This is a genomic window from Hymenobacter mellowenesis, from assembly GCF_030581005.1.
GTDB lineage: Bacteria > Bacteroidota > Bacteroidia > Cytophagales > Hymenobacteraceae > Hymenobacter > Hymenobacter mellowenesis.
Genome location: NZ_JAUQSX010000012.1, coordinates 1 through 115,343 on the forward strand (window position 1 = coordinate 1; position 115,343 = coordinate 115,343).

94 protein-coding genes, 2 tRNA genes and 2 pseudogenes (1 of these 98 running past the window's edge) are annotated in these 115,343 nt (G+C 61.5%); 54 read left to right on the forward strand and 44 right to left on the reverse strand.

Annotated elements, in window-relative coordinates; translation table 11 throughout:
• The 5 genes and pseudogenes from Q5H92_RS19955 to Q5H92_RS19970 form a co-directional block, all read right to left on the reverse strand.
• Positions 1-536 (reverse strand): FG-GAP repeat domain-containing protein (locus tag Q5H92_RS19955; protein WP_305013320.1); only part of this gene is annotated, 536 nt, incomplete at its 3' end.
• 222 nt (positions 537-758) lie between these two features.
• Positions 759-1,088: a T9SS type A sorting domain-containing protein gene (locus Q5H92_RS19960; protein ID WP_305013321.1), complete on the reverse strand. Its 330-nt coding sequence runs from the start codon at positions 1,086-1,088 to the stop codon at positions 759-761.
• Positions 1,089-2,159: pseudogene (locus Q5H92_RS26710) on the reverse strand (FG-GAP repeat domain-containing protein); the annotation flags it as partial. It abuts the gene before it with no gap.
• 25 nt (positions 2,160-2,184) lie between these two features.
• Complete coding sequence (locus tag Q5H92_RS19965; protein ID WP_305013322.1) at positions 2,185-3,624, reverse strand: T9SS type A sorting domain-containing protein; 1,440 nt, start codon at positions 3,622-3,624, stop codon at positions 2,185-2,187.
• A 203-nt stretch (positions 3,625-3,827) separates the two neighbouring features.
• Positions 3,828-5,033, reverse strand: a complete 1,206-nt coding sequence (locus Q5H92_RS19970; RefSeq protein ID WP_305013323.1) for a thiolase family protein — start codon at positions 5,031-5,033, stop codon at positions 3,828-3,830.
• Between the two features lie 89 nt (positions 5,034-5,122).
• Between Q5H92_RS19970 and Q5H92_RS19975 the strand changes: the two genes are divergently transcribed.
• The gene (locus tag Q5H92_RS19975) at positions 5,123-5,596 is read left to right on the forward strand and encodes a DUF4293 domain-containing protein (protein ID WP_305013324.1); all 474 of its coding nucleotides are present in this window, start codon (positions 5,123-5,125) and stop codon (positions 5,594-5,596) included.
• An 88-nt stretch (positions 5,597-5,684) separates the two neighbouring features.
• Here Q5H92_RS19975 and Q5H92_RS19980 read toward each other — a convergent pair whose 3' ends face one another.
• From Q5H92_RS19980 to Q5H92_RS20000, 5 genes are all read right to left on the reverse strand, one after another.
• Positions 5,685-6,686 (reverse strand): proline and serine-rich protein 1 family protein, encoded by a 1,002-nt coding sequence (locus tag Q5H92_RS19980; protein ID WP_305013325.1) that lies wholly within the window; start codon positions 6,684-6,686, stop codon positions 5,685-5,687.
• Between the two features lie 250 nt (positions 6,687-6,936).
• Positions 6,937-8,817, reverse strand: a complete 1,881-nt coding sequence (locus Q5H92_RS19985) for a CHU_0125 family OmpA-like outer membrane integrity protein (protein WP_305013326.1) — start codon at positions 8,815-8,817, stop codon at positions 6,937-6,939.
• Between the two features lie 141 nt (positions 8,818-8,958).
• Positions 8,959-9,471 carry a hypothetical protein gene (locus tag Q5H92_RS19990; protein WP_305013327.1) on the reverse strand — a complete coding sequence of 171 codons (513 nt, stop codon included), beginning with the start codon at positions 9,469-9,471 and terminating at the stop codon, positions 8,959-8,961.
• A 131-nt stretch (positions 9,472-9,602) separates the two neighbouring features.
• Entirely contained in the window at positions 9,603-10,454 is an 852-nt protein-coding gene (locus Q5H92_RS19995; protein WP_305013484.1) for a (Fe-S)-binding protein, read from the reverse strand.
• A 178-nt stretch (positions 10,455-10,632) separates the two neighbouring features.
• Complete coding sequence (locus Q5H92_RS20000; protein WP_305013328.1) at positions 10,633-12,036, reverse strand: 4Fe-4S dicluster domain-containing protein; 1,404 nt, start codon at positions 12,034-12,036, stop codon at positions 10,633-10,635.
• 171 nt (positions 12,037-12,207) lie between these two features.
• Here Q5H92_RS20000 and Q5H92_RS20005 point away from each other — a divergent pair.
• Positions 12,208-12,280: transfer RNA gene (locus tag Q5H92_RS20005), tRNA-Phe, on the forward strand.
• A 56-nt stretch (positions 12,281-12,336) separates the two neighbouring features.
• Here Q5H92_RS20005 and Q5H92_RS20010 read toward each other — a convergent pair.
• Positions 12,337-14,373, reverse strand: coding sequence for an SBBP repeat-containing protein (locus tag Q5H92_RS20010; protein WP_305013329.1), 2,037 nt, complete (start codon positions 14,371-14,373; stop codon positions 12,337-12,339).
• 237 nt (positions 14,374-14,610) lie between these two features.
• Entirely contained in the window at positions 14,611-17,052 is a 2,442-nt protein-coding gene (locus tag Q5H92_RS20015; protein ID WP_305013330.1) for a TonB-dependent receptor, read from the reverse strand.
• Between the two features lie 184 nt (positions 17,053-17,236).
• Here Q5H92_RS20015 and Q5H92_RS20020 point away from each other — a divergent pair, with 184 nt between their 5' ends.
• Positions 17,237-17,800 (forward strand): fasciclin domain-containing protein, encoded by a 564-nt coding sequence (locus tag Q5H92_RS20020; RefSeq protein WP_305013331.1) that lies wholly within the window; start codon positions 17,237-17,239, stop codon positions 17,798-17,800.
• 200 nt (positions 17,801-18,000) lie between these two features.
• Here the strand turns inward: Q5H92_RS20020 and Q5H92_RS20025 are convergent, their stop codons facing one another.
• Entirely contained in the window at positions 18,001-19,140 is a 1,140-nt protein-coding gene (locus Q5H92_RS20025; RefSeq protein ID WP_305013332.1) for a DnaJ domain-containing protein, read from the reverse strand.
• 145 nt (positions 19,141-19,285) lie between these two features.
• Here Q5H92_RS20025 and Q5H92_RS20030 point away from each other — a divergent pair, with 145 nt between their 5' ends.
• The 5 genes from Q5H92_RS20030 to Q5H92_RS20050 all read left to right on the forward strand — a co-directional run bounded on the left by Q5H92_RS20030 (position 19,286) and on the right by Q5H92_RS20050 (position 23,825).
• Positions 19,286-19,663: a phage holin family protein gene (locus tag Q5H92_RS20030; protein ID WP_305013333.1), complete on the forward strand. Its 378-nt coding sequence runs from the start codon at positions 19,286-19,288 to the stop codon at positions 19,661-19,663.
• 11 nt (positions 19,664-19,674) lie between these two features.
• Positions 19,675-20,625, forward strand: a complete 951-nt coding sequence (locus Q5H92_RS20035) for a hypothetical protein (RefSeq protein WP_305013334.1) — start codon at positions 19,675-19,677, stop codon at positions 20,623-20,625.
• Positions 20,597-21,391, forward strand: coding sequence for a geranylgeranylglyceryl/heptaprenylglyceryl phosphate synthase (locus tag Q5H92_RS20040; protein ID WP_305013335.1), 795 nt, complete (start codon positions 20,597-20,599; stop codon positions 21,389-21,391). The genes Q5H92_RS20035 and Q5H92_RS20040 overlap by 29 nt, the downstream gene beginning before the upstream one ends.
• Positions 21,392-21,544: 153 nt before the next feature.
• Positions 21,545-22,954, forward strand: coding sequence for a phytoene desaturase family protein (locus tag Q5H92_RS20045; protein WP_305013336.1), 1,410 nt, complete (start codon positions 21,545-21,547; stop codon positions 22,952-22,954).
• A complete protein-coding gene (locus Q5H92_RS20050) occupies positions 22,947-23,825 on the forward strand; it encodes an alpha/beta fold hydrolase (RefSeq protein ID WP_305013337.1) in 879 nt (292 codons plus the stop codon). Before Q5H92_RS20045 ends, Q5H92_RS20050 begins: the two co-directional genes overlap by 8 nt.
• Here the strand turns inward: Q5H92_RS20050 and Q5H92_RS20055 are convergent.
• From Q5H92_RS20055 to Q5H92_RS20075, 5 genes are all read right to left on the reverse strand, one after another.
• Entirely contained in the window at positions 23,758-24,897 is a 1,140-nt protein-coding gene (locus tag Q5H92_RS20055; RefSeq protein ID WP_305013338.1) for an FAD-dependent monooxygenase, read from the reverse strand. The genes Q5H92_RS20050 and Q5H92_RS20055 overlap by 68 nt on opposite strands.
• A gap of 61 nt (positions 24,898-24,958) precedes the next feature.
• Positions 24,959-28,021: a sensor histidine kinase gene (locus Q5H92_RS20060; RefSeq protein ID WP_305013339.1), complete on the reverse strand. Its 3,063-nt coding sequence runs from the start codon at positions 28,019-28,021 to the stop codon at positions 24,959-24,961.
• A gap of 321 nt (positions 28,022-28,342) precedes the next feature.
• Positions 28,343-30,784: a T9SS type A sorting domain-containing protein gene (locus Q5H92_RS20065; RefSeq protein ID WP_305013340.1), complete on the reverse strand. Its 2,442-nt coding sequence runs from the start codon at positions 30,782-30,784 to the stop codon at positions 28,343-28,345.
• 125 nt (positions 30,785-30,909) lie between these two features.
• The gene (locus tag Q5H92_RS20070; protein WP_305013341.1) at positions 30,910-31,563 is read right to left on the reverse strand and encodes a LuxR C-terminal-related transcriptional regulator; all 654 of its coding nucleotides are present in this window, start codon (positions 31,561-31,563) and stop codon (positions 30,910-30,912) included.
• Positions 31,564-31,825: 262 nt separating this feature from the next.
• Complete coding sequence (locus Q5H92_RS20075) at positions 31,826-32,704, reverse strand: S24 family peptidase (protein WP_305013342.1); 879 nt, start codon at positions 32,702-32,704, stop codon at positions 31,826-31,828.
• Between the two features lie 99 nt (positions 32,705-32,803).
• On the opposite strand from Q5H92_RS20075, the gene Q5H92_RS20080 reads away from it, so the two are divergent.
• From Q5H92_RS20080 to Q5H92_RS20115, 8 genes and pseudogenes are all read left to right on the forward strand, one after another.
• The gene (locus Q5H92_RS20080) at positions 32,804-33,085 is read left to right on the forward strand and encodes a hypothetical protein (protein WP_305013343.1); all 282 of its coding nucleotides are present in this window, start codon (positions 32,804-32,806) and stop codon (positions 33,083-33,085) included.
• Positions 33,086-33,088: 3 nt separating this feature from the next.
• Positions 33,089-33,376 (forward strand): DNA-binding protein, encoded by a 288-nt coding sequence (locus Q5H92_RS20085; protein WP_305013344.1) that lies wholly within the window; start codon positions 33,089-33,091, stop codon positions 33,374-33,376.
• Positions 33,373-33,792 (forward strand): annotated as a pseudogene (locus Q5H92_RS26715) (DNA cytosine methyltransferase); the annotation flags it as partial. The gene Q5H92_RS20085 and the pseudogene Q5H92_RS26715, both read left to right, overlap by 4 nt.
• Before the next feature lie 49 nt (positions 33,793-33,841).
• Complete coding sequence (locus Q5H92_RS20095) at positions 33,842-34,243, forward strand: hypothetical protein (protein ID WP_305013346.1); 402 nt, start codon at positions 33,842-33,844, stop codon at positions 34,241-34,243.
• A gap of 85 nt (positions 34,244-34,328) precedes the next feature.
• A complete protein-coding gene (locus Q5H92_RS20100; protein ID WP_305013347.1) occupies positions 34,329-35,327 on the forward strand; it encodes a hypothetical protein in 999 nt (332 codons plus the stop codon).
• Positions 35,320-36,060 (forward strand): hypothetical protein, encoded by a 741-nt coding sequence (locus Q5H92_RS20105; protein WP_305013348.1) that lies wholly within the window; start codon positions 35,320-35,322, stop codon positions 36,058-36,060. The genes Q5H92_RS20100 and Q5H92_RS20105 overlap by 8 nt, the downstream gene beginning before the upstream one ends.
• A 7-nt stretch (positions 36,061-36,067) precedes the next feature.
• On the forward strand, positions 36,068-36,460 hold the full coding sequence (locus Q5H92_RS20110; RefSeq protein WP_305013349.1) for a VRR-NUC domain-containing protein: 393 nt from the start codon (positions 36,068-36,070) through the stop codon (positions 36,458-36,460).
• The gene (locus tag Q5H92_RS20115) at positions 36,453-37,214 is read left to right on the forward strand and encodes a DNA adenine methylase (RefSeq protein WP_305013350.1); all 762 of its coding nucleotides are present in this window, start codon (positions 36,453-36,455) and stop codon (positions 37,212-37,214) included. Before Q5H92_RS20110 ends, Q5H92_RS20115 begins: the two co-directional genes overlap by 8 nt.
• Here Q5H92_RS20115 and Q5H92_RS20120 read toward each other — a convergent pair.
• A complete protein-coding gene (locus tag Q5H92_RS20120) occupies positions 37,211-37,519 on the reverse strand; it encodes a hypothetical protein (protein WP_305013351.1) in 309 nt (102 codons plus the stop codon). The genes Q5H92_RS20115 and Q5H92_RS20120 overlap by 4 nt on opposite strands.
• Before the next feature lie 95 nt (positions 37,520-37,614).
• Between Q5H92_RS20120 and Q5H92_RS20125 the strand changes: the two genes are divergently transcribed.
• From Q5H92_RS20125 to Q5H92_RS20145, 5 genes are all read left to right on the forward strand, one after another.
• Positions 37,615-38,067, forward strand: a complete 453-nt coding sequence (locus Q5H92_RS20125) for a very short patch repair endonuclease (protein ID WP_305013485.1) — start codon at positions 37,615-37,617, stop codon at positions 38,065-38,067.
• 66 nt (positions 38,068-38,133) lie between these two features.
• Complete coding sequence (locus Q5H92_RS20130) at positions 38,134-41,229, forward strand: hypothetical protein (RefSeq protein ID WP_305013352.1); 3,096 nt, start codon at positions 38,134-38,136, stop codon at positions 41,227-41,229.
• A 10-nt stretch (positions 41,230-41,239) separates the two neighbouring features.
• Positions 41,240-47,515 (forward strand): DEAD/DEAH box helicase, encoded by a 6,276-nt coding sequence (locus Q5H92_RS20135; protein ID WP_305013353.1) that lies wholly within the window; start codon positions 41,240-41,242, stop codon positions 47,513-47,515.
• Between the two features lie 4 nt (positions 47,516-47,519).
• Complete coding sequence (locus tag Q5H92_RS20140) at positions 47,520-48,356, forward strand: RecB family exonuclease (protein ID WP_305013354.1); 837 nt, start codon at positions 47,520-47,522, stop codon at positions 48,354-48,356.
• A gap of 142 nt (positions 48,357-48,498) precedes the next feature.
• Entirely contained in the window at positions 48,499-49,698 is a 1,200-nt protein-coding gene (locus tag Q5H92_RS20145) for a DNA cytosine methyltransferase (RefSeq protein ID WP_305013355.1), read from the forward strand.
• Between the two features lie 232 nt (positions 49,699-49,930).
• Here Q5H92_RS20145 and Q5H92_RS20150 read toward each other — a convergent pair whose 3' ends face one another.
• The 7 genes from Q5H92_RS20150 to Q5H92_RS20180 form a co-directional block, all read right to left on the reverse strand.
• A complete protein-coding gene (locus Q5H92_RS20150) occupies positions 49,931-51,559 on the reverse strand; it encodes a DUF4407 domain-containing protein (protein ID WP_305013356.1) in 1,629 nt (542 codons plus the stop codon).
• Positions 51,560-51,569: 10 nt separating this feature from the next.
• Entirely contained in the window at positions 51,570-53,030 is a 1,461-nt protein-coding gene (locus Q5H92_RS20155; RefSeq protein ID WP_305013357.1) for a protein kinase domain-containing protein, read from the reverse strand.
• A 46-nt stretch (positions 53,031-53,076) separates the two neighbouring features.
• Positions 53,077-53,994: a PP2C family serine/threonine-protein phosphatase gene (locus tag Q5H92_RS20160; protein WP_305013358.1), complete on the reverse strand. Its 918-nt coding sequence runs from the start codon at positions 53,992-53,994 to the stop codon at positions 53,077-53,079.
• A gap of 3 nt (positions 53,995-53,997) precedes the next feature.
• Positions 53,998-54,660, reverse strand: coding sequence for a vWA domain-containing protein (locus Q5H92_RS20165; protein WP_305013359.1), 663 nt, complete (start codon positions 54,658-54,660; stop codon positions 53,998-54,000).
• 332 nt (positions 54,661-54,992) lie between these two features.
• Entirely contained in the window at positions 54,993-55,505 is a 513-nt protein-coding gene (locus Q5H92_RS20170) for a M15 family metallopeptidase (protein WP_305013360.1), read from the reverse strand.
• On the reverse strand, positions 55,465-55,767 hold the full coding sequence (locus tag Q5H92_RS20175) for a hypothetical protein (RefSeq protein WP_305013361.1): 303 nt from the start codon (positions 55,765-55,767) through the stop codon (positions 55,465-55,467). The genes Q5H92_RS20170 and Q5H92_RS20175 overlap by 41 nt, the downstream gene beginning before the upstream one ends.
• A 1,251-nt stretch (positions 55,768-57,018) precedes the next feature.
• The gene (locus Q5H92_RS20180; protein WP_305013362.1) at positions 57,019-57,426 is read right to left on the reverse strand and encodes an SLOG family protein; all 408 of its coding nucleotides are present in this window, start codon (positions 57,424-57,426) and stop codon (positions 57,019-57,021) included.
• Between the two features lie 196 nt (positions 57,427-57,622).
• Here Q5H92_RS20180 and Q5H92_RS20185 point away from each other — a divergent pair, with 196 nt between their 5' ends.
• The 10 genes from Q5H92_RS20185 to Q5H92_RS20230 all read left to right on the forward strand — a co-directional run bounded on the left by Q5H92_RS20185 (position 57,623) and on the right by Q5H92_RS20230 (position 61,721).
• Positions 57,623-58,081 carry a hypothetical protein gene (locus Q5H92_RS20185; protein WP_305013363.1) on the forward strand — a complete coding sequence of 153 codons (459 nt, stop codon included), beginning with the start codon at positions 57,623-57,625 and terminating at the stop codon, positions 58,079-58,081.
• Positions 58,071-58,391: a hypothetical protein gene (locus Q5H92_RS20190; RefSeq protein WP_305013364.1), complete on the forward strand. Its 321-nt coding sequence runs from the start codon at positions 58,071-58,073 to the stop codon at positions 58,389-58,391. The genes Q5H92_RS20185 and Q5H92_RS20190 overlap by 11 nt, the downstream gene beginning before the upstream one ends.
• A 47-nt stretch (positions 58,392-58,438) precedes the next feature.
• Entirely contained in the window at positions 58,439-58,693 is a 255-nt protein-coding gene (locus Q5H92_RS20195; RefSeq protein WP_305013365.1) for a hypothetical protein, read from the forward strand.
• A gap of 35 nt (positions 58,694-58,728) precedes the next feature.
• The gene (locus Q5H92_RS20200; RefSeq protein ID WP_305013366.1) at positions 58,729-59,043 is read left to right on the forward strand and encodes a DUF3846 domain-containing protein; all 315 of its coding nucleotides are present in this window, start codon (positions 58,729-58,731) and stop codon (positions 59,041-59,043) included.
• Between the two features lie 46 nt (positions 59,044-59,089).
• The gene (locus Q5H92_RS20205) at positions 59,090-59,245 is read left to right on the forward strand and encodes a hypothetical protein (protein WP_305013367.1); all 156 of its coding nucleotides are present in this window, start codon (positions 59,090-59,092) and stop codon (positions 59,243-59,245) included.
• Between the two features lie 65 nt (positions 59,246-59,310).
• Entirely contained in the window at positions 59,311-60,003 is a 693-nt protein-coding gene (locus Q5H92_RS20210) for a hypothetical protein (RefSeq protein WP_305013368.1), read from the forward strand.
• Positions 60,004-60,127: 124 nt separating this feature from the next.
• Positions 60,128-60,376, forward strand: coding sequence for a hypothetical protein (locus Q5H92_RS20215; RefSeq protein ID WP_305013369.1), 249 nt, complete (start codon positions 60,128-60,130; stop codon positions 60,374-60,376).
• Positions 60,377-60,415: 39 nt separating this feature from the next.
• A complete protein-coding gene (locus Q5H92_RS20220) occupies positions 60,416-61,102 on the forward strand; it encodes a PD-(D/E)XK nuclease-like domain-containing protein (protein WP_305013370.1) in 687 nt (228 codons plus the stop codon).
• 3 nt (positions 61,103-61,105) lie between these two features.
• A complete protein-coding gene (locus tag Q5H92_RS20225; protein ID WP_305013371.1) occupies positions 61,106-61,420 on the forward strand; it encodes a hypothetical protein in 315 nt (104 codons plus the stop codon).
• 61 nt (positions 61,421-61,481) lie between these two features.
• A complete protein-coding gene (locus Q5H92_RS20230) occupies positions 61,482-61,721 on the forward strand; it encodes a hypothetical protein (RefSeq protein ID WP_305013372.1) in 240 nt (79 codons plus the stop codon).
• A gap of 70 nt (positions 61,722-61,791) precedes the next feature.
• Here the strand turns inward: Q5H92_RS20230 and Q5H92_RS20235 are convergent, their stop codons facing one another.
• Entirely contained in the window at positions 61,792-62,958 is a 1,167-nt protein-coding gene (locus Q5H92_RS20235) for a PDDEXK-like family protein (protein ID WP_305013373.1), read from the reverse strand.
• A 141-nt stretch (positions 62,959-63,099) separates the two neighbouring features.
• Between Q5H92_RS20235 and Q5H92_RS20240 the strand changes: the two genes are divergently transcribed.
• Complete coding sequence (locus tag Q5H92_RS20240; protein WP_305013374.1) at positions 63,100-63,465, forward strand: hypothetical protein; 366 nt, start codon at positions 63,100-63,102, stop codon at positions 63,463-63,465.
• Positions 63,466-63,641: 176 nt separating this feature from the next.
• On the opposite strand, the gene Q5H92_RS20245 is transcribed toward Q5H92_RS20240, so the two are convergent.
• The 4 genes from Q5H92_RS20245 to Q5H92_RS20260 all read right to left on the reverse strand — a co-directional run bounded on the left by Q5H92_RS20245 (position 63,642) and on the right by Q5H92_RS20260 (position 66,931).
• Entirely contained in the window at positions 63,642-64,796 is a 1,155-nt protein-coding gene (locus tag Q5H92_RS20245; RefSeq protein WP_305013375.1) for a PDDEXK-like family protein, read from the reverse strand.
• A gap of 218 nt (positions 64,797-65,014) precedes the next feature.
• Positions 65,015-65,365, reverse strand: coding sequence for a hypothetical protein (locus tag Q5H92_RS20250; protein ID WP_305013376.1), 351 nt, complete (start codon positions 65,363-65,365; stop codon positions 65,015-65,017).
• 153 nt (positions 65,366-65,518) lie between these two features.
• Positions 65,519-66,265, reverse strand: coding sequence for a hypothetical protein (locus Q5H92_RS20255; protein WP_305013377.1), 747 nt, complete (start codon positions 66,263-66,265; stop codon positions 65,519-65,521).
• A 60-nt stretch (positions 66,266-66,325) separates the two neighbouring features.
• Positions 66,326-66,931: a thermonuclease family protein gene (locus tag Q5H92_RS20260; protein WP_305013378.1), complete on the reverse strand. Its 606-nt coding sequence runs from the start codon at positions 66,929-66,931 to the stop codon at positions 66,326-66,328.
• Between the two features lie 70 nt (positions 66,932-67,001).
• On the opposite strand from Q5H92_RS20260, the gene Q5H92_RS20265 reads away from it, so the two are divergent.
• Positions 67,002-67,196 carry a hypothetical protein gene (locus Q5H92_RS20265; RefSeq protein WP_305013379.1) on the forward strand — a complete coding sequence of 65 codons (195 nt, stop codon included), beginning with the start codon at positions 67,002-67,004 and terminating at the stop codon, positions 67,194-67,196.
• Between the two features lie 96 nt (positions 67,197-67,292).
• Here Q5H92_RS20265 and Q5H92_RS20270 read toward each other — a convergent pair whose 3' ends face one another.
• The 3 genes from Q5H92_RS20270 to Q5H92_RS20280 form a co-directional block, all read right to left on the reverse strand.
• Positions 67,293-68,579 carry an agmatine deiminase family protein gene (locus Q5H92_RS20270; protein WP_305013380.1) on the reverse strand — a complete coding sequence of 429 codons (1,287 nt, stop codon included), beginning with the start codon at positions 68,577-68,579 and terminating at the stop codon, positions 67,293-67,295.
• A 98-nt stretch (positions 68,580-68,677) separates the two neighbouring features.
• A complete protein-coding gene (locus Q5H92_RS20275) occupies positions 68,678-69,988 on the reverse strand; it encodes a site-specific integrase (protein ID WP_305013381.1) in 1,311 nt (436 codons plus the stop codon).
• 151 nt (positions 69,989-70,139) lie between these two features.
• Positions 70,140-70,212, reverse strand: a tRNA-Thr gene (locus Q5H92_RS20280).
• A gap of 136 nt (positions 70,213-70,348) precedes the next feature.
• Between Q5H92_RS20280 and Q5H92_RS20285 the strand changes: the two genes are divergently transcribed.
• The 4 genes from Q5H92_RS20285 (at position 70,349) to Q5H92_RS20300 (ending at position 74,957) form a co-directional block, all read left to right on the forward strand.
• Entirely contained in the window at positions 70,349-70,786 is a 438-nt protein-coding gene (locus Q5H92_RS20285) for a hypothetical protein (RefSeq protein ID WP_305013382.1), read from the forward strand.
• Between the two features lie 95 nt (positions 70,787-70,881).
• Positions 70,882-71,142, forward strand: coding sequence for a DUF4834 domain-containing protein (locus Q5H92_RS20290; RefSeq protein WP_305013383.1), 261 nt, complete (start codon positions 70,882-70,884; stop codon positions 71,140-71,142).
• Positions 71,143-71,370: 228 nt separating this feature from the next.
• Positions 71,371-73,956, forward strand: a complete 2,586-nt coding sequence (locus Q5H92_RS20295; RefSeq protein ID WP_305013384.1) for a YfhO family protein — start codon at positions 71,371-71,373, stop codon at positions 73,954-73,956.
• Between the two features lie 83 nt (positions 73,957-74,039).
• The gene (locus Q5H92_RS20300; RefSeq protein WP_305013385.1) at positions 74,040-74,957 is read left to right on the forward strand and encodes a 1-aminocyclopropane-1-carboxylate deaminase/D-cysteine desulfhydrase; all 918 of its coding nucleotides are present in this window, start codon (positions 74,040-74,042) and stop codon (positions 74,955-74,957) included.
• 131 nt (positions 74,958-75,088) lie between these two features.
• Here Q5H92_RS20300 and Q5H92_RS20305 read toward each other — a convergent pair whose 3' ends face one another.
• On the reverse strand, positions 75,089-76,252 hold the full coding sequence (locus tag Q5H92_RS20305) for a hypothetical protein (protein ID WP_305013386.1): 1,164 nt from the start codon (positions 76,250-76,252) through the stop codon (positions 75,089-75,091).
• A 63-nt stretch (positions 76,253-76,315) separates the two neighbouring features.
• Between Q5H92_RS20305 and Q5H92_RS20310 the strand changes: the two genes are divergently transcribed.
• Both Q5H92_RS20310 and Q5H92_RS20315 read left to right on the forward strand, forming a co-directional pair.
• Entirely contained in the window at positions 76,316-76,951 is a 636-nt protein-coding gene (locus Q5H92_RS20310) for a DUF4230 domain-containing protein (RefSeq protein ID WP_305013387.1), read from the forward strand.
• 16 nt (positions 76,952-76,967) lie between these two features.
• The gene (locus tag Q5H92_RS20315) at positions 76,968-77,378 is read left to right on the forward strand and encodes a hypothetical protein (RefSeq protein WP_305013388.1); all 411 of its coding nucleotides are present in this window, start codon (positions 76,968-76,970) and stop codon (positions 77,376-77,378) included.
• Between the two features lie 6 nt (positions 77,379-77,384).
• On the opposite strand, the gene Q5H92_RS20320 is transcribed toward Q5H92_RS20315, so the two are convergent.
• Complete coding sequence (locus Q5H92_RS20320) at positions 77,385-77,891, reverse strand: regulatory protein RecX (protein WP_305013389.1); 507 nt, start codon at positions 77,889-77,891, stop codon at positions 77,385-77,387.
• A 277-nt stretch (positions 77,892-78,168) separates the two neighbouring features.
• Here Q5H92_RS20320 and Q5H92_RS20325 point away from each other — a divergent pair, with 277 nt between their 5' ends.
• The 3 genes from Q5H92_RS20325 (at position 78,169) to Q5H92_RS20335 (ending at position 82,680) form a co-directional block, all read left to right on the forward strand.
• The gene (locus Q5H92_RS20325) at positions 78,169-78,897 is read left to right on the forward strand and encodes a ferritin-like domain-containing protein (RefSeq protein ID WP_305013390.1); all 729 of its coding nucleotides are present in this window, start codon (positions 78,169-78,171) and stop codon (positions 78,895-78,897) included.
• A 46-nt stretch (positions 78,898-78,943) separates the two neighbouring features.
• The gene (locus Q5H92_RS20330) at positions 78,944-79,915 is read left to right on the forward strand and encodes a ferritin-like domain-containing protein (protein WP_305013391.1); all 972 of its coding nucleotides are present in this window, start codon (positions 78,944-78,946) and stop codon (positions 79,913-79,915) included.
• Positions 79,916-80,079: 164 nt separating this feature from the next.
• Positions 80,080-82,680: a DUF5686 and carboxypeptidase regulatory-like domain-containing protein gene (locus Q5H92_RS20335; RefSeq protein WP_305013392.1), complete on the forward strand. Its 2,601-nt coding sequence runs from the start codon at positions 80,080-80,082 to the stop codon at positions 82,678-82,680.
• Positions 82,681-82,938: 258 nt separating this feature from the next.
• Here the strand turns inward: Q5H92_RS20335 and Q5H92_RS20340 are convergent, their stop codons facing one another.
• The 6 genes from Q5H92_RS20340 to Q5H92_RS20365 form a co-directional block, all read right to left on the reverse strand.
• Entirely contained in the window at positions 82,939-83,181 is a 243-nt protein-coding gene (locus Q5H92_RS20340; protein WP_305013393.1) for a PID-CTERM protein-sorting domain-containing protein, read from the reverse strand.
• A gap of 88 nt (positions 83,182-83,269) precedes the next feature.
• Positions 83,270-87,775: a DUF4394 domain-containing protein gene (locus Q5H92_RS20345; protein WP_305013394.1), complete on the reverse strand. Its 4,506-nt coding sequence runs from the start codon at positions 87,773-87,775 to the stop codon at positions 83,270-83,272.
• A 163-nt stretch (positions 87,776-87,938) separates the two neighbouring features.
• Positions 87,939-89,360 (reverse strand): amidohydrolase family protein, encoded by a 1,422-nt coding sequence (locus Q5H92_RS20350; protein WP_305013395.1) that lies wholly within the window; start codon positions 89,358-89,360, stop codon positions 87,939-87,941.
• A gap of 47 nt (positions 89,361-89,407) precedes the next feature.
• Positions 89,408-91,402, reverse strand: coding sequence for an ATP-binding protein (locus Q5H92_RS20355; RefSeq protein ID WP_305013396.1), 1,995 nt, complete (start codon positions 91,400-91,402; stop codon positions 89,408-89,410).
• A 202-nt stretch (positions 91,403-91,604) separates the two neighbouring features.
• Entirely contained in the window at positions 91,605-93,092 is a 1,488-nt protein-coding gene (locus Q5H92_RS20360) for a M16 family metallopeptidase (protein ID WP_305013397.1), read from the reverse strand.
• A gap of 20 nt (positions 93,093-93,112) precedes the next feature.
• A complete protein-coding gene (locus Q5H92_RS20365; RefSeq protein WP_305013398.1) occupies positions 93,113-94,582 on the reverse strand; it encodes a M16 family metallopeptidase in 1,470 nt (489 codons plus the stop codon).
• Between the two features lie 170 nt (positions 94,583-94,752).
• On the opposite strand from Q5H92_RS20365, the gene Q5H92_RS20370 reads away from it, so the two are divergent.
• Both Q5H92_RS20370 and Q5H92_RS20375 read left to right on the forward strand, forming a co-directional pair.
• Positions 94,753-97,332, forward strand: coding sequence for a bifunctional UDP-N-acetylmuramoyl-tripeptide:D-alanyl-D-alanine ligase/alanine racemase (locus tag Q5H92_RS20370; RefSeq protein WP_305013399.1), 2,580 nt, complete (start codon positions 94,753-94,755; stop codon positions 97,330-97,332).
• Between the two features lie 349 nt (positions 97,333-97,681).
• The gene (locus Q5H92_RS20375) at positions 97,682-99,034 is read left to right on the forward strand and encodes an alpha/beta hydrolase family protein (protein ID WP_305013400.1); all 1,353 of its coding nucleotides are present in this window, start codon (positions 97,682-97,684) and stop codon (positions 99,032-99,034) included.
• Between the two features lie 214 nt (positions 99,035-99,248).
• Here the strand turns inward: Q5H92_RS20375 and Q5H92_RS20380 are convergent, their stop codons facing one another.
• The gene (locus Q5H92_RS20380) at positions 99,249-100,109 is read right to left on the reverse strand and encodes a carboxypeptidase-like regulatory domain-containing protein (RefSeq protein ID WP_305013401.1); all 861 of its coding nucleotides are present in this window, start codon (positions 100,107-100,109) and stop codon (positions 99,249-99,251) included.
• A gap of 325 nt (positions 100,110-100,434) precedes the next feature.
• Here Q5H92_RS20380 and Q5H92_RS20385 point away from each other — a divergent pair, with 325 nt between their 5' ends.
• Together Q5H92_RS20385 and Q5H92_RS20390 are read left to right on the forward strand one after the other, a co-directional pair.
• A complete protein-coding gene (locus Q5H92_RS20385; protein WP_305013402.1) occupies positions 100,435-101,052 on the forward strand; it encodes an OmpA family protein in 618 nt (205 codons plus the stop codon).
• A gap of 263 nt (positions 101,053-101,315) precedes the next feature.
• The gene (locus Q5H92_RS20390) at positions 101,316-102,713 is read left to right on the forward strand and encodes an alpha/beta hydrolase family protein (RefSeq protein ID WP_305013403.1); all 1,398 of its coding nucleotides are present in this window, start codon (positions 101,316-101,318) and stop codon (positions 102,711-102,713) included.
• 247 nt (positions 102,714-102,960) lie between these two features.
• Here the strand turns inward: Q5H92_RS20390 and Q5H92_RS20395 are convergent, their stop codons facing one another.
• Entirely contained in the window at positions 102,961-103,860 is a 900-nt protein-coding gene (locus Q5H92_RS20395; protein ID WP_305013404.1) for a carboxypeptidase-like regulatory domain-containing protein, read from the reverse strand.
• Between the two features lie 217 nt (positions 103,861-104,077).
• Between Q5H92_RS20395 and Q5H92_RS20400 the strand changes: the two genes are divergently transcribed.
• From Q5H92_RS20400 to Q5H92_RS20435, 8 genes are all read left to right on the forward strand, one after another.
• On the forward strand, positions 104,078-104,356 hold the full coding sequence (locus Q5H92_RS20400; protein WP_305013405.1) for a FeoA family protein: 279 nt from the start codon (positions 104,078-104,080) through the stop codon (positions 104,354-104,356).
• A 9-nt stretch (positions 104,357-104,365) separates the two neighbouring features.
• A complete protein-coding gene (gene feoB / locus Q5H92_RS20405; protein ID WP_305013406.1) occupies positions 104,366-106,564 on the forward strand; it encodes a ferrous iron transport protein B in 2,199 nt (732 codons plus the stop codon).
• A gap of 176 nt (positions 106,565-106,740) precedes the next feature.
• On the forward strand, positions 106,741-109,167 hold the full coding sequence (locus tag Q5H92_RS20410) for a TonB-dependent receptor (protein WP_305013407.1): 2,427 nt from the start codon (positions 106,741-106,743) through the stop codon (positions 109,165-109,167).
• Positions 109,168-109,323: 156 nt separating this feature from the next.
• Complete coding sequence (locus Q5H92_RS20415; protein WP_305013408.1) at positions 109,324-110,466, forward strand: PepSY-associated TM helix domain-containing protein; 1,143 nt, start codon at positions 109,324-109,326, stop codon at positions 110,464-110,466.
• A 282-nt stretch (positions 110,467-110,748) separates the two neighbouring features.
• Entirely contained in the window at positions 110,749-111,996 is a 1,248-nt protein-coding gene (locus tag Q5H92_RS20420; protein WP_305013409.1) for an efflux RND transporter periplasmic adaptor subunit, read from the forward strand.
• 4 nt (positions 111,997-112,000) lie between these two features.
• A complete protein-coding gene (locus Q5H92_RS20425) occupies positions 112,001-113,449 on the forward strand; it encodes a TolC family protein (protein ID WP_305013410.1) in 1,449 nt (482 codons plus the stop codon).
• 137 nt (positions 113,450-113,586) lie between these two features.
• Positions 113,587-114,255 carry an ABC transporter ATP-binding protein gene (locus Q5H92_RS20430; RefSeq protein WP_305013486.1) on the forward strand — a complete coding sequence of 223 codons (669 nt, stop codon included), beginning with the start codon at positions 113,587-113,589 and terminating at the stop codon, positions 114,253-114,255.
• Between the two features lie 96 nt (positions 114,256-114,351).
• Positions 114,352-115,343, forward strand: the 5' portion of a protein-coding gene (locus tag Q5H92_RS20435; protein WP_305013411.1) for an ABC transporter permease. The gene runs 268 nt beyond the window's last position; only the first 992 of its 1,260 coding nucleotides appear in the window; the start codon lies at positions 114,352-114,354; the stop codon falls past the right edge of the window.

The window sequence follows — 115,343 nt, forward strand, 5'->3', positions numbered from 1 at the left end:
GGCGTGAGCAGGTCGGGCTTGCCGTCGCCGTTCACGTCGGCCGTGGCGATACTAAAACTGCTGTTGCTGATAGTGAAGTTGGCCGGGGCGGCAAAGCTAGGCGTGGCTGCGCCCGTCGCCGTGGTGTTGAGCAGCACGCTCGCGTTGCCGGGGAAGTAATTTACCGTGAGTACGTCGGGCTTGCCGTCGCCATTCACGTCGGCCACCGCGATGGCAGAGGGCATGGGGCCAACTAAACTGAACGCGACCTGGGCGGCAAAGCTGGGCGTGGCCGCGCCCGTCGCCGTGGTATTGAGCAGCACGCTCACGCTGCCAGTGCCGCCGTTATTGGCCGTGAGCAGGTCGAGCTTACCGTCGCCGTTCACATCGGCCGCTGCCACGCCCAAGGGGCCTATGCCGACAGCAAAGGATGTCTGGGGGGCAAAGCTGGGGGTTTGGGCCCGCACCGGGCCGGCAGCCAGCAGCCCCAGCCCCAGTGCCACCAGGGGGCGGGCCAGCCGCGCGGGCAGTCCCTGAAAAGAGGAGAAACGTGTCATAGAAAAGGAAGGAAAAGTGGCGCGCGGGAACACCCCCGTGCAATGCCGTAAAGCACGGCGCCCCACCCACACGGCGATATGACACGAAAGTGTCATACGCCGCCCCCCGGTGGCGGCATATGACAGCGACAGCCAGTGCCCAGCCGCCGTGCTCATTAAACAACGAAAAAGCCCCTGCCGGCATTCGACAGGGGCTTTCTACAACACCGAATGATGGTGGGTCTATTGCACCGCCACCCGCTTGGTTAAGGTGCCCGCGCCCGTGCTCAAACGCAGCGAGTACACACCCGGTGCCAGTCCGACCGTTTCCACGGTGAAGCGCGGGCCGGCCACGGCCGGGCGGCGCACCACTTGGCCCAGCGTATTCAGCAGTTCGGCCTGCGTGGCGGCGGTGCCGGCCGGCAGCGTCACGGTGAAGGCGTCGTGGGCAGGGTTGGGCGCGAGGGCGATGGCAGGGGCCATGGGGCGGGCGGTGGCCAGCGGGGTGTAGGTGCCGGTGTTGAGGATGACGGAGACGGAAGCGGCGTTGTAATTGACGGTAATCAAGTCCAATCGTCCATCTCCGTTAACATCGTTTAATGCCACTTCAATAGGGCGAGAACCGGTGCTGAAGTCGGTTCTCGCACCAAAGTTTCCGGTACCCGAATTCAAGAATACGGAGACAGTGCCAGTGATATTGATATTGGATATGATAATGTCTGGATAACCGTCACCGTTGGTGTCACCTAGTGCCACTCCGCGTGGTTGCGTATTCGCGGGGTAGTCTATCTTGGGTGCAAATCCGCCGCTGAACAAGCCAAGCAGTACCGAAATAGAGCTGCTCGACACATTAGCGACAATAATATCCAGCAAGCCATCGCCATTGATATCACCTATTTCTTTTGAGAATGTTTCTGTGCCAACTGTGTAATCGGTCCGAGGCGCAAAGCTACCGCCTGGCAAACCCAGTAGTACCGAAATAGAGTTGCTATCTCGATTGGCCGTAATCAAATCGGCGAGCCCGTCACGGTTTATGTCGCGTAGCGTCACGTCGAACGGGCCAGCTCCTGTATTATAGCTGCTACCGGGTCCAAAGCCGCTGGCACTACCCAGTAATACCAAAACGGTTTGCGAGCTTGTCCCACTGATAAACAAGTCAGGGACATTGTCGCCATTGGCGTCGCCTATCGTTACACCGCTAGGACGAATGGTGACAGGATAGATTACTCTGGGTGCAAAACTACCCCCTGGCTGGCCCAGCAATACCGAGATGTTATTGTCGACGGCACTAGTCGCAACAATGTCTACCCGTCCATCCCCACTCACATCCCCCAATGCGACACCATTGGCTATTGACCCAACAGTATAATCGGTTTTGGGTAAGAAAGTGCCTCCGGCTTGGCCGAGTAACACAGAAACTGTCCCACTGGTCGCGCTGTTAGCTACTACGATATCTGACCGGCCATCACCATTTACGTCTCCCACTGCCATGCCGTAAGGGCTTCTTCCTGTGGCGTAGTCTATCGGCGGACCAAAACTCTGCCCCCACGCCGCCGGCCCAGCCGCGCCCAGCGCCAGCAGCAGCGCCCCGCGCCGGGCGCAGCAGAAGAAACGATTGGTGGTAGAAGTAGAAAGGGGTTTCATGCTGAGAAGGGACTAAAGCAATAAATTAATCAATTACCACCCGCTTGGTGACGACGGCCGCGCCCGTGCGCAGGCGCAGCGAGTACACGCCCGGTGCCAGCCCAGCCGTTTCCACGGTGAAGCGCGGGCCGGCCACGGTCGGGCGGCGCACCACCTGGCCCAGCGTATTCAGCAGTTCGGCCTGCGTGGCGGCAGTGCCGGCCGGCAGCGTCACCGCGAAAGCGTCGTGGGCCGGGTTGGGAAACACGGAAACCTCCGCGGCCGTGGGACGGGCGGTGGCCAGCGGAGTGAAGGTGCCGGTATTGAGGAGCACACCCATTTCGTCGCTGTTGGGCAACGACACCACAATGTCGGGCCGGCCATCGCCGTTCATATCTCCCAGGGCCATGTTGGTTGCCGAGGCGCCCGGAGGCATCGCAAAGGAGCGGACGGCCGCAAAGCCTCCCCCAGCCTGCCCGCAAAGCACGCTCACGGTGCTGGTATAGTAGTTGCCCGTCACAATGTCGAGCCGCCCATCGCCGTTCACGTCGCCCAGAGCCACGCCGCCGGGGCCCGTGCCGGGGCCGGTGGAGAAGCTGCTCATAGCGCCAAAGCCGGTGCCCTGGCCCAACAGCACGCCCACGGTATGAGCCGCGTAATTCGCCGTCACAATGTCGGGCCGGCCATCGCCATCCACGTCGCCTAGGGCCACCCCAATGGGGCTAATAGGGTTACTGCGGATGCCCAGCACGTAGTTCAGGCTGGCAAAGCCGCCACTGGGCTGCGAGAGCAACACCTCCACCATGCCGCCGTTCTGGCTGTTGGCTTGCGCGGTGGCCACGATGTCCAGGCGCCCGTCGTTGTTCAGGTCGCCCAGGACCACCCCAAAGTGGGGCGTGCCGGACATGGGGTACTGCTGCACCGCCGCAAAGCCGCCCCCAGGCAGGGCAAGAAATATCCCAACATTGCTCGTGTTCTGCGACACCGTTACGAAGTCCGTCAGGCCGTCGCCATTGATGTCGCCCAGCGCCACGGCCCGCGCAAAAAAATTGGTGGTATTAATCAGGTAAGTGCGCGGGCCGGCAAAACCACTGGCCTGTCCGGCGAAGACGTAGGCCAGGGAAGTGCTGCCGCCCCCCACGGTCACGATGTCCGGGTAGGCATCGCCCGTCACATCGCCCACGGCCAGCCCATCGGGGTAGCCGCCTGAGCCGGCCGCGTACGCGCGAACGGGCGCGAGCCCGCCGGCCAGGCCCAGCAGCACCCCCACCGAATTGTTGCTCAGCGCCACCACCACGTCGGGCCGGCCGTCCAGGTTCACGTCGTTCAGCGCCATTGCGCCCGGGCGGGAGCTCGCGCCCGTCGGGTAGGTGCTCACCGGCCCAAAGCTTTGGGCCGCGGCCGGGCCGGCCAGCAGCAGCAGCAGGCCAGCCCGGCGGCCACAGCTCAGCAGCCGCCCGGCCATAAAAGCGGAAAGTTGTTTCATAAAGCAGCAATGAGTCGTTTACCCCGGCCCCAGGCGGCCGTGTTGCGCCTCAGCGCGCCAATACCGTGCCAGTGCGTCCGGTCACCGTCGGGCCGCAGCTTTCGCGCCGAAACCACAAAAAATAAGTGGAGCCAAACGCACAACGCCCGCCGTGCACAGCACGGCGGGCGTTGCGGGGCCACGGATTGCCGAGGCCTACATTCCTACAGCTTCTCGTAAATCACGGCTGCGCCCTGGCCCACGCCCACGCACATCACCGCCAAGCCGTAGCGCATGCCCTCGCCGCGGCGGTGCATCTCGTGCAGCAGCGTAGCCGTGATGCGCGCGCCCGAACTGCCCAGCGGGTGGCCCATGGCAATGCTGCCGCCGTTCACGTTCACCTTGGCCATATCCAGGCCCAGCTCGCGTACGCAGGCAATGCTCTGGGCCGCGAAGGCTTCGTTGAGCTCAATGAGGTCGATGTCGGCTATGGTCAGGCCGGCGCGCTCCAGCACCTTGCGCGTGGCCGGAATGGGCCCCAGGCCCATCACCGCCGGGTCGACGCCCGCCACGGCCGAGGCCACCACCCGCGCCATGGGCTTCAGGTTGTAGCGTTTCAGGGCCTCCTCGCTCACCACCAGCACGGCGGCCGCGCCGTCGTTAATACCGGCCGAGTTGCCGGCCGTCACCGTTCCGCCCTCGGGCTGGAAGGCGGGCTTGAGCGTGGCCAGCTTCTCCATAGAGGAAAAGCGGGGCTGCTCATCGGCATCAAACAAAGCCGTGTCGCCCTTGGGCTGCGGAATAAACACGGGCACGATTTCCTTGCGAAAACGGCCTTTTTCCAGCGCCCGGGCATATTTGCGCTGGCTTTCGAAGGCAAAGGCGTCCTGCTCTTCGCGGGTGATGCCGTACTGCTTGGCCACGTTTTCGGCCGTCTGGCCCATGGCGTAGGGGTAGTGCAGCTTGCTCAGCTTGGGGTTCACGAAGCGCCAGCCCAGCGTGGTGTCGTGGGCCGTGAGCTCGCGCCCGAAGGCCGATTCCGACTTGGCCATCACAAACGGCGCGCGCGTCATGCTCTCGGCGCCGCCGGCCAGGTACACGTCGCCCTCGCCGCACTTGATGGCGCGGGCCGCGTCCATGATGCTCTGCAGGCCCGAGGCGCAGAGGCGGTTCACAGTGTTGCCGGGCACGGTGATGGGCAGGCCGGCCAGCAGCGCCGCCATGCGGGCCACGTTGCGGTTGTCCTCGCCGGCTTGGTTGGCGGCGCCAATGATGACGTCCTCCACGGCACTTTTATCAACGGATGGATTGCGGCGCATGAGCTCACGGAGCACGTGGGCGGCCAAATCATCGGGGCGGACGCTGCTCAGAGCGCCGGCAAATTTTCCAATCGGGGTACGCACCGCGTCCACGATATAAGCATTCGGCATTACAGATAACAATAGCGGCGCAAGCGCCGGATGGGACTAAATTTGCGGCCCCGGCACTCGCCCGGACCTGTTTATTTACTACAACAAAGATGATACAAAGAATTCAAAGCGTGTTTTTGCTCTTGCTGGCTTTGGCCATGCTCAGCGTGTTGGCCCTGCCGCTGTGGCACAAAATCGACGGCCTCACCCACCAGGAATTGACCCTGACCGCCTTCGGTTTCCAGGCCGAAGGCTGGCAATTGCCAACCCCCGCCGGTCCCGTGTGGCTCATCGGCGCGCTGGCTGCCGCCTCGGCAGCCGTGGCCGCATTCGAAATTTTCCAGTTCAAAAACCGCGCGAAGCAACTCATGCTGGGTGCCGTCAACCTGCTACTCATCGTGGCCACGCTGGGCGCCATGTTCTACTTCTCCAGCAAAGGCGAGCAACTGCTCAACGTCAAACTCGAAGGCCAGTACCTGCCCGGTTTCTACCTGCCCACCCTGGCTCTTTTGCTCAACCTGCTGGCCAACCGCTTCATCCGTCGCGACGACCAACTGGTGCGCAGCATGGACCGCCTGCGGTAAGCAACTGGTTTTTGTCACCAAAAAGGCCGCTGTCATTCCGACAGCGGCCTTTTTTATTTGTGAATTTTGAATCGGAGTGCCGAAGTCCTCAGCGCTGCTGCTCCTCGCGCACGGCCTGCTCCACGGCCTGGGCTCCCGCTTCGGTTTCGAAGACGTCGTACACGCGGTCGAAATTTTCGGGGTCACTCACGTGCGAGTAAGCGAATTTGGCAAGGTCAATCCGGCAAGCCTCCGAAGTGAGGCCGCGTAGCAGGCGGCTGAGGTCGTCGGCCCGCAGGGCGCGTTGGTTCAGGCCATCTTTGGCCGCGTTCATTTTGCTGACCTCCGTGATACGCTGCTGCATGGTCTGAACCAGCGCATTCACATCGGTGGGAGCCAGGGCGCGGTAGCTGCTGGTAACCGTGCCGGGGTAGGCGCCTCCGTTGTTATTCGGCTGATTGCCGTAGCCGCCGTTGCCGTAGCCGCCATTATTGGGTTGGTTGCCATACCCACCGTTGGCCGGGCCGTTGGGATTGTTGCCGTAGCCGCCGTTGCCACCGCCGTAGGGCGCATTGCCGCCGGGCGTGTTGTAGCCGCCGTTCGGATTAGCATTGGGGTAGCCGTTGTTCGGATAGTTGTCGTTGGGGCTGTTCGGGTACGCTGGCGCAGCGTTGCCGTAGCCGCCTTGGCCGTAAGGCTGTGGGCTATTGTAAGCCCCGCCGTAGCCAGGTCCGTACCCGTTGCCACCCCGGCCCGGGCCGTACATGGCCACTGCGCCCACTTGCTGCAAGCCCAACGGCCGGCCGGGCCGGGCAATCAGCACGTACGACGTTTCGAGGCCCGGCTGCAGAAACAGTTGGCTCCGAAACCGCACCACCCGGCCGTAGCCGGCGGGCACCGTGAAATCGGCCCAGTGCTGGCCCGGCATCAGCTGGTCGACGTGCACCTGCCGGGCGCCGCCACGCGTCACCAGCCGGCCATCGAGTACGAGGTCGAACGGCACGCCCCGCTCCGAAACAAAATTCACGTTAGCCGCTGGCGGCGGATAAGCCAGGGCAGGGGCCACCGCCGAAAACAAGCTGGCAATGGCGAAGAGTAGGGCCTTTTTCATGGCGTTTGCAGAAAAGAGTCCGCCGTAAAGTCGGCAGGTATTTCCTCATTTTCAAAAGGTGTGCCACGAATTAGTAGTGAGAAGCGAGTATTGAGTAGTGAGTAAAAAGAACGGATATGCAGAGCAAAAAAAGGGCGTTGCGCTCGGCAAGACGCCCTTTTTTGCCCCGACGCTTACTCTTCCAAACCCACAAAAAAAGCCCCCGCAACCAAGGCTGCGGGGGCTTCTTAAGCAAAGCAAAATGCTCGGGTTACTTCGCTATTCGCGTCACCTTGAACTCGGTGCGACGGTTGCGCTGGTACTCGGCTTCGGTCTTGGCATTTTTCACCACCGGGCGGGTTTCGCCATAGCCTTTGGCCGTGATGCGGCTCTTGTCGATGCCTTTGCTCACGATGTAGGCCACCGCGGCTTCAGCACGCTGCTGCGAAAGCTTCATGTTGTAAGCGTCCTTGCCGCGCGAGTCGGTGTGCGAGCTCAGCTCGATGCTGATTTTGGGGTTGTCCACCAGCGTCTGCACCAGCGTGTCGAGGCGAATGGCCGCATCCGGACGGATGTTATACTTGTTGTAATCGTAGAAAATGTCCTTAACCTCAATGGGTTTGGCCAGAACGATTTTGTTCAGCGTCAGGGTCACCGGCAGCTGAATGTCATTCGTCAGGTTGGGCAGGGCATCCTGGCTGGGCTTGCGGCCCACGGTGCTCAGCGTGGTGCGGGAGCTGAAGTCACCGGCACGCTCAGCAAAGAAAGCGTAGTTGCTTACCGAGTCCAGCTTCACGCTAAACTTACCGGCGGCGTCGCTGGTCACTTTCTGGGGCTGGCCGTTAGGGCCGGTCACGGTCACGATAGCGCCGGCCACGGGCAGGGTGGTGTTGGCTTTGTCGTCGCGCTCCAGCACGGTACCGTCAGCATAGAAGGTCACCAGCTTGAGCGGCTTCTTCTTGAACATGTACTCGTCGTCGGAGCCTTTGCCACCGGCGCGGTTCGAGCTGAACAGGCCCATGTCACCGGCCATCGGCACGGGGGCGAAATCGTCGCTCACGCTGTTCACGTCGGCGCCGAGGTTCACGGCCTGGCCGCCTTTCACCATGAACAAGTCGAGCTTGCCCAGGCCGGGGCGTCCGTCCGAAGCAAAGTAAAGCGTGCCATCGGGGGCCACGCCGGGGAAGTTCTCGTTGCCGGCGGTGTTGATGCTTTCGCCCAGGTTTTCAGCGGGCGAGAAGCGGCCGTTCGGGCCGAGGGTGGCTTTGTAGAGGTCGTTGCCGCCCTGGCCGCCTTTGCGGGCCGAGGCGAAGTACAGCGTGGTGCCATCCGGCGCGAAGGCGGGCGAGAAGTCGTCGGCCGTGCGGTCGTTGATGTTGGCGAGCACGGGCTCGCTCCACACGCCGCCTTTGTTATACGAAATCCACAAGTCGACGCTCAGGTAGCCTTTTTTGCTGCCGTCGTTCGAGCGCGCGAACACCATCGTCTTGCCGTCGGGGGTATAGGTGGCGCTGGCTTCGTGCTTGTTTTCGGTGTTGAAGGGGCCTTCGAGCTTGCGCACGGCGCCGCCGGTCATGGCCGCGGCGTTGTCAAACTTGATGGCGTAGAGGTCGTTGAAGTTCTCGCCGTTGCCGAGGTACTTCTTGCCCTCGCGGTTCGAGGTGAACACGAAGTCGGAGCCGGCGCCAGCCATCATCGTGCCGCCAAAGTCGGAACCCGCTGAGTTCAGCGCGTCCACCGGCATCACGTCATATTTGTTTTTCATGCCGGCCACCATCTTGCTGGCGGCCACGTTTTTGGCTTCAGTTTCGGCACGGGCGGCCAGGGTGCGGTTGCCGCCGCTGCTGGCGTAGGTCGAGAACTGCGCGGCGGCTTCGTCGTACTTGCCGTTGGCCTTCAGGGCTTCGGCGTAGCGGAAGCCGGCGTCGGCGTTTTTCACCCCGCCATCGAGCGCGGCTTTGTAGAACGGCTCGGCCATCTCCACGCGGTTCGACAGGCGGTAAGCCTCCCCGATGCGGAAGTTGTTGATGGCCGCGTTTTTGCCCTTGGCCACATCGGCCTGATAGAGCGGGATGGCCGTTTCGTACTGGCCCCGAGCAAACTGCTTGTCGGCCTTGCTCATCGCGCCGCTGCTGGCACAACTGTTCAGCATAGCCGTTGAACCAGCCGCAGCGCAGATTAATAATAGTTTCCTCATAGGTGGTGTGGTGGAGGGGTGGTGAGGGAGAAGGAGCCGGAAATATTGCCGACTAGGCATTTTTGGGTTAGCAATAATACTACGTTTAGGTAGGATTCACGCAAGGGACCCTTTTTTTTCTTCCTGACCAAAGTATCGGGCCAGCCAGGTTTGGGCGGCCGGGCGGGGCCAATGAGCGTCCAGTTCGCCCTTGGTAGCCAAGGTGTTATCGAAATAAAAAGTGTCGGGAGCAATGGTGCCAGCAGCCACGGCAGCCTTTATCTCATTGTGTTTCAAGAGTTGCACCTCGCCATCGTGGAGAAAGGCCAGACGCGACTTATCGAGCAGCGCCACCCCAAACCGCTGCTCCAGTTGGCCCACGAAGCGCACCGACGCATCGATGGAGCAACCGCTGGCGCCGGCCACGCCTTCGTCGAGCCCAATCACCAAAAATTGCTGGTGCAATACTTCGGCCGAGGCTAAGAGGCTGCGCCCGTGGCTCGTCCATTCTTCCGAGAAACGCGCCAGGTCGGGCAGGGCCGCCACCACCTCCGGCCCGGTGAGCGGGCGGGCGGCCTGGTAAATCCACACCCGCGCCGTGGGCGGGAGCTGGTCAAAAGCTACGTACATACAGTCAGCAGAACAGGCGGGCCGCTATGTGGCAGCCCGCGCGCTCAAAGGTATCAGGTAAACGGATAAACAGACCTTTCTAGTGTTGGGGTCTGCTCCGCTCGCTGCTAACGCTGCCTGCCGAGAATAAATCAGGCGTTGATGCCCTCGGCGCTGGCCACCAGCTCGGCCAGGTCGAACACCTGCACGTTGGCTTCCTGCTCCTTGTTTTTCACGCCGTCGCTCATCATGGTCATGCAGAAGGGACAGCCCACGGCGATGATGCTGCCCTGCAAATCGTGCGTGCCGGGAGCGGCGGTTTCAGTTTCCACGCCGCCCAGGTTGGCCAAGGCGTCGGCCTTGCCAGCGAGGGTAGCCAGGGCTTCCTCGGTGCGCTCGATGTTGATGTCCTTTTTGCCGGGCTCGGGCTCTTTCCACATCTGGGCGCCGCCCGCGCCGCAACACAGGCCGTTAGCGCGGCTGCGCTTCATCTCCACCAGGTCGGCGTCGAGGGCGGCCAGCACCTCGCGCGGGGCTTCGTAGATGTTGTTGGCGCGGCCCAGGTAGCAGCTGTCGTGGAAGGTAATGCGGCGGCCTTTGAAGCTTTCGCCGCCCGTCACGCCCACCTTGCCCTCGTTGATGAGCTGCTGCAGGTAGGTGCTGTGGTGAATGACTTCGTAATCACCGCCCAGCGCCGGGTACTCGTTTTTGATGGTATTGAAGCAGTGGGGGCAGGCCGTCACGATTTTTTTGATGCCATAGCCATTCAGCGTCGTGATGTTCTGCATGGCCTGCATCTGAAACAGGAACTCGTTGCCAGCGCGCTTGGCGGGGTCGCCGGTGCAGCTTTCTTCCAGGCCCAGCACCGCGTAGTTGGTGCCCACGTGGTCGAGAATGCGCACGAAGGCGCGGGTCACGCGCTTGTACCGGTCATCGAAGGCGCCGGCGCAGCCCACCCAGAACAGAATTTCGGGTGACTCGTTGCGGGCCGCCAAATCGGCCATGACGGGAACGGTAATTTGCTTTTTAGCGGGGGCTTCAGGAGTCATAAGAGAATGGGACGACACGGTTGTCATCCTGAGCGCAGCGAAGGACCTTATCACGTCCGTGCTACAATTGATTTACTAATCCAGACAAAAGCAGCGGTGATAAGATGCTTCCTTCGTCAGCATGACAGACGATTTAGGCGACTGCGGCCTTCGCCGGCTTCTCCGCCGCAAACAAGTCATCGGCCCAGTTGAACCGGTCCGACGGCGAGAAAGCCCACGGTGCGCCGTTATTTTCGATGTTGGAGAACATTACGTTCAGCGAGTTGGGCGCGGCCGACTCTTCCAGCACCAGGAAGCGGCGCATCTCGATGATGCTTTCCAACGGGTTGATGTTCACGGGGCAGCTTTCGACGCAGGCGTTGCAGGTGGTGCAGGCCCAGAGCTCCTCGGGCGTCACCTTGCCGCGCAGCAGCGTGGCGTTGGCCAGGTCGGTGATGGGCTCGTGCTTGGCTTCGGCGCCGTACACGTTGGGGCGGAAGATGAGGGGCGAGTTATACTTTTCCTCCATCCGGTCGCGCGTATCCATGATGATTTTGCGCGGCGAGAGCAGCTTGCCCGTCAGGTTGGCCGGGCACACCGAGGTGCAGCGGCCGCACTCGGTGCAGGAGTAGGCATTCAGCAGGTTGGTCCAGGGCAGGTCGTCCACGTCCTTGGCGCCAAAGGGCGTGGGCGCCAGGGCCGAGCCGTCGGGGGCGGTAGGCGCGGGCGGCACCACGAAACTGGGGTCCATCATGGCCTTCACCTCGTTGGTGATGCTTTCCACGTTCGAGAACTGGCCCTGCGGCACGAGGCGCGAGTACCACACGTTCGGAAACGCCATGATGATGTGGAAGTGCTTCGAGCTGGGCAGGTAGTTGAGAAACAGCAGGATGCCGGTGATGTGAATCCACCAGCCCAGACGCTCCAGCACGTGCAGCGTGCCTTCGCTGCTGGGCAGCAGGCCCACCAGCAGGTTGCTCACGGGGAAAGTGCCGGGCAGGTCCTCGCCGCGCATCTGGTGCAGCTTCAGGTCGGCCGTGTTCATGAAGAACAGTGCCAGCATCAGGGCCACTTCGATGTAGAGAATGATATTAGCGTCGAGCTTGGGCCACATCCGCAGCTCGGGGCCGGTGAAGCGCTTAAGGGGCGGGTTGCTGTTGCGGCGCCACCAGAAGGCGGCCACGGCTACAATCACCAGCGCGGCCAGGATTTCGTTGGTCGCCATCAGCACGTCGTACACCGGCCCGAGGAACTTGAGCGAGCGGTGAAAGCCGAAAATATTGCCGAACAAGCCGTCAATCACAATCTCAATCACCTCGATGTTGATGACCAGAAAGCCCACGTACACCACCAAGTGAAGCAGGGCCGGCGTCATCCGCTTGAACATTTTCTGCTGCCCGAAGGCTACCAGCAGGGTTTTGCGGAAGCGTTCGGCGGAGTGGCCGCTCATGTCACGGTCGCGCCCGACGAGGATGTTGGCGCGGATTTTCCGGACCTGCCACGCGAACAAGCCGAAAGCCGCGACCAGGAGCAGCAGGAAGAGGATAGATTGCAACATGCGGTAAAGGTAAGGCGGGAACGTTTGGGGACGCAAGATAGTCGGCATGCCGAATACTTTTTAGAAAAAGACGCGGCATCCCACACTTTTTTTACTCGGTTTCTTGCGTCATTGTTTTGGATTCGTACCTTTGCGGTCCCCTAAGCAACCTAAAAGGCGCTGCGGGGAAACGGCAACATAGCTCAGTTGGTAGAGCACAGCACTGAAAATGCTGGTGTCGTTGGTTCGATTCCAACTGTTGCCACGAAAAAGCCCGCTCCTGATTTCAGGAGCGGGCTTTTTGCTTTCAGGCGGCAGTCATTATTCCGCTAGCAATACCCGGCCCCGCAGCATGGGGTGCCCTGTCGGAGACAGCATCAGAGAGTATACGCCCGGTGCCAGTCCGCGCACCGACACCCGCACCGTGCTGCCGCTGAACTGTTCCGCACGCACCGTCTGGCCCAGCGCATTGCGCAACTCTAAGCGGGTAATGGCGGTAGGGGCCACGCTCTTAGGCAGGCGCAACTGGAGGCTTTCGTCGGGGTGCACCGGATTGGGCCAGGTTTCGAACGTGGTTGCGGCCGGGGCAGCGGTGGCCAGCACCGTGGGCTGAAAGGCCGTGCCCGAAAGTCCGGTGCCCGCTGCCGTGCGCACACTCACGGGCCCGGCTGTGACGCCCGCAGGCACGACAGCCGTGAGCCGGGTGCTGGACTGCACGGCAAACGATGCGGCTGGCGTGCCATTGAATAGTACCGCCGCCACGCTCACGAAGCCGCTACCGGTGAGCGTTACCGTTTGGCCCGGGGCGCCGCTGCTGGGCGCGAGGCTGCTCACCCGTAGCAGCGGCGCTGTATTGGGCACCAGCGTAGCGTAGCCAGTGGGCAGAACGGTGTTGCCGGCCAGGGCAGTGCTGCCAAATGTGGCGATGGCCGATTTGAAGTTGCCGACGATGCTGGCATTGCCGGTAGCATCCGCCGCAATTGCCGCGGCGTACTCATCGCCCAGCCCTTGGCTGCCCACGGCGCCCAGCCACGCACCGCCGGTGCTGAGGTAGGCCAGAAAGGCATCGGTTGGGTACAGCATCTGGTTGCTGTAGAGAGTGCCGGTGCTGGTATTGGGCAAGCTGAAGGGGCCCAGCCGGGCCACGGCGCTGGAGAAGCTGCCCACTACCTGCAGGCGCCCGGTGCCGTCTAGGGCAATGCCGCGGCCGGCTTCGTTGGAATCGCCGCCGCCGCGCACCGCCCATTGCCACACGCCGGCCGGGCTGAGTTTGGCCACAAATAGCTCGTCGGTGCCGCCGTAGCCGTACATCGGGCCGCCATTGGTGAGGGTGATGGCGCCGAAGGTGGCCGTGGCCCCGCTGAAACGGCCCGTGACGTAGGCATTGCCCACCGCATCGACGGCAATGCCGTAGGCTTCGTCGATGCTGAGGCTGCCGGCGCGTACGGCCCACAGCCAAGTGCCCCCGGCATCGAGCTTAGCTACCAATACATCATCGGCTGAGTAGGTGTTGGCGGGGAGGGCAAAGGGGCCGAACTGGCCCAAAGTGCTTTGCACCAAGCCGGTGATATACACGTTGTTGGCGCCGTCAACGGCAATGTCAAAGCCGACATCCTGGCCGCCCCCGCCACCGCTGCGGGCCCATTGCCAGGTGCCCTGGGCATCGATTTTGGCCACAAACAGTTCGTAAACGCCGGCATTGTTGGGTGAGTTGTTGAGCGTAGTGGTGCCGAAGGTGGTTGTAGCGCCCCCGAAGCCGCCGGTGATGTACACATCGCCCGCCTGGTCGATGGCCAGCTGGTTGGCACCTTCGCTGCCGGTGCCGCCGGCGCGACTGGCCCACAGCCATTGGCCACTGGCATCGAGGCGGGCCACGAATATATCGGCGTTCACCACGGCCGGGTAGCCGCTGTAGGTGGCGTTTAGCGTGAAGGCGCCAAAGGTGGCCGCAGAACTGTAAAAGGCGCCCGTGACGTACACGGCTCCGTTGGCATCGACGGCCACCCCGCCGCCCATGTCCTGCTGGCCGCCGCCTGCCTGCGCCACCCAGAGGTAGTTGCCAGCCCCGTCGAGCTTGGCCACAAACACGTCTTGGTCAGTGGTCTGGGTGCTGGTGAGGGTGAAGGTGCCGAAGCTGACCGTGCCGGCAAAGGTGCCCGTCACGTACGCATAGCCAAAGGAATCGAGGGCGGTGCTGGTGACTTCGCTGCGGCTACCGCTCTGGCAGGTGCCCACCACCATGGCCTGCCCGAAGGCCGGTGCCTGGGCGGCGGCCGGTTGCAATGTCAAAATCAGCAGCCAGACCAGCAGCCCCAGGTAGTGGGATTCCGGCCGGAAAAAGCGTAACAGTAGCAGCATAGAAAGGACCCGTATGTAGCCGGTGGTACTCAAGCGGAGTGCTCAAGCGACTAGCAATATAGAGCAACTGCTGAACTGGGTTTTTATGGTTCTGTATATTATGAGCGTAGAGAAGTGCCTTTTTAAGTTTAAGAAATGGGAGTTTCAGACCTAAGAAGGTATTCGCTCGGCTTAGCATGACAGCTTTCGGGGTTATTAAGCAGTTTAAAAAAACCGCCACCGACAGAATTTATTTCCCTAAAATTCCACAATGAACCCCACCGTGGGCACCACCAGCGCGTCGCTGTCGGGCAGCAGGATGGGGACGGCGTTGCTGCCGTCGGGGCGCAGGGGCTGGCCGTCGGTGGTGGTGTAGGCGGAGTTGTCAGGCAGGCGCTCGAAGGTGTAGGTGGGTACTGAGACGGGCTTGGCCAGCAGCGCATTCTGCACGTCGATGTAGAAGTCGAAGCTCAGGCGGCGCAGGCTGATTTTCTTGTCGAGGCGCAGGTCGAGCTGCTGAAAGGAGCTGAGGCGCCGGGTGTTGAGTTGGGAGTAGTCGAGGATGCCTTGGCCCACGGCCTGGTAGCTGGCGCGACTGGCCACGGCGTCGTAGGGCGTGTAGGGCGCGCCGCCGCCCACGCGGAATTTGGCGCCCAGCTCCCAGCCGCGGCCCAGCTTGTAGCCCAGCAGCGCCGAGCCCAGGAAGCGCGTGTCCCAGGCCGTGGGCCGGTACACGCCATCGGCCCCGTTGAACTCGGAGCGGAAGGCCGTGAGCGACACAATGGCGAAGAGCTTGCCGCTGAGCTTCTGCTGGAAAAACGCCTCGGCGCCGTAGGCGCGGCCCTTGCCGGTGCTCGTGATGGCCTCGTTGCCGATGGCGTTGAAGTCACCGCCCAGGTTGGCCAAGCTGATGCCGTCGCGCACGCTCACGGGGTAGTAGGCGTACTTTTTATAGAAGCCTTCCAGCGTGAGGCGGGTGGCGGCGCCGGGCAGCCATTCCAGCCCCGCCACCGCATGGTCGGAGCGGATGTAGCGGCTGCTCTCGTTCAGGAGCCGGCCGCTGGCGTCGCGGTAGCCCAGGATGGTGCTGGGCGGAATCTTGTAGTATCGGCCCAGGCTGGCGTTTAGGTTCAGCGTCGGCAGCAGGGCGTAGCTCAGCGACACGCGCGGCGAGAGGGTGCGGTCGAGCCGGTAGCCCTCGGTGAGGGCGCTGGTGCCATCGGCCCGCAGGCCGGCCGACACGGTGAGGCGGCTGTCGGCGCCGTAGGTGCGGGTGGCCTGGGCAAAGAGGCCGTAGCGCACGAAATCGAGGGCCGTGACGAAGTTGACCGTCACGGCCGGGCTCACGAGCGCGCCGCTGCCGTCGCGCACTTCGGCCCGGATGCGGTTGCGCAGGTTGTTGTCGTAGTGCACCAACTGGCCCACCACGCCGTAGCTGTACTGCCAGCGGCCCACGCGCTTGTTCACGTCGGCGCGCAGCTTGTTTTCGGTTTCGTGGCTGCGGGCGAAGAGCTTGCGGTAGGCTTCCTGGCCCGCGTAGCCGTACTGGAACTGGTCGGCGGCAGCGTATTGCTGGGTGCGGCTCAGGGCCAGGTTCAGGTAGCCGTTTTGCACGAGGTGGCGCAGGTTCAGGCCCACGGTGTAGTTCCACTGGTTGATGGTGGGGTTGTTGCGCAGGATGAATTCCTTGCTCGGCGAGCTGTTCTTCGGCGGCACAATCTCGAAGTGGTCGATGGCGCCCAGGCCCAGCGTGGTAAGTGTGGTTTTCTCCGACAGCTTCGTGGTGGTTTTGAACTGAAAGTCGTAGAAATCGGGCCGGATGGGCAGGTCAATCAGCTTAAACAGCAGCTGCAAATAGGAGCGCCGGGCCGAGGCCAGAAACGTCGTGTTCTTCGTGAGCGGCCCTTCCAGCGTAGCCGCCACCTCCGTGCCCGAGGTGCGCAGATTGCCCTGAATCCACTCGGCGTTGCCGTCGCGCTGCCGGAACTGCAGCACCGCACTCAGCGCGTTATCGTAGCGCGCCTGGAAGGCCGACGAGCTCAGCGTTACGTCCTCAATAAAGCTGACATTCAGAATGCCGGCCGGGCCGCCCGCGCTGCCCTGGGTGGGAAAGTGGTTGATGACCGGTACCTCAATGCCATCCAGATAATACACGTTTTCGTTCGGCGCGCCGCCCCGGATGATGATGTCGTTGCGGAACCCGGCCGTGCCGCCCGAGCCGCCGCCACCCACGCCGGGCAGGCTCTGCACCACCCGCGAAATGTCGAAGTTGCCGCCCGGGTTGCTCTTGATTTCCTCGGTGGTGAGGCGCTGCACGCTCAGCGGCGTTTCGGCCGTGGCCACGCGGATGGCGCGGTTGGCCGTCACGGTTACTTCGCTCAGCGCCTGCGGGCTTTTGTTGATTTCGAGGTTGAGCGTGTTCACGTTGCCGCTGCTGATGGCCACATCGGCGCGCAGCAGCGGGTCGTAGCCCACGAAGCTGGCGCGCAGGTTGTAGGCCCCGGCTGGCACGCCGCTGAGGCGGTAGCGCCCTTCCGCATCGGTGGCGGTGCCGAAGGTGCTGCCTTCCAGTGTAATGCTCACGCCGGGCAGGGCTTCCTGGGTGGCGCGGTCGCGCACGGTGCCGGCGAGGGTGCCAGGATTTTGGGCGCGGCCGATGAGGGAAAAAAGCAGGAAAAGCAGGAGGGTAGTAATGCGCATGCAACAGCAAGAATCGGAAAAGAAAAATGTTTGACAGTCTGCGTCATCCGGGCATGTTGCGGGTAAAGCGGAACGACGACTAGTAGGAGGCGGTAGAAAATATTTACTGCTGAGGCAATCCGGCGGCGCAAGCAGTGGCGTAGGTGAGGCATCTTTCACAACATTCAGTCATCTTAGTATACCGATGAAAAAGTCCCTGTTTTCCCTCGCCCTTGTTGCCCTTTTCAGCTTTGGTGCTACCCACACGGTTTCGGCCCAGAAAGTGAAAACCGTAATGGTGGGCGGCGCCCCCATGTACCCCACGAAAAACATCGTGGAAAATGCCGTTAATTCGAAAGACCATACCACCCTGGTGGCCGCCGTGAAAGCCGCCGGCCTGGTGGAAACCCTAAGCAGCGCCGGTCCCTTCACCGTATTCGCCCCCACCAACGAAGCCTTCAACAAGCTGCCCGCTGGCACCGTTGAAACCCTGGTGAAGCCCGAGAACAAGGCCACCCTCACCAAAATCCTGACCTACCACGTGGTGGCCGGCCGCATGACCGCCGCCGACCTCATGAAAGCCATCAAAGCCGGTGGCGGCAAGGCCACCCTCAAAACCGTGCAAGGCGGTACCCTCACGGCCATGATGAAAGGCAAAGGCATTGAGCTGAAGGACGAAAAAGGCGGCATGTCGATGGTCACCATCGCCGACGTGATGCAGAGCAACGGCGTGATTCACGTAGTGAACACCGTGCTGATGCCCAACTAATTCGCGGCTTTCTGCAGATTATAAAAAACGCCGCTGGCTTCGTGCCAGCGGCGTTTTTTGCATTTGACTTAAGCTAAAAAGAACGTCATGCTGAGCGCAGCCGAAGCATCTCTACCGCAATAGTAAATAAATTACGTTGCGCAGTAGAGATGCTCCGGCTGCGCTCAGCATGACGTTCACTTTATTATTCTGATTCGCCATCACCTACACCCCTCCGCTGCCGGGCGGGCGTACTCGTAGCCCAGGCCCACGGCGCGCCGGTAAAACTCGCAGGCGGCGGTGGAGTCGCCGGTGCGGGCGGCCAGGCGGCCCAGCAGGAAGTGCGTCTGGCCGTCTTTGGGATTGGCCTGCAGGGTGTTAAAATAATCGGTGCGAGCCTCGGCGTAGCGGCCCAGGGCGGTGAGGGCCAGGCCGCGCACCTGCACGTAGCGCCAGGGCGTGGGGGCGGCGGCCCGGCGGCGCTGGGCCAGGCCGGTGGTGAGGTCGGCCAGGGCCAGGGCGGGGTTGTTCAGGTCGAGCAGGCGGCCTTTGCCGCGGGCCAGGTAGGCCGCGCTCAAGGCGGTGTCGAGGCGCAGGGCGTGGGAGTAGTGCTGGTCGGCCACGTCGGGGCGGCCGAGGTCGGTTTCGCAGCGGCCGAGGTGGTAGAGCACGTTGGCCGTAATGCGGCGCGGCTGCGGCTGGCGCAGCGCGGCCCGAAAATCGGCCCTGGCGGCTTGCGCATCGCGCTGCAGCAGGCGTTCCAGCTCGCCGTGGCGGCGCAGGGCGGGCGCGTCGGTGGGGCGGAAGTGCAAGGTTTCTTCTAGAAAAGCATAGGCGGCCGGGAAGTTGCCGCTGGCGTAGGCGCGCAGGCCGTCGTCGTAGTTGCGGTTGGCCGAGACGCGGTCCATCGTCGCTTTCACGGCCAGCCCAAACAGCACAATGCCCAAAATAAACAGCAGCGTCAGGCCCCAGTCGCGGGCGTTGAAGCGGGCGCGCTGCTGCGGAATGCGCTGGTAGTGCCGCTCGCGGCTGCCGGCCGGTGGGCGCGTGCGCAGGGGCGCGGGCGGCGGCATGGGCACGCCGTACACGTGCTGATTGACCGGGCGATGCTGCTGCTGGCGACGGGCTTCGTCGGCGCGGCGGGCGGCTTGCTGGAGCTGGAAGTCGTAGGTGGCGCGGCGGCCGGCATCGCCGAGGATGCGGTAGGCCAGGGCTACGGCCTTGAACTCTTCCTCGTAGCGAATGTCGCCGCCGTGCTTATCGGGGTGGTAGCGCACTACAAGCCGCCGGTAGGCGCGCTTGATGTCGGCGGCGGCGGCCGTGGGGGCTACTCCAAGAACTTGATAATGATTCTGACTCACGCGAACGGCAAACACAAACGGCCGCACAAAAGTCAGCCACGCGCCGAGAATTTCCGTAGAACCGCCGCAGTCTATCCTCCCTTTTCGGGGGAATGGTTGCGCTTTTTCGCTTTTATTCTTTCGTGCCACTCCTTTTTCGCGCCGTATGTTCTCCGACGACGACTCCTCCAAAACCCCTCGCAACGATAGCCTGATTGGCAATCTGACCGGCTATCTGGACACCCGCATCGACCTGGTGCGCCTCGAAATCCAGCAGAAGATTTCTACGGCCCTCGTGGGCACCATCCATGGCGTGACGCTGGCGGTGCTGGGCATATTTTTTCTCATTTTCCTGAGCGTATTTGCCGGTCTGGCCCTCAATTCGGCCCTCGACAGCCCATTCTGGGGCTTTGGCGTGGTGGCCGGCTTCTATTTGGTGCTGCTGGTGCTGGTGCTGGTGGGCGTCGACAAGTCGGCCTTCCAGGGCATCGTTAACAAGCTGCTCAAGGACACTATCTACAAATCTGACAAACGCCAAGCCTAAGCCTCGCTGCTATGAGTGACCTGCAAAATCCCCTGTTTGACGAAGAAAAAGAATTCCTCGAACGCAAAAAGCTGGAATACGAGCGTGCCCTGCGCGGCGACGTCGACCACATCAAGGACCAGTCGGTGAAGGTGGGCAAGATTGCGGCCGTGGGCGCGGGCCTGGCCGGCGGCATCTGGCTCATCACCAAAGCCTTCGGCGGCAAAAAGAAGAAAAAGAAACACAACCCGTACGTGGCGCACGACGAGCCCGCCGACGCCGACAACGACGCGTATGGTTTCGGCTACGGCTTCGACCAGGAGGCGTTCGACCGGCACGGCCCCGTGGCCGACGACGACGAAACCAGCGCCGAATACTACACCGCCGGCAACGGCAAGCGCTACAAAAGCAAGGTGTACCGCAAGTCGGCCGCCGAATCGGCTCAGGTTTTTGGCGCGCACGACGCACAAGGGCACAACGACGACGAGCCCGACTTTGCATCGGCCACCTCGCATGCCGAAAATCACGCGCAGCTGGCGGCCGCCGGCTTTCCGGAGGAATCGTCGGATTTCGATACCGACGAGTTTGAGGACGACCCGTTCCAGGACCTGCCCTACGACGACAGCCGCCGGCTGCCCGCCTCGCACGCCTTCGAGCAAGAGCACGCGGCCGCCCCGCAGCCCAGCCGCTTCAGTGGCGGCTCGCGCCTGGTGGGGGAGGTGCTGCAGTCGTTTTTGAAGTCTGACACCGGCAAGGTGCTGGTGGGCCAGGTGGCCGCCGTGGCCTTGGCTTTGGTGACCAAAAAGGTGAGCGAGTTCTTCCCAGCCGAGAAGAAATCGGACCCTGCTTCGGAGAATTCGGGCGCTACTTCCGACCTTGCAACTTCCGCGGGCTACGCGCCCGCTGAAACCGGGTTCGCGCCCGTTGCTTCGTCAGTTTCCCCAGATTCCCCGGATGCGTCCACCCACTCCCAGTCTTTATGATGCGTTGCGGACTCGTCGGCAGCACGGCCACAAAGCGTTGGCGGTGCTACTCGACCCCGATAACCTGAATGAAACCAGCCTGTTGCACCTGCTCCGCCTGAGCGAAGTGCATCCGGTCGATTACTTTTTTGTGGGGGGCAGTCTGGTGCTGAGTGCGCACCAGGCTGCCCTCATTGCGTTGATAAAAGCGCATTCCAGCGTGCCCGTGCTGCTCTTTCCCAGCCACAGCATGCACCTCGACGGCCCCGCCGACGGCGTGCTGCTGCTCTCGCTGATTTCGGGCCGCAACCCCGATTTTCTCATTGGCCAGCACGTGGTGGCCGCGCCACGCCTGCGCGCCAGCGGCCTGCAGCTGCTGCCCACCGGCTACATGCTGGTCGATTCGGGCCGCCAAACCACGGCATCTTACATGAGCGGCACCACGCCCCTGCCCGCCGATAAGCCCGGCATTGCCGCTTGTACCGCTTTGGCGGGCGAGCAGCTCGGCCTGAAACTGATGTACCTCGACGGCGGCAGCGGCGCCCAAAACCCCGTGTCGGCCGCCATGATTCGGGCCGTGAGTGAAGTCGTGGAAGCCCCCATCATCGTGGGCGGCGGCCTGAACACGGGCGAAAAGGTGTACGCCGCCCTGGCCGCTGGCGCCGATGTAGTGGTGGTAGGCAACCACATCGAAACCAATCCCGAATTTCTGGGCGAAGTGGCTAGCGTGGTGGCATCTTTTAACGAAGTGGCGCATTCGCAGCCACTGGGCAGAGTGCTCGAATAGGAATAGAACGGCTAGGCACCCGAACGTCATGCAGAGCGCAGCGAAGCATCTTTACCGCGCAACGCAATCCAATCGGCAGGATTTACTACCGCGGTAAAGATGCTTCGCTGCGCTCTGCATGGCGTTCTTTTTTAATAGCTAATAACCGACGCCATGGCAACTCAGATATTAGTCATCGGGGCCGGCATTGGGGGGCTGAGTGCGAGCATCCGGCTGGCGCGGCTAGGGTATCAGGTGCGGGTGCTGGAGGCGCGAAGCAGTGCGGGCGGCCTGGCCTCGGGCGTGGCGGCCGGCGGTTTTGCGCTCGATGCGGGGCCGTATATTCTGCTCGACAAGCCGGGGCTGGACTGGGCGTTTCAGCAGCTGGGCCTTTCCACCGCCGATTTAGGGCTGATACTTATTGAATCGGTGTACCATGTGTTGCATGAGGATGGCCATGCCACCGCCTTCGACCACAGCCTGGACGCCACGGCGGCCAGCTTTGAGGCGGCTTATGCGGGCAGTGGCGCGCAGTACAAGGCTTTGGTCAAGCGCACGTTTGGCATTCATCAAACCCTCAAACCCTTCACCTTCAAATCGCGCCCCGGTGTGTGGGACCTGTTGCGCAACGGCGCGTTGCGGCATGTACCCTTCCTGCTCAGCTCGCTCGATACCGTACTGAAGCAGTCGGGCCTGCCGGAGCCGGTGCGCAAGGGCATCAGCATCTGGACGCACGTGGCCGGGCAACCGGTGGCGCAGGCACCCAGCCCGATGGCCTTCGTGCCCGGCTTGTTTCACGAAGTGGGCGCCTACTATCCCAAAGGCGGCATGCAAGCCGTGGCCACGCTGCTGGAAAAAGCGGCGCGGGCCGTCGGCGTTGTTATTCAATACAATACTAAAGTCGATAGTATCCGCACGGCCCGCGGCCGGGTGGCGGGCGTGGAAACCACCGCGAACGAGTTCATTCCGGCTGAGGCCGTGGTTTCCAATTCCAACGGCATCGGCACTTATACGGAGCTGCTGGAAAATTTCAAGCCCACCGAAAAAGCAAAGCTGCGCCGGCTGCCGCTGCAGTCGCCCGGCGTGTGCGTGTATCTGGCGGTGCAGGGCCGCAACCCGCCGTACTACATCCGCTTCAAGCTGAACGGCACCGGCTGCACGGCCTTCGTGCAGCCTGGCCTGCTGGAACCCGACCTCGGGCAGGACGGCTGGTACCCGGCCCGCCTCATCGCTCCGCTCGACCATGCCACGGCCGCCGCGCTGGGCGAAGCAGGCCAGCACGCGCTGATGGACCAGCTACTGGCCGAGCCGTGGTGGCAGGAAAACATCGGCGCCTACCGCGTGCTGCACCGGCGCACCACCTTCGAGTGGGGCCGCGAATACACGCTCTACCGCGACAGCATGAACCCGGTGATGACTGCCCGCTTCATGCTCAAAGGCCGTATTGCCCACCGTAGCCCGCATGTGCGGGGCTTGTACCTCGCCGGTAGTTCCACGCACCCGGGCCAGTGGGTGAGCTTCTGCGCCATCTCGGGCGTGCTCGCGGCCGACTGTCTGGCCCAGGATTTCCCCGCTCATGCTTGACACCACGCTCGAAATCCACCAGCAGCACCGGGTGCGTATGGCCCGCCTAGGCCAGGGCGAAGCCGTAGTATTGCTGCACGGCTATCCCGAAAACCTGCAGGTTTTCAGTGAACTGGCTCCATTGCTGAGCGTTGGCAAGCAGGTTATTGCCTTCGACTGGCCTGGCATGGGCTACAGCGAAGCCCGGCCAGGCGGCGCTACGCCGCTGCTCATGGCCAAGCGCCTGCGGCAAATGCTCGATGACTGGCAGATTGAAAAAGCGCACCTCGTGGGGCAGGACATGGGCGGGCAGCCGGCTCTGGTATTTGCAGCCGAGTACCCCGAACGGGTGCTCAGCCTGACGGTGATGAACTCGCTGGTGAGCAGTGAGGCCGAGACATCGTGGGAAATAACGTGGCTGCGCCGGTTCGGCGTCAACCGACTGCTACTGCGGCACTTTCCGCGGCTGGTGTTCGGGCGGGCGCTGCACACGTTTCTGCCGCGCGCGGCGGCGCTGGCGCCCGCCGTGCGGCAGGACCTGTGGCGCGCCTTCCGGCAAGCCAGGGTGCGGGAATTCATCGTGCGGATGTGCGCCGGCTACGAGGCCCAGCTGCCGCGCCTGCCCCAGTGGTACCGGCAGGTGCAATGCCCCACGCTGATATTGTGGGCCGAGCGCGCCAGGCATTTCCCCCTGGCGCACGCCACGTATTTGCAGACCCAGATTCCGCAGGCGCAGCTGGTGGTGGTGCGTGGGGGCACGCATTGGATGGTGGTGGCGCAGCCGGGCGAAGTGGCCGGCCACATTCAGCGCTTCCACCGAAGCCTCAGTAGTTCAGGGTATACACCTGCGAAAACTGCTGCTCCACCAGCCGGGCCGGGGCCGCGCGCATAGCCAAATTGCGCAGGGCGGCGGCCGGGCCGGTCCAGTAGCCCACGCGGCCCAGCAGGCGCGAGGTGTGCACAATGTGTCGGGCTTTGGGCTGGCGCAGGCGCTGCAAGGCGGCGAAGGCTTGTTCGGGGGTGGCCTCACGGTGCAGGCACTGGGCCAGGGCGTAGGCGTCTTCCACGGCCTGGCAGCCGCCTTGGCCCATGTAGGGCGTAGCGGCGTGGGCGGCATCGCCAATGAGGCACACCCGGCCCCGGCTCCACTGCGGAATAGGGTCGAAATCGGCGATGTCGTTGTGGATGATGGGCGCCTCATCGGCCGCCGCCAGGATGGCGGGTACTGGGTAAGCAAAACCCTGGAAAAGGGCTTGCAGACCCGTTTTCAACTCGTGGCGCGAAGCCAGGCGGCCGGTTTTCACCACCGCAAACCAGTCGACTACGCCATCAGCTACTTCTGAAAAGCCAAACCGCACGCCCTGCGACCACGCCTCGATGATGGACTGCTTGAAAGCCGGCGCCAGATGCAGCTCTGCCATACCGCGCCAGACTTCGTGCCCCGTGCCGGCAAACCGCACGCCCGGAAACAACTGCCCGCGCACCGGCGAATGCACCCCATCGGCGGCCACCACAAAGCCAGCCTCGATAGTGCTGCCATCGGTGAAGGTGGCGGCCACGCCGTTGGGGATTTCCACCAGCGCGGTGCAGGATTTGGCCAGCAGCACATCGGCCGGGTTGATTTCGGCCAGCAGCAACGCCTGCAGCCGGGCGCGCGTGATGGCCGTGGTCGTGAAGCCGAACTGCTGCCGGACGCGGGCTTGGTTGGTGCGCAGCAGGGGGCGCATCTGGCCGTCCACAATTTGAATATTGCGCAGCGGCACCCCGGCGGCGTTTATCTTCTCGGCCAGGCCCAGGCGTTGAAAGACCTGCATGGCGTTGGGCGCCATCCAGATGCCGGCGCCTAGTGGCAGGATTTGGGGCGCCGCCTCGCACACCCGCACGGCCATGCCACGCTGCTGTAGGGCCACGGCCGCTGCGAGCCCGGCAATGCCGCCGCCAATGATGAGCCCGGGAGCCTGCATGCCCACGAAGGAACAACCTAAAAGCGGCACCCCCAAAGCACCCCAAAAATAAGCGGCTGGCCTAGCCCAGTGGCAGCTTCACCACCACCGCGAAGCCCGTGGGCAGCGGCTGGTAGCACACGGTGCCGCCCACGGCGCGGGCGCGGGCCTGCATGTTGGCTAGGCCGTGGCCGCCGGGGCGGGGCTGGCCGTCGTGGCCGTGGCCGTCGTCGGTCACGGTCAGCGTCAGGCCGGTGGCGGCAGTCAGCTGCACCGTGACGGTGGTGGCGCGGGCGTGCTTCACCACGTTGTGCAGCGCTTCTTTGTAAATGAGGTAGAGGTTGTGCAGCAGGTCTGGGGCCAGGTCCGGGTCGGGTAGGTCGGCGGGCACCTGAAAGCGTACGTTGAGGCCGGCGGGAGGCAGTACCTCCTGGGCATGGTCGCGCATGCGGTCCAGCAGTTGGCCCAGGCGCAGGTGCTCGGCGTCGAGGCCCCACACCACGTCGCTCATCTGTTGGGATGCTTGGCGCGAGGCGGCGGCCAAGGCGTCGAGCCGAGCCACGGTCTGGGCTGGGCTGTGAGCCGTTTCGCGCAGCAGGCTGCTGTGCATGCTGATTTGGGTGAGCAGGTTGCCCACGTCGTCGTGCAGGTCGGCGGCGATGCGCTGGCGCAGCGCATGCTCGGCTTGCCAGTACTGCTCGCGCTGCCAGCTGCGGCGCTGCTGCCACTGGTACACGCTGCCGGCCGCCACCGCCACCAGCAGGCCCGTGAGGGCAGCCCACACACCAGGCCGCCGCCACCAGTAGATGCGGGCGCGCACCGGCACGCGCAGCACATGGCGGGCGGGCGTACCCAGCCCGGTTTCGCCCCGCAGCTCCAGTGTGTAGTCACCAGGTTCCAGCCCTTGCAGGCGCAGGCGGTTGCTGGTACCCAGCTCCTGCCAGGCGGCCGGGCCGCTACCCAGCAAGCGGTAGGCGAAGCGGGCGGGCTCGGGGCCGTCGTCGTCGCTCAGGCTCAGGGCAAGGTCAGCGAAGGCATCGCCGGGGGCCAGCGTCAGGCCCTGGGGCAGGGTGCCGGGCAGGTAATCGGTGCGGATGGTATCGGGCTGGGCGTGGTGCTGGGTGAGGGTGGTGAGCAGCAGCCGGGGGCGGTGCTCGGCGGCGGCCAGGGCCTGGGGGGCGAGGAAGCTCAGCCCGCCCACGCCGCCCACGTACAGGCGCTGCCGGGCCGTGTCGTACCAGGCCGACTGGCGGTTGAGGTCATTGGTGGCCAGGCCTTGGGCGGTGGTCAGGTCGCTGCGGCGGCCGGTGCGGGGGTCGTAGCGCACTAGGCCCAGGTCGGTGCCCACCCACAGCACCCGCCCCGGCGGGGGGGCCAGCACAAAAGCCACCACCTCGCTGGGCAGGCCCCGGCCGCGCGTGAGCTGGCGGCGCACGCCCAGCCGGGGGTGCAGCAGCAGCAGGCCGGCATCGGCGGTGCCCAGCCAGAGGCTGTCGGGGTGGGTGAGTAACACGGCGCGCAGCAGGCCCGTGGGCAGGCGGCGGGGCGGCGGCTCGTCGGGGCCGTAGTGGCGCAGGGCTCCGGTAGCGGGTTGCAGGGCATACAGGCCCTGGCTGGTGGCCAGCCACAGCTCGCCGTGGGCACCTTCGGCCATGGCCTCAATCTCGCAGCGGTGCAAGGGCCAGGCGGCGTCGACCTCGCGGTAGCGGCGGCGGGTGCGGGTGGCCAGGTCAAGCAAAAACAGTCCTTCCTGCCCGCCGGCCCACAGCTGCCCAGCCCGGCTGCGCAGCAGGCAAAACGTGGTATGTCCGGTGGGCTGGGGGTGCAGGCCGGGCCAGGCCAGGCGCTCGGCCCGGGAGCCGGCCACCAGCGCCACGCCTTCGTTTTCGAGGCCCACCAGTAGGCGGCCGTCGGGCAGGGCCAGGCGGCAAAACCACACCCCCCGGCCGGCCGGGCTGGCCCAGCGGCGCAAAGGGGCCAGGGGGCTGTCGGCGGCTTGCGCGTAGGTGTCGGCGTAGGTGCCCACCAGCAGGCGGCCATCGGGCAGGCGGCCCAGGCTGCGGGTGCTCAAGTGCTGGCCGTCGGCCACGGGCAGGGCCTGCACGGCCAGCGGGCGGGGCCAGAGCTGCCACACGCCCGGCACCCCCTCGGCAAAGGCCCACAGGCCGGTGCCGTCGCGGTTGAAGGCCAGCCAGCCATTCCAGCCCGGCACCAAGGGCAGGGGCTGGGCGTGGAGCACGGGCGGTCCTGCCCGCCGCCGCACGCTCAGCGAGAGAAGCTGCCCGGCGCCCAGCCAGTACCAGGTGCTGTCGTGCACCAGCACATCGAGGTGGGGCGTGGCGGGCGTGTTGCGAATGCGAGGCCAGCTGGCCAGCACCCGGGGCAGGCGGGGCGGGCGCAGCTCCAGCAAGGTGCTGTCGTTGAGGGCGTAGGGGCCGTGCGGCAGTCGCAGCGCGTGGGTGGCGGGCTGCACGCGGCGCCAGCCGGCGACGGTGCGTAGGCGGTAGCGGTGGCTGTTGGGGGCTTGGCGCCGCTGCCGCCCGCCCGGTAGCAGCACCCAGCTCGAATCGTCATTGAACAGCAACAGCCGGCCGGCCGAGTCGGGTTCGAGGGCGCCGCTGCCGCCGCTGCCGGGCACCCGCCACACCAAGCGGGGCACTTGCCGGGGCTGGCGTAGCGGCAGCTGCAGTACCGCCTGCCCCGAGCTAGTGCCCCACACTACCCAAAGCGCCCCCTGGTGCAGCAGCAGGCTACGCGGGCGGTCGTGCGGGCCAATGCCGGGCGGAAGCGGCACCCGGCGCAGCTCGCCGCTGCCGGGCACGAAAGCGTAAAGACCATCGGGCAGCGCCACCCACACCGTGCCGGCGGCATCCACCACCACGCGGGTGGCCTGGCCGTGGGGCGTGGGGCCGCGCCGCACTAGCAGGGCCAGCGGCACGAGCTGGCGGCCGTCGTAACGAAACAGGCCCTGCCGGGCAGCTACCCAGGCAAAGCCGGCGGCATCGCGGGCAATGTCGCGCACGCCCACTGTGCTCAAGCCCCGGTCGGGGTGCTGCTCCAGCGCCTGGCCCTGGGCCACCGGCCCGGCCAGTAGCAGGCAGCCGGCCACCAGCCAGCGCAGCATTTTCATTGCATTAAGTAGCATACCGGCTAGGCGTCGAGAAGCGAGTGTAATTATCACCCGGCTTTATGCGCCAGCTGGCCATTCGAGGCGAGCCCGTAGGCCACCAATGAGGAACAGCGGGTAGAGTAGCTGTTTTTTCATAAAGTCAAGAAGAAGCTGGATTATTCTGCAACATTACAAAATAAGGCCTGATTTGTAAAGAATTATCATTGCCAACGCGGTGCCTCGCAGCGTAGGGCGTAGGGCTTTTCGCTGGGTTTAGGGCAAATGCACTATCGCCTGGCATACAAAAAGGGCTAACCCGCACGGGTAAGCCCTTTTCGATAACAAGCCAATGGCCGGCTACTCAATCACCACGCGCTTCACCACGCGGGTGTCGCTGGTCTGGAGCTGGAGCGAATACACCCCGGAGGCCAGGCCGCGCATGTCGAACACGACCGGGCCACCGGCCGCGGGCAGGCGCAGCTGCCGGGCCTGCACCGCTTGGCCCAGCGCATTGAGCAGCGTGGCCGAAGCCGTGCCGAGCGAGCCGGCGGGCACGGCCAGCGTGAAGGTGCCGTGGGCCGGGTTGGGCGCTAGGCCCACCATAGCCGCCAGGGCCTCGTTGCGGGTATCGGTTAGCACCGCCAGGCGCACGTTATCGATGCCCATGTCGGTCGAGCCCTGGTCGCTAGTAGCCCGGAAGCGGATAACCGTGGTGGGCGAAGTGCTGGCCAGCGTGGCGGAGTAGGAAGCAAAGGCAGGGCTTGTGCCCAGGGTGAGCACCGGGGTTGGGCTAAAGGTGGCGCCGCCGTCGTTGCTCACCAGCACGTCCAGCAGGTCGGTGCCGCTCACATTCACGTAGTCGAAGGTGAGTTGCTTGGGGCCGGGCGAGTTGCTCATATTCACGTACAGAAACAGGTCGCCGGTGGAAGTGGTGGGGGCACCGTAGGTGTGGAAGCGGGCCGAATGGACGCCCTGGCTGCTGACTGGCCTGTAAGCTCCCATCGACGGAACTGCCCAGAAGGCCGAGGTGCCGTCGTCGTCGCGGCGCCACGACGGGTCACCGGTCGAAGGGGAGCTGCGCCAGTGCGCCCCCGGGCGGTCTTGGATGGCACCGTCGTCCTGCCAGGTGCTTTCGAAGCCTTCCCCCAGGGGCAGGGAGGCATAGGTTGCCGGGGCCGGCAGGGTGAGCAAGGTGCCCAGCAGAGGCCGCGACGTTTGGCCCCCGCAAACGTTCCTCAACTCGATGTCATAAAGCGTGGCGGGACTCAGGCCGTTCACCGCCAGGGCGCTGCTGGCCGAGGTGACTGTAGCAGACGGGCCGCCGCCGGTTGAGTACGAGAGGGTGAGGCCGGCGGCGCCGGCAAGGGTGGCCGTAAATCCGGTCGGGCTGATTTTCGAAAACACTGTGGTTGCCGCGGCGGGTTGGGGGCACAGGGAAGCCGGCACCGTCACGGCTTCCAGCATGTACCGCACCCGCGAGCTCAGGCCAGTGTCGGAAAACAGCGCGGGCGTGGTAGCAGAGCCCGCGTAAAAGGCCCCCGTGCGGCCCGGCCCGTCCGGCTGGGTGCCCAGCGGATAATAATGCACCACCGGGCCGGTTTTGTAAGTCTGCACCAGCCCCACGAACACGGCGCCGGCCGGAAGCGACACCTGGCTGGAAAGGGGCAACGAGACGTAGGAGTTGAGCTCACTCGCCGTCACCACGTGGTCGGCCGAGCGGGCCAGCACGCGGCCGGAGGCGGGCTCCATCACCACGCCGTATACGGTTTTGCCAACGGTGGTTTCGGTGGTGCCGCCCCCGCTCACCAGGTAGGCCCGAACGTGCGACACGCTGAGCGGGGCAGTGTTGAGAAAGCGGCCGATAAACACATTGTTCTGGGGCGCAGTGGCAGTGGGCGGCGCGAAGCCCCGGGACGATTGCGCCGCCCCCGCGTCGGCGTAAGAATACGTGTCGGCGTTCACCACCTGCGTCACGGTTCGGGAATTATTGGTGGTGTTGCCATCGGCCGGGATGCTCACCGCCACGGTATTGGTGCCGGCGGCGGTGGGCGTAAAGCCCGGGAAATTTACGGTCGTGGTGCCGCCGCCCGCCAGCGCGGCAATGGTTTGGGTAGCGCTGAAAGGGTTGGCGCCCGTGATGGTGAGGGTGACCGTGATGGGCAGTTGGGGGCTCAGGCCATGGTTGGTCACCACCGCCCGCACCCAGTGGGGCGCCCCTTGCGGAATGGGCAGTTGGGTAAGCGTCTGGACCGCGTCTACCGACAGGTCGTTGGTGGGCGAAACCTGGGCGGCGCAAATCGTGAATCTGCCTGGAGTATCGGCGGAGCCGTAGCCCGACACGCACACGTAGTAGTAAGTGGCGGGCGTCAGTTGTTCCAGTATCAGACGCGGCGCCTGGGTGTTGTTGGTGGGCCCGGCCGCACAGCCGATGGCGGTGAATGGCCCGCCCGCGCCGTTGGCGCTGAACGCCCGCACCTGGCCCGCCGCGGTGCCTTCCACGGTGATGGCGGCTGCCGTACTACCGGGGCCAATGGAATCGGTCAGGAACCGGAACCACACATCTTTTGGGCTGATAGCGACGCCGCAGCCGGGGTTGGTGTAGCCCAGCGTGGCGGCGGCCGTGGTAGTAGCGCCTACGGTGGTGGCAATGGTGGGAGCGCAGGTGGCGCTCAGGCGTAGGCAAATGGCCTGCGCCGGGTCGTCATTCACGGGAGCCTGCGCGCGGGCGGCCAGTGGCAGCCACAAAACGGCCAGCACCAAGCTGGTGCAGCTGAGCCGGCTTAGGAAAGAAAAGCCCATAATACCGTGGGAAAAGGGTGAGACGATGGCGAACCGCAGCCTTGGCTACTGAACTCCACAAAGCACGCCCCTCCGTTCATGCGCCGCAATGACACGAAAGTGTCATATTATTTAAGCGTTTAAGCCTATCCGCGACGCTTCAGCGCCAAAGCCAATAGCTCGCCTTTCGAGTTGACGTGTAGCTTGCGGTACACCGACCGCAAGTGGTTTTTAACGGTGTCTGTGGTGATACTGAAAGCATCTGCAATGAGTTTATAGCTGAGACCTTCCTCTACAGCCGTCACAATTTCCTGCTCGCGCGGCGTGAGGCGGTCCGCGGCCGCGGCCGCCACGGCCACCGGGGGCTGCCGCCGAAAGGCCTGCAGCACGTGCCGGGCCACCGCCGGCGACATGGGCGAGCCCCCTGCCGCCACCTCCAGCAAGTGCGCTTTGATAACGGGCAGCGGGGTGTTTTTCACTAGGTAGCCCACCGCCCCGGCGCAAATGGCCTCAAACACGCGGGGCGCATCCGTGAACACGCTTAGCATGAGCACCTGCGCTTCCGGCAGCTTGGCCAGAATGAGCGGCAGCCCCTCAATGCCCGAGCGCCCCGGCAGGCCAATGTCGGAGAGCACGAGGGCGGGCGGAATGCCCAGCGTAGGCAGCTGCCGGAAAAAATCCTCCATCGAAACGGCTATCAGCACGCACTCAAACTCAGGCTGAGCGCAGAGGTACTGTTGCAGCATTTCCCGAATGGGCGTCTGGTCTTCGATGATGGCCAAGGGGAACCGAGTTTGCATGGGCCAAAAGTAGGCGCCCCCGCCACGCCGCGCTATGACACGAAAGGGGGATACGCCGCCCAGTGGCGGGCCGCTTCGGAGCGGCCCGAAACACAAAGTCCCAAACGCGAAAAACCCGGAAAACAACCTTCACCAAGTGAAAAGCGGTTTTCCGGGCTTTAAAAAGGGAGCCGATTATTGGACTCACACCTGTAACAAGGAGCACTCGGTAAAACCCGTATAATCAACCGCTTGCACGATGGTAAGCGGTAGCTAATTTTCGTTAGGTAGCGCTAGGGGTGCTGTTTTCAATTAAATGCCTCCGAACCTCGCCCCGGTCAAAGCCCAACTGCTCGATAACCTCCCATAGCCGTTCCACGGTGATATCGGGTGCGCTTGGGATGTAGCTGGACACATAGCCCCGCACGCGCCACAGTTCTATTATGTCACGGGTTTCCATGCCATAGGGCAAGCGGTGCGGGTTATCTGAATGCAACAGCACTTCGTCGTCATTCGCCCGCAGCCGGTTTTTAATTCGCTTCAGCATCACCGATTCGGGCGTGACTACCACATACACCTCACCTGGCTCCAACAAGCGCAGCTCATCGACCCGGGTAGCTATGACGATATCCCGGTGATTGATAGTCGGCGCCATACTGTCGCCGGCCACTTCAAAAGCCCGAAATTCACCCCGCTCGAAGCCAGGAATTTTATAGGTGCCAAACTGCTGCAGATACACGGCCTCGTTATGAGCCAGCGAGTACCCGGCTTGGGCCGGAATCGGCACCAGCACCGTGTTTTCGTTGCCCTTGTCGTCCACCGTCACCACGACCACCTTATCACCGCGCACCACTTGCTGTAGCGAGATGGCCGGCTTGGCCTCATCCGTAGCACCACGCAACATGGGCCCGGCACCCGTCAGCAGCCAATCGGCCGATAGTTCAGGAAACGAGGCCAGCAGGTCCACAATGGTTTCGTAGCCAGGCCGCACCTCGTTTTTCAGCAGCTTGTACAGCTTCGACGCACGGCCATACCCGAGGCGGTTATTCGCCTCATAGGTGCTCAAATTATAGTGCTCAAGCAGTTGCTTGATACGCCCGCCAGTATCGGTGTCTACGCCTGCTGGGACAACTTTTTCACGTTGCTGCTCAATTTGTTCCATAATAATGCGCTAAAAAGCGTACACTTTATGCCAAATACGCGCACTTATGTGCGTTAATTGCAGAAGTATTACGCACAAATATACTAAGCGCATAACAAAATGCAACTAACTGCAACCAAAATTGACGCACAAGAAGATAAAAGCGTCACCATCCGCGCTCTGATTGCCAGCCTTGGCAAGCGCACCAACGTGGTAGCCGATGCCCGCAAGCGCCTCCATGACGCTGGCCACGAGTACACCACGTCAGCTATTTACAGCACCATCCAGCGCAACGGCAGCAACAACCCAACCATCGCCGCCGCTCTGCTCGATGCCATTGAGGCTGCCCAAGCTGAACGCCGCAGCATTGACGACCGCCGCGCCAAACTAGCCGCCGCATAGCCCATGCAAACCGTCGTCATCATTCCCGAACCGGAGTGGCGGCAGGTTCTGTGCCGCCTGGAGAAGCTTGAAGAGGCCGAACAGGCCCGCGCCGTGGCCACCACCGCCAAGCCCGACGAAGTGCTGAGCACCAAAGCCGCGGCCGAGTACATCGGCCTGTGCGCCGAGGCGCTGCTGCGCGCCCGCCGAACTGGCCGCATTACCGGTGTCCGGCTCAATGAGAAAGATTGGGGGTTCCGCCGCTCCGTCCTCGACGCCTACCCCCGCCGCTACCACCGCGCCGCGGCATGAGTTCGGCTGCCCTTACGCACGGAGCCCTTTGCAACGGCATTGGTGGCTTCGCCCTGGCCGCGCAGCGCGCCGGCATCCACACCGCCTGGACCTGCGAGATAGACCCGTTCTGCAACGCGGTTAGTCGCAAGCATTTCCCCTACGCCCACCAGTACCTGAACATCTACGATGTCCACCACCCGCCCCAAGTTGACATTATTTCCGCCGGCTACCCTTGCCAGCCCGCCAGCTATGCCGGGAAGCGCCGAGGCGCGGAAGATGACCGTTGGCTCTGGCCAGAAGTGCGTCGGCTTCTTGCACAGTGCCGGCCCCGCTGGTTTCTTGGTGAGAACGTTGCTGGACACCTCACGCTGGGCCTCGAAGGTGTGCTTGCTGACCTGGAAGCCGAAGGTTTTGAAGTCTGGCCGCTTGTACTTCCAGCTTGCGCCGTCGACGCCCCGCACCGGCGCGACCGGGTTTGGATTGTTGCCCACGCCTACCACCGACAGCCAATACAGCCGCCGCAAGCCCTACGCCCAGGGCGGGATGCCGCTGGCCCTGGCCGTGAAGCTGCTCCCGACCCCGATAGCCAACGACGCAGCCAACCCAGCGGCCTATTCGTCCCGCCTGCTCAAAGCGAAGGCCCCGGGCCTGGCCGCCGAGATAACCAACCGATTGATGCCGGCCCCGGCCACGACCCCGCCGACAGCCTGGGATGGGTATTTACTCAACCCCCGCTTTGTCCTGGAGATGATGGGCTTCCCGGCTACCTGGTGCGACCTGACGGAAGCCGAGATGAAACAGGTGCGCCAGCAGATTCGGGCCACCGGCAAAAAGACCCGCGCCATTGGGCCCGCAACACCCTCAAAGCCGCTGGCAACGCCCTAGTGCCCACCATTCCCGAGCACTTCTTTCAGTTCATAGCCGACTACGAAGCCGGCCGGACACCCCGCGCACCGGAGGGCGGCCAGCCGTGAACTTCATTCAGCACACCCGCGCCGCGCATTACCAACTGGCCCAGCAGCCGGCCGCCACGCCGCACCACGTCAGCCTGTACTGGGCCCTGTTCTTCGCGTGGAACGCCGGCTTCTTTGAACACGGCCTTGACCTTGACCATGCCGCCGCCATGCAGGCCGCGCACATCGGCAATGAACGCACCTACCGCGCCACCCTGCGCGACCTCGAAGCCTGGGCCTTGCTCAGCTACCAGCCCAGCCATTCCCGCCACCAGCCCAGCCGCTGCTACCTCACCGACTTATCGGGGGCAAAAGTGCCCGAAGTAAAGCCCACTACCAAGGGCAAAAGTGCCCCCGGTAAAAGCAATTCACCAGGGGCAGAAGTGCCCGAACCGGTTGGGGCAGAAGTGCCCCCGGTAGGCCGTTTATCGGGGGCAGAAGTGCCCGAACACTCCTTATATGATAAAACAGGAAGTGTTAAAACAGTACATCAAAACAGTGCCGCCGCTCCGCAAAAAAAAAGAGGGGAGAGGTTCCAGGGCGAAGAACTGTCAGAAGCACAGGTACTCGATGCCGACCAGCCGCCGTCCGGCGCAGCCCCAAAGAAAAAAGTTGCGACAAAAAAGAAAGGGTTACACGCCGACACCATCCGCGCAGCTGCCACCGCCGCCCGCGACGAGCCCCGCCGACGCGGCCCGCTGCCCGAGCTGCCGTTCCGCCAAGCGGCCATCTACGACTTCGAGGCCTTTACCGCCGCCTTCGTCGGCACCGACTACGCCCTGGCCGACCTGCGCCATTACCACCAGCTCGTCGACAACTGGCGCGACAAGAAAACCGGCCTGCCGCCCCTGCGCCGCGATTGGGTAGCCACCTCCAAAAAATTCATGCTCAATGATGCAGCTGACAACCGCCTCAAACTCGCTCCCGGAACCCAGCCCCACCACCCCAGCCAGCCTGCCCCCGACCCCGGAACACGGCCTGCTCCAACTGGCTACCGCTCCAAGTACGATGCGTGAGCTGGCCAGCACCTCCAGCCCCGAGGCCCGCGCCCTATTGGCCGAGGTGTCGGTGGGCCTCACCGTGGCCCAGGCCACCGCCGCGCCCAAGCTGTTCCAGCTGCGGCACCGCCTGGGCGAAACCGTGCTTATCAAGCTGCTGGTCGTCATGCTGCGCGCCTTCGTGGACTCGCTGCGCGTGCCCGATAAGCCCGACACGGCTGACATTCTGGAACTGGCCGACACGCTGGCCTGCACCTACACCCACGACAGCCTGAAGGATATTATTCTGGCGCTGAAGGAGGCCCGCACCAAAGGCACCAAATTCTACCAGTCGCTCGACGTGAGTACCCTGTACCGGCTTATCCAGGAGTATTTCGAACGCAAGGCCGCCTTCCTCGAACACCGCCACCTCGACCAGAAAGCCAACGGGGCCAGTACCCAGGCCGCCGACGTGAAGCTGCTCGGCGACGTCGCCCCCCGGATGCTTGAAAACGTGGCCCAGCGGATTCCCGACGACCACCCCAACGCCGAAGGCCTGCGCCAGAAGCTCACCATTACCAACGCCCGGGCCCGCCGCGGCCTCATCACCCCCGAGCAGGCTGCGCAGCAGCGCGCCGAGGCCCGCAAGGCCACCGAGCGCAAGCCCCGTCAGGACTGGAAGCCCGGACCCGAGGCGCAGAAGCAGATGGACAGTCGGCACCGCGAGGAGAACCGCCGGATGATGGAAAAATACCGTGTTACACAGCCCTAGCCCGCCCATGATAGCCCGCAAACACGACCAGCTGCCCCTCGATTTCGGTACCCTCAAAGCCGGCGAGATAACCAGCGCCATCATTGCCTACCTCACCAAACACGGCTTCAAAGTATGGCGCCAGAACACCACCGGCATCTACGACACCCAGACCGGCCGCTGGAAGAAAAACCCCCAGGGTTGTAACGGCGTGCCCGACATCATCGGCTTCCGCCTCGCTGACGGCGTGTTCGTGGGCGTCGAAGTGAAGGCCGGCCGCGATACCCTGCGCGACGACCAGAAGCAGTTTCTCAACGAACTGAAGCAGGCCCAGGGCCTGGCCTTCGTCGCCTACAATTTCGCTCAGTTCCAACAGTCGTTCGAGGGCCGGGGCCTTCACCTGCAGCACCGCCATGATTAAACTTCCCACCATCAGCACCTACTACGGCGGCAAGGGCAGCAGCGGCACCTGCCAGAAGATTATCAACCACGTCCGGCCCCACGACACCCTGATTATTCCCTTCCTCGGCAACTGTGCCCTGACCCGTCAAATCCAGTGGCCTGCCCAGGTCATCGCCAACGACCTCGACCCCTACATCATCGACCAGTGGCGCAACGCCGAGCTGGGCCCGCGCCTCGACCTCTACAACCTGCCCGCCCTCGACTTCCTGGCCACCGTGCTAAAGCGCCCAGACCTCGGCCGGGTAGTCATCTACTGCGACCCGCCGTACCCGCTCGACAGCCGCAAAAGTCAGCAGTTGCACTACAATTTCGAGATGACCGACCGCGACCATGAGGAACTGCTAACGGCCATCCGCTTCCTCCGCGTCGACTGCCTGGTGAGCACCTATCCCAACGAACGCTACGCCCGGCAGCTCAGCCACTGGAACCGCACCGAATTCCAAAGTCAGACCCGCCATGGCGCGGCCACCGAATGGCTTTTCTACAACTACGCCCGCCCCGAGGTGCTACACGATGCCCGATTCGCCGGCGACGACTACCGCGAACGGGAGTACATCAAACGCAAGGCCGCCCGCTGGGTCGCCAAATGGAAGCAGCTGCAGCCCCACGAGCGCCAGCACATCCTGCACGAGCTGATGCAGGAAACCCGGCCCGACCTGATAACTATAGCCAGAACCGCCACTGAGGCGGACAGATGCAGTCCACAGCATTAGCTTAAAATTACCAATACCGGCCCCCGCAATACCTCGTCATCATCACCAGCGTCTGACCCGATGCCGCTGATTTCTGCTAGAACCGACATAGCAGCATGGTTTTGTGCCCCCTCATAATCAAATACTGAGTACATAAGGTATCCTTCACCGCAGGCCAGAACATCTACCAGGGCGGGCATACAGCCCAGCAGTTCAGAAGCGCGAACGGCATCTTGAACCACCTGGCCGCTATCCTTATCCACGCTGAACCCATTAGGTGCAATATCCTCTGACGGTTGACCAGGCTGGTATAGGGTGACTCTCATTTCTATTGATTTATGCTTTGGTCTGCAAGGTAGCCCGTGCAGGTAGCAAGGGTGAAATTTTGCACAATCAGCCCTTGTCTTGTGTTGGTGTAGGCATGGCCGATGTTCATACCAAAGAGACTCGAAGCTTCAATATGTCTCGCATCAGGGACAAGGATACCAAACCGGAGATGCTTGTGCGAAAGTACCTGCATGCCCAAGGCCTCCGGTTTCGCTTGCATTACCCCGGCCTACCTGGTAGGCCTGATATTGTACTGCCGCGCCATCGAACTGTGGTCTTAGTACATGGTTGCTTTTGGCACGCCCACGACGATAAGCCATGTTTTCGCCTTCCATCATCCCGTACCGAGTGGTGGCAGCGTAAGCTCGGTCATAACAAAGCCCGCGACTGGCAGCAACAGCGTGAACTTGTTCTATTGGGATGGAGAGTAATAGTCGTATGGGAATGTGAATTAAAATCAATTTGCCGCGCTACTACATTGAATCAGTTAGTTAAGCAGATAACGCGACCAAATGATGAGGTAATAATGGAGATTAGTTCATGCTAGTCTAAAATATGTTTTAGTTGTGATTCGTGTGGCTACTTTGGACTTGGTTTCCACACTTTGCCCTACATGAATTACATCTACTGGAATAAAACTGTTGCAGATTTTATTTTTACCTCAACCCGCGCCGGCCAGGAAGTTTTCCTTTATTTAACGGAAGATGACCTCATTCAAGCCCTGAAAAAAACGGCTGGCCAGCCTAATGCTCAGCTGCTAACTACCCAGCTTGCCGCACAGGAAGACCAAGTCATAATCGCAGATTTTTGGCAGGCCATGAAAAGCGGGCCGTTATTTTGGCGGCCGACTAGCAACCACACGACGCAAGAATACTGGCAGGGTGGGAGCGGGGCGCAGGGAAGAAGAATCCGGGTTGCGCCAATAAACCCAGCTCAGGCGGCCAAATACGCCTATGAAGACTGGAAGAGAGCCCCCCTGTCCGGTCAAGTGTACGGTGGCCGTAAATTCTACTACGAGCAAGGAAGTTCAACGCAAACCGTGCCGTTGCATTTGTTATACCTGGCTTGTTTTACCATGCCCTTCAGCATGGTAGATGCTCCTGAGCAAAGTGCTAGTTACTACGAGATTTGGCGCAAATTTTTCCTTGACCGCGGCCTGATTCGCAGCAGTTCTGATTTCCCGAGTAACACACTCACGGAACTAAGAAGTGCCTGGCCCTCTATGTGGGAAGAGCTGGCGCGTTGGAGTCAGCAGGAACTCGCAGGTGAGCGGGGGACACTAATGGCCAGGCAGTTGGGAGGACATGCTTATGTGGGGTGGCCCCAATCCCAGTGCTTATTGCCGCCTGCTGTGCTCAACCGCTTGCCACGTTTTTTTGCCCACCACAACTTGTTGCCTGGCAGCCGGATAACCGCTGTCGAAATGCACAAAATGTTGTTGGCCGGGCCATTGCCACTGCCAGCTGCCGCTCACAGGGAACTGCAAAAAGATTCCCCCCTTGGCAAAGCTCTGACCGACATTGTAGCCCGCAAGCTACAAGCGTGGGGAGGTAACACCAGCTACCGTGAACGCAAAATTGTTGTCCGCCAAGGAGTTGAGCAGGTAGAAGAAGTTTTCCACCGGGGCATTACCTATGGCACCCTGCTTCCCTTCCTGCCAATAGACCTGGCAGAAAGTGAAACCATTACTTGGTCATATCGCCTCTCCATTCGGACGCCCCTGCCCGAGAACCTGACCATTGCCGTTCACGGCCAGCCATCCCAAATGGTGGAGCCGGCTTCTGCCGAATGGTCGTGTGAACTGCTCGGAATTTTGCCCCGCACTGCCCTGCAGGAATTTTCCGATTCCCACAACAAGTGGATACTGCGCGCCAAACTCAACCCGCTGCAGGTCTTTGTTCCTGGCGGGCGCTATAATTTCCATCAGCAGTGGGTGCCAATTCCTACCTTAGAGCAAGGCACCGAACTGCTAATCTTATGTGAAAAGCACTTGGCCAATGACGTTCGGCAACTCGCGCAGGCCGCCAACTCATACCAAGACTGGTCAAATTTTGCGGGCCTGCCTGCCACACACAGCCTGTTCTGGTTGAGCAATCTACCCAGAAACACCACTGCGCTGGCCGGAGTCCAGGTGCCCACCGAAACCTACATCCGGGCGCACGGAGGGCTCGATTGCGGCCACCGTTCCTTTCTGGCTGCTTCGCCCCCCACATTTCGGCTCATCAACGGCGCGGTTGGTCAGCAACTCGGTTACGCCCTGCTTCCTGTCGGCTCACCCACCAGCCTTCTGCCCGACACCCGCGCCGCGCACGACCAGGGCGCTTGGCGGCTACCGCACGATTTGCCGGTTGGCGAACAATTTCGAATAGTTGGCATCGGGACCGCCGACCTCCAAACGCTGCCATTCCGGTTGCAGGAGCCGGCATTGCCCACCACTTACCAAGTGCCACTACGTGGCCCCCGGGGCGAAGTAGCCAACCCTGATGAAGCAGTTGTGTACAACGGCACTTGCCTGATTGGTCCCAAAACTCAATTGGACCCCTTGCATCGGAGAAATGGGGACATCAGCTTTCAGTTCGAGCCTGCAGCTGCTTTTGGTCACCTTGCGCCCCCCACCAATTCTTTCCCGCAAGAGGATTTCGGCGGCATTCCCAACGACCTGCTGTTGCACTACCTATCCAGTGTGGGTAAGCTCACCAACCAAGAGTTTGGCGATGCCCTGCAATCTATTCACGATGACCGACGACTGGCTTGCCCCACCCACTACCCCACACCCACCACCGCCGACCGCCAAGCCGCCTTGCGCCTGTTCAGCCAACTGGGCTTTGGCGACTACGATTCCCTTGCTGGAACTATTCAGGTGTTACCGCCTGCTTTGCTTCGCCTCCCCATCGCCGGCAATGCCGCCCGCCGGATGCTGCTAACCGGTGCCCGTACTCCGCAACTGCTGCGCCAACTCCGGGAAGCGGCCGACTCTCTTGGCATTCAGGTGACCATAAACAGCCAGTACGACGGCCAAACCATCGCGGAAAACTTGACTGGTCTTACGCCCTCACTCCGCGAAGCCACCACACAACCTTTCCGGCTGCTGCTACCCGACCGGGTCGAGTTATTGGCCCACGGTTCGCCCGCCCAATTATACGGCGACCAGCAACTAAAAGCGCTTGCTACTCAATGTGGCATCCAATTCTGTGGCGATATTGTACAGGCCAATCTGCTGAACTTCTCCGGCAGTCTCCGCGACTACCACCAAGCTCTTGTAGAGTATACCGAAGAACTGCCGCCCGATTGGAAACAGTCGTGGTTCGACCCTCAAACACTCAGATGGCAACCGGGAACCGGTGACCGGTCTTCCTTCTGCCTAGTTGAATTCGAATACCGGGTTTATCGTCGTCAATGCTTCCTCTGGCAAAACGGCAAGCCATACGTCGTGGACAAAAGCTGGGGCCGCTACCTAGTACTTCAGCACGCCAACAAGCAGGTGCTTTACTACAACCGGCGAGACCAAGTGCTGAAGGTGCCCGCAGCCGTTCCTTTTCCCGAGCTGCCCGCGCGCGCCATTGCGCTGCTCAGCGGCTTTGCTCCAACGCTGGAATGGAACGAGAGCGAAAAACGGCGCTACAACGTGTACCAGACTGGCAATACACACAACTTATTGTACAACCGCCTTCCCAGCGTCCTTGGGCAGCAAATCCGCGAAATCTACTAATTCCCCCAGCATGAACGACCCAATTGGTTCCTTCGATACCATTCGCAATAATTTTATTCGCTACGTCGAAACGGCATTCCGCACCAAATTTGACGAACCTGGCGAATTTGAAGACCAGCGCAATCAACTGCTACACGAGGACGGGGTTCTCTACCGCCAGCCGTGGGTCGAGCCGCTGCCCGAATACCAAAGCAGCAACAAAACCGTAGCCCAGCTTACAGCTGCCGACCTTCCAACCCTCACTCCGGCGCAAGGCGACTTGTTCCGGGGGCTCATTCAGGCCGGTCTGATTGATAATCCCGGCATCGAACTGTACCAGCATCAGGTCCAGATGTTGGCTACCTCGTTGCAGCACAAGCATTGCGTCATTACCTCCGGTACTGGTTCGGGCAAAACGGAGTCTTTCCTTTTGCCCTTATTAGCGCAAATCACTAAGGAAATTGCCCAGTGGAGCCCCGCCAAGGCCATGTCCGGTTCTGCCAAGAATTGGTGGTCTGGGGCTCACCGGCTCCCAGACGGCCAAGTTGTTGACCGCAACAGCCTTTCGCCCAGTGGCCTGCGCCCCGACGTGCAGCAGCGCGGCCACGAGCGCCGGCCCGCTGCCGTGCGGGCGCTCATCCTATATCCCATGAACGCTCTGGTGGAAGACCAGATGACCCGCCTGCGCCGGGCTTTGGATTCCGATGACGCCCGCCACTGGTTCGATACCAATGCCCGTGGCAACCGAATCCACTTCGGCCGCTATACCGGGGCCACTCCCGTAGCCGGTGCGCTGCGTAAGCCTAATAGTGCTGGAACCGGGCTTGTTATAAATGCAATTAAGGTGAACAAACTGCGCGACGAGCTGACCCAAGCCAGCGACAACGTCAGCGCAATTACCGAATTCACCAGCCAGCCCGCCAACCAGAACCGCCGCAAAGACCTCCTCTCGTTTTTCCCCCGGCTCGACGGGGCCGAAATGCGCAGTCGGTTCGATATGCAGGAGTCGCCGCCTGATATCCTCATCACCAACTTCTCCATGCTCAGCATCATGCTGATGCGTGCCCTCGACGGGCCTGTGTTCGATAAAACACGCGACTGGCTAGCAGCTGATTCAAGCAATATCTTTCACCTCGTCATTGACGAGCTACACCTCTACCGGGGCACTGCCGGCACCGAGGTATCCTACTTGCTACGCCTGGTTCTCGACCGTCTGGGACTGAGTCCCACTCATCCCCAACTCCGCATACTGGCCAGTAGTGCCTCACTTGAAACCGAGGGCCAAACGGGTAAAGACAGCCGCCAGTTTTTAGAGGATTTTTTCGGGGTGCCACCTAAAGCCGACGGCACTTCATCTTTTGAAATTATCAAAGGCCAGGAAATTGATGCCAGTACCCCCGCCCAAGGCCTGGCGCCGCTTCCCCTGGCACCGTTTGCCGCCCTCGCGGCAGCTTGGGACACTGACTCCGAATTGACCGATGAGGCAGCGGCTACGGCGGCTGCGGCGCTTATCAAGTCTCCCCCCGTCACGCCGGTACCCGCCACGGGCCTGGAAGCCCTGGCTAATAGCCTCTGGTCGGCCGAATTGAATTTACGCGAACGGCTCTACAGCGCCTGCCGCGTCACCGATGCCGAAACCGGCCGCACTAAGCTGCGGGCTGTGCCCTCCCTGCCCGCCCACGGCGATACCCTGGCCCCTGGCTTCCACTACCTGGCCGAATCCCTCTTTGGTAACGGTCATTCTCAGCAACAGCTTCACGATGCTCTGCGAGGTCTTTTTATTGCCCGTGGTGCGTTCGAAGGCAAATTCCCAGTGGCCGAGAAAACAGCCCGCAATAGCTCTCGCAGCCTGCCACGCTTCCGTTTTCACTTCTTCTTTCGCAATATCGACGGCCTCTGGCTTGGCTTGCCTGGCCCCAGCCATGACGTAACGGGCTCTGACGGCAAAATCACGCGACGGCCCTACGGCGAACTGCTGCCACATAGTGCCTTGCAAACGACCACCGGCCAGCATATTCTTGAAGGCTTATACTGCGACCGTTGCGGCACCGTATTCTACGGCGGCACCCGCCTTAATTGGTCATTGCCCGGCTTCACCGACGGCAGCAAGTTCCAAATGCTCAACGTCAGCCCTGACATTGAAGGAATTCCCGAAAAAGCTGCTGAAACTTTGGTCGAGCGTCGCAGCTACGCCGACTACGCCGTATTCTGGCCCAAGGCAGACCAGGAATTTGTAGCGCATGAGCGAGCTAAGGGCAACCCCGACTTTTGGAAGCAGCCCCTCATTCGGGGCGAAGCGGTGGACAACGAGGCCTACTGGCGACCTGCCCGCATCGACAGCCGAAGCGGGCGCGTAGAGACTGGCGAAAACTTTCCCGCCAACCCCAGCTCCGATGGTCCCGATTGGATATACGGCCGCGTGTTTCGCATTGAGGGCATCCCCAGCCCGGAAGCGGCCCAGCGCCTGCGGGCCATGCCGGCGGTATGCCCTGGTTGCGGAGCCAACCATGAATTGGGTAAGTTTCGCCTCAGTTCGGTGCGCGGGTTCCGCACTGGTTTCGGCCAAACCAGCCAAACCTTCGCAAAAGAACTGCTGCTGCAACTGCCCGCTGGAGCCGACACCCTCAAGCTAGTCGTCTTCTCCGACAGCCGCGACGACGCGGCGCAGGTTGCCAATGGCATCGAACGCAACCACTACGGCGACTTGCTCCGCGAACTGCTGACCCAATACCTGCAACAGCAGCTGGTAGCAGGCGCCGAGCTAGTAACAGTTATTTCTAACCCTTTACTGACAGCTGAGGAGTTTGAGGAAATCCGAAAAAAACAGCCTGCTCTTGCCGTAAAAATCCGCACCTGGGTGCGCCGGGTAAAAGATATAGCCAGTCCATTCGAAGATGAACGACTGGAGGCGCAGGAGGCACAGCGCCAGCTTGCACTTCTCACGCAAGGCACTGTCTCCATCCGAAACCTGGCGCAAGGGCTTGATGTAGTAGGCCAGACCCCAACCGGTGGCGGTGCATTGCTGCGCGAGTTTCTCAAATTGGGGGTTAATCCCGGCGGGAATGATTTGGAATTACAATTCCTGGATGCGCAAAACCACCAAAACCCTTGGTACGAAGGTGTGGATTACACTCAGCCTGAAAACCCCAAGTGGAACGGTGTTCACGCCGGTTTTACTGACCGTGTTAGTGCCGGGCTTTCTTTACGCATTGCCGAGCTGCTCTTCCGCCGCCTATTTTATTCATTAGAAGCCTCGGGTTTGGGCACTCCCGTGGTTCGTCCCGAACCCACCCCCGCAGCTCTGGCGGCGTTGCCCGCTTCGCTGCAAAAACACGCCTCAGATTTGCTCAGTGCTGTGGTACGCATCCTCGGCGACAAATACAAATACGCCGGTAGTGAATACCAGCGCGACAACCAGAACCCGCTACAAAATGCCAGGGACTTTCCCGCCGCTGTAAAAAACTACCTAAGCGAAGTTTGTCTTCTTCACGAAGGGCCTGGTGCTGACTGGTACGACGTGGGCGAATGGGTTCGGCAGCAGTTGCGCCGCGCCGCCGATGGCAGCTTAGCGGCTATTGATGCGTTCGGAAACGTGGACGTTATCAATCTCTGGCTGAAAGCCGCTAACGCCACCGACCCTTATTACAAATGCCCTACCTGCCACCGCGTCCACCTGCACCGCGCCGCTGGCATTTGCACCAGTTGCCGTCGTCCTTTGCCCGCTACCCCTCACACCCGCGCCGGGGTGCCGCAAACGTGCGAGCACTTGTGGGAGAAGAATTACTTGGCTTACCACGCCGCATTGCACCCGCGCCCATCCATTCGTCTGCATTGTGAAGAACTTACCGGCCAAACCGATGACCAGTTTGAACGCCAGCGGCATTTCCGCAACGTCGTGCTGGCCGCCGACGGTCCGGCCCAGGTCCGGCAAATAGACTTGCTTAGCGTTACCACTACCCTGGAGGTCGGGGTGGATATTGGAGCGTTGCAGGCGGTGATGTTGGCCAACATGCCACCTCAACGCTTCAACTACCAGCAGCGCGTGGGCCGGGCGGGCCGGCGCGGGCAAGCGTATTCCGTCGCTTTCACCTTCTGTCGGGGCCGTAGCCACGACGAATACTACTTCGCCAACCCACACAAAATCACCGGCGACGACGCTCCTACACCCTTCCTGGCCATCGACCAGCCCCGCATTCTTAAGCGAGTACTGGCCAAAGCTGCCCTGCGCGAAGCTTTCGCCAGCGCCCAAGCAGCCGCTGGAGGCGTCCACGGAGAATTTGGGGGTACAACCGAGTGGGAGATGTACCGTCCCGCCGTAACCGACTGGCTACAAAACCAAGGTAGTGCGTGGGCCGCAAGCATTCTCGCCGTAATGTCCGGCCCTAAAAATGCTCACTTGGTGCCTGGTCTCACAGCCTGGGTAGGAGATACTAATGAGGGTTTATTAGCTGATGTCGTTCGGGTAATGAACAGTAATACCCCTGGCGAAAACACCGCTGACAAACTCGCGCAAGGCGGGGTACTGCCGATGTTCGGAATGCCCACCGCCGTGCGTAATCTGCAACTGGGTGCGCGTCGTAACCGGCAGGGCCAATGGAATCTGCCTGTTATCGACCGCCCGCTCGACATGGCCATTTACGAGTTTGCCCCTGGCTCCCAAAAGCTCAAAGACAAGTTCTACCACCAGGCCATTGGTTTCACCTCAGCTCTTGACGAAAAAAACGTTGCAGGCGGCGGTACCACCGTTACTAACCAAGACGAAGGCCCCTTCCTGCTCCGCCGCTGGATGCTGACCTGCCCCACCTGCTATTACACCAAGACTTACCAGGACGAAGCCAATCCTGACCAGCGCATTGCTCCGCCCGAAGCGGAGTGCCCGGCCTGTCACGCCACTTTGCTACCGGCCGAAAATAGCGTTAGCTCTGCCCATATTTTCGAGGTTGTTTCACCCCGCGCCTTCCGCACTGACTATGGCCCCGGCCACGACGACCGCGAACAAACCGACTCCTCTACCCAGCGCCCGCCGCTGCTAGCCGAATCTAACCCCGACAGCGCCCCCGCAGCCGAAGTCTCATTGGGCAATGGCTGCGCGCAACTGGCCGACGACGACATCACTTGGCGCTTGAACAAAGGCCCACGTGATGCTTTCTTCGCTGGCGAACTACGTAATAATTGGCAGGAACGTAAAATAAATGGGTCTCCGTGGACGCACCAGCAGTGGTTGGCGCGGGAAGATGGCCCCGAGCGGGTAGCACTGGCGGCCAACAAGAAGACCGAAATTTTACGGCTGTATCCCACGGCCGTACCCATCGGTCTCAACCTTGATTTTACGCAGGCTACTGGCCCGCAACGCGACGGCTTAAAAGCAGCCTACTATTCCGCCGCGTTTCTGTTGCAGCGGGCAATTTCCGACGAGCTTGACATCGAGCCTGACGAAATTGAAATAGGTGGCATTACGCAAGTGCGCCTTAACGACGACCGCCGCCTAGACCCCATGGTAGGCCAAATTGTCCTCAGCGATGCCTTGCCTAACGGCTCGGGCTTCGTGCGCCGCCTGTTCGAACACCTAAAAAGTCGTTCATGGAAACTTGCGGAAGAAAAATGGTTCGTTGAATATAAAAACGACTATAAACCATTTTATTTCAAGAAGCTAAGCAACATTCGTTGGTTTGCTCCATTAAAGGTGTCTAAGAGTATAAGAAGTAGCACCCTTCTAACCGAGATATTAGAAGGCGGTCCTGCCAGTAGCTACCTCGGCACCATTCACAGCGCCCAGCACCAAGCTTCTTGCCCCAGTGCCTGCTACCAGTGCCTAATGGGCTACCGTAACATGAGCTACCATGCCCTACTCGATTGGCGACTGGCACTCACTCTGCTCCGCCTTCAGCGCGACCCGGAATACTTAGTTGGTACCGACGGCCAGTTCATGACGCCGGAGCTGAATGGTTGGCTCGAATTCAACTACCAGCAATTAAAAAACTTTGCGGACAGCTTCTTCGCTACTCCAAGCACACCGGGGCAAATTCATTGGCTTACCCCCAGCGCCGGCCCCGCTCTGCCCGCCCTGGCTTGGGGGCCCGGCCAACGCAACCTGGCGATATTGGTCCATCCTCTGTGGGATTTACGCCATCCGGCAGAAGGCAGCTGGCTAACCGAAATAATTGCCATTGCCCGTACCAAAGTGGCTGGGCAAGCGGGCGGCCAATTGCAGTTCATCGACTCCTTCAACCTGGCACGTCGCTCTGGGCAGTGCTACCAGTGGCTCCGGAGTAGTGGCCCAGCTGGTCAGCCTCACAGCTTAGTATAAGGTCATGTCTCTCACCTTCAGTACGCCAACGAGGCTGTCTCCCAGCCAATACGGCCGGGCATTAGCTTGTCCTTACCAGTTTCTGCTTGCCAAAACGCCGGAGGCTCAAGTACTGGTCGGCACGATGAGTAGTGGCGGCGCTGCGGCGGTGGGCACTATCGTCCACGGGATGCTGGAGCGCGCTGTTACCACCGACCTATCCATACCCACAGCCTTCGAAACTGCCTGGCAACAGCTACTTACCCACCAAGAAGCACGGCTGTTAAAAGACGGCTCTACCCATCTGGTACCCCTGGCCTTCCGAGCCAGGGGCTACGCCGTTACTAAACTGCTTCTGCGCTGGTATTTAGCTAACAAGCCCATGCCTATTCCTGCCCCGAGTGGTACTGGCCTGCCGTTTGGTCCCGAGCAACGACTCACTGACTTGTCTGGCTGCATCAGCGGCATTGCCGACTTTATCCGCCTTGGCACCGACGGCCCGGAAATAGTAGACTATAAAACCGGACCGATTTTCCAACTCAATGCCAATGCAGAAGCCGAAATCAAACCAGCCTATGCCCAGCAACTACAGCTTTATGCAGCGCTGTTCTACGAGCAGGCCGGCTGCTGGCCTACCCGTCTTCTGCTGGTCGATTTAGCCGGTAACGAACACGAAGTCGGCTTTACCGAATCCGCTTGCCTCCAGCTTCTGGATGAAGCCCGCCATCTGCTTGCTCAAATGCAATCGGCTGTCGCTGCTGGTAACCCTGAATCCATGGCGGCTCCTGGCATCGAGCAGTGCCGCTTCTGTCAAGTACGCCCTTTGTGCGGGCCTTTTGAAGCTTGGTCGACACAGATTTGATGCAGTAGTTTTCCTCGAAATCGCTCGCATGCCTATCTAAAATCGTACTTTTAGCACTTCCTGAATCTCGCTCAATACAATCAATTTAGCTGTGTCTGTTATTCCACCCCTACATCTACCTAGTGCCCAGCAGATACCGGTTTTGTCGTTCTTCACGGGCGGCGGCCTGCTTGACATGGGCTTCGAAAAAGCAGGCTTCGACGTTGTCTGGACCAATGAACTGGATGCAGTTTTCGCTTCGCTCTATAGCGCAGGTGTTACTTCTTGGCGGCGCAAACAGAATCCTGATGCTAAAGAGGCTTGCATTTCCCATATAGGCAGTCTACTTGAAATCAGTTCTGCTGAGGTCGCCCGCCAGGCTTTCCCCAATGGCACCCCCGCGCTATTTGGCATCATCGGCGGGCCTCCTTGCCAGGATTTCAGTATCGCCGGCACCCGTCAGGGCATCGAAGGCGAACGAGGAAAAATAACTCCTGCTTACTGCCGCGTTATTAACGAACTGCAACCCGCCTTCTTCGTTTTCGAGAATGTTACCGGCTTGCTGCAAAAAAACCACCGGGCTGAGTTCGACAAATTGCGGGAAACATTTAACAAGAACTACATCACAGATTTCGCTCCGCTCAATGCTCTGGACTATGGCGTACCGCAAAGCCGGGAAAGACTTTTGCTGATTGGTTTGCGTCGGGACTTGGTTCAAGCCCCTCAACTTGGTCTTTTCTCCGATGCTATGCCAATTACTGGCTGGGCTAACTGGAAAAAGGAGCAAAGTCATCCCGGCCTCCGCCAGCAGTTCCAATGGCCAGGAGTTGAAGCCCTGGGAGCTAAGCCCGCTGCTCCAACCAGCCCCCGGCAATTGGAATTATGCGTTACCCAATGCTTGCATACTGAGAACGAAACATCAATACCCAATGCCAGTGACAGATTTAATCTGTATTCGGCTATCCCTGCCAAAACTCCCGAGGGCTTGGTTAATAACCGTTCTTTCAAACGCTTGCACCGCTACCGCTACAGCCCGACGGCCTGCTACGGCAACAATGAAGTCCATTTACATCCATTCGAAAACCGACGCTTATCCGTGCGGGAAGTGCTGCGTATCCAGAGTGTTGACGACAGCTATGTTTTACCCGAAGGCCCTCCTTTGAGTCCGAAGTTCAAGATGATTGGCAACGGGGTGCCTGTTGCCCTTGCTAATGGCGTAGCCCGCACTGTTGTCCGCTTGCTGCATGAATTTTGTGGCATTCGGCAGCTCCCTGTAGGCATTTCTACAAGCTTGGCACGCCCTGCATTACCCACGAATACCATACCATTCCCAGCTCGGGTTAGTGTAGGTGTACTTGCTTAGTAAAAAGGATACATATTTCCCGCTTCCCCTGCTGAACCAGCGGCTAACTGCTTGGCGAACACTTCGCCTATGAGGCCCAGTCTGCATTCATCCTGCTTCTGTAGCTTCTGCTGCGGAGTTATACCAAGTCCGAAAGGCCGTTCTTTAACAGTTCCCAAACAACGGGGCCAGCCAGTCGGGCATCACGCTCGGCCAGCTGGCCCCGTTGTTCGTGGAGACAGTGTAAATGCTTTTACGATGAATGGCTGTTGTTGATATTACTCGCCGGTGATGGTCGCACAGGAAGTGTCACTGAATTTGCATCCGGAGCCGTTGTCGGAGCGTTACTTTTTAGCTTTTTAAGCTCATCCTGATGCCATTGGTCAACCATCTGTTCTGCCAGTTCAATCTGTCGTTTCGCAATCAGTTTTAGTAACCGCTCGTTATTTGACAGTTCAATCTGTTGCTGTTGCTCAATGTTCTTGGTGGCCGTCTCAAACGTCTTATTCTGGCGGGCCTCCACCGTGCGCCGTACTCGCTCATCAGTCTGGTTAATGGCATCAAGCTTACGGTTGATACGCGAGTTGATTTGCGACTTCTCATATTGAGTGCGTACCCATGCGATGTGCTCCGCTAATTCGACCTCTTCGTCATAAGCCCCACGTTTTGAGAATAGCTTAACTAGAATGGGAGCTAGCTCGATGACTAGGAACAGCAACGTAATCAGCCGGCTGGCCCACTCCAAAGCAGAGTCCTTACTCGTTAGTTTGCCCAGCGCCGAGATTTGAGTCATCAGAGGATAAGTACCATTGGACTGACGACCATATGACTTGGTTCTCGCCTGCTTGCTCTGTTGCTGGCGCTCACTGGCGGCTGTATCGGCGGCGGCACGGCGTTTCTTGGCAGCCTGCTGGTCTTTGGCAGCCTGGTCACGCTCCTGATTTAACTGCTGTTGATAGTCGTCAATCAGCTTATCCCGCTTGTCTCTCGTTTTAACTACAAGCGCTTTTTTAGCAGATATATCCCTTGCAAGTCTTTTATTGTCAGCACTTAGAGCGCCAATTGCATTGCGGCCTGCGCGGCTCAGTTCGTTGTGGAAAGTACCGTCACCATTATCAACCTGACGCGTTTCCCTGTTTCTGATAGAGCTAATCCTGCCCGTATTCTTTTGTATCAGGGAGTTGTTCTTTGCGCTTGTGGCCAAATAGTCCGCATTCTGCTGAGCCAAGGTTGATTTTACCGCTTGATACTGCTGGTCTGGCGGTTCCTGGCCTGCACGTTGTGCAATATCCGCCAAGTCTCTGTCCGCCTGGTCAATTCGGCTTGTTGCGCTATTGACACCGGCACCTTTTTCTATAGCCGCGTTTTTGGCTAAACTTTCATTTATTTCTTCTTCATCAATCTCAGTTGCAATACGATTTTCAAAAATCTTTACCTCCAACGGCTTGCTGATAGTGAATGAGATGACTATCGCCACCGCCAGACGCACCAGTAGAAACGGCGTTTCGCCTAGTCCTGCCTTACTGAAGAAGCTAGTGCCCATCGGCGGCTTCCGCATACTGGATACAATGGAACGGTCTAGCACGAATATGACCACCGACCATACCACACCCATGCACAATGCTGCCCATAGCGTGTCGAACACAGCATTTAGGGCGTAGCTCATTGAGATGAATGCCAGCAGTGCCGTTAGCACCACGGTAGCCCCAATGTTACCGTACTTGACATAGTCTGTGGGGCAACGGGCTAATAGCTGCCCGTCGGCTCCGGCACACCACCACAGAAACCGCATACCCAGCGAAGGGCTTTGCTCCAGGTTGGTGTCAGGCAACTGCAACGATGCGTTGGCTACTGTAGAATTTGAGGTAGAATTAGGATTCATGGAATGGATATTAAAACTGCTTCAGCGTGTTGCGCGCCAGTTCGCGTAGTCGGCTGGCCAGTGTGCGGCGCACCAATTTTGTAGTAGGAAGGGTGGGCAGGTTATCCTCCTGGAAGCCAACCAGCCGGTCAAAGTCAAATGGTATCGCTAGGTTGATTGTGGGAAGCCGCGTGAAAAGCGGACTTGGCGAGATAGAAATGGAAAAGGCTGGTGAGGGGACCAACAGCTTGATTTCAGGCACTTCTACTACCTGAACCGGCAGCGTCGTTTCTGTAGTTGTACCAAAGGCATTGGTTGCCGTCAGCTGATAAACACCGGTTTGCTCGGCTACCAGTTTCAGCGACCCGGCCGCCGGATAGATTGAATGCCCGATAATCACTTCAGCCGCCGACTGCACGGCCCAGGTCAGTGTCACCGGCTGTCCCTTAACGGTAAACTGTGGTGTCACTGCGAAGTAGTCTACCGTCGGGGGCACCTGAATTGCTCCCAATACCGTCTGCCACTGCGCGTAGGAGGGCCGCATCGTCGGCCGGCTGAAGCCCTTGTTAATCGCAGATTCCAGCTTGTCCTTTATCGGCGGCGGAATCTGCGTGTCATAGTAGTTCCGGACCTGCGCGTAAAGCCCGGCGTAGGCCGCATTAAAATAGGGGGTAGCCGGGGACGCATCCGGCCACTTACTCGCTGTCGAGTAAGCCTGCATAGCCCGTGCGCTGATTTCTGTTAAGAAAAACAGCGGATGTACCGTAGTGAGCAGGTAGTAGATTCCCACCGCCACCGACCACATATCCGAATAGAAATCCACCTGTATGCGCCGGCCGTGGTTAGACGGGTCGGCCAGCTGGCGCATGATTTCCGGAGCCAGCCAGTCCTGCATCTCCCCGAATGTGCTCGGGCGGTCGTGTTCATTGTCCAGCACGGCCCCGCTGTCATAGTCAATTATGGCGCACTGCGTCGTGGCCAGGTTCACAAACAGCGCCCCGGCCTTGAAATCGGCATGGATATACAACTTCTCGCGCAGCAGGCGGAAGCCCGAAGCCAACTGAAAAGCTAACAGTAGCTTTCGGTCGGCTGATAGTTGCTGGTAGCGGGTCAGCAGCCCTCCGGGCTGGTCGTCGAGGATGTCTTTGAACTCTTCAAAGCCTAGTTCTTTAAGGTTGTTGGCACAGTAGCCACTGACGTTACGCCCCTGATACGTACCCTCAAAGCTGAATTGTGGAGCTCCCAATAGCGCCGGATAAGCGGTGACCAGGTCCGAACCATTGGCCTGTTGCTTCGTGTGCTCGTCGCTCAACCGGTTTTGCAGCCGCTGGATGGTGTTCATCCCCTTTACAGCACTGCCATACCCGTTATCACGGAATAGCTTGACTACCTGCGGTACGGCCAGCGGCTGCCCATTAATCGCCCGGCAGCGATACACCGCCCCAAAACCACCTTCACCCAGCGGCTGGTCATCAATGTCCAGCGTCTGCACAATTGCCAGCTCACTGTTCAGCCCGGTAGTCTGGCCACTACTGATACTAAGCTGTCCCATCCGCCGAAACCTCCTCTGTTGATACTACTGTTTCCGGCTGTTGCGTTTCGCTAATCTTTGGGGCGTAGTAGGCAAGTGCGGTGGGCGTAATGAGCACACCCACCGTACAGTCATCATCAATTAGTTTCTCATTCGCTAAACGGTCGAGATAACGCTCCAGCACTACCTGCAAGTCTGACGCTGATTGTTCAGACTGTTGCAGAAAATCCCCCAGCATCTGATAAAGGATAACCAGTGTCTGGTCACCTGACTGCCAGATGTTGCCTTCGTTGTCCCGGCCCACTTGAACATCGTCGGCTGTATGAATGCCATCGGAGCAGACAATCAGGATATCCCCGGCACCTCGTAAATCCTGCCTAAGTTGTAAGACAGTAGGCACTGCCTGATAGCCTTCTGACACCGGTGCGATATACCTGTTCATTGCGCTTCGGCCATCCTGCGGCACGTTGTGCGGGTTCAGGTAGTTCAACGCATTCCAGGGCAGAATGCGAGTCGCCGGAAACTCGTTGAAGCCGCCGCGTAGGTGTAGTATGGCCCCGTTACCGACGTAGGCTATAGTCAATGTTTCACCATGAGCCGCCGCGCAGAGCAGCGTCGTGCCAAAAGCCTGCTCCTGCTTATGCGTGGAGGGGACATCGGTTAAGTTGGCGAGGGGGCTGGCTTTAAGTTCCCGCTGAACCTCATCGAATGCCTGCTCAAACCATTTGCTTTGGCTTAATTGAGTATCATCGGCTGTGTCCAGCTTTGACTTAAGTGCCTCTGCAGCTAAACGTGAAGCTACTTCAGCCTTGAAAAATGAACCCAGGCCATCTGCTACCACAATGGCATTCGCACTGCTCGCGCAGGCATCCTGATTTACCTGTTTGGACTGACGAGTGGCACAGGCAGTAAGTATATTTCTCACAACCTAAGCAATTACTACACCTGAGGCCCGTGAGATAGACTTTTCGAAGAAGGCCCGTAGTGATTCTGCATCATACACATCCTTGAAGTCCAGCACCGGATTAGATACAATACCCCGTAGCATCGCCTGGCCGGCTGCGTCCCGCTCTCCAATCTTATTAAACAGCGCCGCGCATACAGTTACCCGCGGGTCAGTCTTTATCTGATTAGCCACTTCCAACGTTTGTTGCGGATACTGGCATCCCCCGTCTGAAAGTGTCAGGAGGATGACGCTATGCTTCACACCATCCGCCGGAGCTGTGTTGAGGAACATCTCACCCATCTGCCAAGCCTCCTGCATAGCCATCCCAATGTTGGTGCCGCCACCGTGCCCGGGCATAGGATTGTAATCGTCGTTATCGTCGATTACTGCGGCGGGTGTTATGGGGGTACGAACCTGAGTTTTAGTATCAAATGTGATTACAGCAAATGAAAAATTGTTTTTCATTCTGCTGGCTTTAAAACGGGTGAGTAAATCTCTGACTGCTATATTAACCTCATCTGCTTTCGTAACATTTCCGTTGCCAGACCCTTGCATCGAGCCACTGCCATCGAGAATTAGAATTCCGAGCTGATGAAAACTTTGTGCAACGGCTACTTTACCAATTATTAGGGGTTGGTCAAACATACTGGTTTTAGATAATGGTGGGTGTTTGTTTTTCTGAATCAGTGCTTTGCACATAATCCGTTTTATACAATACAAGTATAAGAACCAGCACCTCATCTTCACCAGATATTCAGTCAAAGCTGATGTAAAACAACGGGGCCAGCCGGTCGGACATCATGCCCGGCCAGCTGGCCCCGTTATTTGTGGTGGTGCAGGAACCGGCTACTTACTGGCCCGGTCGCGATTCTTATCCACGAGCTGCAGAATCACGCTTACCGCAGCGTGCACGAGTATTTGCCAGAGCTTCATCAGTGAAATTGGGTTAAAAGGTGAAAGAAAAAGGGGTTGCGGCGTTAGCCCAGGACCTCAAAATGCGGCCTGTCCTTGAAGTCTCCCGGCCAGTCGCCGCCCCAATGCACCCGCGCATCAGCTGCCTTCATCAGCCGGGCAAACTTGCTCAGCAGCAGCCCCGACCACGATACCGAGCCATCGGCCAGCAGAAATGCCACGTCCAGCGCCGGCGTGGGCACCTTGTTGTGGTTGGATTCGCCCCCGCGCTTGTAGGTCACCACCGGCCCCGGCTTGCTGCGCCCTTGCTTATAAAGCTCATCCTGACGCTCCGGGCTCCGGTAGCACTCCGTGATGATGGGCAGCCCGGCCAGCCGCAGCACCGGGTCACCCATCCACCGACGCAGCGCCTCCGAGTAGGCCGCCGCTAGGCTCGGCACCGCATGCCGCAGCCGTACCGCCTGGCTTTGCATCTGCGCCGGCGTGAGCGAGGGTACCCAACGCCGAGGCGGTAGCGCGGCGCCGGCGGCTGCAGGCTTACTCGGCGACATGGCCAGCATCGGTAGGAGTGGGGTCAACGGCCGCAGGAGCCGGCACAACGGGCGGCGCCACCACCGCACCCACGGCCGGCAGCTTCACCACCGTTTCCGGCTTCTGGAACATCTTGCGCACGGTCGCATAAATCGTCACAATTCCCACCACCACTTGAATCACGACGTGCACGAAGGTTTCAATCTCGTTGGCAGTAGGAGGAGTGAAGGCCGAGGTACCAATTTCCCAGACCGCGCCGGTACTGATTATCTGGCCAATGTGGCCAAGTTTTGAGCTGCTGAATAACATAGCGTAAATAGATGCGCCTATGTTTAGCGCACTTATTTACAATAATACGTAATGTTTTACCTTTTGAGTTGAGATAATCGTGGTGTAAGTAGGATATAACTATTTTGGGTGCATCCCCCTCCGCTCCCTTTGGTCGCTCCGGGGGGCGGGCTGTCCAGGGGTCCGCTTCGCTGCCGTGCTGCGCACCGCTCCCGTTGGTCGCGCCCTTCCCATCCCTTGCACACTTCAGCAGATGCTCAGTGACTCACCAGCAACGGACCGGCAGCGGGTCAGGCAGCGCCCAAAAGCGCCGCCGGCCCCTACCACAGCCCACCGCCCGCGCCGGTCGCGGCTTCGCATCGGGGCTACGGAGCCCTCCGTTCGCTCCCTCTCTCCCGTTGGTCGTTCCATCGCTTACTATGGGCCCTACGCCCCGACGCTCCGCCTCGTCCCGCGCTATACCCGCCCGCCTACTTCCGATTCTGTGACGCTGCAGCACCACCGCCAACGGGGCGTCACGCTTCCCGCTGGTCAGCCAAGCGCCCCTACCAAAGCCACCGCCCCGGCCCGCCTCCCCATGGTCGGCCAGCCTCTCCCCACCCGCCGCCAGACACCAGGATGCCACAGAATCACCGTCAGCGGGGCAGCACGCTTCCCGACGGTCAGCCAGCAGCCCCTACCGCAAACCCTCGCCCGGCCCACCTCATTCCGCGCCGGGCGGCCGGACTGCGCTCCGTGCCTCCGCTTGTCGGCAGCTCGTCGCTCCATTCGGCCGGCCTCTGCCTCCCCATCCAGAAGCATCCAGACGCCAGCCCACCGCGCCGGCCCAGGTTGCCAATGCGCAAGGTCAGCGCCTCCCGTTGGTCGGCACCTCTCATGCGCGGCCCCCTGGCCGTACCCCACGCACGCATGAAAGCCAGATGGAGTAGCATCTGATTCGACGGTAGCAAGGCCAGGGCGCGGCTTGATGCTACACAGGCAGCTTCGGCGGCCCCAGCGGCCCCTGGCTGAATTAGGTGCCCTTCGGGCCGGTGCTCAACGGGGCGTCCCCCGCACCCCCGTAATATGCTCCGTTCCACTCTGCATTGCCTCGGGCTCCGCAGCCGGAAGCCGGCCGCTACGCCCTCATAGGGTGCCCTTCGGGCGTATGGTGCGGCTACGCGCGCACCGGGGGCCTCACGGCCGGCCCCCGCTCCCCCTGGCCAGGGGCATTTAGTGTTTGTTGGGTCGGGGCAGGTGTGGCCACCGCCGCCAACTCCGGCGGTGCAGGCCTCACAGCCCCAGCCCGCCCGGCACTGGCCCCGCGCCGGGTGCCGGCGCTGCCAGCCACTCGCAGCGCCGGCCCAGGGCCGCAGCGGCACGGGCGGCGCTCAGCGTGCCCCGGCTTTGGCCATCCCACACCACCAGCACTAGGTTGGCCGCGGCCACTATTTCCCGGTTGCGCACATGGGGCGCGGCCACGCCGTGGGCGGCATAGTCCGGCCGCAGCACGCGCAGGCGCACACCGTTGGCCCGCGCCCATTCGGCGGCCAGGGTATCAGGGCCGGCCGCACCGCCACTCACCACCTGGTCAGGGGCCAGTTCGCACAGCCGCGCCAGCAGCGCGGGGCATGCCGCTACGCCCCGGCTGCCTACTACCGCCACCACTAGCCCACTGCCGCTGTTTTGCACTTTTATCATACTGCAAGTTACGCATTATTAGCGCACTTATGTGTAAAATGTGGATAACTATTGTTATCAATTAGTGCATCAATAGCGCATGTTTAGCGTATATTTGTATAGTAGTCGGGGGAGAGGCCCCCGGCGTTTTGCGCCGGCGACGCGCGCAGGGCCCGGCCCGCGCCGCAACGCATTTCACACCTAACCCTTACAGGTCATGTTTACCCATTTCCAATTCGCAGAGCTGGCCGCCGCCGCTTGGTGTGGTCCCGCACTTCATTCCGCTGGCGTGCACGTCAGCATCACCGGCAGCGTCGCGCACACGCAGTACGGGGTTCACTATTTCGTTGCGCAGGCCGGCACCGAGCATGGTTGGGTATCTTTTCACGCCAATGGGCTCACCTGCCCCTTCGCAGCCATTGCCGCCGCCGTGGCCCACTATGCGCAGTTTGCCAAAGAGCAGGCCGCCGGGGTGCTCATGCTGGCCGAGGCCGCCGAGGGCCACGCCGCCCGCGTGTTGTCAGCGGCTGAGCAGGCATTTAGTGGGGTCCAGCTCCCGGCTGAGGAAGCCGCCTCCGAAATTATATGCGTCGTGTGCGAGGAAGGGCGCGACACGCTGGGCCAGTGCCGGTGCTGCTATTCTCCCGCTCCCCAGTTGGTGGCTCATGCTGCTTAGCCCATGCGCCCCGGCCGCTCCCGCAGTGGGGGCGGCCACCACGCTGGCCCCGGCCCAGCTCACGCCCTACGAGGTGCTGGCCCGCGCGCAGTCGGTCAAATACTACGCCGACCGGGCCCTGTGGGAAATCCGGGATAATGACTTTGGCCCCGGTCGCTTCCGCAAGCTCTTAGCTGCTGCCCGCCACCGTCAGGTCGCCCGCGCCGCTTATGCCGCTGCCGCCGCTGCCTATCATGCCACGCCCAGGGCCGCCGCCGAAAGAGCCGTCCGCGCCGCATACGCCGCCAAATACGGCACCCCCATTCAGTAGTCACCGGCCCGCGCCCCCTTCGTGCGGGCCACTTCTGCCCCCTCACCATGCCCGCTTGCCTTGCTCCCAGCTTTCAGCAGGTTGCCGCCGCCTGCTTTCCCTTGCCCGGCTGCTCGGTGAGCGGCTACGCCTTCGCCCAGGGCACCCGCTACAACATCACCATTTACACCCCCGTCGGCGCGGGCTGCCCCAGCCAGTACCACGGCACCGGCCGCAGCTGCTATGAGGCGCTGGCCGCCGCCGTGCAGCTTTTCCACGCCAGCGCCCACGCCTACCCCGGCACCGTGGGCCACGTCCGCTGATAGCCGGCTTTTCAATCATCTAAAACGCTTTCCCGATGCCCAGCACCGCTACAAACTATCAACCCCATTTGCTCGACCCGCACAGCGCCCAACCGCAGCCGGTCAGCCCCGCCAATGGCAAGAGCTTCAAGCTGCCCGAGCTATACGCCATGCTTGACTGCCAGACCGTCGACGTGGTACGCCTCACGCCTGAACTGATTCTGATAATCGACGACGAAGGCAAGTTCCGCCATCCGGCCTACCTCAATCTGCTGGCTACTTACCTCTGGCACCAGCACGAGCCCGCCGCCCGAGGCGTCGACTGCATCGTGGGCCGGGCCATCCTCTGCCACGACAAGCAATTCCGCTAACCCACCGGGGCCGGCTTTTGCTGGCCCCGCTTTCCCCTCAATTCGCGTGAAATCCAAGCTATTCCAGGCCTACGGCTACGAGAAGGAAAGCCGCTCCAAAGTCGCTGTGCTCCTAACCGAACGGGCCGCCAACCTCACCAAAGCGAAGGCCCTTTTCCGCAAATACTACGTGCTGACGTCGCCCGTCACGCTGGCCCGCTAATCCAAAAACGGCGTAGGGGCCGGCCGACAACTGGCCCCGCTTTTTTACTCCCAACCACCGCCCACATGGCAACTCCCAAAACCGCTGCCGCAGGTGCCGCCGAAGTCGCGCCCGCTGCAATTCTCACCACCCCGCCGCCCTCCCGCGCCTACCTCACGACCACCGTGGACGAGGCCAGCGGCGAGGTCACCGAAACCAGCCGCTTCCGTTACCTGGCCGGCCACCCGCGCCAGATTCGTTTCGACGCAAAGGCCGGCCAGTTCAACATCGGCGGCGTTACCCCGCTCGGCAACTCGCTGGAATTTGTGCCCCTGGCCTGGCGCATTTTCTCCGACAATATCCTGAACATGGGCCGCAAGACCTGGGCCGAATTGTTCTTTGTCGATGCCAAGGGGGCCGTTTGCGCCGTGCTTTTCCACGGCTACAGCGTCGAAAACCTGTACCGCCTCATCGAGCCGCTTTTCTACGACGACCTGACCCTGGCCGATGTGAAGGTGAAAATCAGCGCCGAGAAGAAGCAGACCATCAAGGACGAGAAAACGGCCACCTACTACATCGCCCAATTCAGCTACACGCCCGCCGACCCGGCCGAGGTGCAGGCCCTGCGCGAGTTCGCCGAGGACTTCCCCATCTGGCGCGAAGAAACCTACACCGGCCTGGCCGAAATCAAGACCAGCGCCGGCTACACCGTGCCCCAGGCCGAGGACCAGCCCGCGTTGCTAGAAGCCGCCGAAGCTACGCCGGCCGCTGCTGCCTAACCACCGGACGGGGCCAGCACCGCCACAACTGGCCCCGTCCCAATCGGTGGCACCCTTCGACGACACCGCCAGAGCTAACGGGCCACCGCCCGCCTCAATCCCTCACCGCTTCATTTCCACTCTCATGCTGCAACTCCCCGAGCTCCGCCAGGAGCAAGCCCCGAACTCTCCCGAGGAAGCCGCCCGCCTGCTTGAGCTGGCCCAGCTGCTGGCCACCACCGCCCCGCTGGCCGACGTGCGCGACCTCGCCCCCGATGTGCGCCAGCTGTTTCCCGAGCCGGCTTACCAGGTCGGCTGCGGGGGCTCCCACATCTGGCTGCACCGCGCCGACGAGGGCCAGCGCCTAGCCTGCATCATCGACCGCCACCAGTAGCCCATTCCTCATTCTTCATTCCCAATTCCTCATTGCCCCATGTTCACCAACCATCACCACCACGCTGGCCTGACGCAGGAAGCCCACCGCGCCCTGCCTTTCGTGTCAAACACCGACCTGACCGAAGCCAAAAACCGCGCCCTCGGCATCACCCGCCAGCCCAACCCGCAGGCCCTGGCGTTCGGCAGCCACTTCCACACGGCGGTACTGGAACCCGACCAGTACCAGCGTACCACCCAGCGCGTCCCGTGGGCCCAGATTGAGGACTTGGCCGCCGCCGTGCGCCGCCAGCGCTTCTGCCGCGACCTGCTTTACCGGGGCCAAGCCGAGCAGAGCCACACCGCCACCCACGAGGCCACCGGCCTCACCGTGAAAGTGCGCCCCGACCTGATGATAACCAGTCCCAAAACGGGCCGCCGTGTAATAGTTGACTTCAAAACCACGAGCGCCCAAGACTACGCCCACTTCGTCGCTACCATCGAGCAGTACGACTACGACCGCCAGGCCGCTCTATACTCCGATGTGCTGAGCGCGGCCCGCTTTATCATCATCGGCGTACAGAAAAAGAGCCCGTTCGAGGTCTGGCAGTTTGAGGTAACGCCGGCTCCCGGCCTCATTGAGCAAGGCCGCAAAAAGTACGAGCGGCTGCTGAAACTGTGCGCTCAGCAGGCCCGGCCCATCGAGCCGGCCATAGCTCCCTGCCAATACCCGCGCATTGCCGCCTAGCCCATGAGCACGCAGTTAGTTCTAATTGCCGACGAGCGCGGCTTCACCGTGCAGCAGAGTACTACCCACGAAACCCAGGCCGGTGCCCTGGCCCATTTCACCGACGTGCTGGCCAGCCTGCATTTCGAACACCACGCTACAACCACCGCCACGTCTGGCCACGCGCTCACTCCTCACCAACCAGCAGCCACCGAACTGCCGCACCGGTGGGAGGGACCAGGGCACCAGGGCCAGCCGATACCATCGGAAACCGCCAGCAGTGCTGATGCTGCGCTTCTACTGCCGCGCTACCCACCGAGAGAGGAGCCGCCATTCTAATGCCTGACTCCGGCCCCGCCGCGCACCGTTTACTTTTGCCACCAGCTTTCTAAATCACCCGATGAGCAACACTCCGTCACCCTACGCAGCCATCCGCCATTGCGACATCTACCGCGCTAAGGATGCCCAATATTATGCCCGCCTTGAAACGGCCATTGGCAGCGAGGTGCTACTGAACTACGGCCCCTTCGAAACCGCCGCCACGGCACTTGCATGGCTCCAGACCAATCACGCCATCGGCGACAACTTTTTCCTCGATGATTCCGGCCGGCGTTCTGTCCCAACCGACTTGCAGCCGTGAAATGCTGGCCGGCAAGCTGCCAATACAAAAGCGCCTCAACGTGCCGCTAAGCAGTTGAGGCACTTTTGTTTTATGCGATAATTTTAAGGCTGTCTGCCAGGGCTTTGAACTCTTCGAAATACGGCATTGCCTCACGAATCTTCTCCGCAAAAAGCCGTTTGCGGGCCTCGTCATTTGTGGCAGCTGCATACAGCTCATCGGGTGACAGGCTATCGATGTGCAAAACATCCATCACTTTCCATCCTAGCCACGAATCCCACCCAACCCAGGATTTCTGACGCTTGATTTTGGAAATGCCCAAAGCCAGCGCTAGCAATGGCTGCAACGCGACCTCATCGGGAACATTAACATCTTCGCCATCTTTCACCACTTGGTAACCGTAGATGTTCCACTGCTGCCTGAAATAAATTTCATATTCTGGCAGGGGTGACAGATTCTGTTTAAACTGGCGTTTCCACTCCGCCTCGAATTTATCAGTCAACGAGTTGACGAACTCTTGGCGTGTTTCAGCGAATACAGACTGCAAAGCCGCAGCACTCACAAAATTGTCTTGGCTGCCCTGAAGCAGGTGCTTCATTTCTTCTTTCATAAAATCGCTGGGCGTGTTGCCGGTGAGGTAGTTTATCAGGTGTTGGTACTGGACAATGGTTTCTCTGACCAATGGGTAAGCAACCGCTACCTGCCGACACTTTTCCAGCCAACTCGAAACATCTTCTTTGTAAGATATTATTTGGTATTGGTCGCTGGTAAGACCGCCTTTACTCCATTCGGGCGCATCCTTGCCATCCAGGGTCAAATAGAGCAGCCGGGCATGGTTTCTATGTGCCTTATAGCGGACCAATTGGTTTTGTTGGTCGCCGGCGTAAATCTTGTTTTCGATGAAGATGTATTCGCCCCCGGATTCAAGATACAAGTCAATGCGCCCACCTTGCAGGTAGTCAGCGGTGATGCGGCCGATATCGTGTTCCACCACGAGATGGGCCGCCGCCGTGTTGAATTCGGGGGGCTTCTTCGCTTCCGGTGGTAGCTTCTGATTTATCGCTTCCACAAACAGCCTTAAAAAGGCGTCTTTCAAACCGTGACTACCCGCCGGGTTCAGCAACTCGCCCAGAAATCCTGAGTGCATCTGCACCTCCCTGCTTTCCAGGCCCAGGATACGGAACACGTTAAAATTCTCTCCGCTCAGAAGCGCAAGTTTCTGCTGCGTTCGGCGCAGGGATGAAACCTGTGATAACATTCCGGCTAATGACATAGGGACTCAGTGAGCCGTATTTGATGTGGCCGGCTGTCACAAAGATGCTTTGGTACCACGACAATTAATGTCGCTTGTTGAAAGAAAGCCTAAAGGGTTTCCTCGGGCCACTATATTCAGGCCATCATGCGCAAACTAACCTTGAATATTAACCCCCAGGCAGGAGCCCCGGAAGAAACGAACGCCCGCGCTGAGCAGGTTGCTGAGCTGCTTAACCTGTGGGCCGGGCTGGACGCTGCAAGTCTGACGGACGAGGCGCAGGCGCTGCAGCCGCTACTCGCCGGCAATGCAAGGTTTGTAATTTCCCTGGCGCTACAGTACCAGAAGCAAGGCGGCAGTCAGGAAGTATTGGTCAAAGCCGCGCACGAGGCATTAATAAAATTGCTGAACCAGTACGCGGGCCACCCCGAAAAGCTCGATAAACTATTGCCTGTCGCGCTTCGAAATGCTATGGTTACCGTTGTTCAGCTGTCAAACGACCAGCAAGTCTGAGCTGATACAAAAAGGCTGGCCCCCATAAAGGGGGCCGGCATAAGGAGCGCCACCCCGCCGGTGGGCTTATGCAGCGCATTAGCGTTCGATACCTTAACAACGGTGGAACTGCTACCACGAGGACGAGCTACAAGCCGCCTGACTCAACATATCAGGAAACAGGCGGTAACGTAATTCTAATTCAGAGTACCAATGCTCACACGGAGTAAAGCAGCATCGTTGACAGCCTGTTCAATCATCGAATCAATTAGCGCGGTACGCTTTGATGAATCAGCTAAATCAAACAGCTCTAGCATGCTCGGTTTATCAGGATTCCGAATATTTGGAAAGGAACTCCAGACCGCATCCGCGTGGCTGACTATTAGCCTGGGGTTCGACTCCGTAGCTTTTTGAGTAAACAGGTCCAACGTTTCAAGAGGTACTTTGTCACCATCCGTCAACGGCCCTATCGAAAATGAATAGTAGATGTCGCTAAGGGCATCGTCCTTCTCATAAGATATGCTAATAGGGTAAATGCCAAGATGACAAACTGTTTCATCTAATTTTTCGGCCCATACACTATTAAATTGCTCCCAAAACAGCTTAGGCACTTCCTGCGCCAACTCCTCCACCAACTGCTTGCAGTACCAAGCACTTTCGAAGCTGGCAAAATCGCCCAGCAGCATTTGTTTCGTTTCTTCCTTCATGAAATCGCTGGTGTTCTTACCGATGAGGTCGTTGATTAAATGGCTGTATTGCAGGATGGTTTCCCGCACGAAAGGGTGCGCCGCCGCAGCCTGATGGCAACGGCCCAGCCACTGCGTGATGTCGTCGCGGTAGGAGAGCTGATGGTAATGCTTCCCTGCCTGCATATCATCATTCGCCGCTGCATACTCGTCACCTTTCAAGGTCAGGTATAGCAGCTTGGCCTTGGGTTTGTGCTTGTGGTAGCGCAAGAGCTGGTTGCGCTGGTCGATGGCATAAATCTTATTCTCGATGAACAGGTATTGGTCCTTCGACTCCAAATAGATATCAATTCGCCCACCCTGCAGGTAATCGGCATCAATCTGGCCAATGTACTTTTCTACTATCAACTTAGCGCTGTCCGTATCGAATTCTGGAAATCCAATCTGCTCAATAAAGAGCTTTAGAAAGATGTCCTTCATTCCATGGCTGCCAGCTGGATTAAGAAGCTCCCCCAGAAAAGCAGAGTGGGTCCGTACTTCTTTTGATTCCAGCTTCAGAATGCGAAACACGTTGAAGTTTTCGCCGCTCAATTGCGTAATCTTTCGCTGCGTCCGTGCTATTGCTGAAACCTGGTTCAGCATTCTTTTAAGTACCAGTACATCCATAAAATGCAGCCTTGGGAGTAGAAGGGAAGCAAAGATGAATGGTGCTGGCGACAAAGCGTGACGTTTGTTGAGAATACAATGCTTTTCTTTTCTGGCAGCTCTGGAATGCGACCACCAGACAAGAAAAAAGGCCGGCCCCCAATAAAAGGAACCGGCCAGTCGGCAAGGTTTCAGCCGCCGCAGCTACTCCGGAAGCAGCTGCGCCTTGTTAGTTATGGCTACATCGACGGCGAGGCCGGAATGATGGGCGTACCCGCCACCAGCTCACCGAACAGCGCATTATCCGGCAGCGCCTGCCCACCGTTGCCGTCCGGCACTTGGTTGAAGATAACCAGTTCCTCGCCGGGCGTGCTCTGGGCCAGCTCATCCACCAGCGCCCCTTTCACACCGCCATCGTGCAGGGCCTTTGTCAGCAGGGTGTAGGTGCTCACGTCCACGTCGTAGAGCTGGTTCAGCGCATTCATCTGCGCGGCGGCGTCCTCGGCCGCCCCAATGGAGTCGGCCAGCAGTTGCGAGTAGCGCCGGGCCTTGGCATCGGCCTTGGCGCGGAGCTTAATAGCGCGCTTCATGCGCCGCTTAAATTGAGTTTGATAGGCCGTCAGTGCCATAGTGTTTATAGATGAAGAATTAGAAATGAAGAATGAGGAATTAGCAATGGTTGCGCTGGTTATTCCAGTCACAATTCTTCGTCCCTAATTCCTCATTCTTAATTGCCAGCCGGCTTAGGCCACGTACTCAATGGCCAGGGGGTTCGTGCTGTTGTTGTTCAGCGGGTAGAACTTGCCATTAATCTGCTGGTAGAAGTTGATGCCGACCACGCCCACCACTAGCGAGGCCGCGGCCGGAGCCGCCGGGAAGGTGGCCACCACCGTCTGATTCACCAGCGGCGCGCCATTCAGCGGCAGAATGCCCAGCGGAGCCGCCACCACGCCGTTGGTGTAGTTCAGCGCCTCCATGTCCAGTTCCGAAGCCGCAAACACCACCTCGAAGTGCGTAGCGCCCTGCGGAGCCGCCACATCCGTGGCCGGATTCAGCGCCGGAATGCTCATCGTCACATCAGCGCCGGCACCCGTCACCTCGTAGGGGAAGTACATGGTCTGGCCGATGCCGGCCCCCGCGTTGAAGTTAAAGCCGAGCAGCGGAGCCGAGTTCGAAGCGTCGAACACGCGCTGGCCCCGGTCGTTGGTGTCGTCGAGGCCAATAATCTCGCGCATCTTCTGCGTGAGGCGCGAAGCCACGCGGCTGTCGCTGGCCGCCGAAATGGCCACGCGCAGCGAGTCGCGGAGCAACTTGCTGTACTTGGCCGACAAGCCAAATTCAGCCGCGTTTTCGCGGGTACGGGCCATGCTGGCCGAGCCGGCGAAGGCCGCTTTGTTGGAGGCGGGTTTTTGACGGACGGTGCCGTTTTTAGAGAACACAAGGCCGCCTACCGTGCCTTGCAGTCCCAGAATGCCAGTTTGAGAGGCCATGAGAAAAGGGGAATAAAAAGTGAGATAAAGAACCCGGCTGCTTTCACTTGCGCGGCTTTGTTACCAGGTGCAGCCAACCCGGTAGCGCCGCTTGATTTCTGCATTGAAGGACCGCCACAGCTTGGGCGGTATGGCTTGGCTCACGCCGCATTTCCACAGCCCGCGCCCGGCCCGCTGCGCGGCCACTTGCTGTTGCGCCCGCCCGGCCACCGTCCGGCTCGGGTCGTAAGCCCAGGCCCACCCGCGCACCACCAGCAGCGAATCCAGTGGCACGGCGCGTCCCGCCGCGGCCACCGTCGACACCGGCAGCAGCACCGCCCCCAGCGTCCGGCCGTACAGGTCCATTCCGGCACGCGCCACCAACACCACCCGCCCCGGAGCCAGCAGCCGTGCCACCGAATCCGTTGCCTGTAGCCCGAACGCCTGGTCATGCTCCGGCGCATCCACGCCCAGCAGCCGCAACCGGTAAGAGCTGGAGCCCGAGAGCACGATGTAAGTGTCCCCGTCGATGACGCGCACCACCCGGGCCGCCTCAGCGGCAGCCGCGGCGCGCACGGTCAGCGAAGAAGCCGGAAAGTCATCGGACCGGCTGCCAATGCAGCCGCCCGCCAACACCCCCGCCAGCGCCAGCCCACTAACCCTCGAAATAATCCGTTTGCACAACATGGGCCGAACCTACGGCCCGGTTTTAGCGGTTGTATCTTAGCCTGCCACTTTTACCCAAAACCCTCCCATTATGCCCCAGGTCTGCATCTGCCCGAAGGAGGCAGCCCAGCTTACCGGCACCAAATACAGCACGGCCAAGGTCCTGCTCCAACGCATCCGTAAGCACTTCGACAAGCCCGCCCGCGCCTACGTATCAGTGACCGAGTTCTGCCAGTTCACCCACCTTCCCGAGGAGGAAGTTTCGCGCGCGCTGAACCGTAACTAAAGCATAGTTGCAGTATGGATGAAGTATGCCCGCAGTAGTACTGCGAGCTGTTTAGCCCCAATCTGCATTTCTGGCTGCTAGAGAATTTATAGCTTCTTAGTTGCAGAAGCTGATGCAGTGCAGTACGCCACCCAACTCGGCTAGCTCGGTGCATTCAATAGTTTTTACTTCACCGCCTACGTTTAACCGACGGAGTTGCGCTACTACTGCTTCGTCACTTGCGAGTCCATAGGTGGGTACCAGCCAGGTTTTATTCAACTGCAGGAAATTGACATAGATACCTACGGTGCTATCTATTGGCGACTTGGCGGGCTCATCAATCGGGTTTTCCGACAGCCTTTCGACCTCAATACCCATCCCCTGTAGTCGCTCGGCCAGTAGGTCCACACATTCTTGGTCTTTGGGATATTTGGTTGCCCAGGAAGCCGGGTAAGTGCTAACCAGCGCCTGTCTAGGTCCGATGAATGTAACGTACCCATCAGTGTGGCTTAGCTTATCTGCTGTGGGCAGTTCTACCCATTCCACTGGCATATCCAATGCCTCCGTTACCTGGCGTTCAACTTCCTGCGGTGCTATCGTGTGGTTATCTTGAAGCACCGCAGTGCTTACCAGAGCGAAATCTCCGTTAGTAACCAGATTTCCGCCTTCCCACCACAAATGCAGGTGCTCCAAATCCATTCCAAGCAAAGAGTGCATCATCTCCATGCTCTCCCCAATAGCCAGTGGGGAATACCGGGGCTTAAGTAGCCGGGTGCCGCAATTGAATCCGACAGTATCGCGCAGCCAGATATTTTGCAGGTCAGAGCATACCACGCACCGGAACCGGCCGCGTAATTGCTGCCGCCGTACCTTATCGGCTATTAACCGGGTCTTTACAAGAATTACTACCTCAATTTCCTTGGGTACCAAACTTATCAGTTGTTCAAAGAAGATAGCCAAGTGGGTGTAGTCTTGGCCTTCGCCTTTTACCCCTTCCGGATAAGCCAGAAATAGTTGCCGCACTGGGGCGAAGTCTGTTCGTAGGCCCGGTCGCAGGATTGGGCTGATGCTGTCGTTCTCTACGCCCAGGGGGCCAAAAATACCCAGCACCTCTTGCTTAAACTCCCGGCTGATATCGTTGCCGATTCTTTGCACATGGCGCTGTAGCTCCATGCTGACTTGGTGGTTCTGATAAGCTTGGCTCTGGTCGCGCGCATCTGTTATTTCCTGTGGCAGATGCCGCTGCCAACTAAGCAGCGCCTCCTGCGCAGTGAGTTTAATCAACTGACCGAGTAAATCCCTTAACCGCTCCAGCTGTTGCACGTTGGGCGCATTGCTCAAAGCGTCGACCAGTTCGGTGTATTGGCGTAGGGTCAGGTTGTTGGAGTAATCGGCAGGCGACATAAAACAGGAATTGTATCGGCCAAATGTAGCAGCTTACTGCCGCGCCCACTAATAGCCTTTAGGGCTTGAGGGCGCGGCAGTTCTTACCCGTCGTACGCTTACGCAACCGCCGGCGCTACGTCGCAAATCTGGTTAGACCGGGCTCCGGCGCTGTCCGTTTCCCCTGCTTGCCCGTCCCAGATGCGGCGCATAGTCTGGTGCTGGAAGTCCTCGATAATCTTGGCGTAGATGAGGGTGGTTTGCACCTTCTTATGCCCAAGCACTTTCTGCAGTACCTCCACCGGCATCCCGCGCAACAGGCTTTGCGTGGCAAACGTGTGGCGGGCCGTGTGCATCGTCACGAGCTCACACTTGGGCACCGCCGCCCGCACGATGCCGCCGCTCTCCGTGCTCACCAGGTCAGCCGCGCCCGTCAGCCCCGCCAGCTTGGCCACCCGTTTCAGGTACTTGTTCATCACCTGATTCGGATGCACCGGCAGCAGCTTGAGCCGTTCCGGGTCGTTGTACTTGTCCAGAATAGCCGAAGCCGCCGCCGTGAGGTAGATGCTCACCCCGGCCCGCGTCTTGCTCATCATCAACCGGAGCAGCCGGCCCCCGTCCCATTCGTGCAGGTGCCCCCGGTGCAGGCCCGACACGTCCGAATACCGCAGCCCGGTATAGCAGCAGAATAGAAAAATGTCCCGCGTGGGCACTAGGTTAGCCGGCAGCATGGTCGTGGCTATGCGGTCCAGCTCTGCCGCCGTCAGGTACAGCTTTGGTGTGTCAAACGACTTTATCACCAGCTTACTTATTTCAATCCCTACGGCTACGCCCCGCTCATCCTGCAGCCACCGCAGAAACGTTTTCAGGTCCTTGATAGCCGTTGCCACCGAGTTAGGAGCCAGCTTTCTTTCCTCGCGCAGATACACCATCAGCCGGTCGTGCAACGCCATGTTGTACGTCGTTGGGTCCAGCAATACCCCGGCCCACTTCTCAAAGCAGGCCATCCAGTTGCGGGTAACCAGATTGTGGCGCAGCGTTTCGAACGCATACCCGCGCGCCTTCATTGACCGCCGGTACTCATCATACCAAACCGTCACCGACTCCTGTTTGACAACTGCCACTTCCGGCGCGGGAGCTGGCCGCAGTGCGGCTTTTAGCCCTTCCAGCGTCGGGGTTTCACCTGCTGCCCGCAGCTTGCGCCACCATGCCAGCGCCTCGGCGGTTAGTCGGGTGAGCAGCATGTTAGCTTCCTCTGCCAGCGGATAGGAGGCCCGGAATTTTTGCCGGTCAGCGTTCCAGTCTGCCGGTTTACACTTTTCGCCCGTGGAATGAACGAGGCGGAGGCCATCAAAGTAGGCCATCAAATACACCGGGCATCGCCCGGCAGCGTCCATCTTCTGGGCGCGAAGCACGAATTTTGTGGTCATAAACCAGGTAGCGTAATGGGTATCGCTACTCGCGTAGGAAACCCCATGATTCGCGTCGTGGAGAACCGAGACCCCCAGACGCAAAAAACCCGGAAAACTGCCTTCACGACGTGAGAAGCGGTTTTCCGGGTGCTCCGGTTACTATAATCTGAGCCGATTATTGGACTCGAACCAACGACCTGCTCATTACGAATGAGCTGCTCTACCAACTGAGCTAAATCGGCTTGTTTCCTGCCAACGGTTTTGGAAGGGGCTGCAAAGATAGGCACAGCGCTGGAAGTGGCGCAACCGTCGGGCCAGAAAAATTTAGTAACCCCGTCCCGGCTGCCGCGTTTGAAAAGCAACCCCTATCCGCTGCTTATGAAACTGCTGCCCTCCCTCGCCGCCGGCTTTGCCGGGGCCCTGGCCCTCACCGCCCTCCACGAAACCGTGCGCCGCCTTCGCCCCGAAGACGCCCCCCGCATGGACGTGCTGGGCATGCGCGGCCTGCGCAAGCTGCTAGGCAAAGCCGACGCCCCGCAACCCGACAGCGACACCCTCTTCAACCTGACCATGGCCGGTGATATACTCAGCAATGGCCTCTACTACACGCTGGTGGGAAGTGGCAAGCACGCCGTGCATCGCGGCTTGCTGCTGGGCGTGGCGGCCGGCGTGGGCGGCGTGGTGCTGCCCGGCCCGCTGGGCCTGGGCGAAGGCCCCAGCAACCGCACACCCCAAACCCAGGCCATGACGGTGGCCTGGTACACAGCCGGCGGGCTGGTGGCGGGCGCCTTGGCCCGGGCGCTGCGGAAACGTTAGGCGCGGCCTTGGCGTTGGCGTGAAGTAAAGGCGGCGTTCACTCGTCAGCCCATGCCGACCGTACTTTTGTGACGGCACTCACTCCGATGGATTCTATGAAATTCTGGCTCATTTTCATTCTGATTTTTTTCGCGGTTCGCTACCTGCTGCCCATCGTGCTGCGGCTGGCGCTAGGCAGCTTCGTGCGCAAGCAAATGCGCAACGGCGGCTTCGTAGTGCCACCGCAGGCGCAGCCGGGGCCACCGCCCGCGCCCGGCCAAGTGCGCGTCGATTACGTGCCACCCGTGGCCCGGGCCACCGAGAAGCCTCACGATTTTAAAGGCGGCGAGTATGTTGATTTTGAGGAGGTGAAGTAGACGCAGTTCGCTAGAAAAATAGCGTTCAATAACATCGGTCATGCTGAGCGCAGCCGAAGCATCTCTACCGCGCAACTAATCCAATCGAGAGGATTTACTGCTGTGTAGAGATGCTTCGGCTGCGCCCAGCATGACCGTTTTTCATTTGGCCTTTTCCCAGGTTTAGAACCTTCGCGGGGTTCTGCTGTACCTTCGGGCACGTTTTTGTGTTCCTTCTAATTTGCCCTGATGGCTGCTGTTGTTTCTGCTTCTTCTGTTTCGTCCGCGCCGTGGTGGCAGCGGGCCTTGCCGCACGTGCTGGCGGTGATGTTTTTCGCCCTGCTGGCCTGTGTGTATTTCTCGCCCATCATGTTCGATGGCAAGACGTTGGCCCAGCACGACATTACCCAGTTTCAGGGCGGCGCCCACGAGGCCCAGCAGTACGCCAAGGCCATGGGCAAGGAGGCGTTGTGGACCAATTCCATGTTTTCGGGCATGCCCACCTACTTGGTCAGCCTGCACTTTCCGGGCGACTGGTCGGGCTACCTGCAGAAGGTGCTGACGCTGGGGCTGCCCTCGGTGGTGGCCAATCTGTTTCTGGCGCTGCTCTGCGGCTACATTCTGCTGGTGGCGCTGGGCGTGCGGCCGCTGGTGGCCGTGGCGGGCGCCGTGGCTCTCGGCTTTTCGAGCTACAACCTCGCCATTCTGGCCGCTGGCCACAACACCAAGAGCCTGGCCTTGGCCTACGCGCCGCTGGTGCTGGGCGGCATTCTGGTCACGTATCGGCGCGATAAGTGGCTGGGCGCCGCGCTGTTTGCCGTGGCCCTCACGCTGAACATCCACGTCAACCACCTGCAAATCACCTACTACCTGCTGCTGCTGGTAGCTATTTTCGCCGTTATCGAGCTGATATCGGCGGCGCGTAGTGGGCGCTTGCCCGATTTCCTGAAGCGCACGGCGCTGCTCGGGCTGGGTGCCGCGCTGGCGGTGGGCGTCAGCTTCGGCCGTCTCTACACCACGGCCGAGTACAGCAAATACAGCAACCGCGGCCCCAGCGAGCTGAAAACGGCGGCCCCGGCGGCGCCCGGCGAGGCCCCCGCCCCCAAAACCGAAGACGAAGGCTCGGGCGTCGACCGCGACTACGCCTTCCAGTACAGCTACGGCGTGGGCGAAACCATTACCCTGCTGATTCCTAACTTCTACGGCGGCGCCAGCGCCATGCCGCTCAGCACCGACTCGAACCTGGGCCGCGCTGGCCTGCCCACAGAGTATCTGGGTTCGATGCCGACCTACTGGGGGCAGCAGACCTACACGGCCGGCCCGGTGTACATGGGCGCGGTGGTATGCTTCCTGTTTATTCTGGGGTTGTTTGTGGTGGAGAAGCGCACGCGCTATTGGCTGCTAGCCGGTACTATCCTGTCGATTCTACTAGCTTGGGGCAAGAACTTTGAAACCTTCAACTACCTGATTTTCGACCTGCTGCCCGGCTACAACAAGTTCCGGGCCGTGAGCATGGCCCTCGTCATCGCGCAGCTCGCCATTCCCATTCTAGGCGCGCTGGCCCTGAGCCGCGTGTTCCGGGCCCGCGCCATGGTGGCGCCGGCCGCGCCGGTGCTGCCGGGTACTGCGCCGGTTTTGGCGCCTGAAGCAGTGGCCCTGCTTCCCAAGGTGCTGTATGCAGGCGCCATCACGGCGGGCATCTGCATACTGGCGTATCTGGCCAGCTTCTCGTTCGATTTCGCGGCGCCTATTGATGGCGACCTCACCAAGCAGGGCTTCACGCCGCAACTGCTGGCCGCCCTGCGCGCCGACCGCGCCGACCTGCTCCGCAACGACGTGTGGCGCGGGCTGCTCTTTATCGGGGCGGCGCTGGGCGTGCTGTACTTCTACCTCAAAGGCAAGCTGGCGATGATGCCGGCCGCGCTGGTGATGGTGGCCCTGGTGCTGCTCGACCTGTGGGGCGTGGACAAGCGCTACCTCGGCGAGAATAAATTCCAGCGCGAAACCATTGCTGAGGAATTCCAGCCCACCCCGGCCGACCAGCAGATTCTGCGCGACAACGACCTGAGCTACCGCGTGCTCAACCTGAGCAACCCTTTCAACGAAGCCCAGACCTCGTTCTTCCACAAAAGCATCGGGGGCTACCACGGCGCCAAGCTGCGCCGCTACCAGGATTTGATTGAGCGCCAGATTTCGCCGCAGATGCAGCAGATTTTCGCCCAAAGCAAGCCCGATGCGGCGCCGGTGCTCAACATGCTGAACACCCGCTACCTCATTGCGCCGGCCTCCGAGAAGCAGCCGCAGCAGGTGATTCTGAACCCCGGCGCGCTGGGCAACGCCTGGTTTGTGAGCACCATCCGGCCCGTGAAAACGGCCGACGAGGAAATGGCCGCCCTCACCACCCTGAACCCCGGCGTGGAAGCGGCCGTGGACGTAAGCAAATTCCCGGAGCTGAAAAGCACCTCTTTCGAAGCCGCCGGCTCCACCATCGCCCTCACCAACTACAGCCCCGACGAGCTGAAATACCGCTACAACGCCACCCACGCCGGTGTAGTGGTGTTCTCGGAAGTGTATTATGCCGACGGCTGGCAGGCCTACATCGACGGCAAGCCGGCCCCGCATTTCCGCGCCGACTACGTGTTGCGCGCCATGCAGGTGCCCGCCGGCGCCCACACCATCGACTTCAAGTTTGAGCCCAAGTCCTACGCCGTGGGCAATGCCGTGTCGCTGGCCAGCAGCATTGCGCTGCTGCTGGCGCTGGTGGGCGCGGGCGTGTACGTGGCCCGCCGCAAAACCGACCCGGCCGACCGGACCGACGTAGCGCCCATTGCCTAACGGCTTTCGCGCATTGGTACCTGTTGAAAAGGCCGGGCAAATGAGCCCGGCCTTTTTTATTTTGACACCATGAAAAGCCGCGCATGAACGAGCTTTTGCAGGAAATCAACGACCCCGTTGCCGCCGCCCGGGGCGTGCGGCTGCTGCTGTGGCGCGACGACCTGGCGCACCCCGACCTGCCTGGCAACAAGGCCCGTAAGCTCAAATACAACTTATTGGCCGCGCAGGAGCAGGGCCACCGCACGCTGCTCACCTTTGGCGGCGCCTACTCCAACCACCTGGCGGCGGTGGCCACGGCGGGCCGGCTGCTGGGCTTTGGCACCATTGGCCTGGTGCGGGGCGACGCGCCCCCGGCCGGCGCCGCGCTCAACCCCACGCTAACCCAGGCCGCCGCCGATGGCATGGCCCTGCACTACCTCGACCGTAGCCGCTACCGCCGCCGGGCCGAGCCCGAATTTTTGGCCGAAATGCAGATGCGCTTCGGGCCAGCGTATGTATTGCCCGAAGGCGGCACTAACGCCCTGGTCCTGCCCGGCTGCGCCGAGCTGGTGAGTGAAATTCGGGCCGAAACGGCGTTTGATGCGCTGGCCGTGGCGGTGGGCACGGGTGGCACGCTGGCCGGCCTGCTCACTGGCTTGCGCGGCCCGGAACAGGCCATCGGCGTGGCCGCGCTGAAGAATGGCGGTTTCCTGCGAGGAGAAGTTGATGCGCTGACGCAGCAGGACACTGGTGAAACCTTTCGCAATTATTCGCTGCACACCGATTACCATTTCGGCGGCTACGCGAAATATTCGGCTGACTTGCTGGCCTTCATCCAGCAGTTTCGGCAGCGGCACGGGGTGCTGCTGGACCCCATCTACACCAGTAAAATGCTTTTCGGCGTGCTGGATTTGATTCAGCAGGGACATTTCGCACCGGGCAGCACGGTGGTGGCCATTCACACCGGCGGGCAGCAGGCCTGGGCGGGCTGGCAGCAGCGGTTTGGAAGTTTGGGCAGATGAGGAATGAAAACAGAACGTCATGTCGAGCTTGCCGAGACATCTCGCGTGGCATAGTAACTCAATCGTGAAAACGGATTTGATTGCTTCGGCACGCGAGATATTTCGGCAGGCTCGACATGACGTTCTGCTCCTCATCCCTCATTCCTCCCAAAGCGTAACTCCAGCTCCAGCGCGGCCAGCACGAACACGGCCGGCAGTACCGGCGCCAGGAAGCGCACGTCCCAGTCATCGACGGTGAGCATGATGATGGCCGTTTGGAGCAGAAAAATGGCCGCCAGAAAGATGCGCGCCGGCCGCCAGACGGCTCCGCGCCGCCACGCCCCCCGCGCTGCCAGCCAGTAGGCGGGCCACAGTATCAGCACGCCTAGCGCACGGTGCGCCAGCGAGTAATGCGGCTTGAGGTAGCTCACGAAGACAAATAGCTTGCCTAGCATCAGCCGGCTCAGGTACAGTGGATTGTGCGCGGCGAAGTAGGCCACGCGCATAGCCGGGCCGGTGCCGGGCGGGGGCATGCTGAGGGGCGCGGCCTGATGCACGGCCCACAGCTGCGAGCGGAAAATCAGCTCGCCGCGCTGGTAGGTATCCATCAGGTAGTAGGTGGCGAGCTGGTGGTTGAGGGCCGCCCACAACAGCGGCGCCAGCAGCACCAGACCCAGTAGCGCCGCGCGCCACGGCCGGCGGCTGGGCAAGCGGCGCAGGGAATCGAGGCCCGCCAGCGCGGCGACCAGCGCCACCAGGAAGCCATTGGGCCGGGCCAGGGCCGTGAGCAGCAGCAGCAGCCCAAAGGCCAGCCACTGGCGCGGCCCGGCCGCCCGCAGCCGCGTGAACGCCCCAAACGACAAGGCCACCAGGCTGATAAACAACGACTCGGTGAGCAGGAAAACGTTGAACTGCTGGATGTCGGGCCAGGCGATGAAGAAGAACGTGGCCAGCACGGCGGCGGCGCGGCGGCCCCGGGCCAGGCGCCGCGTGCCTTGGTATATGGCCCGCGTGGCCAGGGCCGACACGGCCATTTGGCCAGCCACAATGCCCCACCAGCCCAACCCCAGCCAGAGCCACAGGCTCTGAAAAAGTGGGTAGAGCACGTAGCGCAGGTTGTGGCCGGGCTCGAAGTAAAACCGCTCGGCAATGCCGGCGGCGTAGGCCAGGTAGCGCCCGCTGTCGTTGGCAAAGTGGGGGCCGTGAAACTTGCGCAAATACACCAGCTGCACCAGCACCCACAGCCCCGCCAGCAGCGCCCGGTGGTGCGGCCCCAGGCGGCGGCCCAGCCAATGAAAAAACGAAAACACGCGCATTGCCCGCAAAGCTAGCCCGCCGCCCCGCCCAACGCGACCGTGCCGGGGCCGTACTTACCCTATATGAATCTCATCCGACTTGTTCGCCGCCTCCTGCCGCTGCTGTTTCTGGTGGGGCTGGGCTGGTTTCTCTGGAAAAAAGTAGGCACCACGCTCGCCGGCCTCAATCCGCTGGCCGACACCGAACCGCGCGTCACGGTCACGCACAACACGGTGCTCACGCAGGTGGAAGCGCTGGGCCGGCTGGAGCTGGTGCGCTACCGCTTCAAAGACGTGGTGGAGTACCGGCGCCGTACCTACCGGTTTTTGCCCGAGTCGAAGGTGGCGCTGGTGGTGGGCGGCGAGGCCGTGGGCTGCATCGACCTGCGCAAGCTGAAACCGCAGGACGTGGTGCTCGAAGGCGATTCCATCGTCCGCGTGTCATTACCCCCGCCGGAGCTGTGCTCCTTCCAGATTAACCACAATCAAAGCCGCGTTTTCAACACCGAAAACGGCTTTTTCAAAGATGCCGAGCTGGTGGACGAAGGCTACAAATACGCCGAAGCCCAGGTGCGCAACGCCGCCCTGCAGTCGGGCATTCTGGCCGAAACCCAGCGCAACGCCGAGCAGATTCTCGTGCCCATGCTGCGCACCCTCACCGGCCGCCGCGTGATACTCGGGCAGCAGATGACGTTGCCGAAGACCGGACCGAAGCAGTAATTTTTCAGTAGCAGCCATGAAAATCGTTGAATACAGCCGCAGCCTGCAATGGGTCGGCAACTTGCAGTGCCCGTCTTGCGCTCAGCTAACGCCCGGCTGGCGTTCCAGCGGCATGAGCGAATGCTTTCCCCACTTTTTCTGCTCCGACTGTTCCAACGTCATCCACCGCGAAGCCGATAAGAAGCTGCTTTACGAAGCAGCGGCTACTCCAAAGCTATTGGCGCAAATAGCCGCTACGCTGCCGGAGTGCCCGTGTGGCGGGCGCTTCACCCCCGGCGCCGGTCCCAAATGCGGGCACTGCCACCAGGAAATTCCCCTCGTGGCCAACGCCGTGGCGTATCTGCACAACCCCAACATGGTGCTGCTCGACGGCGCCGTCCGCATCTCGGACCACCTGCCGCCCTACCAAGTCCGCATCATCGACTAGCGCTGGCTACTCGTCGTCCTCCGGCACCTTGCCCAGCTCGTCCAGCGCTATTTTTATCAGGTCCTGCTCGTAGCCTTTCCCAGTCAGGTACTGGGCGATTTTCATGCGGCGCACGCGCGGGTTTTTCTCCTTTTCTTGGCGGTCTTTCTTCTCGGCTACCTCCACCAGGTTCTGGTAGTATTCTTCGCCGTCAATCTCTTTCATGCCCGACTTTATGCAATACTCGCTGATACCTTTTCGCTTGAGCTCCTGGATGATGCGGCGACGGCCCCACTTCTTGTGGCGGTAGTGCCCGCGCACGAAGGCCTGGGCAAACCGCTCCTCGTCAAGCAGCTTCTCGCGGCTCAGGCGGATGATGATTTCGCCGGCTTCGTCTTCGTCGAGGCCGTAGGAGCGTAGCTTTTGCTCTACTTCCTTCTGGGTGCGCTCCTGGTAGGCGCAGAAAGCGGCAATTTTTTGCAGGGCCTCGCCGGGCGTGTACTGCTTGGGCGTCTTGTCGGGGTTTTTGAACATCTTTACAGCAATGGGTAGTCAGTACTCAGTATTAAGTAGCAAGACTTAGGATAAGGGTTTGTTTATCAGAATGCCACTGTCTTGCTACCTGCTACTTAATTCTCAATACTGATTTAACCAATGCCCCGGCTACTTCGTTACCCTGCGGGCTCTGCAAATACGCCACGCGGTGCGGAACGGCAGCACCGGGCACAATTGTCCGGAGATATATTGGTCGCTGCCCGTTGGGCGTTGACCTTTGCCCATCCGTTCGCCGTCTATGCCTTTTCCTTCCATAATGCCCGAGAACTCCGCCGATAACCCGGCTTCCGACCACAGCAGCCCGCTGGCCCGCCGCCGTTTTCTGCGCTATTCGGGGGCGGGGCTGGCGGCCGGCGGCCTCTGGCTGGCCGGCTGCGCCAAAGACAAGAACGAAATTACTCCCTCCAGCCGGCTCGACGTGGGCGCCGGCGACCCGGGCATTCTCAACTTCGCGTATGCTCTGGAGCAGCTAGAAGCCGCTTTCTACGCTCAGGTGGTGGCGGGGCCTTACTTCGCCAGCGCCAGCGCGGCCGAAAAAGCAATTCTGAGTGACCTGCGCGACCACGAGGCCATCCACGCTGCTCTCTTCAAGAACCTGTTGGGCAGCAATGCCATCAAGGACCTGAACTTCGATTTCAGCAACATCGACTTCTCGCAGCGCACCACCGCCGAAAGCGCCAGCCGGCTGGGCGTGCTGAACGCTGCCCGGGCCTTTGAGGACCTGGGCGTGGCCGCCTACAACGGCGTCGGGCGCTACATCACCAGCAACGACAACCTGCTGCTGGCCGGCAAAATCGTGTCGGTAGAAGCCCGGCACGCGGCCATCATCCGCGAGCTGATTACGGCCAACACCTTCGTGGCCAGCGATGTGGTGGATACCACCAATAACGGCCTGGAAAAATCGAAGCGGCCCCAGGATGTGCTCACCATTGCCAATACCTTCCTGGCCGAAGGCTCTAAGCTGAGCGCCGCTAACATCAAATAGCGCCCGCTGGCACCTGCCCGGCGGCGGCTACCCATTTCGCTTCCTCATGGACTTATTTCAAATCATCAACGACATTGCCCAGGCTGACCCGGAAGTGTACGCCCGGTTCGACTCGCGGCGGGCCACGTTCCGGCACCTTCTGGGCTTTGGCCGGAAGTTCTCGGCGGCGGCTTTGCCGGTGGCGCTGAGCACGCTTTTTACCAAAGCCTACGGCCAGACGGCGACGCTGCCCGCGGCGGTTATCAACGCCCTCACCCTGGCGTTGCAGCTTGAGTACCTGGAGTATCATTTCTACGACACGGCCCTGAACTCGCCGGCGCTGATGCTGAGCTCGGACGAGTCCAGGTCGCTCACCACCATTCGCAACGACGAGAACCTGCACATCACCACCTTGCGCAGTGCCTTGGGCAATACTGTTTCTCCGCTCACCCGCAAAGACTTCGATTACACGGGCTCGCAGGGCCAGACCCAGGCGGTGCTTTTTCCCGGGCTGGGCGCGCCCGGTACGGGCTTGTTTACCGATAGAACAGCCTTTTTCTCGTTGGCCCAAATGCTGGAAGACACGGGCGTGCGCGCCTACAAAGGCGCCGTGCCCAGCCTGAACATCAGCACCACGCAGGACGCGGTGAAGGACATTTTGGAAGTGGCGCTCAACATTCATTCCGTCGAAGCCCGGCACGCGGCGCGGGTGCGCTCCCTGCGGCGCGGCGGCGTGCAAAGCATCACCGCGCCCAAAAGTTGGACTACGCCCGACGAAACGCCGGCCACGCCGCCCCTGCCGCACGGAGGCACCCGGGCCCCGAACGCCGTGGGCCCCTACAATGCCGGCAGCCCCGCCGCCACTTCCCCGGCCGAAAGCAATGTGCTGCAAGGCCCCGCCGCGCTCAACGTGCAGACGCTGACCGTCGGCGTATCGGGCACGGCCGGAGCCGAAGCGTTTGACGAGCCGCTGGATGCGGCCACGGTGAAGGCCATTGCCAAGAACTTCGCGGTCACGCCGGCGTTGCTGTTCAATTAGGCCCGGCGCCGCTCAGATTTTATTTGGCCCTCTGGCAACCTCAGCGGCCCGGCTGGCATCAGCAGAAAGAGGGCGTAACTTGGCCTGACCTTCTTTTTTCTGCTGGTTGCTGCTTTATGTTTTCGACTTTCTCGCGTCTGCTTGCGTTTGTTTTGCTGTTGAGTGTGTTGCCCGTCTGCTGCCGCGCCGGCGTCATCAAGGGCACGGTGAGCGGGACCGGGGGCCAGGGGCTGGCGTTTGCCAACGTGGCCGTGCGCGGCTCGGCCACCAGCACCGGGGCTAATGAGCAGGGCCAGTACCAGTTGCGCCTGCCGGCGGGCCCGGTGGCGCTGGTGTTTCAGTACGTGGGCTACCGGCCGCAGGTGCAGCCGGTGCGCGTGCCCGGCGGCGACTCCACGCTGACCGTGAACGTGGCCCTGCAGGCCGAGGCCTACAACCTGGGCGAGGTGCTGGTGAAGTCCTCGGACCGCGACCCGGCCTACGCCATCATTCAGCAGGCGCAGCAGTGGCGTGCCTACCACCGGCGCGAAGTATCCTCCTACCGCGCCCGCATCTACATCAAAAGCCTGGGCCGGATAGACGACACGCCGGCCAAAATCATGGGCTTGTTTAAGCTGGGGCCGGATATTAAAAAAGGTATCTTCTACCTCTCCGAAAGCTTGTCCGATATCAGCTTCACGCAGCCCAACGTGGTGAAAGAGCGCATGATATCGAGCCGGGTAAGCGGCGACTCGCGTGGGCTGAGCTTCAACCGGGCCAGCGCGGGCCGCAACCTAGGCTTCTACGAGAACCTGATAAAGCCGGCGTTTTCGGAGCGGGGGTTTGTGTCGCCCATCGCCAGCAACGCCATGCTGTTCTACAAGTACGAGCTGGTGGGCAGCACCCCGCAGGGCGGCGAGGTGGTGCACAAAATCCGGGTGGTGCCGCGCCGCCGGACGGACCCGGTTTTTTCGGGCTACATCTACATCGTGGAGGGCTCGTGGCGTATTCATTCCGTCGATTTGAACCTGGATAAAGACGCCCAGATTGACTACGTTGATAACCTGAACATTGCCCAGCAATATGCGCCCGCGCCCGGCAACCCCAACGTGTGGCTCATTCAGTCGCAGCAGGTGCGCGCCACGCTGTCAGGCCTGGGTTTCAAAGGCTCCGGCTACATCAACGCCGTGCTTTCCAACTACGCGGCCGTGGTGCCCACCTACCCCGCGCCGCCCGAGCCTAAAGCCGCGCCGCCCGTGGTGGCCGACACCAAGCCCGACGCACCCGTGGGCCAGGAAACCGCCGCCCAAATCCGCAAGCGCAAGCCCGACCTCAGCGGCCTCAACCGCCAGGTGCGCCGACAGGTGAAGCAGACCCGGCGCGACTCCCTCAAAACCGACCCCTTCGCCAGCATGGGCCGCGGCGAAGTGCAGCGCGTGGAAAAAGGCGCCAACGAGCGCGACTCGGCCTACTGGGCCGATGTCCGTCCGGTGCCCCTGACGCTGGAAGAGCGTAAGGACTACCACGTGAAGGACAGCACGGAGGTCATCCGCCGCTCGCGCCCCTACCAGGATTCGATGGACCGGAAGCGCAACGAGTTCGAACCCATCAGCCTGCTGCTGGGCGGCTACACCCACCAGAACACGTTCCGGAAACGCTCGGTAACGGTGCTGCCGGTGACCCAGATTTTCCAGTACAACACCGTGGAAGGGGAGGTGCTCAACGCCCAGGTCATTTTCAGCCAGCGCACGGAAGACAAGCGTTACTTCACCATCACGCCCACGTTGCGCTACGGCTTCAGCAGCGAGCGGCTCAGCCCCAGCCTGAATCTCAATTGGCAGCTGCACCCGGCCAAGCTCAAGCAGGTTGGGCTGGTGGCGGGCCGCACCATCGAGAATTTCGACAAGAACTCGCAGGTCACGCCGCTCATTAATACGGTGTATACGCTGTTCGACAACCGCAACTACGCCAAGCTCTACCGCCGCGACGGCGCCGAATTCACTTACCTCACCGAGCCGGTGAATGGCCTGACCCTGCGCGCCACCGCCGGCTACTTCGACCGCCACGAGCTCTATAACACCACCGACCGTCTCATCCACGACGTGCCGGGCCGCGCCTTCACCCCGAACCGCCCGCTGAGCGACGAGCTGCCCGATACCGGCTTCGGCCGCAGCCAGATTCTTACCGTGGGCTTGTCGGTGGATTACCGGCCGGGCACCCGCTACATCAATCGGCCCGACGGCAAGTTCAACCTCGGCTCGAAGTGGCCGACCTTCAACGTGCAGGGCCGGCTGGCCGTGCCCGATGTGCTCGGCGCCGACGTGCGCTACCTGCTGCTGCAGGCCGGCGTGCGCGACAACCTCTCGCTGGGCCTGCTGGGCGCCAGCAGCTTCCGCGTGAACGTGGGCGGCTTCGTGGGCCGGCAGCAGGGCATGACCTTCATCGACTACCGCCACTTTTCCGGCAACCAAACCCTGCTGGCTGGCAACTTCAGCAACTTCCAGCTGCTCGACTACTACCGCTTCAGCACCAACAACTCTTATCTGGAAGCCCATTACGACCACCATTTTAACGGCTTCTTCCTCAATTATGTGCCCCTGCTGCGCAAGCTGAAATGGCAGGAAGTGGCTTCCCTCAACTACCTGAAAACGGCCCAGGCCGGCCACTACGTGGAGGTAGGCGTGGGCATCGAGCACATTGTCAAAGTATTCCGGGTCGATTTCTACACGGCCCTGCAAAGCGGCCAGAAGCTGGGCACCGGCTTCCGGATTGGAATGGGCTTCTAGGGCGCTGTTCAGGAAATTCCGGAACGTCATGTCGAGCGCAGCCGAGACATCTCGCGTGCCCCATCTGTCATCCTGAGCAGAACGAAGGACCTTCTTTTCACTGAACGGATAGTAGCAATTGCGAACGTCTGTAGGCGTGGGAAAGTCCTTCGCAAGCTCAGGATGACAGACGAACCTATCTTGAAGTCAACACAACTAAAAACGCCCCCCGAAACAACGTTTCGGAGGGCGTTTTGCTGCTGAATAAACCAGTCGGAGCTAGCGGCTTGGGGCAGCTTGCTTGTTTTTGCGCAGGCGCTTCAGGCCGTAGGCCGCACCAGCGGCCAACAGGAGCGACGCCCCGCCATCGAGCGGGGTAGCGGTTGGGTCTACCGTGGGGGGAGTGCCGGGCCCGGGGCCGCCGCTGCTGGGCTGGGCCAGCAGCGGGGTGAAGCTACCCGCCAGCAGGCATACGCCGGCTGCGGCAACACAAAGGCGAAGAGTAGGAACAATGATTTTCATAAAAAGCAAAGGAAGTCGTTGGAAATGAGACGCGGCGCCAGCCAAACCCCGAAGGCACAGGCGCCTCCGGGGTTGGCGGTTAGGCCAGTTATTCGACCACGAGGCGCTTGGCCACCAGGCCGGCCGTGGTGCGGGCCAGCACCGAGTACACGCCCGGCGCCAGGCCGGCCAGAGGCAGCTCCAGCGCCTCGGCGGCACCGGCAGCCAATGTGCGGGCCAGCACCGTGCGGCCCATGTTGTCGACCACCGTCACCTGAGTGGCTTGCTGGCCGCGCAGCGCTACCGGCAGCAGCAGCGTGGCCGTGTTGTGGGCCGGGTTCGGGAACACCGTGGCTAGCTGAGCCAGTGCGGCGGGCGCCGTGGCCAGCACGCGGTTCTGAGTGCTGAACACCACCGCGTAGCGGCCACCGGCGGCCCCATTGGCGGCCAGCGTGAGCGGGATGCTGGTGGTGGGCGTCAGGTTGGTGTAGGCGCCGGTGAGACCGTCGCGCAGGTAGGCGAAGTAGCCGGTGGGCAGGTTGACTAGGTTATCCACGGCCAGGGTGTAGCTGCCGGCCGTGGCAGCGGCTACGTGCAGCGGCACGGCCACATCGGCGCCGGTGAGGGCGGCTTGGCCGTTGATGGCCAAGGTTTCGGCACCGGCTTCGGTGGCCAGCAGCAGGCCGTTGGTCGAGGGCAGGTAGTGGGCATCAAAGCTGGCGTCGAAGCCAGCCGTGGCGCCCTGCTCGAAGTACACCACGGCCTGGTTGGCGGCGGTGGCGCTGCGCAGGGTGAGCGTCAGCTCGGGGCGGGTGCCGGCGGTGCGCTGGAAGGGCGTGTTGTCGGGCGCGTTGAGGCGGGCGGCGTTGGTGAAGTTCACCGCGCCCGTTTGGCCCGCGGCCGTGCGAACAAAGAAGCCCTGACCCACCGGCAGCACGTTGGTGCCGGTGTTGGTGCTCGCGCCGTTCACGTAGCTGGTGTAAGTGCCGGTGTACTGGCCGCTGCTCTTGAACACATACAGCGCGCTTTCCAGGCCCGAGGATACGCCCAGTACGGTGTTGTAGTCAATGGCGCCCGGGTAGGGGTTGCCCAGCAAGTGGTAGCCGGCCGAGGTCTGCGCGCCGCGCGCCAGGTTGGTGCGCGAGTAAGGGCCGTTGTTGAGCGTGCCGGTAAAGTCGACCAGCGCAGAAGCGTTGATATTCACCGTATAGCCGCGGCCCGCAACCAGCCCATCGCTGAGGTCGCCAGGCGAAAGGAAGCCGTTGTCAAAATCGCCTACTGCATAAGACGAGTTGCTGGTGGCCAGGCGCGACTGGTCGTAATAGAAGACGGTCGGATAAGGCTGCACCAGGCGCGGGGCATTGGACGAATTATAAGTCGAATTAACCGTCGGCGAATAGCCTGTGGTAGTGAAGTCGGCCACCGTGTTGCCGCTCACCGGCGAGCTGTAGTGGCGGTAGCCCGGGCCCGCGTTCAGGTTGGGCATGATGTAGCGCTGTACCGTGGTTTGGCCGCCTACCACTGCCGCGCCGTTGTTCACCACATAGGCCGTGCCCGTAGCGTCCGAGAGCAGCGTCAACAGCTGGCTGCTGGTCGTGTAGGAGCCGTTCAGCACCAGGCTGCGCCGGATGGCCACCGGGCCACCCGCCGCAACGCCTGCTGTGCCCACCGTCAGGTTCGGGAAGGTGGTGAGCGTGCCGCTGATGATTTGAATCGCAGCGCCGGCCAGCGTAATGCGGCCGGTCACATTCGCGCCCAAAGAGGTGATGGTAGCCGAGTTGTTGGTGATGTTGCCGCTCACGCTCAGTACCGCGCCATCGGCTAGAGTGAGAACGGCGCCGGTGTTCAGGGTCACAGCATTGGCCAGCTGGTTGCCGGTTACCACGGGGTCGTTGGCCACGTCCGGAATGGTCACGTTATCGGTGGCGGTGGGCACCTGGGCGGGGCTCCAGTTTCCGGCCGTGCCCCAGTCGGTGCTCACGGCGCCGGTCCAGGTCAGGCCCGCCGCGATGACGGGGCCGGGCGTGAGGAAGGCGGCCAGACCCGAAAGGTTGCTGCCGTTGCCGATTTGGCCCAGCGGAGTGAAGGTGCCGTTGGTCAGGCTCACGGTGTACAGGCCGTCGGCGGTGCTCGTGCCGGTCGCCGCTACGGCAAAGGCCGTATTAACCGGAACAGCCGGGTTGGTGAGGTCAGAATAGATGTCAAACTCAACCCCGTTGGCGGTGTTCACGGTGATGTTGGAACTGCCCAGCGTGGAATTGGTACCCGCATTTGGGTCGCTGAAGACCACGACCTGGTTCGTGGTCTGGTCGTAGCCGTACTGCGTGGTGCCAGTGTTCGCGTTGTTGTCGTTGTTAGTGTAGGCCGTGCCCGACAAGGCGCGCCCCGTGGGGCCGTCGTTCACCGTGACCAGCGCGCCGGCAGGGGTGAGGCGGTAGTTATTGCCGTTGGCGCCCACGATGCGGATGCGGTCGGCCACGGGGTTGAAGTCAAAGCCGATACCTGAAGCGGCACCCAGAGTCATCGCATTCAGGCTGCCCACCGCCGTCAGTGCGCCGGTCGTGATGTTGAGTGTGTAAATCTGACCCTGGCTGGTGGTCGCGTTGTAGCCCAGCGCGAACAACTGCCCGTCGAGCGGCCGGAAGTCGGTCCCGGCCAGCACCTGCGAGCCATCGGACGGCAGGCCGGTGATGTTCACCGCCGTGCGGATAACGCCCGGGTTGCCCGAGTCAAAGGAAATCAGGTTGCCGCTGGCCACTGCGTACAACAGTCGGCCCGTGAGAGTGGCGGCGGTGGTAGGCGTCGAGTTTGGCGCCAGCAGTACGGAAATGTCGCGCACAGTGGTAGCCGCGCCAATCGGACCCAAATCAGTGGCCACCTGCGCGGCAGTATTGGTAGGGCTGAGGGCGCTGAGGCTGTAGAAACGGCTGTTGACCTGGCCATTAGGCACCGCTGCCAGATACGGCGTGTCGCTCGTGCCGTCGAAATACACGTCCAAATCATTCACCGCGCCAATGGCCCCGCCTACGCCCGCGCCGTTCACGCCGTTCAGCTGGCGTGAGTTGGTGAGGGTGCCATTGTTCGGCGGGTTCTGGAACGAGACGGTGCCGCGCACGTGGTCGAGCACGTAGAGGCCGGTGGCCGTCGAGCCCACGAAGGAATTGGTGTAGGCGCCCGAACCCACGTTGGGGTCCTGGCCCGCGTTGGGGTCGCCGGCGGCGTAGGCCAGCGCGCCATCCATGAAGGCAATGGCGCCGTTGTTGGGGTTGAGGCGGTAGTTGGCGTCGTTGGCACTCACCACCCGGATGCGGTCCACGGTGGGGTTAAAATCGAAGCCGATGGCCGTGAGGTCGGTGCCCAGGGGCAGGTCAATGTCGGCCGTGCCCACGGCCGTGGCCACGCCGGTAGTCAGGTTGATGGTGTAGAGCCGGTCGTTGGCGCCGGTAGCCGGGTCGTAGCCCAGGCCGAATAACTGCCCGGTGTTGGGCCGGAAGTCGGTGCCCACCAGCGTCTGCGAAGCGCCCAGGCCGGTGATGGCCACCAGCGAGCGAATCACCGACGGGTTCTGGGTGTCGAAGCTGATGAGGTTGTTGTTGGTGGTCACGGCGTAGGCCAGCTGGCCCTGCAGGGCCGGCACCGAGCGCGGGGCAATGGCCGCCGCGATGTCGCGCACTTCCACCCCCGCTATGGCCGGCACCACGTTGGCCGAACCTACGCTGGTGGCTGCGCCCGTGGCCAGATTGAAGTTGTAGAAGTTGGTGCTGCCCCCGGTCGTTACCTCAATCAGGTAAGCCGACTCCTGACCGGTGCTGGGGTTGACGTAGATGTCGATGTCGATAGCGTTTTTGGTGCCAAAAGGGGCACCGTTAAACGTAATGGGCACTTGGGTGGCCAGCGTGCCGTTGTTCGGCGGGTTTTGCTGGGCCAGCAGGCCATTGGTTTCGTCGATGTCGTAGAGCACCGTGGTCGATGCTCCGAACGCCGAGTTGGTATAGGCGGCCGCCCCAATGTTCGGGTCGGCCGGCGTGCCGCTGGCGTAGGCCAGTACGCCGTCGTTGATGACAGCAATGGCACCGCCGGTGCCCGGTGTGGGGTTCAGGCGGTAGTTGTTGGTGTTGCCGGTGGTGGGGTTGTAGCTACTCACCACCCGAATGCGGTCCACGGTGGGGTTAAAATCGAAGCCGATGCGGTCCGATGGACCGCCCAGCTCTAGGCGGAAAGCCACGCCTACCGCCGTCACCGCGCCGGTGTTGGGGTCCAGCGTATACAGTTGGGAGTTGCTGCCCGCCGTGCTGGCGTTGTAGCCCAGCACAAACAGTTCGCCCGTAGCTGGGCGCGAGTCCATGCCCACCAGCGTTTGCCCGGCCGTGACGCCCGAAACCGTTTTCAAGGTGGTCAGGTTGATGGTTCCGGTTGCAACATCCAAGCTACCAAGTAGTTGAGTGCCGGCTGGTACGCCCACGGCGTTGCCAGCATTTGCATAGCCAAGGCCGTAAACCGTCTGGGCCTGCACGGCCGCTGGAACTGCGAACGCCAGCGCCAAGCCCGCCGCAGTACCTAGTAAACGACGAAACCGCCGGCTCGCTGCCAGCGGTGAAAGTAGGGGTGTGGACATGAAAGAAAGGGGTAAGGATGAAACGATACGTACGGCAATTTCACAGCCCGCTACCGCGGCCCGTTCCTTGCGTACGAGCTCACGGCCCCTTTCGGATTATGTCATTGATAGTTTTAATCTTAAATTAATTCCCACACCTGCCTTACACCGCCTCCAACGGCATTTAGCGGTTTTTCACGGCCCGCATTAGGTTGGCCAGCGCCGCCGCTGGGTAGGCCTTGCCGCGCGAAATCACAGCGTCAATCTGCCGGATGTTGGCGATGTTTTCGAGCGGGTTCGCGGTGAGCAGCACCAGGTCGGCATCGCGGCCCACAGCAATGGCGGCGGTGCGCTCGGCCACGCCCATAAACTTTGCGCCGTTGGTGGTGGCCGCCTGCAGGGCCTGCAACGGCGTGAGCCCCGCCCGCACCAGCAGCACCAGTTCCTCCTGCAATGAAGCGCCCGGGTAAACAAACGAGTTGAACGGCCCGCTGTCCGAGCCGGCCAGAATGGGGACGCCGGCGGCCTGCATTTGCGGCACGAGGCTCCGGAATTTGGTTTCGAGCTTTTGGCTGAACTGCCGGGCGGCCAGCGGCTGCTGCCGGGCGCTGGCCGCCCGGCGGGCGTAAGTGGCCTGAATTTTTGGGTCGATGTAGGCCAGCAGGGTATCGCGGGCGTGGTCGTTGTCGGGCAGCCCGGCCAGCGTTTGGCCGATGTAGAGCGTGGGCACGGCGGCCGTGTGGCGCCGGGCCATCAGCTTGAAAATGCGGCTGGCGGCGGCCGGGCTGTAGGTGTCGTACACGGCCGGCAGCATGGCGAAGAGGCCCAGCGGCTTAGGCGTTTGCAGGCTGGCGCGCACCAGCGCCGTCAGGCTGTCTTCCTTGCCCGAGCAGGCTTTAAATACATAGTACAGGTGCTCGGTGGCGTCGAGGCCGCGTTTCACGGCGTCGCTCAGCGTCACGGAGTAGGGCATGTGGCCGGTGGTTTTCAGCCCGCGCCGTTGGGCCTGCGAGATGGTGTTGAGGTAGGCTTCGCCCGAAATTTTGCTGTCGTAAATCTTTACGTAGTCCACCTTCAACCGCTGCAGCGAGTCCAGCGCCTTGCCAATCTGGGCCGGCGTTTCCACCTCCAGCGAGCCGGGCCAGTAGGCGCCGGGCCCGTCAATCTTGGGCCCCGAGGTGAAAATGCGCGGGCCGGCGTATTTGCCAGCGTCCATATCAGCCCGCCACTGCAGCACGCTGGTCGTCATGTCGCCGCCGCAATCGCGCACCGTGGTGATACCGTGGGCTAAGTATAGCGTGAGGCTCTTCTTATTAGCCGCCACCAGGCTGTCGCCGCCCCGAAAGTGCACGTGCATGTCCCACAGGCCCGGAATGAGGTAGCGGCCATTGCCGTTCACATATTGTTTGGCGGCATAGCTGTCCTTGTCGGCGGGCTGCACCTCCACAATTTTGCCCCGCGCAATGGCCACCACCTGATTGGGCCGCAACTGCCCGGTGGCCACGTCGACGATGGTGACGTGGTTGACAACTACGTCATAAATTGGCAGTATGGTGGGGCGGCGGGCGCAGCCCGCCAGCAAGGCGGCCAAGCTTAGGCCAAGCAAAACGCGGGTAAAATGCATGCGGGGGCGGCAAACGGCTGGCCGCAAAGTTAGGCCGGTAGCCGCACCGTAAATTCGGTGAATTCTCCTTCCCGCGTTTCCACCGTGAGCGTGCCGCCGTGGCCTTTAGTGATAATGTCGTGGCTCAATGACAAGCCCAGGCCCGTGCCCTCGCCAGCCGGCTTAGTGGTGAAAAACGGCTGGAACACCTGCCCGGCCACTTCCTCTGTCATGCCAATCCCATTGTCGCGCACCCGGATTTCGACCCCGCCCTCCGTGCGGGCCGTTTGCACGCTAAGTACCGGTTGGTAGTCGGGAGTACTTTCCTGGCGCCGGCGCACGGCGTACAAGGCATTGGTAAACAAATTCAAGAAAGCGCGGCCCAGCTCCTGCGGCACGGCCGGGACGGGGGCTAGGTTGGGCGCAAAATCAGTGTCGAGCTGCACCGGCGCAGCCCCGGCCGGCGTGGGCGCCGCCTGAGTGGCCAGGCGCAGGCTGTCGGCCAGCAGGGCGTTGAGGTCGGTGGGCTCAAGCGGGCTGGTGCCGGTGCGGGCGTGGGCCAGCATGTTGGTGATGATGGACGAAGCGCGCTGCCCGTGCTGGCTGATTTCGCGCAGGTTCTGCTTCAGGCCGGCCATGATTTTCTGCTCCAGGCCGTCGGTACCGGGCTGGGTGGCGTCCTGGTCCAGCAAGGCCTCGCTCACGGCGGCGAAGTTCCGCATGAAGGCCAGCGGGTTTTGCAGCTCGTGGGCAATTCCGGCCGACAGCTCGCCCACAAACGACCATTTCTCGGCCGCTACCAGCTGGGCCTGCATGGTGCGCAGCTCTGTCAGGGCTTGGTCGAGGGCGTTGCGCTGGGCTTCAATCTGGGCGTTGCGCTCGTTCAGGAGCTGGTTGGCGCGGCGCTGCTGGCGGTTGGTGCGCCCCAGCAGCAGGGCAATCAACAGAATGAACACCAGCGCTGTCAGTAACCCCATGCGCTGGTAGTTAGCGGTTTGCAGCTTATGCTCGGCCCGCTGCTGCAGCTGCCGCTGCTGCTCATTGAAGGCCAGCAGTTGCAACTGCCGGAACTTGTCGGGGCCGAAGAGGCTGTCGTGCGCCGCCACGGCCAGGGCCTGGTAGCGGAAGGCACTATCCAGGCTGTTTCGGGTTTTGTGGAGGCGAGCCAGCAAGTTGGCCGCATCCAGCACTGTGATGCGGTACGACACGCGTTGGGCGTTTTGCAGCGCCTGCCGGGCGTAGCGCAGGCTCGAATCGGGCTGGTGCAGCGTTTGGTAGAGGTCGGCCATGCGGTACTGGGCCATGGCGCGGTTGCGCAGGTCGTTGGTCAGGATCGTTTCGCGCAGGGCGCGCCGGTAGTAGTCGAACGCCTCTGGATAATGCCCGAGCCGGGCCTGCACCCGGCCCATGTTGCGCAGCGCCAGCGCTTGGGCCAGCTTGGGCTTGGGAAATCGAGCAATAAGCTCCTGGGCCTGGCGCTGGCGCAGCAACGCCGAGTCCAGCACATCGAGCCGCTCGTAGCAACTGCCCATGTTGGTGAGGCTGCCGGCTACCCAGGCCGGCTGGCCGATACGCTGAAAAAGGTCCCGCGACTGCTCGTAGTAGCGAATGGGCGACCGGTACTGGCGCAGGTCAAAGCTGATGTTGCCCAAGGCGTTCAGGCTGGCGGCCTCGCCCTCCAGGTCGTAGGTTTCGCGGCTGATTTGCAGAGCAATAAGCTGGTTGGCAAAGGCTTTAGGCAATTCGCCACGCTCGCGCAGCACAACGCCAATCATGCCCTGCGCCTGGCCCCGGCCCTTGTCGAAACCCAGCTCCCGCGCCAGCCGCCAGGCTTTTTGGGCCATGGCAATGGTCGTATCGGGCTGCGAAGCCCGGAAGCTATACGCCAGCTTCAGCAGTGCCAGCACCCGGGTCGAGTCGGCCGGGGCGTGCGCGTAGGCGCGGCGCAGGCTGTCGGTGGCCGGGGTTTGGGCAGCCGCCGGTCGCAGCAGCCCCGCCATGAGCAGCGAGCCAACCACGAAAAGCCGACGGACAGCCTTTGGCAAGAAATAGAGAGTGCGGATACGGGAGAGGATAAAAAGAATCAGCTAATTGGCGTAGGGAAACCATTACGCGTGCCGAGTGTTTTCGGCGAATGCCGCCGTTGTTAAGCGGCGCGGGGCCTAACTCCGTCGCATATTGCCTGACGCAAAAAGCCGCCCCAATCTCTCAGAGCGGCTTTTCAGAACCTGCCAGCAGCTGTGGCGGCTACATGGGCTTCTTGCGCTCGGCCTGGAATTTCTTCAGTTGCGGGTCCACCACTTTTTTGTCGCCAACTACCACAATGGTCATGGCTTCGGGGCGCACGTACTTGCGGGCGGTTTCGCTCACCTGCTGGGGCGTCACGGAGTTGATGTTCTTCACTTGCTCGGTGAGGAAGCTCTCGGGCAGGCCGTGCAGGTCCAGGTTGTTGAGCTGGCCGATAATGCCGTCGGGCGTGGAGTTTCGCAGCACAAACAGCCCGCCCTCGTAGTTCTGAATGCCGCGCAGCTCGTCGGCGGAGGGTGCGGTTTTCTGCAGGCGCTCCACTTCGTTCATGATTTCGCGCAGCGAGTTGCCGGTGTCGCCGGTGGTCACGTCGGCGGTTTCGGTCCAGGTGGCGGTGCGGTAGTGCGTGCCGATGGAGCTGTAGGGCGAGTACGTGTAGCCCTTGTCTTCCCGGATGTTGCGCGTGATGCGCGAGCCAAACGAGCCGCCCAGCAGCGAGTTCATCACCCGCAGGCGGATGTAGTCGGGGCTGCTGGGGTCTACCACCGGCAGGCCCACCACAATGGTCGACTGCGGCGCGCCGGGCCGGTCCTGGGTCAGCAGGTCGCCCTTGGTGAGCGGCTTGGCGATGTCAATCTTCGGCGCCGGCCCCTGCGGGAAGCCCGCCCAGGCCGTGCTGATGGCCTGGCGCAAAGCCGGCGCATCAAATTTGCCCGCCACGTACACACTGGTGCGCTGCGCCCCGAACTGGTTCTTGTAGAAGTTCTGCGCCTGTTCCAGCGTCAGCGCATCAATCTGGGCATCCGTCGGCAGGTCGCGGCCATAAGGATGGTCGCCGTAGATGGCGTGCGAGAACTTCATGCGGGCCTGCACCCCGGGCTGGGCGCGCGACAGCGCCATTTGCCGCTTCAGGTCGCTCTTCAAACGCGGCAGCTCCGAAGCGGGTAGGGCCGGATGCTGCACCACGTCGGCCATCAGGGTAGCCAGCTCGGGTGCGTACTCGCTCAGGCAGGAGGCCCAGAGCGTGGTCTGGTCGAGGCCCACCGAGATGTAGAGCGAGCCGCCCATACGGGCCACACGCTCAGATACTTGCGTGGCCGTCATCGTGCTGGTGCCTTCCTGCATAAGCTTGCCCAGCAGGTCGGCCACCGATTCTTCGTTGGCCGCTTCGTGCACGTTGCCGGCCTGAATGGCCACCATCATGCTCACCTTCGGCACCTGGCCGAAGGGCACCAGCCGGGCGCGCAGGCCGTTATCGAGGGTGAAATCTTCCTTGGCGGGCAAGGCAAAGTCGCGCGGGGCAGCGCCTTCGGGTGGGGCCTGCTTGGGCGCAGACGGCGTTTGGGCGGCGGCCACGGCTTTGGCTACGCCGGCCGCGCGGGTGGCGGGCTTGGCGGGAGCTTTGGTTTTGGCTGGGGCCTTCTGGGCGTGGGCGCCGGTAGCAGTTAAGAGGGCCGCACTGAGCAACCCGATAGCTAGCTTCTTCATAATGAAAGTAGGAGGGAAGGCTAGCTTTTGGCCAGCGGGTTGACGGTGATGATGGTGCGGTTGGTGGGTCGCAGGTACTCGCGGATGGTCTTTTGCATGAGCTCCGGCGTCACCTTGCGGAACTCACCTTCGAGCCGGTTGATGCGGGCCGGGTCGTTGTCGAACATCGCAAACGAGGCCAGCAAATCGGCCCGTCCGAAGTTGTCGGACCCGCTCACCTGGTCATAAAATGCTGAGCGGATTTTCACCAGCGCCAGGTCCAGTGTGGCCTGGTCGATACCCTTGCTGCTGAGCTTGTTGATTTCCTGGTCGAGCACGCGCACCACCGAATCAGCCTGCACCGCCGGGTCGAACACCAGGTCGCCCATCCACAGCATAGGCCCGTTGTAGTTGAACTGGTTGCCGAGGTAATTAATGCCGCCGCTCACGTTGCTGGCGTAGCCGCGCTTCTGCACCAGGGCCTGGTAGAGGCGGCTGTCGTTGCCCTGCAGCAGAATCTGGTCGAGCATTATCATGGCGTAATACTCGGGCGTGTTGCGCTCGGGCATGTGGTAGCCGAAGGCCAGCGCGGGCTTGTTGGCCAGCTTGTCGTCCTTGCTGAAGCGCTGCTCCTGCTCCTGGCGCGGCTCCGCGATGTCGGGCTTGGGCGGCTGCGGGGCGCTCGGAATGGCGGCGTAGTACTTCTGCACCCAGGCCCGGGCCTCGGCGGGCTCGAAGTCGCCCACCACGGCCAGCACGGCGTTGTTGGGCGCGTAGTAGGTTTTGAAAAACGACTTCGTATCGGCCAGGTTGGCGGCGTCGAGGTCGCTCATGTCGCCGTAGAAATTGTGGGCATTGTTCCAGTTCTTGTTGGCTTTCATGGGCATGTCAATCCACGGAAAGCCGCCATAGGGCTGGTTGAGCACGTTCACGCGCACCTCGCTTTTTACCACGCCCTGCTGGTTGGTCAGGTTGGCTTGCGTGATGGCCAGGCCGCGCATGCGGTCGGCCTCGGCCCACAAAATGGTTTCGAGCTTGTTGCTGGGCACTACCTCAAAGTAGTTGGTGAAATCGAAGCGCGTTGAGCCGTTCAGCACCCCGCCGTTCTTCTGAATCAGGCCAATAAACTCGTTCTTGCCCAAGTTCTGCGAGCCCTGAAACATCAGGTGCTCAAACAAATGCGCGAAACCCGTGCGGTCGCGCGGCTCGGTGCGGAAGCCCACGCCGTAGTAGGCGGCCACCGTGGCTGTGGGCGCCGTGTGGTCGGGCGAGAACACCACTTTCAGCCCGTTGGGCAGGGTGTAATATTCCACCGGCACCTGGAAGGCGGGCCCAGCGGGCGCTGGCTTGGGTGCTGGCGCCGCGGCCATGGTGGCCGGTGCCGCGCTGGTAGCCGTAGCCGCAGTAGAAGCCGTGGCCACTGAGGTGGCCTTGGGGCTGCACGCGCCGAGGGTCAGGGCAGCGGCCGGTGCCCACAGCAGGCTACGGCCGAGGTTGGTAAACTGTCTCATAGGTAAGGAGGTAAAGTGAAAAAATGCAGAAAAAGTGAATGGCAACATTTGTTGTTGCAATAGTAGCAAAACCAATTCAACTGTGGGCGGTCGGGGGCAATGATTCCGGCTGTCACCGCGTCGTTGCACCGCCAGAATGCTTTTCCGCCCATCTGCCCGACCTTTGCGCCGTGTTCGCCTTCTCTTCGCTGCCGGGCCTGCTGGCCGGCCACCTCCTGCAAGCCCCCGCCGACCCGGCCGCCGAAGTCCGCCACCTACTGCTCGACAGCCGGCGCGTGGGCCTGCCGGCTGGCGCGCTCTTCTTCGCCCTGCGCGGCCCCAGCCACGACGGCCACCGCTACCTGCCCGCGCTCTACGCCCAGGGCGTCCGCCTGTTCATCATCGAAGCTGGCCGAGACTTGCCCGACGGTCTGGCCGCCTACCCCGGGGCCGGCATCATTGCCGTAGCCAGCCCGCTGGCCGCGCTGCAGGCGCTGGCCGCTGCTCACCGCGCCGCCTTTGCCGGCCCGGTGCTGGCCATCACCGGCTCCAACGGCAAGACCATTGTGAAAGAGTGGCTGGCCCAGCTGCTGAGTCCCGACGAGGACATCTGCCGCTCGCCGCGCTCCTACAACTCGCAAGTTGGTGTGCCGCTGAGTGTGTGGGAGCTGAACCCGGTGCGCCACACGCTGGGTATTTTTGAAGCGGGGATTTCGGAAGTAGGGGAGATGGCGCGGCTGGCCGAAATCATCCAGCCCACCGAAGGCCTGTTCACCAACCTCGGTACGGCCCACGATGCCGGCTTCAACTCGCAGGAACAGAAGCTTCTTGAGAAGCTCAAGCTGTTCCGGGGACCGCAGTTTCAGCGCCTGTTCTATTGCTACGACCAGCCGCTGGTGCGCGCCGCCGTGGCCGAGCTGGGGCTGCCCGGCTACAGCTGGACGCGCCAGCCCGACCAGCCGGCCGATGTGCATTTTGCCCCGGCCGGCAGCGCCGAGGGCCGCACCCGCTGGCAGGCTCAGGTAGCCGATGGCAGCGCGCATGAGTTCACGCTGCCTTTCGCCGACGAGCCTTCCATCGAAAACGCCCTTCATTGCCTCGCCGTGCTGTTGCACCGCGCCGTCGAGCCCGCCGAAATCCAGCGCCGCCTGGCCCGCCTGCACCCCGTGGCCATGCGCCTGGAAATGAAGCTGGGCCGCCACGATTCCTACCTGCTCGACGATACCTATAACAACGACCTCGCGGGCCTGTCGCTGGCACTCAACGCGCTGGCCCGGCAGCCCCGCCCCGGCCGCCGCACCCTCATCCTGAGCGACGTGCTGGAATCGGGCCTGAGCAGCGCGGAGCTGTATGCCCGCGTGGTGGCCCTGCTGCCGGCTGCCGGCATCACGCGGTTGATTGGGATAGGAGGGGAGATTTCTGCTCAATTAGGAACGAAGAATGAAGAGTTAAGAATGGAATCTAGAGCAGCCGAAGATGCTGTGAGCAGCCAATTCCTCATTCCTCATTCTTCATTCCTCATTCAAACCTTCCCCACCACCGAGGCCTTTCTGGCGCAGCTCAACCCCGCTGATTTCGCCCGGGAAGTGGTGCTGATAAAGGGCGCCCGCCGCTTTGGTTTCGAGCGCATTGTGGCGGCTTTGCAGGCCCAGCAGCACGGCACGGTGCTGGAAGTCAACCTCGACGCCCTGAGCCACAACTTGCAGCACTACCGCCGCCAGCTGCAGGCGGGCACCAAGCTCATGGTCATGGTGAAAGCCTTTGCCTACGGGGCGGGCTCCTACGAAGTAGCCAGCCTGCTCGAATTCCAGCGGGCCGACTACTTGGCTGTGGCCTACGCCGACGAAGGCGTGGCCCTGCGCGAGGCCGGCATCAGCCTGCCCATCATGGTGATGAACCCGGCGCCCGATTCTTTCGACCTGCTGCGCCAATACCGCCTAGAGCCGGAAATCTACTCGTTCGAGATGCTGGATGAATACCTGGCCACCTTCCGCACCCTGGACGAAGCGGCCCTGCCCGCCCCCAAAATTCACCTCAAGCTCGACACCGGCATGCGCCGCCTCGGCTTCGACGAAGCCGACCTGCCCGCGCTACTGGCCCGCCTGCGCACCCACGCCGCCCGCCTGCCCGTGGCCAGCGCCATGACGCACCTAGCCGCCGCCGACGAAGCCGGCCACGACGACTTTACCCGGCAGCAACTGGCCGCCTTCCGCCGCATGGCCGCCGCTCTGGAAGAGGCGCTGGGCCACCCCGTGCTAAAACACGCCCTTAACTCGGCTGGTATTCTGCGATTTCCAGATGCGCACTTCGACATGGTGCGCCTCGGCATCGGCCTCTACGGGGTGGATGCCAGCGGCCGCGACACCGACGCCCTGCGCCCCGTGAGCGAGCTGCGCACCAGCATTTCCCAAATCAAAACCCTGCCCGCCGGCCACACCGTGGGCTACGGCCGTCGCGGCGTGGCCGCCGACACGGAACGCCGCATTGCCACGCTGGCCATTGGCTACGCCGACGGCTACGACCGGCGCTTCGGCAACGGCGCGGGCGTGGTGCTCATCCGGGGGCAGCAGGCGCCGCTGGTGGGCTCCGTGTGCATGGATATGTGCATGGTCGATGTGACGCACATTGCCGACGCGCAGGCCGGCGACGTGGCCGTGGTGTTTGGGGAAGGGCTGCCGCTGCCCGAACTGGCCAGTCGCATTGGCACCATTGCCTATGAGCTGCTCACCAACGTGAGCGAGCGGGTGAAGCGGGTGTTTGTGAGCGAGTAGCGTAGGCTGGCACTTGCAATAACAAGTGTTGCCGGCTTGCTATTAGCAGGAAAGAGCCGTTTTTGGTCTCCATCCGTTGCGTCGTAATGCGCCGGAGCACGCTGCTGTATCGATGTTTAAACCCAAAGCCCCGGTTTTCAATCAGAAGCTGGAGCTTTTCGTCTGCAATCGATGCCGCGCCACAATGTTGGCAAGATATTTATTTTGCTACTTTACCATTGCCATCCTTTGCCCCTAATAACTTTGGGGGGCCATTGGCCTTTTCGATGCTCCTTTTTTAGCTATGACCATCAATACGTATCGTTTACTCCGCCTCTTTAGTGCGTTATTATTCTGCTTCACGTTAGCAATGCCGGGCGGGGCCCGCGCCGGAGCCGCGCCGCGCGTGGTGGCCGATGCGCCCGCCCTCGACGGCCTCTGGAAAGGCCAGCTGAAAGTGCCCGGCGGCCAGCTCGAAGTCATTTTTCGTTTCGTGAAACTGACCGGCGGCGAATACTTTGCCACCATGGACGTGCCCTTGCAGAAGGTGAGCCGCATGGCCGTAAAAACCGAGGTGAAAGGCGACACCGTGCGCCTCTTCGCCGAAGAAGCCAATAGCCGCTTCGTGGGCAAGGTGTCGGCCGATGGCAAGCAGATGGTGGGCCTATGGCAGCAGCCCGGCTTCAAAGTGCCCATGACGCTGGCCTTCAGCCCCCTGCCGGCCATGAATGCCAAAAATGTGCGCCTCACCCCGCCCTACCGCGAGGAAGAAGCCACCTTCAGCAACCTCACCATCAACACCCGCTTGGCGGGCATGCTCACCATTCCGGCCGGCCCGGGGCCGTTTCCGGCCGTGGTGCTGCTCTCGGATGCCGGGCCGCAGGACCGCGACGGCACTGTGGGGGACTTCGCTCCGCTGGGCCTGCTGGCCGATTACCTCACCCGCCGCGGCGTGGCCGTGCTGCGCTTCGACGACCGGGGTACGGGCAAATCGGGCGGCACCCCCGCCGTCACCACCGCCGACCTTGTGAGCGACGCCCAGGCCGGCCTCAACTACCTGCGCACCCGCCCCGAAATCGACCTCGCCCACCTTGGCCTGGTGGGCCACGGCGAGGGCGGCAACGTGGCTTTGCTGGCCGCCGCCCAGCCGCTGCCGCCCGCGTTTGTGGTGGCGCTGGCCGCCTACGGCCTGCCGGGCCGCGACATTGTGGTGCAGCAGCAGGCCACCACGCTGCGCACCCTCGGCACCGAAACCGCCCAAATTGAATCGGCCACTAAGCGCCAGCAAGCCATGCTGGAAATCATCCGTCAAACCACCGACAATGCCCAGGCCCAGGCCATTGTGGCCAACATGCTGAAGCAGAACAACGCGGCCATCGACAACGCCACCGCGCAGTCGAGCGCTGCCGAAATGACCTCACCGCGCTACCGCTATTTCCTGGCTTTCAACCCTGTGGAGAAGCTGGCGGCCGTGACGTGCCCGGTCCTACTTCTCAACGGCACTTCCGACCTCACCATCAACGCCGACGCCAACCTGAACGCGCTGAAAAACGGCCTGAATAAGAACAAAAGCGTGACCGTGAAGAAGCTCCAGGGTGTAAACCACCTCTTCCAGCCCGACCAAACCAAGTGGCCCGTCATCAACGGCCAGCCCCAGCCCAACTTTTCGCCCGAGGCCCAGGAAACCATCCGCGAATGGATTGTGGTGCAGGCCAAGAAGTAAGGCGCATGCAGACGGAACTGTCATTGCCAGGCCGCAGGCCGTGGCAATCCGTCCTGTTCTCAGCGACTAACATCCTATCGTGACAACCGAAGGTCAGCGCAGCTAACGCCTAATAAAAAGCCCCGGCACTGCGCAGTGCCGGGGCTTTTTATTAGGCGTGTCTGGAGTTAACAGGACGGATTGCCACGGGCTGCGCCCTCGCAATGACAAATGCTTATTTAATCATGTCCACTTCAGCCTTAATCATGGCGTTGTAGCGGCGGCCCTGGCCGTTGGCCAGCGTGAGCAGGTTCCAGCCCTTGCCAATGGTATAGCTCCAGGTGCGGCTTTCCTTGTACTCGAAGGTGGGGCGCATAATCTGGCCGTAGGGCGTGTAGTTGTCCATGAAGTTGGTGGTGTAGAACTTGTCGCCGCCCACAATCCACTCCATGGCCACGAAGAAGCCTTCTTCCGGCGCCGGAATGTTGTAGGTGCTCAGGTCGATGGTGTACCACTCGCCGCCGCGCGACGCCGACACCACCACGTTTTCGGTGAGCAGGTCGGTGTTGGGGGCGTTGTAGTTGCCGTCGGCCTTGTAGAGGCGCACGCGGAAGGGCTCGCGCGGGAAGCCGTTTTCGCCGATGTAGAACGACACTGTGCGCACGTTGCCCAGCTTCTTCTGCTTGTCGTTTTTCACGAAAAAAGCATACTGGCTGCCCGGCAAGCCCTGAATCATGCCTTCGCCCGGATTGTTCGATTTCGAGCCCAGCTCCAGATTCTTCACTTTGCCACCCTTCACGGTGAAACCTTCCAGCTTCACTTCGCGCTTTTTAAGCTCGATGATGAGGTCTTCGGTGCTGCCGCGCTTGATGAACAGGGCGGTACGCTCGTAGCCCAACGTCATGACAATGAGCGAGTCCTGGCTGGTCTTTTCCAAGCCAGCCAACTGAAAATAGCCATATTCATTGGTAAGCGCACCAGTGCCTTCTTCGCGCAGGCCAATGGAGGCAAACGGCACCGGGTCTTTCGTTTTGGCATCCACAACGCGGCCGGTAATGCGGTTTTCCTGCGCCCAGCTTAGGGCAGGCAATAACATCAAAACCCAAAAAGCGATAAGAGGTAAGCGTTTCATCATTGCCAAATATAAGATAACGGGGGGCGACTGGCAAATTTACAAATTCTGGGCCATACTATCATCAATGCTATTGACTGAGCGTAATAACCGGACGGCTGAATGCAAAATAGATTTGGCCATTGAACGACTAAAAATTGCTTTTAGTACTACAAAAATACGCGCAGGAGCATTTTCTTGTACGGGCAGGCAAAGCCGAATATTTGGCCGGTTTTCTAAAAAAAATAACATAGCTGGCCTGCCTGCGTAATGCAGTCCGTTCCCATTCCTAACGTCATCCTTCCCGTTCATGAAAAAATCCTTCCTTTCGCTGTTGGCCGCCACGGCGCTACTGGCAAGCTGTGAAACCAAGCACTCCGAAACCAAAGACCAGCTCGCCGAAGCCGGCCAGGACACAGCTGTGATGGCCCGCACCGGCCAAACGGCTGGCGACATGGCGGCCGGTGCCGCCGCCAGCGCCGACAACGCCTGGGACATGACCAAGGCCAAGCTGGCCGATGTGAAGTTCAAGGAAATCACCTCGCCCGGCGTGACCGTGCGCGGCGATAGCACCTACAATGTGTACAGCGTGGACGAAACGGTGCTCTTCGACACCGATAAGGCTGAAATTAAGCCCGGCGCTGCCGAAACCCTGAAACAGATTACCGGCTCCATTGGCCAGCGCTACGCCACCAGCCAGGTGCGCGTGATGGGCTTTGCTGACTCGCGCGGCGACAAGGACTACAATAAGGACCTGAGCGAGAAGCGCGCCGAAGCCGTGAAAAACTACCTCGTGGCCAATGGCCCCATTGATGCCGGCCGCGTGAGCGTGGAGCCTATGGGCGAGGCCATGCCCGCTGCTTCCAACGCCACCGCCGCGGGCCGCCAGGAAAACCGCCGCGTGGAAATCGCCGTGCGGACCAAGTAATCGGGCGTCATTCGTTTGCCGCCTGTCTGGGCCCGGTCGTGTTCACGGCCGGGCCTTTTTGCAGCCCACCCAAATCAGGGTTTAGGCAACTTGCGAAGGGGATTTCAAACTAAATTAACAATAGCTAATACTGAATAAAGCCAATAATTTTGCGACCTTGCTGAACCATAAGTTGGCGCAATGCGGCCAGCGTCAATTTTCTGGCGTCTGCGGTTGTTGCTTATCTTTCGGGTGCCATAGATGGATTTGTATCAAGGACGAGAATGAAAAGATGTTTACTGGGAGTGCTGTTGCTGCTGGGCATGATGGGGGCCGCATGGGCCAAGGTGCCGGGCGCTCCTACCGAGGAAACCCTGCCGCTGGGCGGGCTGTGGAAAGGCAAGCTGCCGCTGCTGGGCGGCCAGTTGGATGTGACCATTAGCGTAGTGCCGCTGGCCAACGGCAAGTTTTTTGCCGCCCTGGATGTGCCCGCACAAAAGGTGAGCCGCATGGTAACGGAGCTGACCGTGCGCGGCGACTCGGTGCTGATGCGCATGCCGGGCGCCGACAGCCGCTACGCCGCCCGCTTCGACCGCACCAAGCGTGAGCTGAACGGCACCTGGACGCAGGGGCGGGAAAAATCTTCGGTGCGCCTGTATTATTTCCCCATGCCTTCTATTGCCGGGCCGGGCACGCGCCTCACCCCGCCGTATCGGGAAGAAGAAGTAACCTTTAACAACCCCGTGGGCCGGCTAAACCTGGCCGGTACCTTCACGGTGCCGCCCGGCAAGGGGCCGTTTCCGGCCGTGGTGCTGGTGAGCGACGTGGGCGCCCAGGACCGCGACGGCACCATTGGCGACTACCACCTGATGGGCTCGCTGGCCGACTACCTCACCCGCCGCGGCATTGCCGTGCTGCGCTACGACGACCGGGGCGTGGGCAAATCGGGTGGCAACACCGCCACCGCCACCACCGCCATGCTGGTGAGCGACGTGCAGGCCGCCGTGAACTTCCTGCGCTCGCAGCTTGAAATCAACATCAACCGCATCGGCGTCATTGGCCACGGCGAGGGTGCCAACGTGGCCCTGCTGGCTGCGGCCAAGCCTTTGCCGCCGGCCTTCGTGGTGTCGCTGGCCGGCTACGGCCTCACCGGCGAGCAAACCCTGCTGCAGCAGCTGGTGGACGAGCAGCGCGCCCAGAAAGTGGACCCCGCCAAGGTGCAGGCCAACTACGAGCGCCAGCGCACCATGTACGATATCATGCGCCAGACCGGCGCCCCGCAGGCCCAGGCCATCGTGGCCAACATGCTGCGCCAGGACCAGCCCGACCTCGACGCCAAAGCGGCCCAGGCTCAGGCGGCCCAGCTGCTCACGCCGTGGCGGCACTATTTCCTGTCGTTCGACCCCATTGATGAGCTTGACGAGGTACGCTGCCCCGTGCTGCTGCTCAGCGGCACCGCCGACCTGCAAGCACCGGCCGAACTGCACCTCACGGCCTTGGAAAAAGAGCTGAAAAGCATCAACCGCGGCACGGTTTCCAAACGCTTGCCCGGCGTCAACCACCTTTTTCAGCCCCCCAAAACGGAGTGGACGCTGATGAATGGCGAGATGATGCCCCTGTTCTCGCCGGTGGCGCTGGAAACCATCCGGGAGTGGATTGTGAGCTTGGGCGTGAAGAAGTAACGCCTGCCGTTGCGGGGAGGCACGACATTCCGCGTAGCAAGCAGCGTCAATCCGGCCTGTTTTCAGTGACCAGCCTAATAATGTGACAACTGAAGGTCAGCGCAGCTAAAGCATAGTAAAAGCCCCGGCACTGCGTAGTGCCGGGGCTTTCTGATAAAAGGAAGTGTCTGGTTTTGACAAGACGAATTGCTTCGTCTCCGCTTGATGCGCGGAATGCTCGCAACGGCAAACGCCTGCCTGCTGGTGCTTACTTAATCATGTCAACCTCGGCCTTAATCATGGCGTTGTAGCGCAGGCCCTGGCCGTTGGAGGCGGTGATGAGGCTCCAGCCTTTGCCGATGGAGTAGTTCCAGGTGCGGCTTTCCTTGAATTCGAAGGTCGGGCGCATAATCTGGCCGTAGGGCGTGTAGTCGTCCATGAAGTTGGTGGCGAAGAACTTATCGCCGCTCACTACCCATTCCATGGCCACGAAGAAGCCTTCTTCCGGCGCCGTAATATTATAAGGCGTCAGGTCAACGGTGTACCATTGGCCGCCCTGGGGGGCCGATACTACCACGTTTTCGGTGAGCAGGTCGGAGTTGGGGGCGTTGTAGTTGCCGTCGGCCTTGTAGAGGCGCACGCGGAAGGGCTCACGGGGGAAACCGTTTTCGCCGATGTAGAACGACACCGTGCGCACGTTGCCGAGGCGCTTCTTTTTGTCATTCTTAACAAAAAAAGCATACTGGCTGCCCGGCAGGCCCTGAATCATGCCTTCGCCCGGGTTGTCGGTTTTGGCGCCAAGGCCCAGGTTTTTGACTTTGCCGCCTTTCACCGTCACATTGCTTAGTTCGACGGCCCGTTTGGGCACTTCGATGGTGATGTTGGCCACGGCCACGCCGCGCTTCACAAGCACAGCCCGGCGGGCGTAGCCCAACGCGACGACCACCAACGAGTCGGCCGTGTTTTGCGTGGGGGCTGGCACGATGAAGATGCCGTGTTCGTTGCTGAGCGCGCCGATTTGTTCGTTTTTCAAGCCAACCGAAGAAAAAGGCAGCGGCTCTTTGGTGTCTTTATCAACGATTACCCCTTTAATCTGAACCTGCTGAGCCCAGCCCGTGGTGGTTGATAAAGCTATAAATAGTGCTAATAAAAGTAGGCGTGTATACATAAGACCCGTGATAGAACGGACAAAATTACAAATTCGAGCGCAGAAAGTTATTAGAAATTATTAGCACATCCAACCATTGCCAAAAACCTGATGCCTAAATGGCATAAAAACGGGGTGGTAACCTTGCATTTGGCGGGTGGTAAAAAAATCGTGCAAGCCAAAAAGCTTTTGCCGTCGTACTTTTGTTTGTATTCTTTCTAAATAAGATTTCCCACCCGTGGCCCTCTTCCGTCGCTCTGCGCCCAAACCTGTCGCTGCCGCCAATGCCCGGCGCTCGGCCCAAGACCTGCGCGTGGGCGAGGCCGGCACCATCTGCTGCCTCGAAGACCCCGAAATGGCGCTGAAGCTGCTGGAAATGGGCTGCGTGCCCGGCGTGCAGGTGCGCCTGAGCGGCCGCGCGCCCCTCGGCGACCCGCTGATGCTCGTGCTTGGCGACCAGGAATACACCCTCTCGGTGCGGGCCAGCGAGGCCGCCACCATTATGCTGAAAGAATAGAAGTAACGGATGGCGGCAACCCTGAGCAACCCGGCGGCGGCAGAAGCGGCGGCTTCGCAAGCCGGCCCGCGGCCCGTGCGCATTGCCCTCATCGGAAATCCGAACAGCGGCAAAACCTCGCTCTTCAACCAGCTCACGGGCCTCAACCAGAAGGTGGGCAACTTCCCCGGCGTGACGGTGGACCGCAAAACCGGCGTGGCCCAGCTCACGCCCGGGCAGCGGGCCGAAATCATCGACCTGCCGGGCACCTACTCGCTCTATCCCAAGAGCCTGGACGAGAAGGTAATAACCGACCTGCTCTACGATAAAACCACCGATAACTACCCCGATTTTGTGGTGGTGACGGTGGACGCCAGCAACCTGCGCCGCAGCCTGCTGCTCTTCACGCAGCTCGGCGACTTGGGCCTGCCCGCCGTGCTGGCCCTCAACATGATGGACGTGGCCGAGCGCCACGGCGTGAACATCGACCTACCGGCCTTGGAGCGCGAGCTGGGCGTGCCCATCATTCCGATGAACGCGCGGAATGGCATCGGCATCGCGGCCCTCAAAATTGTGATGGCGCAGCGGCTTGATACCTTGCCTGTGCGCTGCTGGGAGCCCGACGAAAAGCTGCTGCCCATGGTGCGGCAAATCCGCTACTACTTCGACCTGCACAACGACTACCTGGCCCTGCACTACGCCCAGCAGTACCGCCAGATTAGCTTTCTGAGCGCCGACGAAAAGGCGCATATTCAAGAGCTAACGCAGCAGTACGACTTCGATGCCACGGCTCAGCAGGCGGCCGAAACCATTGCCCGCTACGCCCGCATCAACGAAATATTGCTGGAAACGGTGACGGTGACGCGCACCGAGCAGCGCGAGCCGGTGAGCAACCGCATCGACCGCGTGCTGACGCACCGGGTGGGCGGCTACCTGATTTTTCTGGGCATTCTGTTTCTGCTGTTTCAGGCCATTTTTGCTTGGGCGCAGTACCCGATGGACTGGATTGACCAGGGCATTTCGGGGCTGAGCGCCACCATTCAGGACAACTTCCACGGGCCGCTCATCCGGCTGCTGACGGAGGGCGTGCTGGCTGGCCTGGGCGGCGTGCTCATCTTCATTCCGCAGATTGCGCTGCTGTTTGGCTTTCTGGCGGTGCTGGAGGAAACGGGCTATATGGCTCGTGTTACCTTCTTGATGGACAAGTTGATGCGGCCGTTTGGATTGAGCGGCAAGAGCGTGGTGCCGCTGATATCGGGTCTGGCCTGCGCGGTGCCGGCCATCATGGGCGCGCGCACCATTGAGAGCTGGAAGGACCGGATGATAACCATCTTCGTGACGCCGCTCATGTCGTGCTCGGCGCGCATTCCGGTGTACACGGTGCTGGTGGCGCTGGTGGTGCCCGACCGCGCCGCCTGGGGCATCTTCAACCTGCGCGGCGTGGCCCTGATGACGCTTTACCTGCTGGGGTTGTTCTCGGCGCTGGGCTCGGCCTGGGCTTTGAAAAAGCTGCTGAAAGCGCGGGAACGAAGCTATTTCATCATGGAATTTCCGGTGTACCAGTGGCCGCGCTGGAAGAACGTGGGGCTGACCATCTACCAGAAAGTGCAGGCCTTCGTGTTGCAGGCGGGTAAGGTGATTGTGGCTATTTCGGTGCTGCTGTGGGTGCTGGCCAGCTATGGCCCGGGCAATCGGCAGGACGAAGCCGTGTCGCAACTCATCATGCAGCAGAACATTGGGTTCAGCTCGCCGGAGGCCATGGCTCGCTACAACAAAGAACACCCCGAATACCAGGAAGATATGGCGCGCCGCGTGGCCTCGGCGCGCCTCGAAAATTCCTACGCCGGCACCTTCGGCCACCTCATCGAACCGGCCATCCGGCCGCTGGGCTACGACTGGAAAATCGGCATCGCGCTGCTGACTTCGTTTGCGGCGCGGGAGGTATTTGTGGGCACTATTTCCACCATTTACAGCGTGGGGCAGGACGCCGACATGGGCACGCTGCAGCAAAAGCTGAGCGCCGAGCGCGACGACGCCGGGCAGCCGTTTTTCACGCCAGCGCGGGCGTTTTCGCTGCTGGTGTTCTACGTGTTTGCCATGCAGTGCATGAGCACACTGGCCGTGACATACCGCGAAACCAAGAGCTGGCGCTGGCCGCTGGCCCAACTGGTTTACATGACAGGGCTGGCGTACGCGGCGGCCTTTGTGGTGTATCAGGTCTTGAAATAGAGGGTGATTTTAATTAGACAAATTCTAATTAGTTATTTAGAATTTGTCTAAATAGAATAGGAATTGCCGACTGACCGCCGTTATTTTGCACTTTCATTTGCAAACAACGCGGCATGACGAGTACCCGAATTTCGACTTTTTGGCAATTTATATTATTAGTAGTGAGCCTGTTTGCTTTGGCAAATAGCTCCGCGCAGGCTCAGACAACGGGCAGCATCCGGGGCCGGGTGACGACGACGGACGGCGAACCAGTGGAGGCAGTTTCGGTGGGCTTGCAAGGTCAGGCCTTTGGCAACATCACCGACAGCCAGGGCCACTTCACTATCAGCAACGTGCCGGCGGGCAGCTACACGGTGGCCGTGTCGGCGGTGGGCCTGAAAGCGGCACAGCAAAGCGTGACCGTGACGGCCGGCCAGCGCACCACGCTGGATTTCCGGTTGGTGGAAAGCGCGGCGGAATTGAAGGAAGTGATTGTGCAGGGCGCCCGCACCAACAAGTTCAACCGTCCGAGCAGCGAATACGTGGGCAAGATGCCGCTTCGCAACCTGGAAAACCCGCAGGTGTACGCCACCGTGGGCAAGGAATTGCTGACCGAGCAGTTGGTTTTCACGGCCGATGACGCGACGCGCAACGTGCCGGGCCTGCAGAAAATGTGGGACGCCACCGGCCGCGGTGGCGACGGCGGCGGCTTCTACAGCAGCCGGGGCTTCATCCTGAGCAGCCAGCTGCGCAACGGCGTGGCCGGTAATGTGACCAGCGATATCGACGCCATCAACCTGGAAAAGTTGGAGGTTATTAAAGGGCCATCAGGCACGTTGTTTGGCAGCGCGCTCACGTCGTACGGCGGGCTGATGAACCGCGTGACCAAGAAGCCGCTCGATACCTTCGGCGGCGAGGTGACGGTGGCGGGCGGCAGCTACTCCTTCCACCGCGTGAGCGCCGACGTGAACCTGGTGGACACCAACGCCCCCGCCGACCAGCCCAAAACCCTAGCCTTTCGCCTGAACACGGCTTACACCTACGAAGACAGCTACCAGACCCGCGGCTACACCGGCTTCAACAAGAACCTGGCCGTGGCCCCGAGCCTGCAGTGGCGCCCCAACGACCGCCTGACGGTGAACCTGGACGCCGAGATTTACAAGGGCTCGGGCACCGGCAAGCAAATTTTCTTCTTCTACTACCCGTCGGCCGCGCTTGGCTTCGACCGGGCCGACAAGGCGCCGCTCGACTACCGGCAGTCGTACACGGGGCCGGGCCTGGTGCAGGATTCGCGCAGCACCAACCTGTTTGGGCAGGTGCAGTACCGGATTTCGCCGGTCCTCACTTCGACGACTTACCTGACCAGCAGCCACAGCTTCTCGAACGGCAACGGACCGTACTTCTACCTGTTGCCCGATGCGGTGGCTACGGGCTTTAGCACCCTGCCGGCGCAGTCCAACTTCCTGGCGCGGGCCGACCAGTCGACGCAGAACAGCCGCCGCCAGCTTTTTGAGGTGCAGCAGTTGTTCAACGGTGATTTCCAGTTGGGCCGCCTGCGCAACCGCGTGGTGTTGGGCCTCGATTTTCTGCGCGTTGATTCGGACGTGCATTTCCTGGGCGGCGACATCGACGTGGTGCCCCTGGCCAACGCCATGCCCGGCTTCAACTACCGCACCGGCTTTGATGGCTCGGTCGTGGCCGCCCGCTACGCCGCCCAGGCCCCGGGCAACTACATCGTGAACACGAAATCGAACACGTACAGCGCCTTCGCGTCGGACGTGCTGAACCTGACCGAGCAGCTGAGCGTGCTGGCCGCCGTGCGCGTCGACCACATCGACAACAAGGGCGGGCTGTATTACTCGCCCGTGGAAGCTTACACCCAAACGGTGGTGTCGCCGAAGTTCGGCGTGGTGTTTCAGCCGGTGAAGGACCGGGTGGCGCTGTTTGCCAACTATCAGAACAGCTTCAACAACCTAGGCGTGTACCTGAACCCGGACGGCAACACCCAAATTGCCCGGCCGGAGCGCGCCAACCAGTGGGAAGGCGGCGTGAAGCTGGACGCTGCGGGCGGCCGCCTCAGCGCCACGGTGAGCTATTATGATATTTACGTGAAGGACCGGCTGCGCAACGTGGGCTACAATGCCGCCCGCGCTTTCCGGTCCATCGACGTGCAGGACGCCAACCAGCGCAGCAAGGGCGTGGACGTGAGCGTGGTGGCTAACCCGGTGCGCGGCTTCAACGTGGTGGCCGGCTTCGGCTACAACGACTCGAAGTTTGAAACCCTGGACGAAACCGTGAACGGCCGCCGGCCCAATACCGCTTCGTCGCCCATCGTGGCCAATGCCTGGCTGAGCTACCGCCAGCCGGCCGGCGCCCTGCAGGGCCTGGGCCTGGGCTTCGGCGGCAACTACGCCAACGAAAACCGCGTGCAGAACACGAATACCAACGTCTTCACGCTGCCCAGCTACACGGTGCTCAACGCCAGCGTCTTCTACGACCAGCCCAAGTACCGCCTCTCGGCCAAAGTAGACAACCTGACCGACAAGCAGTACTGGACTGGCTACACTACCATGAACCCGCAGAAGCTGCGCAGCATCGTGGGCTCGGTGGCGTATAAGTTCTAGGTTTCGCTACGAAATAGACCGTCATGCTGAGCGCAGCCGAAGCATCTCGCGTGGGGTAGTAATCCAATCGGAAGAATTACCCCACGCGAGATGCTTCGGCTGCGCTCAGCATGACGGTCTATTTCAGTCCCTTTTTTTAAATAATCCCACATTCCCATGACCCTCAAGCAAGCCGTCGGCAAAGTGCATCTCTGGCTGGGGCTGGCCTCGGGGCTGGTAGTGTTCATTGTGAGTCTGACGGGGGCCATTTTCACGTTTCAGGATGAAATCCGGGACGTGACGGAGCCTTGGCGCAAGGTGGAAGCGCAGGCCACGGCGCCGCTGCTGCCCTCGCGTTTGCAGGCTGCCGCGCTGGCCCGGCACCCCGGGGTGAAGGCGGCCACGACTTGGACCACGTACTTCGGCCCCGAGCGGGCAGCCACGGTATTCTTCACCGACTCGGCCCAGATGCCCATCATGGTGTCGCTGAACCCCTACACCGGCCAGGTGTTGCGGGAGCAGAACCTGCGCTACCACTTTTTCAGCATCGTGCAGGCCATTCACATGACCCTGCTGCTGCCGGAGGAGGTAGCCAAGTGGGTTGTGGGCGGCAGCGTCATTATCTTCCTGCTGATGCTGGGCACGGGGCTGGTGCTGTGGTGGCCCAAGCGCAAGCAGGAACGCAAGCAGCGCTTCACCATTAAGTGGGGCGCCCGCTGGCGGCGCGTCAACTACGACCTGCACAACGTGTTGGGCTTCTACGCGGCTAGTGTGGCCGGGCTGCTGGCGCTCACGGGCTTGTTCATGATTTTCCCGGTGCTGCTCGAATCGGCTGAACTGGTAGCGAATGGCGGCCGGACGTACCCGCAGGAAAAAGCGGTGGCAAAGGTCGATACGTTGCAAGCTGTGACTGCTGCGACGCAGCCGCTGCCCGACGTCATCTACCGCACGGTGCAACAACGCTCGCCGCAGGCCGAGATGGTACTCATCGGGCCGGCCGGCAACGGCAAAGTCCCGGCTTACTGCTGGGCTTACCAGAAAACCTTGCACTACTACCACCGCGACCAATACGCCTTTCATCCCGTATCGGGCCAGGTGTTGCAGGCCCGTTTCCACGCCAACCAGAGCAACGGCGGCAAGCTGTCGGACATGAACTACGACCTGCACACGGGCCAGATTCTGGGCCTGGGCGGCAAAATCGTCGCCTTCCTGGCCAGCCTGATTTCTGCCAGCCTGCCCGTGACGGGTACGGTGCTGTGGTGGGGCCGCAAGCAGAAAAGCAAAGCGGGTGGGAAAAAGCGGCATGTTGTTTCAGCCTGATAGTAGTAATGGAACGACGTAGGGGCGGGGCCTGCCCCCGCCCGGCTAGTAGCGCCGTTCCAACGAAATCGTTCAACGACGGGCGGGGGCAGGCCCCGTCCCTACGTCATTCAGCGAACCCCGGTCAGACCGTCCGATACGGAACACGCTGTCCGAAAATGGACAGATTTTAACGAGCATTATCTTTGTCATTGCCAATAAAAATGCTGACTAACAAGGTGTTATAATAATGGCACAAGCCTTGGCTTTAGGTGTAGAAACCTCCCTGATTTCTGCACAAAAATGGACAGAGCTATTGCCGATTCTATTCAAACCCAACGCAAGCACCGCCGCTGGCTGCTGCTGGCCGGCCTGGCAGTGCTGGCATTGGGGGTAGTATTGGCGTTTCGCACGGTGCTGAAGCCCAGCATCAGCCGTGCCAGTCTGCAGACGGCCACTGTGGAAACCGGCGACGTGGAAGCCTCCCTCACCGCCGCTGGCACTGTGATTCCGGGCCGCGAGGCGGTACTGACCAGCCCTATCCAGAGCACCATCCGGCGGGTGGCGGTGGCAGTAGGGGCGAAGGTGAAGCCTGGAGAAACCATCTTGGAGCTGGATAAGGAGCAGGCTACTTCCTCGCTGGCCAAGCTCGACGACGAGCAGCTGCGCAACCAGAACAAGAACTCCCAACTCCAACTCACGCTGGAGCGCAGCCTCAACGACCTGCGCACCCAAGCCGAGGTGCAGGCCGCCAAAGTGCGCGGCCTGCAATTAACTTTGCGCGACGAGCAGCAACTGCTGAAAATAGGCAGCGGCACCGCCGAAAACGTGCGTCAGGCCGAGCTCAACCTGACCGTGGCGCAGCTGGAAGCCCAGCGCCTCACCCGCCAGATTCAGACCCAGCAGCGCTCCAACGCGGCCGACGTGCGCGAGCTGGGCTACACCGTGTCGATGCAGCAGCGCAGCATCGCGGAGCTGGCCGGCAAGCTGCGGCAGGCCGACATCAGCAGCCAGCAGCCCGGCGTGCTGACTTGGGTGAATGAGAACATCGGGACTACCGTGCAGGCCGGCGACCCGCTGGCCCGCGTGGCCGATTTGAGCAGCTTCCGGGTGCGGGCCACCATTACGGACAGCTACGCCGAGGCCCTGCACCCCGGCGACCCCGTGGTAGTGCGCGCCAACGACACCGACCTGCGCGGCACCATCAGCACCGTAAGCCCGAGCGTGGACAAGGGCGTGGTGACCTTCTACGCCCAGCTCGACAACCCGCATCACCCATTACTACGGGCCAACCTGCGGGCCGACGTCTTTGTAGTGACGCGCGCCCACCACAGCGTGCTGCGCGTGAAAAACGGTCCGTATTACCTGGGCGGCAAGGAGCAGCCGGTGTTTGTGCTGGCCGATGGCCGGGCGGTGCGCCGCACGGTGCGCTTCGGAGATAGCAACTTCGACTACGTGCAGGTGCTGAGTGGCTTGCGGATGGGAGATGAGATTGTGGTATCGGACATGAAAGACCATGTGGATACGCCGGAACTCAAGCTCAAGGATTAGGAAGATGAAGCAACTTGTCCTCCTTGTTCTGAACTTGCTGATGCTGTTGAATCGGTCAGCAGCGGCGCAACAGATTGTAGCGCAGCCTGGTAGTACCCTCACGCTCGGCCAGGTCATCGCCCAGGCGCTTGACCGCTCGGCGGTGGGCCAGCAGGCCGCTACCAACCGCGAAACCGGCTACTGGGCCTGGCGGGGCTACCAGGCCAACTACCGGCCCCAGTTGGGCCTGGCGGGCACGCTGCCGAATTTCAGCCGGGTGATTTTGCCCGTGGTGCAGCCCGATGGCACTACCAGCTTCCAATCGGTGCGCATCAACAATTCGGACCTGGCCCTGACGCTGAGCCAGAACATTGGCCTGACGGGCGGTCAGGTGTTCGTGGGCTCGCAGGTGCAGCGGTTCGATGATTTCAACGGCTCGCTGCGGCGGTATAACAACCAGCCCTTCACGCTGGGCCTCACTCAGCCGCTGGGCCAGTTCAATGCCCTGCGCTGGGCGCGGCGCATCGAGCCGCTGCGCTACCAGGAAAGCCAGCGCCAGTACGTGGAGGAGCGCGAAACCATTGCCCAGCGCGTCACGGAACTGTATTTCGACGTACTGCTGCAGCAAGTGAATGCCGAAGTGGCCCGCCAGAACGCCCAGGCCACGGCCGAACTGCTGCGCATCGGCCAGGAGCGGTACCGGCTGGGCCGGCTCTCGCAGAGCGACTTATTGCAGCTCGAACTGAACCAGCTGAACGCCCGCCAGGCCCAAACCCAGGCCCAACTCAACGCCGAAAATGCCACCGTTGACCTGCAGGCCTATACTGGCCTTACCGAAGCCGACGCGCCCGCGTTGGCCGTGCCCGACCCCGCGCCCCAGCCGGCCGTGGCGCCCGCCCTAGCCCTTGAGCAGGCCCGGCAAAACCGCAGCGCCACGCTCAGCTTCCGCCGCCGGCTGCTGCAGGCCGAGCGCGATGTGGCCCAGGCGCGTGGGCTCACCGGCTTCCGGGCCACGCTCACGGCTAATACCGGCTACGTGAACCAGGCCACCACTCTCGGCGCCACCTACCTCAACCTGCAAAACCAGCAGCAGGTAGCGCTGGCCTTTTCGATGCCGCTGGTGGACTGGGGCCGGCAACGCTCCATCATTAAAACCGCCGAGCTGGCCCGCGACCAGGCCCAGCACACCGTGGCCCAGGAAGAGCGCACCTTCGAGCAAACGGTGCTCACGCAGGCCCGCCAGTTTGCCGCGCTGGCCCAGCAGCTGCGCCTGGCCGGCCGGGCCGATTCCATTGCCCAGCGCCGCTACGACATTGCCCGGGCCACCTACCTGCTCGGCCGCATCAGCCTCACCGATTTGAGCCTCGCCTCCAACGCCAAGGACGGCGCCAAGCGCGACTACATTTTTGCCCTGCGCGCGTGCTGGGTAGCGCATTTCCGGCTGCGCGCCCTCACGCTGTATGATTTCGAATGACAGGCGCCTATTGTCGCTACTCGCTAAGCTATTTTAACCTGTTCACGCGCTTTTCTCACCTTTTTCTCATGGAAAATCTGCTCGCCACTTCTCCTGAAACCCGCCCGCAGCCGCTCAACAGCCCGGCGGCCACGCCGGTGCTCCGGCTCACCAACATCGAAAAGGTTTACCAGACCAAAACCATCGAGACGGTGGCGCTGAACCAGGTGAACCTGACTATCAACCGGGGTGAGTTTGTTTCCATCATGGGGCCGAGCGGCTGCGGTAAGTCAACCTTGCTTAGCCTGATGGGCTTGCTTGATGAGCCCACCAGCGGCACGATTGAGGTGGATGGCCGGCCCGTGACGGCTTACTCTGACCGCGAGCTGGCGGGGTTGCGCAACCTGAAAATCGGTTTCGTATTTCAGAGCTACCACTTGATAAACGACCTCTCGGTGGTCGACAACGTGGAGGTTCCTTTGCTTTACCGCAAGGGCATGAGCGGCAAGGAGCGCCGCCAGCGCGCGCTTACCGCCCTCGACAAAGTAGGGCTGAGCGCCCGCACGGGCCACTTCCCGGGCCAGCTCTCGGGTGGGCAGCGGCAGCGAGTGGCCATTGCGCGGGCCCTGGCCGGCGGTCCGGAAATCATTCTGGCCGATGAGCCGACGGGCAACCTCGACTCGGTGATGGGCGAGGAAATAATGGACCTGCTGCTGGCCCTTAACCGGCAGGAGGGCGTGACCGTGGTGATGGTGACCCACGACGAGCAACAGGCCCTCAAGACCGAGCGCGTCATCCGCTTCTTCGACGGCAGCCAGGTGAGCTGATTCAGTGAACAGTTATCAGTTAACAGTGAGCAGTTAAACAGCTCGCGTCAACTGCCCCAACTGTTCATTGCTCACTGTTAACTGATAACTGAAATCATGCTTCTTTCTTACCTGAAAATTGCCTGGAAGGTGCTCATGCGCCGCAAGTTCTTCACCTTCATCAGCTTGTTTGGCGTGAGCTTCACGCTGATGATTCTGCTGGTGGTGATGGCCATTTACGACCACGCGGTGGGGCCGGCCGCGCCGATGAAGCGCGTGGACCGGATGCTGTTTGTGAACACCTTGCGGCACGAGATGCGCGACGGCCACGGCTGGATGAGCCAGCTCACGAGCATTCACTTCGTGAACGACTACGTGCGCAAGCTCAAAACTCCCGAAAAGGTGGGCATCACCACCGCGTCGGCCAATGCCACGGCTTTCACCAAGAGCAAGCTGCTGCCGCTGGATTTGGCTTACACCGACAGCAACCTCTGGCAAATCATGGACTATGATTTCCTGGGCGGGCGGGCCTTCACGGCCGCCGAGGTGGCGCAGGCCCAGCACGTGTGCGTCATCAACGAGGCCACGGCCCGGGCCTATTTCGGCCGCACCGATGTGGTGGGGCAAACCATCGAAATCGACCTGAAGCGCTACCGCGTGGCCGGGGTGGTGCGCAACGTGTCGGCCGCGCAGGTGTATGCCTACGCCGACGTGTGGGTTCCCTACACGCTGAGCCCGCAGTACTTCAAAGACGACCGGCTGGAAGGCGAGTTTCTGGTGGTGCTGCTGGCGCCCTCGGCGGCGGCCGTGCCGGCCGTGAGCGCCGAGTACCAGCAGATGATGAAGCGCATCCCAATTCCGCGGCCCAAGGAGGTGAAGGCCATCTATTCCTACGCCGACCCCATAGTGCCGGGCGTTACCCGCGGGTTTTTGGGCAACGAGCCCAGCATGCGCGACGACCACCTCACCAAGTTTTACGTGCTGGTGGGCGGGCTGGCGCTGCTGTTTATGCTGCTGCCGGTGCTGAACCTGGTGAACCTGAACGTGACGCGCATTCTGGAGCGCTCGGGCGAGATTGGGGTGCGTAAGGCCTTTGGGGCGGCCGGGGC

Coding starts and splice junctions, on each gene's coding strand:
- Q5H92_RS19965 (WP_305013322.1), bottom strand. CDS start 3,624: ATGAAACAACTTTCCGCTTTTATGGCCGGGCGGCTGCTGAGCTGTGGC.
- Q5H92_RS19970 (WP_305013323.1), bottom strand. CDS start 5,033: ATGCCGAATGCTTATATCGTGGACGCGGTGCGTACCCCGATTGGAAAA.
- Q5H92_RS19975 (WP_305013324.1), top strand. CDS start 5,123: ATGATACAAAGAATTCAAAGCGTGTTTTTGCTCTTGCTGGCTTTGGCC.
- Q5H92_RS19980 (WP_305013325.1), bottom strand. CDS start 6,686: ATGAAAAAGGCCCTACTCTTCGCCATTGCCAGCTTGTTTTCGGCGGTG.
- Q5H92_RS19985 (WP_305013326.1), bottom strand. CDS start 8,817: ATGCTGAACAGTTGTGCCAGCAGCGGCGCGATGAGCAAGGCCGACAAG.
- Q5H92_RS19990 (WP_305013327.1), bottom strand. CDS start 9,471: ATGTACGTAGCTTTTGACCAGCTCCCGCCCACGGCGCGGGTGTGGATT.
- Q5H92_RS19995 (WP_305013484.1), bottom strand. CDS start 10,454: ATGGCCGATTTGGCGGCCCGCAACGAGTCACCCGAAATTCTGTTCTGG.
- Q5H92_RS20000 (WP_305013328.1), bottom strand. CDS start 12,036: ATGTTGCAATCTATCCTCTTCCTGCTGCTCCTGGTCGCGGCTTTCGGC.
- Q5H92_RS20010 (WP_305013329.1), bottom strand. CDS start 14,373: ATGCTGCTACTGTTACGCTTTTTCCGGCCGGAATCCCACTACCTGGGG.
- Q5H92_RS20015 (WP_305013330.1), bottom strand. CDS start 17,052: ATGCGCATTACTACCCTCCTGCTTTTCCTGCTTTTTTCCCTCATCGGC.
- Q5H92_RS20020 (WP_305013331.1), top strand. CDS start 17,237: ATGAAAAAGTCCCTGTTTTCCCTCGCCCTTGTTGCCCTTTTCAGCTTT.
- Q5H92_RS20030 (WP_305013333.1), top strand. CDS start 19,286: ATGTTCTCCGACGACGACTCCTCCAAAACCCCTCGCAACGATAGCCTG.
- Q5H92_RS20035 (WP_305013334.1), top strand. CDS start 19,675: ATGAGTGACCTGCAAAATCCCCTGTTTGACGAAGAAAAAGAATTCCTC.
- Q5H92_RS20040 (WP_305013335.1), top strand. CDS start 20,597: ATGCGTCCACCCACTCCCAGTCTTTATGATGCGTTGCGGACTCGTCGG.
- Q5H92_RS20045 (WP_305013336.1), top strand. CDS start 21,545: ATGGCAACTCAGATATTAGTCATCGGGGCCGGCATTGGGGGGCTGAGT.
- Q5H92_RS20050 (WP_305013337.1), top strand. CDS start 22,947: ATGCTTGACACCACGCTCGAAATCCACCAGCAGCACCGGGTGCGTATG.
- Q5H92_RS20055 (WP_305013338.1), bottom strand. CDS start 24,897: ATGCAGGCTCCCGGGCTCATCATTGGCGGCGGCATTGCCGGGCTCGCA.
- Q5H92_RS20060 (WP_305013339.1), bottom strand. CDS start 28,021: ATGCTACTTAATGCAATGAAAATGCTGCGCTGGCTGGTGGCCGGCTGC.
- Q5H92_RS20065 (WP_305013340.1), bottom strand. CDS start 30,784: ATGGGCTTTTCTTTCCTAAGCCGGCTCAGCTGCACCAGCTTGGTGCTG.
- Q5H92_RS20070 (WP_305013341.1), bottom strand. CDS start 31,563: ATGCAAACTCGGTTCCCCTTGGCCATCATCGAAGACCAGACGCCCATT.
- Q5H92_RS20075 (WP_305013342.1), bottom strand. CDS start 32,704: ATGGAACAAATTGAGCAGCAACGTGAAAAAGTTGTCCCAGCAGGCGTA.
- Q5H92_RS20080 (WP_305013343.1), top strand. CDS start 32,804: ATGCAACTAACTGCAACCAAAATTGACGCACAAGAAGATAAAAGCGTC.
- Q5H92_RS20085 (WP_305013344.1), top strand. CDS start 33,089: ATGCAAACCGTCGTCATCATTCCCGAACCGGAGTGGCGGCAGGTTCTG.
- Q5H92_RS20105 (WP_305013348.1), top strand. CDS start 35,320: ATGCGTGAGCTGGCCAGCACCTCCAGCCCCGAGGCCCGCGCCCTATTG.
- Q5H92_RS20110 (WP_305013349.1), top strand. CDS start 36,068: ATGATAGCCCGCAAACACGACCAGCTGCCCCTCGATTTCGGTACCCTC.
- Q5H92_RS20115 (WP_305013350.1), top strand. CDS start 36,453: ATGATTAAACTTCCCACCATCAGCACCTACTACGGCGGCAAGGGCAGC.
- Q5H92_RS20120 (WP_305013351.1), bottom strand. CDS start 37,519: ATGAGAGTCACCCTATACCAGCCTGGTCAACCGTCAGAGGATATTGCA.
- Q5H92_RS20125 (WP_305013485.1), top strand. CDS start 37,615: ATGGCCGATGTTCATACCAAAGAGACTCGAAGCTTCAATATGTCTCGC.
- Q5H92_RS20130 (WP_305013352.1), top strand. CDS start 38,134: ATGAATTACATCTACTGGAATAAAACTGTTGCAGATTTTATTTTTACC.
- Q5H92_RS20135 (WP_305013353.1), top strand. CDS start 41,240: ATGAACGACCCAATTGGTTCCTTCGATACCATTCGCAATAATTTTATT.
- Q5H92_RS20140 (WP_305013354.1), top strand. CDS start 47,520: ATGTCTCTCACCTTCAGTACGCCAACGAGGCTGTCTCCCAGCCAATAC.
- Q5H92_RS20150 (WP_305013356.1), bottom strand. CDS start 51,559: ATGAATCCTAATTCTACCTCAAATTCTACAGTAGCCAACGCATCGTTG.
- Q5H92_RS20165 (WP_305013359.1), bottom strand. CDS start 54,660: ATGTTTGACCAACCCCTAATAATTGGTAAAGTAGCCGTTGCACAAAGT.
- Q5H92_RS20175 (WP_305013361.1), bottom strand. CDS start 55,767: ATGTTATTCAGCAGCTCAAAACTTGGCCACATTGGCCAGATAATCAGT.
- Q5H92_RS20180 (WP_305013362.1), bottom strand. CDS start 57,426: ATGATAAAAGTGCAAAACAGCGGCAGTGGGCTAGTGGTGGCGGTAGTA.
- Q5H92_RS20185 (WP_305013363.1), top strand. CDS start 57,623: ATGTTTACCCATTTCCAATTCGCAGAGCTGGCCGCCGCCGCTTGGTGT.
- Q5H92_RS20190 (WP_305013364.1), top strand. CDS start 58,071: ATGCTGCTTAGCCCATGCGCCCCGGCCGCTCCCGCAGTGGGGGCGGCC.
- Q5H92_RS20195 (WP_305013365.1), top strand. CDS start 58,439: ATGCCCGCTTGCCTTGCTCCCAGCTTTCAGCAGGTTGCCGCCGCCTGC.
- Q5H92_RS20200 (WP_305013366.1), top strand. CDS start 58,729: ATGCCCAGCACCGCTACAAACTATCAACCCCATTTGCTCGACCCGCAC.
- Q5H92_RS20210 (WP_305013368.1), top strand. CDS start 59,311: ATGGCAACTCCCAAAACCGCTGCCGCAGGTGCCGCCGAAGTCGCGCCC.
- Q5H92_RS20215 (WP_305013369.1), top strand. CDS start 60,128: ATGCTGCAACTCCCCGAGCTCCGCCAGGAGCAAGCCCCGAACTCTCCC.
- Q5H92_RS20220 (WP_305013370.1), top strand. CDS start 60,416: ATGTTCACCAACCATCACCACCACGCTGGCCTGACGCAGGAAGCCCAC.
- Q5H92_RS20225 (WP_305013371.1), top strand. CDS start 61,106: ATGAGCACGCAGTTAGTTCTAATTGCCGACGAGCGCGGCTTCACCGTG.
- Q5H92_RS20230 (WP_305013372.1), top strand. CDS start 61,482: ATGAGCAACACTCCGTCACCCTACGCAGCCATCCGCCATTGCGACATC.
- Q5H92_RS20235 (WP_305013373.1), bottom strand. CDS start 62,958: ATGTTATCACAGGTTTCATCCCTGCGCCGAACGCAGCAGAAACTTGCG.
- Q5H92_RS20240 (WP_305013374.1), top strand. CDS start 63,100: ATGCGCAAACTAACCTTGAATATTAACCCCCAGGCAGGAGCCCCGGAA.
- Q5H92_RS20245 (WP_305013375.1), bottom strand. CDS start 64,796: ATGGATGTACTGGTACTTAAAAGAATGCTGAACCAGGTTTCAGCAATA.
- Q5H92_RS20250 (WP_305013376.1), bottom strand. CDS start 65,365: ATGAAGCGCGCTATTAAGCTCCGCGCCAAGGCCGATGCCAAGGCCCGG.
- Q5H92_RS20255 (WP_305013377.1), bottom strand. CDS start 66,265: ATGGCCTCTCAAACTGGCATTCTGGGACTGCAAGGCACGGTAGGCGGC.
- Q5H92_RS20260 (WP_305013378.1), bottom strand. CDS start 66,931: ATGTTGTGCAAACGGATTATTTCGAGGGTTAGTGGGCTGGCGCTGGCG.
- Q5H92_RS20265 (WP_305013379.1), top strand. CDS start 67,002: ATGCCCCAGGTCTGCATCTGCCCGAAGGAGGCAGCCCAGCTTACCGGC.
- Q5H92_RS20270 (WP_305013380.1), bottom strand. CDS start 68,579: ATGTCGCCTGCCGATTACTCCAACAACCTGACCCTACGCCAATACACC.
- Q5H92_RS20275 (WP_305013381.1), bottom strand. CDS start 69,988: ATGACCACAAAATTCGTGCTTCGCGCCCAGAAGATGGACGCTGCCGGG.
- Q5H92_RS20285 (WP_305013382.1), top strand. CDS start 70,349: ATGAAACTGCTGCCCTCCCTCGCCGCCGGCTTTGCCGGGGCCCTGGCC.
- Q5H92_RS20290 (WP_305013383.1), top strand. CDS start 70,882: ATGAAATTCTGGCTCATTTTCATTCTGATTTTTTTCGCGGTTCGCTAC.
- Q5H92_RS20295 (WP_305013384.1), top strand. CDS start 71,371: ATGGCTGCTGTTGTTTCTGCTTCTTCTGTTTCGTCCGCGCCGTGGTGG.
- Q5H92_RS20300 (WP_305013385.1), top strand. CDS start 74,040: ATGAACGAGCTTTTGCAGGAAATCAACGACCCCGTTGCCGCCGCCCGG.
- Q5H92_RS20305 (WP_305013386.1), bottom strand. CDS start 76,252: ATGCGCGTGTTTTCGTTTTTTCATTGGCTGGGCCGCCGCCTGGGGCCG.
- Q5H92_RS20310 (WP_305013387.1), top strand. CDS start 76,316: ATGAATCTCATCCGACTTGTTCGCCGCCTCCTGCCGCTGCTGTTTCTG.
- Q5H92_RS20315 (WP_305013388.1), top strand. CDS start 76,968: ATGAAAATCGTTGAATACAGCCGCAGCCTGCAATGGGTCGGCAACTTG.
- Q5H92_RS20320 (WP_305013389.1), bottom strand. CDS start 77,891: ATGTTCAAAAACCCCGACAAGACGCCCAAGCAGTACACGCCCGGCGAG.
- Q5H92_RS20325 (WP_305013390.1), top strand. CDS start 78,169: ATGCCCGAGAACTCCGCCGATAACCCGGCTTCCGACCACAGCAGCCCG.
- Q5H92_RS20330 (WP_305013391.1), top strand. CDS start 78,944: ATGGACTTATTTCAAATCATCAACGACATTGCCCAGGCTGACCCGGAA.
- Q5H92_RS20340 (WP_305013393.1), bottom strand. CDS start 83,181: ATGAAAATCATTGTTCCTACTCTTCGCCTTTGTGTTGCCGCAGCCGGC.
- Q5H92_RS20345 (WP_305013394.1), bottom strand. CDS start 87,775: ATGTCCACACCCCTACTTTCACCGCTGGCAGCGAGCCGGCGGTTTCGT.
- Q5H92_RS20360 (WP_305013397.1), bottom strand. CDS start 93,092: ATGAAGAAGCTAGCTATCGGGTTGCTCAGTGCGGCCCTCTTAACTGCT.
- Q5H92_RS20365 (WP_305013398.1), bottom strand. CDS start 94,582: ATGAGACAGTTTACCAACCTCGGCCGTAGCCTGCTGTGGGCACCGGCC.
- Q5H92_RS20375 (WP_305013400.1), top strand. CDS start 97,682: ATGCCGGGCGGGGCCCGCGCCGGAGCCGCGCCGCGCGTGGTGGCCGAT.
- Q5H92_RS20380 (WP_305013401.1), bottom strand. CDS start 100,109: ATGTTATTGCCTGCCCTAAGCTGGGCGCAGGAAAACCGCATTACCGGC.
- Q5H92_RS20385 (WP_305013402.1), top strand. CDS start 100,435: ATGAAAAAATCCTTCCTTTCGCTGTTGGCCGCCACGGCGCTACTGGCA.
- Q5H92_RS20390 (WP_305013403.1), top strand. CDS start 101,316: ATGAAAAGATGTTTACTGGGAGTGCTGTTGCTGCTGGGCATGATGGGG.
- Q5H92_RS20395 (WP_305013404.1), bottom strand. CDS start 103,860: ATGTATACACGCCTACTTTTATTAGCACTATTTATAGCTTTATCAACC.
- feoB (WP_305013406.1), top strand. CDS start 104,366: ATGGCGGCAACCCTGAGCAACCCGGCGGCGGCAGAAGCGGCGGCTTCG.
- Q5H92_RS20415 (WP_305013408.1), top strand. CDS start 109,324: ATGACCCTCAAGCAAGCCGTCGGCAAAGTGCATCTCTGGCTGGGGCTG.
- Q5H92_RS20420 (WP_305013409.1), top strand. CDS start 110,749: ATGGACAGAGCTATTGCCGATTCTATTCAAACCCAACGCAAGCACCGC.
- Q5H92_RS20425 (WP_305013410.1), top strand. CDS start 112,001: ATGAAGCAACTTGTCCTCCTTGTTCTGAACTTGCTGATGCTGTTGAAT.